This is a genomic window from Streptomyces sp. NPDC002564, assembly GCF_042889645.1.
GTDB lineage: Bacteria > Actinomycetota > Actinomycetes > Streptomycetales > Streptomycetaceae > Streptomyces.
The window spans coordinates 1,185,957-1,301,299 of sequence record NZ_JBIARE010000001.1; the positions used below are offsets into that span (position 1 = coordinate 1,185,957).

General features: G+C 72.6%; 92 protein-coding genes and 1 riboswitch (2 of these 93 cut by a window edge). Of the genes, 59 read left to right on the plus strand and 33 right to left on the minus strand.

The window, feature by feature from the left end; genetic code table 11:
- Window positions 1-2,176, plus strand: the 3' portion of a protein-coding gene (glgP, locus tag ACFYXE_RS05495) for an alpha-glucan family phosphorylase (protein ID WP_389309046.1). 452 nt of this gene lie to the left of the window's left edge; 2,176 of the gene's 2,628 nt are visible here — the last part of the coding sequence; its start codon lies beyond the left edge, outside the window; its stop codon occupies window positions 2,174-2,176.
- 85 nt (window positions 2,177-2,261) lie between these two features.
- Here the strand turns inward: glgP and ACFYXE_RS05500 are convergent, their stop codons facing one another.
- The 7 genes from ACFYXE_RS05500 to glgX all read right to left on the minus strand — a co-directional run bounded on the left by ACFYXE_RS05500 (window position 2,262) and on the right by glgX (window position 15,666).
- Entirely contained in the window at window positions 2,262-3,884 is a 1,623-nt protein-coding gene (locus ACFYXE_RS05500; RefSeq protein WP_389309048.1) for a M4 family metallopeptidase, read from the minus strand.
- Between the two features lie 343 nt (window positions 3,885-4,227).
- Window positions 4,228-6,291 (minus strand): M4 family metallopeptidase, encoded by a 2,064-nt coding sequence (locus ACFYXE_RS05505; RefSeq protein ID WP_389309050.1) that lies wholly within the window; start codon window positions 6,289-6,291, stop codon window positions 4,228-4,230.
- Between the two features lie 715 nt (window positions 6,292-7,006).
- Window positions 7,007-8,887 (minus strand): ABC transporter ATP-binding protein, encoded by a 1,881-nt coding sequence (locus ACFYXE_RS05510; protein WP_389309052.1) that lies wholly within the window; start codon window positions 8,885-8,887, stop codon window positions 7,007-7,009.
- On the minus strand, window positions 8,884-10,779 hold the full coding sequence (locus ACFYXE_RS05515) for an ABC transporter ATP-binding protein (RefSeq protein ID WP_389309054.1): 1,896 nt from the start codon (window positions 10,777-10,779) through the stop codon (window positions 8,884-8,886). Before ACFYXE_RS05515 ends, ACFYXE_RS05510 begins: the two co-directional genes overlap by 4 nt.
- Before the next feature lie 85 nt (window positions 10,780-10,864).
- A complete protein-coding gene (locus ACFYXE_RS05520) occupies window positions 10,865-12,238 on the minus strand; it encodes a carbohydrate-binding protein (RefSeq protein WP_389309056.1) in 1,374 nt (457 codons plus the stop codon).
- Window positions 12,239-12,325: 87 nt separating this feature from the next.
- Entirely contained in the window at window positions 12,326-13,291 is a 966-nt protein-coding gene (locus ACFYXE_RS05525) for a LysR substrate-binding domain-containing protein (RefSeq protein ID WP_389309058.1), read from the minus strand.
- Window positions 13,292-13,350: 59 nt separating this feature from the next.
- A complete protein-coding gene (gene glgX, locus ACFYXE_RS05530) occupies window positions 13,351-15,666 on the minus strand; it encodes a glycogen debranching protein GlgX (protein ID WP_389309060.1) in 2,316 nt (771 codons plus the stop codon).
- Window positions 15,667-15,819: 153 nt separating this feature from the next.
- On the opposite strand from glgX, the gene ACFYXE_RS05535 reads away from it, so the two are divergent.
- The 7 genes from ACFYXE_RS05535 to ACFYXE_RS05565 all read left to right on the plus strand — a co-directional run bounded on the left by ACFYXE_RS05535 (window position 15,820) and on the right by ACFYXE_RS05565 (window position 23,233).
- Window positions 15,820-17,031, plus strand: a complete 1,212-nt coding sequence (locus ACFYXE_RS05535) for an Ig-like domain-containing protein (RefSeq protein WP_361178850.1) — start codon at window positions 15,820-15,822, stop codon at window positions 17,029-17,031.
- Between the two features lie 218 nt (window positions 17,032-17,249).
- Window positions 17,250-18,488: an Ig-like domain-containing protein gene (locus ACFYXE_RS05540; protein WP_389309062.1), complete on the plus strand. Its 1,239-nt coding sequence runs from the start codon at window positions 17,250-17,252 to the stop codon at window positions 18,486-18,488.
- 85 nt (window positions 18,489-18,573) lie between these two features.
- Window positions 18,574-19,341, plus strand: a complete 768-nt coding sequence (locus ACFYXE_RS05545) for an enoyl-CoA hydratase/isomerase family protein (protein ID WP_389309064.1) — start codon at window positions 18,574-18,576, stop codon at window positions 19,339-19,341.
- A gap of 196 nt (window positions 19,342-19,537) precedes the next feature.
- Window positions 19,538-20,161 carry an ATP-binding protein gene (locus ACFYXE_RS05550; protein WP_389309564.1) on the plus strand — a complete coding sequence of 208 codons (624 nt, stop codon included), beginning with the start codon at window positions 19,538-19,540 and terminating at the stop codon, window positions 20,159-20,161.
- A gap of 376 nt (window positions 20,162-20,537) precedes the next feature.
- Window positions 20,538-21,323 carry a polysaccharide deacetylase family protein gene (locus tag ACFYXE_RS05555; protein WP_389309066.1) on the plus strand — a complete coding sequence of 262 codons (786 nt, stop codon included), beginning with the start codon at window positions 20,538-20,540 and terminating at the stop codon, window positions 21,321-21,323.
- Window positions 21,323-22,579, plus strand: coding sequence for a YncE family protein (locus ACFYXE_RS05560; protein WP_389309068.1), 1,257 nt, complete (start codon window positions 21,323-21,325; stop codon window positions 22,577-22,579). The genes ACFYXE_RS05555 and ACFYXE_RS05560 overlap by 1 nt, the downstream gene beginning before the upstream one ends.
- 102 nt (window positions 22,580-22,681) lie before the next feature.
- A complete protein-coding gene (locus ACFYXE_RS05565) occupies window positions 22,682-23,233 on the plus strand; it encodes a glycoside hydrolase family 25 protein (protein ID WP_389309070.1) in 552 nt (183 codons plus the stop codon).
- A 28-nt stretch (window positions 23,234-23,261) separates the two neighbouring features.
- On the opposite strand, the gene ACFYXE_RS05570 is transcribed toward ACFYXE_RS05565, so the two are convergent.
- Window positions 23,262-23,921 carry an NADPH-dependent F420 reductase gene (locus ACFYXE_RS05570; protein ID WP_389309568.1) on the minus strand — a complete coding sequence of 220 codons (660 nt, stop codon included), beginning with the start codon at window positions 23,919-23,921 and terminating at the stop codon, window positions 23,262-23,264.
- A 309-nt stretch (window positions 23,922-24,230) separates the two neighbouring features.
- Between ACFYXE_RS05570 and bla (ACFYXE_RS05575) the strand changes: the two genes are divergently transcribed.
- Window positions 24,231-25,220, plus strand: coding sequence for a class A beta-lactamase (gene bla / locus ACFYXE_RS05575; RefSeq protein WP_389309072.1), 990 nt, complete (start codon window positions 24,231-24,233; stop codon window positions 25,218-25,220).
- A gap of 451 nt (window positions 25,221-25,671) precedes the next feature.
- The gene (locus tag ACFYXE_RS05580; RefSeq protein WP_389309571.1) at window positions 25,672-26,442 is read left to right on the plus strand and encodes an ABC transporter ATP-binding protein; all 771 of its coding nucleotides are present in this window, start codon (window positions 25,672-25,674) and stop codon (window positions 26,440-26,442) included.
- Between the two features lie 104 nt (window positions 26,443-26,546).
- Here the strand turns inward: ACFYXE_RS05580 and ACFYXE_RS05585 are convergent, their stop codons facing one another.
- On the minus strand, window positions 26,547-26,759 hold the full coding sequence (locus ACFYXE_RS05585) for an EF-hand domain-containing protein (RefSeq protein WP_361181717.1): 213 nt from the start codon (window positions 26,757-26,759) through the stop codon (window positions 26,547-26,549).
- Window positions 26,760-27,027: 268 nt separating this feature from the next.
- Here ACFYXE_RS05585 and ACFYXE_RS05590 point away from each other — a divergent pair, with 268 nt between their 5' ends.
- Window positions 27,028-30,606: an AAA family ATPase gene (locus tag ACFYXE_RS05590; protein ID WP_389309574.1), complete on the plus strand. Its 3,579-nt coding sequence runs from the start codon at window positions 27,028-27,030 to the stop codon at window positions 30,604-30,606.
- Here ACFYXE_RS05590 and ACFYXE_RS05595 read toward each other — a convergent pair.
- From ACFYXE_RS05595 to gcvT, 6 genes are all read right to left on the minus strand, one after another.
- The gene (locus ACFYXE_RS05595; RefSeq protein ID WP_389309075.1) at window positions 30,597-32,849 is read right to left on the minus strand and encodes a tetratricopeptide repeat protein; all 2,253 of its coding nucleotides are present in this window, start codon (window positions 32,847-32,849) and stop codon (window positions 30,597-30,599) included. The two genes, ACFYXE_RS05590 and ACFYXE_RS05595, sit on opposite strands and share 10 nt — an antisense overlap.
- Before the next feature lie 675 nt (window positions 32,850-33,524).
- Entirely contained in the window at window positions 33,525-34,076 is a 552-nt protein-coding gene (locus tag ACFYXE_RS05600) for a Uma2 family endonuclease (RefSeq protein ID WP_389309077.1), read from the minus strand.
- A 222-nt stretch (window positions 34,077-34,298) separates the two neighbouring features.
- Window positions 34,299-35,684 carry an L-serine ammonia-lyase gene (locus ACFYXE_RS05605; RefSeq protein ID WP_361179465.1) on the minus strand — a complete coding sequence of 462 codons (1,386 nt, stop codon included), beginning with the start codon at window positions 35,682-35,684 and terminating at the stop codon, window positions 34,299-34,301.
- A 192-nt stretch (window positions 35,685-35,876) separates the two neighbouring features.
- Window positions 35,877-37,139 (minus strand): serine hydroxymethyltransferase, encoded by a 1,263-nt coding sequence (glyA, locus tag ACFYXE_RS05610; protein ID WP_389309079.1) that lies wholly within the window; start codon window positions 37,137-37,139, stop codon window positions 35,877-35,879.
- Window positions 37,140-37,162: 23 nt separating this feature from the next.
- The gene (gcvH, locus tag ACFYXE_RS05615; RefSeq protein ID WP_389309081.1) at window positions 37,163-37,540 is read right to left on the minus strand and encodes a glycine cleavage system protein GcvH; all 378 of its coding nucleotides are present in this window, start codon (window positions 37,538-37,540) and stop codon (window positions 37,163-37,165) included.
- 111 nt (window positions 37,541-37,651) lie between these two features.
- On the minus strand, window positions 37,652-38,785 hold the full coding sequence (gene gcvT, locus ACFYXE_RS05620; protein WP_361179473.1) for a glycine cleavage system aminomethyltransferase GcvT: 1,134 nt from the start codon (window positions 38,783-38,785) through the stop codon (window positions 37,652-37,654).
- Window positions 38,786-38,934: 149 nt separating this feature from the next.
- Window positions 38,935-39,042, minus strand: a riboswitch (glycine riboswitch).
- 149 nt (window positions 39,043-39,191) lie between these two features.
- Here gcvT and ACFYXE_RS05625 point away from each other — a divergent pair.
- The 11 genes from ACFYXE_RS05625 (at window position 39,192) to ACFYXE_RS05675 (ending at window position 51,572) form a co-directional block, all read left to right on the plus strand.
- On the plus strand, window positions 39,192-39,896 hold the full coding sequence (locus ACFYXE_RS05625) for an AAA family ATPase (RefSeq protein WP_389309577.1): 705 nt from the start codon (window positions 39,192-39,194) through the stop codon (window positions 39,894-39,896).
- Window positions 39,897-39,945: 49 nt separating this feature from the next.
- On the plus strand, window positions 39,946-40,725 hold the full coding sequence (locus tag ACFYXE_RS05630) for an enhanced serine sensitivity protein SseB (RefSeq protein WP_389309083.1): 780 nt from the start codon (window positions 39,946-39,948) through the stop codon (window positions 40,723-40,725).
- 162 nt (window positions 40,726-40,887) lie between these two features.
- Complete coding sequence (locus tag ACFYXE_RS05635; protein WP_389309085.1) at window positions 40,888-41,700, plus strand: enhanced serine sensitivity protein SseB C-terminal domain-containing protein; 813 nt, start codon at window positions 40,888-40,890, stop codon at window positions 41,698-41,700.
- Between the two features lie 362 nt (window positions 41,701-42,062).
- Window positions 42,063-43,067: an ABC transporter permease gene (locus ACFYXE_RS05640; RefSeq protein WP_361179481.1), complete on the plus strand. Its 1,005-nt coding sequence runs from the start codon at window positions 42,063-42,065 to the stop codon at window positions 43,065-43,067.
- A gap of 99 nt (window positions 43,068-43,166) precedes the next feature.
- Window positions 43,167-44,921 carry an ABC transporter substrate-binding protein gene (locus tag ACFYXE_RS05645; RefSeq protein WP_389309088.1) on the plus strand — a complete coding sequence of 585 codons (1,755 nt, stop codon included), beginning with the start codon at window positions 43,167-43,169 and terminating at the stop codon, window positions 44,919-44,921.
- A gap of 152 nt (window positions 44,922-45,073) precedes the next feature.
- Window positions 45,074-46,075, plus strand: a complete 1,002-nt coding sequence (locus ACFYXE_RS05650; RefSeq protein ID WP_361179485.1) for an ABC transporter permease — start codon at window positions 45,074-45,076, stop codon at window positions 46,073-46,075.
- On the plus strand, window positions 46,072-47,169 hold the full coding sequence (locus ACFYXE_RS05655; RefSeq protein WP_389309090.1) for an ABC transporter ATP-binding protein: 1,098 nt from the start codon (window positions 46,072-46,074) through the stop codon (window positions 47,167-47,169). Before ACFYXE_RS05650 ends, ACFYXE_RS05655 begins: the two co-directional genes overlap by 4 nt.
- 53 nt (window positions 47,170-47,222) lie before the next feature.
- Window positions 47,223-48,497 (plus strand): ABC transporter ATP-binding protein, encoded by a 1,275-nt coding sequence (locus ACFYXE_RS05660; RefSeq protein WP_389309580.1) that lies wholly within the window; start codon window positions 47,223-47,225, stop codon window positions 48,495-48,497.
- Window positions 48,498-48,773: 276 nt separating this feature from the next.
- Complete coding sequence (locus ACFYXE_RS05665) at window positions 48,774-49,448, plus strand: trimeric intracellular cation channel family protein (protein WP_361179603.1); 675 nt, start codon at window positions 48,774-48,776, stop codon at window positions 49,446-49,448.
- Window positions 49,449-49,519: 71 nt separating this feature from the next.
- The gene (locus tag ACFYXE_RS05670) at window positions 49,520-50,407 is read left to right on the plus strand and encodes a thioesterase family protein (protein ID WP_361179605.1); all 888 of its coding nucleotides are present in this window, start codon (window positions 49,520-49,522) and stop codon (window positions 50,405-50,407) included.
- A 79-nt stretch (window positions 50,408-50,486) separates the two neighbouring features.
- Window positions 50,487-51,572 carry a helix-turn-helix transcriptional regulator gene (locus ACFYXE_RS05675; protein WP_389309093.1) on the plus strand — a complete coding sequence of 362 codons (1,086 nt, stop codon included), beginning with the start codon at window positions 50,487-50,489 and terminating at the stop codon, window positions 51,570-51,572.
- Here ACFYXE_RS05675 and ACFYXE_RS05680 read toward each other — a convergent pair.
- Both ACFYXE_RS05680 and ACFYXE_RS05685 read right to left on the minus strand, forming a co-directional pair.
- Window positions 51,526-52,395, minus strand: coding sequence for an alpha/beta fold hydrolase (locus ACFYXE_RS05680; RefSeq protein WP_389309095.1), 870 nt, complete (start codon window positions 52,393-52,395; stop codon window positions 51,526-51,528). The two genes, ACFYXE_RS05675 and ACFYXE_RS05680, sit on opposite strands and share 47 nt — an antisense overlap.
- A gap of 96 nt (window positions 52,396-52,491) precedes the next feature.
- A complete protein-coding gene (locus tag ACFYXE_RS05685) occupies window positions 52,492-53,124 on the minus strand; it encodes a TetR family transcriptional regulator (RefSeq protein WP_389309097.1) in 633 nt (210 codons plus the stop codon).
- A gap of 110 nt (window positions 53,125-53,234) precedes the next feature.
- On the opposite strand from ACFYXE_RS05685, the gene ACFYXE_RS05690 reads away from it, so the two are divergent.
- The 3 genes from ACFYXE_RS05690 to ACFYXE_RS05700 all read left to right on the plus strand — a co-directional run bounded on the left by ACFYXE_RS05690 (window position 53,235) and on the right by ACFYXE_RS05700 (window position 55,056).
- Window positions 53,235-53,387: a hypothetical protein gene (locus ACFYXE_RS05690; protein ID WP_361179615.1), complete on the plus strand. Its 153-nt coding sequence runs from the start codon at window positions 53,235-53,237 to the stop codon at window positions 53,385-53,387.
- Window positions 53,388-53,610: 223 nt separating this feature from the next.
- Complete coding sequence (locus tag ACFYXE_RS05695) at window positions 53,611-53,829, plus strand: DUF4190 domain-containing protein (protein ID WP_389309583.1); 219 nt, start codon at window positions 53,611-53,613, stop codon at window positions 53,827-53,829.
- Between the two features lie 48 nt (window positions 53,830-53,877).
- Entirely contained in the window at window positions 53,878-55,056 is a 1,179-nt protein-coding gene (locus ACFYXE_RS05700; protein ID WP_389309099.1) for a cysteine desulfurase family protein, read from the plus strand.
- On the opposite strand, the gene ACFYXE_RS05705 is transcribed toward ACFYXE_RS05700, so the two are convergent.
- Complete coding sequence (locus ACFYXE_RS05705; RefSeq protein WP_389309101.1) at window positions 55,049-55,771, minus strand: N-acetylmuramoyl-L-alanine amidase; 723 nt, start codon at window positions 55,769-55,771, stop codon at window positions 55,049-55,051. The two genes, ACFYXE_RS05700 and ACFYXE_RS05705, sit on opposite strands and share 8 nt — an antisense overlap.
- Window positions 55,772-55,838: 67 nt before the next feature.
- Between ACFYXE_RS05705 and mnmA the strand changes: the two genes are divergently transcribed.
- Complete coding sequence (gene mnmA / locus ACFYXE_RS05710) at window positions 55,839-56,969, plus strand: tRNA 2-thiouridine(34) synthase MnmA (protein WP_389309586.1); 1,131 nt, start codon at window positions 55,839-55,841, stop codon at window positions 56,967-56,969.
- Between the two features lie 31 nt (window positions 56,970-57,000).
- Here mnmA and ACFYXE_RS05715 read toward each other — a convergent pair whose 3' ends face one another.
- Window positions 57,001-57,942, minus strand: coding sequence for an NADP-dependent oxidoreductase (locus tag ACFYXE_RS05715; protein ID WP_361179637.1), 942 nt, complete (start codon window positions 57,940-57,942; stop codon window positions 57,001-57,003).
- A gap of 148 nt (window positions 57,943-58,090) precedes the next feature.
- Here ACFYXE_RS05715 and ACFYXE_RS05720 point away from each other — a divergent pair, with 148 nt between their 5' ends.
- Window positions 58,091-59,086, plus strand: coding sequence for a helix-turn-helix domain-containing protein (locus ACFYXE_RS05720; protein WP_361179623.1), 996 nt, complete (start codon window positions 58,091-58,093; stop codon window positions 59,084-59,086).
- On the opposite strand, the gene ACFYXE_RS05725 is transcribed toward ACFYXE_RS05720, so the two are convergent.
- On the minus strand, window positions 59,070-59,402 hold the full coding sequence (locus ACFYXE_RS05725) for a DUF427 domain-containing protein (protein WP_361179625.1): 333 nt from the start codon (window positions 59,400-59,402) through the stop codon (window positions 59,070-59,072). The two genes, ACFYXE_RS05720 and ACFYXE_RS05725, sit on opposite strands and share 17 nt — an antisense overlap.
- 196 nt (window positions 59,403-59,598) lie before the next feature.
- Between ACFYXE_RS05725 and ACFYXE_RS05730 the strand changes: the two genes are divergently transcribed.
- From ACFYXE_RS05730 to ACFYXE_RS05805, 16 genes are all read left to right on the plus strand, one after another.
- On the plus strand, window positions 59,599-60,144 hold the full coding sequence (locus ACFYXE_RS05730) for a TIGR00730 family Rossman fold protein (RefSeq protein WP_361179627.1): 546 nt from the start codon (window positions 59,599-59,601) through the stop codon (window positions 60,142-60,144).
- A gap of 36 nt (window positions 60,145-60,180) precedes the next feature.
- Window positions 60,181-60,870, plus strand: a complete 690-nt coding sequence (locus tag ACFYXE_RS05735; protein WP_361179629.1) for an SDR family oxidoreductase — start codon at window positions 60,181-60,183, stop codon at window positions 60,868-60,870.
- Entirely contained in the window at window positions 60,867-61,880 is a 1,014-nt protein-coding gene (locus ACFYXE_RS05740) for a methionine synthase (RefSeq protein ID WP_389309104.1), read from the plus strand. The genes ACFYXE_RS05735 and ACFYXE_RS05740 overlap by 4 nt, the downstream gene beginning before the upstream one ends.
- A 30-nt stretch (window positions 61,881-61,910) precedes the next feature.
- A complete protein-coding gene (ligA, locus tag ACFYXE_RS05745; RefSeq protein ID WP_389309106.1) occupies window positions 61,911-64,094 on the plus strand; it encodes an NAD-dependent DNA ligase LigA in 2,184 nt (727 codons plus the stop codon).
- 314 nt (window positions 64,095-64,408) lie between these two features.
- On the plus strand, window positions 64,409-66,727 hold the full coding sequence (locus ACFYXE_RS05750; protein WP_389309108.1) for a putative bifunctional diguanylate cyclase/phosphodiesterase: 2,319 nt from the start codon (window positions 64,409-64,411) through the stop codon (window positions 66,725-66,727).
- A gap of 123 nt (window positions 66,728-66,850) precedes the next feature.
- Window positions 66,851-67,147, plus strand: coding sequence for an Asp-tRNA(Asn)/Glu-tRNA(Gln) amidotransferase subunit GatC (gene gatC / locus ACFYXE_RS05755; protein ID WP_010984178.1), 297 nt, complete (start codon window positions 66,851-66,853; stop codon window positions 67,145-67,147).
- A 5-nt stretch (window positions 67,148-67,152) separates the two neighbouring features.
- On the plus strand, window positions 67,153-68,646 hold the full coding sequence (gene gatA, locus ACFYXE_RS05760; protein WP_389309111.1) for an Asp-tRNA(Asn)/Glu-tRNA(Gln) amidotransferase subunit GatA: 1,494 nt from the start codon (window positions 67,153-67,155) through the stop codon (window positions 68,644-68,646).
- Window positions 68,643-68,882, plus strand: coding sequence for a hypothetical protein (locus ACFYXE_RS05765; protein WP_361179732.1), 240 nt, complete (start codon window positions 68,643-68,645; stop codon window positions 68,880-68,882). Before gatA ends, ACFYXE_RS05765 begins: the two co-directional genes overlap by 4 nt.
- Before the next feature lie 16 nt (window positions 68,883-68,898).
- Window positions 68,899-70,413: an Asp-tRNA(Asn)/Glu-tRNA(Gln) amidotransferase subunit GatB gene (gene gatB, locus ACFYXE_RS05770; protein ID WP_389309114.1), complete on the plus strand. Its 1,515-nt coding sequence runs from the start codon at window positions 68,899-68,901 to the stop codon at window positions 70,411-70,413.
- 289 nt (window positions 70,414-70,702) lie between these two features.
- The gene (locus ACFYXE_RS05775; RefSeq protein WP_389309116.1) at window positions 70,703-72,811 is read left to right on the plus strand and encodes a phosphocholine-specific phospholipase C; all 2,109 of its coding nucleotides are present in this window, start codon (window positions 70,703-70,705) and stop codon (window positions 72,809-72,811) included.
- A 234-nt stretch (window positions 72,812-73,045) separates the two neighbouring features.
- Window positions 73,046-75,322 carry an MMPL family transporter gene (locus tag ACFYXE_RS05780; RefSeq protein ID WP_389309118.1) on the plus strand — a complete coding sequence of 759 codons (2,277 nt, stop codon included), beginning with the start codon at window positions 73,046-73,048 and terminating at the stop codon, window positions 75,320-75,322.
- Window positions 75,291-75,866, plus strand: a complete 576-nt coding sequence (locus ACFYXE_RS05785; protein ID WP_389309120.1) for a GNAT family N-acetyltransferase — start codon at window positions 75,291-75,293, stop codon at window positions 75,864-75,866. Before ACFYXE_RS05780 ends, ACFYXE_RS05785 begins: the two co-directional genes overlap by 32 nt.
- A 35-nt stretch (window positions 75,867-75,901) precedes the next feature.
- Window positions 75,902-76,579, plus strand: a complete 678-nt coding sequence (locus tag ACFYXE_RS05790) for a hypothetical protein (RefSeq protein ID WP_389309122.1) — start codon at window positions 75,902-75,904, stop codon at window positions 76,577-76,579.
- 193 nt (window positions 76,580-76,772) lie between these two features.
- A complete protein-coding gene (locus ACFYXE_RS05795; protein WP_361179714.1) occupies window positions 76,773-76,952 on the plus strand; it encodes a hypothetical protein in 180 nt (59 codons plus the stop codon).
- A gap of 67 nt (window positions 76,953-77,019) precedes the next feature.
- Window positions 77,020-80,109: an AAA family ATPase gene (locus ACFYXE_RS05800; protein ID WP_389309124.1), complete on the plus strand. Its 3,090-nt coding sequence runs from the start codon at window positions 77,020-77,022 to the stop codon at window positions 80,107-80,109.
- A gap of 80 nt (window positions 80,110-80,189) precedes the next feature.
- Complete coding sequence (locus ACFYXE_RS05805; protein WP_389309126.1) at window positions 80,190-80,474, plus strand: DUF6191 domain-containing protein; 285 nt, start codon at window positions 80,190-80,192, stop codon at window positions 80,472-80,474.
- 60 nt (window positions 80,475-80,534) lie between these two features.
- Here the strand turns inward: ACFYXE_RS05805 and ACFYXE_RS05810 are convergent, their stop codons facing one another.
- Window positions 80,535-81,695: a PQQ-dependent sugar dehydrogenase gene (locus ACFYXE_RS05810; protein WP_389309128.1), complete on the minus strand. Its 1,161-nt coding sequence runs from the start codon at window positions 81,693-81,695 to the stop codon at window positions 80,535-80,537.
- Window positions 81,696-81,934: 239 nt separating this feature from the next.
- Entirely contained in the window at window positions 81,935-82,981 is a 1,047-nt protein-coding gene (locus ACFYXE_RS05815) for an aldo/keto reductase (protein WP_389309589.1), read from the minus strand.
- 118 nt (window positions 82,982-83,099) lie between these two features.
- On the opposite strand from ACFYXE_RS05815, the gene ACFYXE_RS05820 reads away from it, so the two are divergent.
- From ACFYXE_RS05820 to serA, 6 genes are all read left to right on the plus strand, one after another.
- Window positions 83,100-84,053 (plus strand): 2-hydroxyacid dehydrogenase, encoded by a 954-nt coding sequence (locus ACFYXE_RS05820; RefSeq protein ID WP_389309130.1) that lies wholly within the window; start codon window positions 83,100-83,102, stop codon window positions 84,051-84,053.
- A gap of 398 nt (window positions 84,054-84,451) precedes the next feature.
- Complete coding sequence (locus ACFYXE_RS05825) at window positions 84,452-87,463, plus strand: putative bifunctional diguanylate cyclase/phosphodiesterase (RefSeq protein ID WP_389309592.1); 3,012 nt, start codon at window positions 84,452-84,454, stop codon at window positions 87,461-87,463.
- Between the two features lie 234 nt (window positions 87,464-87,697).
- Complete coding sequence (locus ACFYXE_RS05830; protein WP_389309132.1) at window positions 87,698-89,545, plus strand: acetolactate synthase large subunit; 1,848 nt, start codon at window positions 87,698-87,700, stop codon at window positions 89,543-89,545.
- 29 nt (window positions 89,546-89,574) lie between these two features.
- Window positions 89,575-90,102, plus strand: a complete 528-nt coding sequence (ilvN, locus tag ACFYXE_RS05835; protein WP_055568881.1) for an acetolactate synthase small subunit — start codon at window positions 89,575-89,577, stop codon at window positions 90,100-90,102.
- Window positions 90,103-90,217: 115 nt separating this feature from the next.
- Window positions 90,218-91,219 carry a ketol-acid reductoisomerase gene (gene ilvC, locus ACFYXE_RS05840; protein ID WP_389309134.1) on the plus strand — a complete coding sequence of 334 codons (1,002 nt, stop codon included), beginning with the start codon at window positions 90,218-90,220 and terminating at the stop codon, window positions 91,217-91,219.
- Window positions 91,220-91,446: 227 nt separating this feature from the next.
- Window positions 91,447-93,051: a phosphoglycerate dehydrogenase gene (gene serA / locus ACFYXE_RS05845; protein WP_361177410.1), complete on the plus strand. Its 1,605-nt coding sequence runs from the start codon at window positions 91,447-91,449 to the stop codon at window positions 93,049-93,051.
- A gap of 100 nt (window positions 93,052-93,151) precedes the next feature.
- On the opposite strand, the gene ACFYXE_RS05850 is transcribed toward serA, so the two are convergent.
- Together ACFYXE_RS05850 and ACFYXE_RS05855 are read right to left on the minus strand one after the other, a co-directional pair.
- Window positions 93,152-93,505, minus strand: a complete 354-nt coding sequence (locus tag ACFYXE_RS05850) for a hypothetical protein (RefSeq protein ID WP_389309137.1) — start codon at window positions 93,503-93,505, stop codon at window positions 93,152-93,154.
- A 99-nt stretch (window positions 93,506-93,604) separates the two neighbouring features.
- A complete protein-coding gene (locus ACFYXE_RS05855) occupies window positions 93,605-94,771 on the minus strand; it encodes a PucR family transcriptional regulator (protein ID WP_389309139.1) in 1,167 nt (388 codons plus the stop codon).
- A gap of 201 nt (window positions 94,772-94,972) precedes the next feature.
- On the opposite strand from ACFYXE_RS05855, the gene ACFYXE_RS05860 reads away from it, so the two are divergent.
- Together ACFYXE_RS05860 and pruA are read left to right on the plus strand one after the other, a co-directional pair.
- Complete coding sequence (locus ACFYXE_RS05860; RefSeq protein WP_361177415.1) at window positions 94,973-95,899, plus strand: proline dehydrogenase family protein; 927 nt, start codon at window positions 94,973-94,975, stop codon at window positions 95,897-95,899.
- Window positions 95,900-95,951: 52 nt separating this feature from the next.
- Complete coding sequence (gene pruA, locus ACFYXE_RS05865) at window positions 95,952-97,592, plus strand: L-glutamate gamma-semialdehyde dehydrogenase (protein ID WP_389309142.1); 1,641 nt, start codon at window positions 95,952-95,954, stop codon at window positions 97,590-97,592.
- A 100-nt stretch (window positions 97,593-97,692) separates the two neighbouring features.
- Here the strand turns inward: pruA and bla (ACFYXE_RS05870) are convergent, their stop codons facing one another.
- Both bla (ACFYXE_RS05870) and ACFYXE_RS05875 read right to left on the minus strand, forming a co-directional pair.
- Window positions 97,693-98,607: a class A beta-lactamase gene (gene bla, locus ACFYXE_RS05870; protein ID WP_389309144.1), complete on the minus strand. Its 915-nt coding sequence runs from the start codon at window positions 98,605-98,607 to the stop codon at window positions 97,693-97,695.
- A gap of 40 nt (window positions 98,608-98,647) precedes the next feature.
- Window positions 98,648-99,013 carry a MerR family transcriptional regulator gene (locus ACFYXE_RS05875; protein ID WP_389309146.1) on the minus strand — a complete coding sequence of 122 codons (366 nt, stop codon included), beginning with the start codon at window positions 99,011-99,013 and terminating at the stop codon, window positions 98,648-98,650.
- A 103-nt stretch (window positions 99,014-99,116) separates the two neighbouring features.
- Between ACFYXE_RS05875 and ACFYXE_RS05880 the strand changes: the two genes are divergently transcribed.
- On the plus strand, window positions 99,117-100,235 hold the full coding sequence (locus ACFYXE_RS05880) for an alkene reductase (protein ID WP_389309148.1): 1,119 nt from the start codon (window positions 99,117-99,119) through the stop codon (window positions 100,233-100,235).
- Here the strand turns inward: ACFYXE_RS05880 and ACFYXE_RS05885 are convergent.
- The 4 genes from ACFYXE_RS05885 to ACFYXE_RS05900 all read right to left on the minus strand — a co-directional run bounded on the left by ACFYXE_RS05885 (window position 100,214) and on the right by ACFYXE_RS05900 (window position 103,872).
- Window positions 100,214-100,921: a nitroreductase family protein gene (locus tag ACFYXE_RS05885; protein WP_389309150.1), complete on the minus strand. Its 708-nt coding sequence runs from the start codon at window positions 100,919-100,921 to the stop codon at window positions 100,214-100,216. The genes ACFYXE_RS05880 and ACFYXE_RS05885 overlap by 22 nt on opposite strands.
- Window positions 100,922-100,988: 67 nt before the next feature.
- Window positions 100,989-102,146, minus strand: coding sequence for a lysophospholipid acyltransferase family protein (locus ACFYXE_RS05890; protein WP_389309595.1), 1,158 nt, complete (start codon window positions 102,144-102,146; stop codon window positions 100,989-100,991).
- Between the two features lie 287 nt (window positions 102,147-102,433).
- Window positions 102,434-103,294 (minus strand): phosphatidate cytidylyltransferase, encoded by an 861-nt coding sequence (locus tag ACFYXE_RS05895; RefSeq protein WP_389309152.1) that lies wholly within the window; start codon window positions 103,292-103,294, stop codon window positions 102,434-102,436.
- Window positions 103,291-103,872, minus strand: coding sequence for a CDP-alcohol phosphatidyltransferase family protein (locus ACFYXE_RS05900; RefSeq protein WP_389309154.1), 582 nt, complete (start codon window positions 103,870-103,872; stop codon window positions 103,291-103,293). Before ACFYXE_RS05900 ends, ACFYXE_RS05895 begins: the two co-directional genes overlap by 4 nt.
- Here ACFYXE_RS05900 and ACFYXE_RS05905 point away from each other — a divergent pair.
- Entirely contained in the window at window positions 103,871-104,479 is a 609-nt protein-coding gene (locus ACFYXE_RS05905; protein WP_389309156.1) for a GNAT family N-acetyltransferase, read from the plus strand. The genes ACFYXE_RS05900 and ACFYXE_RS05905 overlap by 2 nt on opposite strands.
- A gap of 109 nt (window positions 104,480-104,588) precedes the next feature.
- Here ACFYXE_RS05905 and ACFYXE_RS05910 read toward each other — a convergent pair whose 3' ends face one another.
- Window positions 104,589-105,593 carry an NADP-dependent oxidoreductase gene (locus ACFYXE_RS05910; protein ID WP_389309158.1) on the minus strand — a complete coding sequence of 335 codons (1,005 nt, stop codon included), beginning with the start codon at window positions 105,591-105,593 and terminating at the stop codon, window positions 104,589-104,591.
- Between the two features lie 251 nt (window positions 105,594-105,844).
- Between ACFYXE_RS05910 and ACFYXE_RS05915 the strand changes: the two genes are divergently transcribed.
- Both ACFYXE_RS05915 and ACFYXE_RS05920 read left to right on the plus strand, forming a co-directional pair.
- A complete protein-coding gene (locus tag ACFYXE_RS05915; protein WP_389309597.1) occupies window positions 105,845-106,684 on the plus strand; it encodes a LysR family transcriptional regulator in 840 nt (279 codons plus the stop codon).
- Between the two features lie 272 nt (window positions 106,685-106,956).
- Window positions 106,957-107,085 (plus strand): hypothetical protein, encoded by a 129-nt coding sequence (locus ACFYXE_RS05920; protein ID WP_361181394.1) that lies wholly within the window; start codon window positions 106,957-106,959, stop codon window positions 107,083-107,085.
- A 40-nt stretch (window positions 107,086-107,125) separates the two neighbouring features.
- Here ACFYXE_RS05920 and ACFYXE_RS05925 read toward each other — a convergent pair whose 3' ends face one another.
- A complete protein-coding gene (locus ACFYXE_RS05925) occupies window positions 107,126-108,715 on the minus strand; it encodes a purple acid phosphatase family protein (RefSeq protein WP_389309161.1) in 1,590 nt (529 codons plus the stop codon).
- Between the two features lie 129 nt (window positions 108,716-108,844).
- On the opposite strand from ACFYXE_RS05925, the gene ACFYXE_RS05930 reads away from it, so the two are divergent.
- Together ACFYXE_RS05930 and ACFYXE_RS05935 are read left to right on the plus strand one after the other, a co-directional pair.
- Window positions 108,845-109,885 (plus strand): 3-isopropylmalate dehydrogenase, encoded by a 1,041-nt coding sequence (locus tag ACFYXE_RS05930; RefSeq protein ID WP_389309162.1) that lies wholly within the window; start codon window positions 108,845-108,847, stop codon window positions 109,883-109,885.
- Between the two features lie 246 nt (window positions 109,886-110,131).
- Window positions 110,132-111,223, plus strand: coding sequence for a branched-chain amino acid aminotransferase (locus ACFYXE_RS05935; RefSeq protein ID WP_361181163.1), 1,092 nt, complete (start codon window positions 110,132-110,134; stop codon window positions 111,221-111,223).
- Window positions 111,224-111,341: 118 nt separating this feature from the next.
- Here the strand turns inward: ACFYXE_RS05935 and ACFYXE_RS05940 are convergent, their stop codons facing one another.
- Entirely contained in the window at window positions 111,342-112,793 is a 1,452-nt protein-coding gene (locus tag ACFYXE_RS05940; protein ID WP_389309164.1) for a cytosine permease, read from the minus strand.
- Window positions 112,794-112,947: 154 nt separating this feature from the next.
- Here ACFYXE_RS05940 and ureA point away from each other — a divergent pair, with 154 nt between their 5' ends.
- Entirely contained in the window at window positions 112,948-113,736 is a 789-nt protein-coding gene (gene ureA, locus ACFYXE_RS05945; protein ID WP_389309166.1) for an urease subunit gamma, read from the plus strand.
- Window positions 113,733-115,343, plus strand: the 5' portion of a protein-coding gene (locus ACFYXE_RS05950; RefSeq protein ID WP_389309168.1) for an urease subunit alpha. The gene runs 111 nt beyond the window's last position; the window shows 1,611 of its 1,722 coding nt (coding positions 1-1,611); its start codon is at window positions 113,733-113,735; its stop codon lies off the right edge, out of view. The genes ureA and ACFYXE_RS05950 overlap by 4 nt, the downstream gene beginning before the upstream one ends.

Sequence of the window (115,343 nt, forward strand, 5' to 3'; positions counted from 1 at the left end):
CGGACTGCTCTACCGGCACGGCTACTTCCGCCAGTCGCTGTCCCACGACGCCTGGCAGCAGGAGCACTACCCCGTCCTCGATCCGAACGAGCTGCCCGTCGCCCTGCTGCGCGAGGCCGACGGCAACCCCGCCATCGTGGCCCTCGCCCTGCCCGGCGGGCGCGCGCTGCGGGCACACGTCTGGCTGGCGCAGGTCGGCCGCGTGCCGCTGCTCCTGCTCGACTCCGACGTGGAGGAGAACGACCCCGGCGAGCGGGACGTCACCGACCGGCTCTACGGCGGCGGCAGCGAGCACCGGCTGCTCCAGGAGATGCTCCTCGGCATCGGCGGCGTCCGTGCCGTGCGCGCGTACTGCCGCCTGACCGGCCATCCGGAGCCCGAGGTCTTCCACACCAACGAGGGCCACGCGGGCTTCCTCGGCCTCGAACGCATCCACGAACTCGCCCTGGACGGCGTCGACTTCGACACGGCCCTGGAATCGGTCCGGGCCGGCACGGTCTTCACCACCCACACGCCCGTCCCCGCGGGCATCGACCGGTTCGACCGCGAGATGGTCGCCCGGCACTTCGGACCCGCCGCCGAGCTGCCCCGCATCGACGCCGGGGACGTGCTGCGCCTGGGCATGGAGACCTATCCGGGCGGCGAGCCCAACCTCTTCAACATGGCGGTGATGGGCCTGCGCCTGGGCAGCCACGCCAACGGCGTGAGCACCCTGCACGGCGCGGTCAGCCGGGAGATGTTCGCCGGACTGTGGCCGGGCTTCGACGCCGCCGAGGTGCCGATCACCTCCGTCACCAACGGGGTGCACGCCCCGACCTGGGTGGCTCCCGAGGTCTTCCGGCTCGGCGCCCGGCAGATCGGCGGGCGGCGCACCGAGGACGCGCTGTCCGTCGGCGGCTCGGACCGGTGGGACGCGGTGGCCGACATCCAGGACGCCGACATCTGGGAGCTGCGCCGCACCCTGCGCGAGCAGCTGGTCCACGAGGTCAGGCGCCGACTGCACGACTCGTGGCGGCAACGCGGCGCGGCCACGGCCGAGTTGGGCTGGATCGAGGGGGTGCTCGACCCGGACGTCCTCACCGTCGGCTTCGCCCGCCGCGTCCCCTCGTACAAGCGGCTCACGCTGATGCTGCGCGACCGCGACCGGCTGATGGAGCTGCTGCGCCACCCCGAACGGCCCGTGCAGATCGTCGTCGCGGGCAAGGCGCACCCGGCGGACGACGGCGGCAAGCGGCTCATCCAGGAGCTGGTCCGCTTCACCGACGACCCGCGGGTGCGCCGGCACATCGTGTTCCTGCCGGACTACGGCATGGCGATGGCGCAGAAGCTCTACCCGGGCTGCGACGTGTGGCTGAACAATCCGCTGCGGCCGCTGGAGGCGTGCGGGACCTCCGGCATGAAGGCCGCGCTGAACGGCTGCCTCAACCTGTCGGTCCTGGACGGCTGGTGGGACGAGTGGTTCGAGCCGGACTTCGGCTGGGCCATCCCCACGGCGGACGGCGCGGCCACCGACGACGACCGGCGGGACGACCTGGAGGCCGCCGCGCTCTACGACCTCCTGGAGCGGCGGATCGCGCCGCGCTTCTACGAGCGGGGGCCCGGCGGGCTGCCCGACCGCTGGATCGAGATGGTCCGCAGGACCCTGACGCGGCTGGGCCCGAAGGTCCTCGCGGGGCGCATGGTCCGCGAGTACGTGGAGAAGCTGTACGTTCCCGCCGCCCGCGCGCACCGGGCGCTGGACGTCACGGCCGCGGGGGAGCTCGCCGCGTGGAAGGCGCGGGTGCGGGGGGCCTGGCCGCGGGTGGCCGTCGACCACGTCGAGGCGTCGGCGACCGGCGCGACGGCCGAGCTGGGGGCGACGCTGGCGCTGCGGGTGCGGGTGCACCTGGGGGAGCTGACGCCGGACGACGTCGAGGTCCAGGTGCTCGCGGGGCGGGTGGATCCCGAGGACCACCTGGGCGAGGCGTCCGTTGTGCCGCTGAAGCCCGCGGCCGGGCCGGACCAGGAGGGACGGCTCGTGTACGAGGGGCCGCTCGCGCTGGACCGGACGGGGCCCTTCGGCTACACGGTGCGGATTCTTCCGGCGCACCGGCTGCTGCGGAGCGGGGTGGAGCTGGGGCTCGTCGCGCTTCCCCCGGAGGGCACGGGGGAGGAGGCGGGGGTGCTGATGCGGTGACGTCCCGCGCGGCGCGGCGGTGGCCGGACGCGCGGTTCCCCGCGCCCCCTTTGCGGGGGCGCGGGGAACCGGTGGTGCGGTGGGGTTACTTGACGTTGACGCCGGTCCAGGCCGCGGCCACGCCCTTGGCCTCGGCCGAGTCCGCGCCGTACAGGTCCGTCGCGGCCTTCAGGGTGCCCTCGCGGGCCGCCTTGTAGTCCGTGGTGGACGTGAAGTACGTCGTCAGGGCCTTGAACCAGATCTTCTCGGCCTTGTCGCGGCCGATGCCCTCGACCTTGGAGCCGTCGGCGGTCGGGGAGTCGTACTTGACGCCGTTGATCTCCTTCGCGCCGCTGCCCTCGGACAGCAGGTAGAAGAAGTGGTTGGCGATGCCCGAGGAGTAGTGGACGTCGACGTTGCCCGCGTCCTCGCTCCAGCTGTCCAGGGACTGGCCGTCCTTGGAGGGCTTGTCCATGTAGCGCAGCGGGGAGCCGTCGCCGTTGATGTCGATCTTCTCGCCGACGAGGTAGTCGCCGACGTCCTCGGCGTTCTTGGCGTTGAACTCGACGCCCGCCGCGAAGATGTCCGAGGTGGCCTCGTTCAGGCCGCCGGACTCGCCGCTGTACTCCATGTTGCCGGTCGCCGAGGTGACGCCGTGCGACATCTCGTGGGCCGCGACGTCGATCGAGGTGAGCGGCTTCTTGTCGCCCTCGCCGTCGCCGTACGTCATGCAGAAGCAGCTGTCGTCCCAGAACGCGTTGACGTAGCCGTTGCCGTAGTGGACCCGCGAGGTCGCGCCCTTGCCGTCGCCGTTGATGCCGCTGCGGCCGTGCACGGACTTGTAGTAGTCCCAGGTGAGCTGGGCGCCGTAGGCGGCGTCGACGGCGGCGGTCTGCGCGTCGTCCGGCTTGCCGGTGCCCCACGCGTCGTCGTCGTCCGTGACGAGCTTGCCGTCACCGCTCTGGCTGTGGTTCAGGTCGTACGTGCTGTGGCCGCCGCGCGAGTCGTCGGTCAGCTCGAAGCCGCTGGAGCCCTTCTTGGTGCCCAGCTCGACCTTGCCGCTGTACTGGCTGGTGCCCGTGCCGTTCTCGATGGCCTGGTACTGGTACAGCTTCTTGCCGGTCGCGGCGTCCGTGATCACGTGCAGTCTGCTCGGCGTGCCGTCCTTCTGCACACCGGTCACGACGGTCTCGAAGGCGAGGACGGGCTTGCCGGACGCGGCCCAGATGACCTTGCGCGGCGCCTGCGCGTCGGCCTTGGCGGTCTTCACCTTGGCCGCCGCGGACTCGGCGGACTTGGCGACCGAGTCCTTGCCGAGCCGGGCGTCGGTGGTGGCGACCTTCACGGTGGCCTCGGCGGCCTTGGTGACGCCCTTCAGCTTTCCGCTCCTGGCCGTGTGCACGACGAGGTCGCCGCCGAGGACGGGCAGGCCGTCGTAGGTGCGCTCGTAGCGGGTGTGCGTGGTGCCGTCGCGGTCCTTGACGACGTCGCGGACGACGAGCTTCTCCTTGGCGCCCAGGCCGATCTTGTCGGCGGTGGCGGCCTTGTCGGCGTTCGCGTCCTGCAGGAGGTCCGCGCGGGCCGTCGCCGAGAGGGCGGTGGGGGCGCCGGACGGCGTGACGGGCTGTGCGGAGGCGCCGGTGGTCAGTCCGGCGGTGAGCAGCGCTCCGGCGGCGACAGCGGTGGCGATGGCCAGCGTCGAACGCTTACGGGATATGTGGGGGGTCACGCAGGCTCCTTCTGTGGGGGGCCCAGGTGGCATGGGGGACTACCCGGGCATGAAAGATGCGGTGCGGGTGTGGTTCTTGTGTGGTGCGAGGGAAGAGTGTCATTCGAGCCAGGTACATGTCAGCCCCTGGCTTGATGTTGGCCAAAAATCGTCCGTTGAGCGATGGTCAACATACGTAATGCGAACAGGACATGAAAGGCCGCGGGCACGAACGAACGCGCCGCCCCGGGGAGTTGATTCACCCGGGGCGGCGCCGTGCAGGCCGGCCCGTGCAGGGGCCGGAGTCAGGCCCTCACGGGCCGGGCACCCGGCCCCTGGGCGGGGCCGGATGCGGTGCTGCGGTTTACGGGAAGGTCAGCTTCCAGCTGTTGATGTAGCCGGTGTCCTGCGCCGCCACGTCCTGGACGCGCAGCTTCCAGGCGCCGTTGGCCACCTCGGAGGACGCGTTGACCGTGTAGGTCTCCTTGACGTTGTCCGCGGAGTCCGAGGCGCTGGACGCCTTCAGCGGGTAGACCGTCCCGTCGGGGGCCAGCAGGTCGACCTTCAGGTCACCGCGCCAGGTGTGCACGATGTCCACGCCGACCTTGAGCGCGCTCGGCGCGTTGCCGGTGCGACCGGTGACGTTCACCGTCGAGGTCACCGCGGCGCCCCGGTCGGGAATGGCGACGTCCGTGGTGTTCTCGTAGTCGGTGCCGGGCTGCTCGCCGCCCGGACGGCTGCCGACGTTCACCGCGGCCCAGGCGTTCGCCACGGCCGTGTACTCGGCACTGGTGGTGCCGTACAGCTCACCGGCCGCCGCGAGCGTCCCGGTGCGGGCCGCCGCGTAGTTGGTGGTGGTGGTGAACTTCGTGGTGAGCGCCTTGAACCAGATCAGCGACGCCTTGTCCCGGCCGATGCCGGTCACCGGCAGACCGTCGGAGGTCGGCGAGTCGTACTGGACGCCGTTGATCTCCTTCTTGCCGCTGCCCTCGCTCAGCAGGTAGTAGAAGTGGTTGGCGACACCCGACGAGTAGTGCACGTCGACGTTGCCGATCCCCGAGTACCAGGAGTCCTTGGACGCGCCGTCCTTGCTCGGCTTGTCCATGTAGCGCAGCGGGGTGCCGTTGCCGTTGATGTCGATCTTCTCGCCGACGAGGTAGTCGCCCTTGTCCTGGGCGTTGTTGGCGTTGAACTCCACGGCCGCCGCGAAGATGTCCGAGGTGGCCTCGTTCAGGCCGCCGGACTCGCCGCTGTAGGTCATGTTGCCGGTCGCCGCGGTGACGCCGTGCGTCATCTCGTGCGCCGCCACGTCGATGGAGGTCAGCGGCTTGGCGTTGCCCGTGCCGTCGCCGTACGTCATGCAGAAGCAGGAGTCCTGCCAGAACGCGTTGACGTAGTTGTTGCCGTAGTGGACGCGGGAGTACGCGCCGACGCCGTCACCGCGGATGCCGGTGCGGCCGTGCACGTTCTTGTAGTAGTCCCAGGTGAGCTGGGCCCCGTAGGCGGCGTCGGCGCCGGCGGTCTCCGCGTTGGCGGCCTGGCCGTTGCCCCAGATGTCGTCCGGACCCGAGAAGAGGGTGCCGGTGCCCGAGGTGCCGCGGTTCAGGTTGTACGTCTTGTGGTTGCCGCGGCCCGAGTCGGTCAGGTTGTACGTGGAGCCCGACTGGACCGAGCCGACCGTCACCTGGCCGCTGTACTGCGTGTTGCCCGTGCCGTTCTCGACGCCCTGCCACTGGAAGAGCTTCTTGCCGGTGGCGGCGTCCGTGACGACGTGCAGCTCGTTCGGGGTGCCGTCGTGCTGCAGGCCGCCGACCACGGTCTCGTACGCGAGGACCGGCTTGCCCTCGGCCAGCCACACGACCTTGCGCGGCGCCCGGTTCGCGTCGGTCTTCTTGGAGCCCTCGGCCTTCGCGGCGCCGAGCGCCTGCTTCTCGGCGGCCGACGCCTTGATGTCGGCGCTCGTGTCGACGCCCTTGAGCTGCGCCTTGGCGGCCTTGGTGACGCCCTCGGTCTTGCCGGACTCGGCGGTGTCGACCACCAGGTCGCCGCCGAGGACGGGCAGGCCGTCGTAGGTGCGCTCGTAGCGGGTGTGGACCGTGCCGTCGCGGTCCTTGGTGACGTCACGGACGACGAGCTTCTCCTTGGCGCCCAGGCCGATCTTGTCGGCCGTGTCCGCCTTGGTGGCGTTGGCGTCGCGCAGGAGCTCCGCACGCTGGGCGGGGGAGAGCTTGGCGGCCAGGGCGCCGGTGTCGACCTTCCCGAGCTTCTGGGCCTGGGGGGCCGGCGCGGGGCTCGGGTCGGCCGAGGCGGGTCCCGCCTGGACGGCTACGGCCAGGAGAGCGGCGACGGCGGAGAGGGCACCGGCGGCGGTCGCACGCGTGCGGACCGAACGACGGGAGGTGTGTCTGTGGGAGGTGCTTCTCAACACGGACTCCTTCTGCGCGGCCGCGGGGGTGCGCGGCCAGAGCTACCGGACGGCTGGATCGCCGTCCGGGCAGAGCAAGGCGGAACGCAGAACTGGGCGGTGCACACAAGGCTTTGCACAGGCATTGCACAGGCATTACGTGAGAGAAACCGCTGCGTTGTTGAAAGCCGTGCGGCGGTCGAGGGGAAGAGTGGCACCGGAGGACCGCTGTTGTCAGGTGCGCATCAGTAGTTGGCCGGATTCAGTCCGTTGGCCGGTGGCGCGCGTTCGGTATGCGGAGTCGGGCCCGGGGGCCGGGCGTGCGGACGCCGGAGAACGGGCGGTTGGCCTGCGCGGGCTTGTGGCACGGGTGCCCGGGAGGCGCCCGGCGCGGCCCGCCGCGGGCTCGCGGCGGGGCCGTGCGGGGCCCTGTTCGAAAGTCGCACGCGTCACCGTGATCGGCGGGGCGTGGCTGTTTTTCGCCGGTGGTCCAGTCCTGTGACGGATGGGACGTAAGTGACGTGTGGGGCGGGAGTGTTGGGAGGGGGACGTGAGGCTGATGGGGCGGGCGCCGGATCGCGCGGGGATCGTCCGGCGCGGGAGCGGGGATCGGGGGAGACAGAGGAAGACGCCCCTCTGCTCCAGCAATTCTCCAGGGGCGGTCCGGCACGGGGTCGCCTCACCGGCCCCGCACCGGACCGCCCGAGGCGCCCGCGCCAGGGATCCGTACGGAGTCCCGTCAGCTCACCACGCTCTCCCGCCAGGCCCGGTGCAGATCGGCGAACGAGCCGGTGCTCGCGATCAGTTCGGCCGGGCTGCCGTCCTCCACGATCCGGCCGTGCTCCATGACGAGCACCCGGTCGGCGATCTCCACGGTGGACAGCCGGTGGGCGATGACCACGGCCGTACGGCCCCGCAGCACCGTGTCCATGGCGCGCTGCACCGCCCGCTCGCCCGGGATGTCCAGCGAGCTGGTCGCCTCGTCGAGGATGAGCACCGCGGGGTCGGCGAGCAGCGCCCGCGCGAAGGCCACCAGCTGCCGCTGGCCCGCGGAGATCCGGCCGCCGCGCTTGCGCACGTCGGTGTCGTAGCCGTCGGGCAGCGAGGCGATGAAGTCGTGGGCGCCGATGGCCTGCGCCGCCCGCTCGATGTCCTCGCGGGTGGCGTCGGGCCTGCCGATCGCGATGTTCTCCGCGACGGTGCCGGAGAACAGGAACGCCTCCTGGGTCACCATCACGACCCCGCGCCGCAGTTCGGCCCCCGTCAGCTCCCGCAGGTCCACGCCGTCGAGGAGGACGCCGCCCTCCGTCGGGTCGTAGAAGCGGGCGAGCAGCTTGGCCAGCGTCGACTTGCCCGCGCCGGTGGAGCCGACCACCGCGACGGTCTGCCCGGCGGGCAGCGTCAGGTCGAAGCGGGGCAGCACCTCGCCGCCGGTGCGGTAGGCGAACCGCACCCCGTCGAAGCGCACCTCGCGGCCCGGGTGCGCCGACTCCAGGGCGGGCAGCGGGCGGGTGTCGGACGCGGCGGGCTCGGGCACGGTCGGGGTCTGGGCGAGCAGTCCGGCGATCTTCTCCAGGGACGCGGCCGCCGACTGGTAGGAGTTGAGGAACATGCCGAGCCGGTCGATCGGGTCGTACAGCCGCCGCAGGTAGAGCACGGCGGCGGCCAGCACGCCGAGCGCGAGCCCGCCGTCCGCGACCCGGTGGGCGCCCCACAGCACGATGCCGGCGACGGCGGTGTTGGCGACGAGCCGGGAGCCGACCACATAGCGGGCCATCTCCAGCATCGCGTCGCCGTTGGTCCGCTCGTGCCGGCGGTTGAGCGCGGCGAACTCCGCGTCGTTGGGCCGCTCCCTGCGGAACGCCCGCACCGGGCGGATGCCGTTCATGGTCTCGGCGAACTTCACGATGACGGCGGCGATGGCGGTCGACCGCTCGCGGAACATCCGGCCCGCGCGCCGCTGGTACAGCCGGATGAGCAGGTAGAGCGGCACGAACGAGACCACCGCCACCGCGCCGAGGCCCAGGTCGAGCCAGAGCAGCATCACCGAGATGTAGACGAACGACAGCAGGACGGTGATCAGTTCCTGCAGCCCCTCGCTGAGCAGTTCGCGCAGCGACTCGACGTCGGTGGTGGAGCGGGAGATGAGCCGCCCGGAGGTGTACCGCTCGTGGAAGTCGACGCTGAGCGCCTGCGCGTGCCGGAAGATGCGGCCGCGCAGGTCGAGCAGCACGTCCTGGTTGACACGGGCGGAGGCGACGATGAACGCGTACTGCAGGGCGCCCGAGGCCGCCGCGCAGCCCAGGTAGGCGATGCCGACGGCGATCAGCGGGCCGTAGTCGTCGGCGCGCACGGCGGGCACGCCCCGGTCGATGGCGTACGCGACGAGCAGCGGCCCCGCCTGCACGACGGCCTGCTGGACGAGGAGCAGCACGGTGGCGAGCGTGACGCGGCCGCGCAGCGGGGAGAGCAGCGAGCGCAGCAGGGCGCGGGTGGCGCCCGGGGGAGCGGGCAGTTCGTCCTTGTCGAAGGGGTCGCCCGGGGCGCCGGACGGATCCTCGGGCAGGTCGGGCTCTTCGGGGCCGGCGGACTTCTCGCGCACGGAGGTCGACGAACTCATCGGGCAGCCTCCTCGGCGGGACGGGGGTGGGTCTTCCGGGTGCTGGATTGGGTGGTGCCGGTGTCCGTGCCGGGGCCCTCGTCCGGGGCGGGGCCCTCGGCGCCCGACATCAGCCAGGCGTACTCCGCGTCGTCCCGCAGGAGTTCCTGGTGCGTGCCGACGGCGGTGATCCGCCCGCCGGACAGCAGGGCGACCCGGTCGGCGAGCAGCACGGTGGAGGGGCGGTGGGCGACGATCAGCGCGGTCGTGTCCGCGAGGACCCGCCGCAGGGCGGCCTCCACCAGCGCTTCCGTGTGGACGTCGAGCGCGGACAGCGGGTCGTCCAGGACCAGGAAGCGGGGGCGGCCCACCACCGCGCGGGCCAGCGCGAGCCGCTGGCGCTGGCCGCCGGACAGGCTCAGGCCCTGCTCGCCGACCTGGGTGCCGGTGCCCTGCGGCAGCGCGTGCGCGAAGTCGGCCTGCGCCACGTCGAGCGCGCGCCGCAGCTCGGCGTCGCCCGCGCCCTGCTCCGCGCCCATCAGGACGTTCTCCCCGACGGTCGCCGAGAACAGCGTCGGCTCCTCGAAGGCGACGGCCACCAGCGTGCGCAGGTGCTCGCGGTCCATCGCCGTGATGTCCGCGCCGTCCAGCGTGATGCGGCCGCCGGTCGGCTCGTGCAGACGCGGCACGAGCGCGGTGAGCGTCGTCTTGCCGCTGCCGGTCGCGCCGACGATCGCCATCGTCTCGCCGTGCCGCACGTGCAGGTCGATGCGGGCGAGGACCGGGGCGGCGTCCGGCGGCGCGTCGGGGTAGGCGAACTCGACGCCGTCGAACCGCAGTCCGTCGGCGCCCGCGCCGCGCCCGCCCGGCGCGGGGGAGGGGACGGCGGCGGCCGGGGCGGGGGCGGTGACCGACGGGTCCTCCGGCTCCGCGTCCATCACCTCGAAGTACCGCTCCGTGGCCGTCGCCGACTCCTGGCTCATCGCGATCAGGAATCCGATCGACTCCACCGGCCAGCGCAGCGCCAGGGCCGTCGACAGGAAGGCGACGAGCGTGCCCGTGGACAGGCCGCCGTCCGCGACCCGCACCGTGCCGAGCACCAGCGCCGCCCCGATCGCCGCCTCCGGCAGCGCCATGATCACGGCGTAGATCGCGGCGAGGATCCGGGCCTTGGCCAGCTCCGTGCCGCGCAGCGTGCCCGACAGCTCGCGGAACGCCCGCGCCTGGCTGCGGTGGCGTCCGAAGCCCTTGATGATGCGGATGCCGAGCACGCTCTCCTCGACGACCGTCGTCAGGTCGCCGACCTGGTCCTGGGCGCGCCGCGCCACCGCGGTGTACCGCCCCTCGTAGTACGCGAGCACGATCACCATCGGCGCCACGGGCGCCAGCAGCACAAGCCCCAGCGTGAAGTCCTGACCGAGCAGGATGATCACGCCGACCAGGATCGTCGCCCCGTTGACCAGCAGGAACGTCAGCGGAAAGGCGAGGAACATGCGGAGCAGCATCAGATCCGTGGTGCCGCGCGACAGCAACTGCCCCGAGGCCCACCGGTCGTGGAAGGCCACCGGCAGCCGCTGCAGATGGCGGAAGAGGTCCGCCCGCATGGCCGCCTCGACACCCGCGAGGGGCCGCGCCACCAGCCACCGCCGCAGCCCGAACAGCAGCGCCTCCGTGACGCCGAGCAGGAGCAGCAGCAGCGCCCCCAGCCACACTCCTGTCGGGTCCCGGTCGGCCACCGGGCCGTCCACCATCCACTTCAGGACGAGGGGGAACACGAGCCCCGTACAGGAGGCGACGATCGCGACAAAGGCCGCGGTGATCAGGCGAGTTCGGACCGGGCGCACGTACGGCCAGAGGCGCAGCAGGGTCCGAACGGTGGACCGGTCCTTGGCAGGGGCAGCTGATTTCGGCATCAGGAGCGAGCCTACGGATCGCCACTGACACCGCCCACCGAGTTTCGGTCCGACCCGCTTCGTCCGCCGGTCCCGGACCGACCGGCTACGCCTGCTGCCAGAGCGCCGGGACGTTCGGCGGCTCCCAGCCCGGCTGGGCCTGGTGGCCCTGCAGGCACCGGTAGGCCGACCCGCCGTACGTGACGGTGTCGCCCGCCGCGTAGACCTTGCCCGCGGCCCACGTGCCGCCCGGCTCCGGGTCGCCCGGACCGGGGTCACCGCCGCCGCCCGTGGTCCGCAGCGTCAGGCCGAACTGCTGGAGCAGCGGATTGATCGGCTGGTGGAAGGTCGTACCGCCGCTGGAGCAGTTGCCCGAGCCGCCCGAGGTGACGCCCTGCGCCTGGCTGCCGGAGATGAAGGAGCCGCCGGAGTCGCCCGGCTCGGCGCACACCGTCGTCCTGGTCACCCCGCTGATGGTGCCCTCGGGGTAGGTGACACTGGTGTTGTGCTGCGAGATCGTGCCGCAGTGCCACCCCGTCGTGGAGCCGGAGCGGCAGATCGACGCACCCACCGGGGACTGTGTGGAGCCCCCGACGCCGACCCGCTGCCCGCCCTGGCCCTTCACGTACGGGGTGGCGGTCCACTGGGCGTTGGTGGCGACCCAGGCCATGTCCCGGCCGGGGAAGACGGACGCCTGGAACGTGCCCTGGGCCACCTGGTTGTAGCCGCTGGTCGCGGTGCCGGCCCGCCCGCAGTGGCCCGCCGTGGCGAAGCCCTGCTGGCTGCCCTTGGTGACCGGGAAGCCGATGGAGCAGCGGCCGCCCATGTAGTACGCCTCGCCGCCCACCAGGTCGTACAGCGGCCGCGGCCGCTCGGTGGTCCGCTCGACGCGTACGAGGGAGGGGTCCACGCCCGCCGCGGCGACCAGGGACGTGGCCGCCGCGGTGCGCACGGCCCGGACCACGACCGCGTTGGTCCGCACGTCGACGTACCAGACGGGCGCGTCCCGTGTCGCCGCCGCGCCGGCGGCCCTGTCCAACCGGGCCTTGGCCGCGTCCAGCCGGGACAGCGCGTGGTCGACGACGTCGGCCCGCGCGCCCCGCGCCTCGATCGCGGGGACGTCGGCCGGGTCGGTGGTGGCCACGGTCAGCCGCGCGGAGGTGGCGCCGTGCACCCAGGCGCCCGCGAAGTCGGCGCCGAGCGCGTTGCGCAGGGCTCCCGCGACGGCGCCGGCCTCGGCCTCGTTGACCAGACGGGCCTCGGCCTGCGCCGCCGTGAGGCCGAGGTCGCGCCGCATGGCCGTCAAGACTCCGGGAGAGGTCTCGGCGACGGCGGCGCTCTCGGCGGGGGAGAGGGACGGGGAAGCCGCGGGATCGGTCTGCGCGGACGCGGCACCGGGCAGCCCGGCGAGGACCAGGGCACCGGCCGCGGCCACCGCGGCACACGCCGCGGCGGCACGTCTGTGAGGGGTGGGGAGCATGCGAGGTCTCCTCGGGCTGCCGGGGACGAGCGGGGACGAGCGGGGATCGCCCACACCGTAGAAGCCTCAACTGCCGGTCAGTAGCTGTCAGCCGACCCCCGGCCCCGGCGTTATGGAAGGCGCCGAGAGCCACGCCGTGTAGCTCTCGCTGCGCGCCGCCGCCTCCGCGTGCGCGGCGCGGGCCTGCGCGAACACCGCGGCCGCCGTGTCGTGGGCCGGCGCCGCCGGATGCCAGCCCAGCAGATGCCGCCAGTACAGCGGCGCCCCCGCGAGCGGCCGGGTCACCAGGCCCGGCGTCGGCGGGAACGTCGCCCGGCACAACCCCACCGCCCGCCCCACCTGCACCAGATGGACGCACGAGGCGACATCCGTCTCGTACACCCGCGACGGCGTGAACCCCGCCCGCGCGCACGCCGCCGAGAAGCAGTCCGCGAAGCAGCCGTCGCCCGGCACGTCCGTCCACGCCTCGTCCGCCAGCCGCGCGAGGTCGATCTCCTGCACGCCCGCCAGCGGATGACCGGTCGCCAGCATCACGAACACCGGGTCACGGGCCACCTCGCGCCACACCAGCAGCTCGCTCTCCGGCGGCGCGCTCGGCCCGCACGTGCCCACCAGCGCGAAGTCGAGCCGCCCCGCGGCGGTACGCGAGGCGATGTCCCGCTCCGACCAGGAGGTGTGCGTCGTCACCGGCACCCCCGGATACGCGGCGGCGAGCCGGTCCACCAGCGCGCCGAGCAGCGGCCCGTGGATGCCGCCGAGCCGGAAGCCCGCCCCGCCCTCCCAGGCCTGCGCGAACCGCTGCGCCTCCTCCCGCAGCCCGCTCACCGCGGGCAGCACCACCCTGGCCCGCGCCAGCACGAACTCCCCGAGCGCGGTGGCCCGCACCCCGTGCCGCCCCCGCTCGAACAGCGCACCCCCCAGCGCGCGCTCGATGCGCTTCAACTGCGCGCTGAGCGCGGGCTGGGCGAGACCGAGCGCGGTCGCGGCCTTGGTCAGGCTGCCCGCGTCGGCGATCGCCCGGATCGTCTTGAGGTGCCGCAACTCCAGGTCCATAAGCCGAGCTTGAGCTCACCCCGGGACCGGGGCAAGACTCAGGTACGGACCAGAACTGATCATTCGGCGCCCGTACCGGTCACCCGCAGCAGCACCACCGAGCGGGCCGCCACGGTCACCGCCTCGCCCGCACGGTGCACGGTGGCGGGCGGGGCGCCCTGGTCCTCCAGGGAGGTGTCCACCACCAGCTCGTAGGACCCGGCCCACGGCGGGCCCGGCAGCACGAAGCGCGCCGGGCGGTCCGCCGCGTGCAGCACCGCGAGGAAACTGTCGTCGACGACCGGCGCGCCCCGCTCGTCACGGCCGGGGATGTCCCGCCCCGACAGATACATGCCGAGCGTCGCCGCGGGCGCGTACCAGTCGTCCTCCGTCATCTCGGTGCCGCCCGGCGTGAACCAGGCCAGGTCCCGCAGCCCGTCCGCGGAGTGCGCCCGGCCCGAGAAGAACGCCCGCCTGCGCAGCACCGGGTGACGGTGTCTCAGCTCGATCAGGCGGGCGGTGAGCGCGAACAGCTCCCGCCACCCCGGCTCCTCCCGCAGCCCCCAGTCGACCCAGCTGATCTCGTTGTCCTGGCAGTAGGCGTTGTTGGAGCCCGCCTGGGTGCGGCCCATCTCGTCGCCCGCCACCAGCATCGGCACGCCCGTGGACAGCAGCAGCGTCGTCATGAGGTTGCGCAGCTGTCTGCGGCGCAGCGCCGTGATGCCGCCGTCGTCCGTCTCGCCCTCGGCGCCGCAGTTCCAGGAGCGGTTGTCGTCCGAGCCGTCCCGGTTGCCCTCGCCGTTGTCCTCGTTGTGCTTGCGCTCGTAGCTCACCAGGTCCCGCAGCGTGAACCCGTCGTGCGCCGTCACGAAGTTCACCGACGCGTACGGTCTGCGCCCGCCCCACGCGTACAGGTCGCTCGACCCCGAGAGGCGGTACCCCAGGTCCCGTACGTCCGGCAGCGCGCCCCGCCAGAAGTCCCGCACCGCACCCCGGTAGCGGTCGTTCCACTCCGTCCACAGCGGCGGGAACGCCCCCACCTGGTAGCCCCCCGACCCCACGTCCCACGGCTCGGCGATCAGCTTCACCCGCCGGAGCACCGGGTCCTGCGCGATCACCGCGAGGAACGGCGAGAGCATGTCCACGTCGTGGAAGGAGCGCGCCAGCGCCGCCGCCAGGTCGAAGCGGAAGCCGTCCACGCCCATCTCCGACACCCAGTACCGCAGCGAGTCCGTGATGAGCCGCAGCACGTGCGGCTGCACCACCTGCAAGGTGTTCCCGCAGCCCGTGTAGTCCGCGTACCGCCGCGCGTCGTTCTGCTGCAGCCGGTAGTAGCCGCGGTTGTCGATGCCCTTGAGGGAGAGCGTCGGGCCGAGCTCGCCGGCCTCCGCCGTGTGGTTGTAGACCACGTCCAGGATGACCTCGATGCCCGCCTCGTGCAGCGCCCGCACCATCCGCCGGAACTCGCCGACCTGCTCGCCCCTGGTCCCGGACGCCGCGTACGCCGCGTGCGGGGCGAAGTAGCCGATCGAGTTGTAGCCCCAGTAGTTGCGCAGCCCCCGGCGCAGCAGATGGTCCTCGTGCGCGAACTGGTGCACCGGCAGCAGTTCGACGGCCGTCACCCCGAGGCGTACGAGGTGGTCGACCGCCGCCGGATGCCCGAGGCCCGCGTACGTGCCGCGCAGCCGCTCCGGTATCCCCGGGTGCAGCTTGGTGAAGCCGCGCACGTGCAGTTCGTAGATGACCGAGTCCGCCCACGGCGTCTTCGGCCGCCGGTCGTCGGTCCACTCGTCGTCGGGCGCGTCGTCGTGCACCACCACGCCCTTGGGCACGTGCGGGGCCGAGTCCCGCTCGTCGCGCACCGTGTCCGCCACGTGCTGCTGGGGCCAGTCGCGCACGTGTGCGTACACCTCGCCGGGCAGCCGGCCGTAGTCGTTGCCCGCACCGGCGTCCACCGCGCGCGCGTACGGATCGAGGAGCAGCTTCGCCGGATTCCAGCGGGCGCCCGTCCAGGGGTCCCAGCGGCCGTGCACCCGGTACCCGTACCGCTGTCCGGGGCGCACGCCGGGTACGAAGCCGTGCCAGATCTCGTGCGTCAGCTCGGTCAGCGGACAGCGCGTCTCCACGACCCGGGTGCCCGCCGTGTCGAAGAGGCACAGCTCCACCGCCTCCGCCCCGCCCGCCCAGAGCGCGAAGTTGGTGCCCGCCACCCCGTCGGGGCCCACCCGGAAGCGGGCGCCGAGCGGCGTGGGCGTGCCCGGCCACACGGGTCGCGCCGGGGCGGCGCGGGGCGCGGGGCGCCGGTTCCCGTTCACCGCGGGGGCCGCCCGCCCGGTCGTGCCGCGGCCCGCCGTCCGCGCCTCCTGCACTGCCTCTTGTTCGGGTGCGCTCGACACCTGTCAGCCTCCCGCGGCTCCGTCGGCCGACGCGCGAAGAAGGGCGTGCGGCATCCCGGCCGCGGCTCCCCCACGTCGTCCTCCCCACTGTTCTGCCCACCGGGTGCGTCGCACTCACGTTTCCCCGGCAGGGTGACGGTCGTTGGGTCCCACGTGAGACTGGATGCGAGGCGCGCACGGCGCGCGGGAACCGCGCTGGCCGCGGTACTGACATGGGCGGGCCTGCTGGCCGGGGCCACGGGCTGCTCCTCCGACGGGTTCGACGGACTCCTGGGGAAACCGCGCTCGCCCGCGGACGCCATCCGGGTGTCGCCCGAGGACGACAGCAAGGGGATCAAGGGGGACGAACGCATCGAGGTCACGGTCCCCGACGGCCGTCTGGAGTCGGTCAAGGTCGTCCGGACGCAGGACGCGCAGGAGTTCGACGTGCCGGGGCGCATCGACGACGACGGCATGACCTGGCGGCCGGCGGACCGGGGACCGCTGGCGCTCGCCGCCACGTACAAGGTCGACGCCGTCGCCCTGGACGGCCACGGCCGCCGCTCGGCCCGGCACACCACGTTCCGCACCTACGTCCCCGACGAGCGCTTCATCGGATACGTGACGCCGGAGAACCGCGCCACGGTCGGCACCGGCATGATCGTCTCGCTGGAGTTCAACCGGGAGATCGAGAACCGCGCGGCCGTCCAGCGCGCCATCCACGTCACCGCGTCCCCGGCCGTCGACATCCGCCCGCACTGGTTCGGCAGGACCCGCGTCGACTTCCGGCCGGAGAAGTACTGGAAGCCCGGCACCAAGGTCACCGTCGGCCTGCGGCTGCGGGACGTCCAGGCCGACCGCGGTGTCTACGGACTGCAGGACAAGAGCTTCTCGTTCACCGTCGGCCGCAGCCAGGAGTCCCTGGTCGACGCCGCCGAGCACACCATGGAGGTGCGCAGGGACGGCGAGGTGGTCTCCACCGTGCCGATCACCGCGGGTGCCCCCAAGACCACCACGTACAACGGGAAGATGGTGGTCACCGAGATGCTGGAGGTGACCCGCATGAACAGCCGCACGGTCGGCTTCGGCGGCGAGTACGACATCCCCGACGTCCCGCACGCGATGCGCCTGACGACGTCCGGCACCTTCCTGCACGGCAACTACTGGTCGCCGGACGCCCCCGGCAACACCAATGTCAGCCACGGTTGCGTCGGTCTGCGCGACGTGAAGGGCGGCAGCTCACAGACGCCCGCGGGCTGGTTCTTCGACCGGAGCCTGATCGGCGACGTCGTCGAGGTCATCAACAGCAATGACAAGAAAGTCGCTCCTGACAACGGCCTCGGGGGCTGGAACATGGAGTGGAAGGACTGGCTCAAGAACGGCTGATCCCCCAGGTGATCGCCGGATGATCTCCGGGTGACCGGCCCGCCACCATCAGGTGATCAAGGTCTGCCCGCACCCCTGGGCAGTTGGAACGGAACGGTGACATTGCCGGGCGGCCAACGCCGGGAACCGTGTGGTTATCTATCGCTGGCGCGTGTCCGAAACGCGCAGGTGCACTGGGGTGCGGGCCTGGACCAGGCCGTGCGAGGGGAGACGACATCGTGAACGGGCGACCGATATCGGGGACGTCGAGCGGCGTGCGTGCGCGCGCCCGGCGGCGGGGCGCCAGGACTCTGACGGCGGCGGTGTCGGGGGCGACACTGCTGCTCGTCGCGGCATGCGGGGGCGGCTCGGACTCGGGCGGCGGCGACGGCAATGACAAGGCCGACAAGAACGCCCCCTCGGCGGCCGTCGTGACGATCGCCCCCAAGGACGGCGCGGACGCCGTCGCCACCAGCGGCGCCCTCAAGATAGGCGCCGACAAGGGCAAGCTCTCCGAGGTCAGGGTCGCGGACAGCAAGGGCAACGAGATCCCCGGCCGGATAACCGGCGGCGGCAGCACCTGGACCCCCGACCGGCACCTCGCGGCCGCCACCAAGTACAAGGTGCACGCGGTCGCCAAGGACTCCGACGGCCGGGCCTCCGCCAAGGACACCGCCTTCACGACCCTGACCCCGAAGAACACCTTCGTCGGCCAGTTCACCCCCGAGGACGGCTCGAAGGTCGGCGTCGGGATGCCGTTCTCGGTCAACTTCACCCGCGGCATCACCGACCCGGAGGCCGTCGAGAAGGCCATCGAGATCAAGACCGAGCCGTCCGTGCCCGTCGAGGGCCACTGGTTCGGCAACGACCGCCTCGACTTCCGCCCGGAGAAGTACTGGAAGGCCGGCACGAAGGTCACCGTCAAGCTCAACCTCGACGGCGTCGAGGGCCGCCCCGGTGTCTACGGCGAGCAGGCCAAGACCCTGAGCTTCACCATCGGCCGCAGCCAGGTCTCCACCGTCGACGCCAAGACGCACCAGATGAAGGTCGTCCGCGACGGCAAGCAGATCAAGAAGATCCCGATCACCGCGGGCGCCCCGGGCACCACCACGTACAACGGCGAGATGGTCATCAGCGAGAAGCTGAAGGTGACCCGGATGAACGGCGAGACCGTCGGCTTCGGCGGCGAGTACGACATCAAGGACGTCCCGCACGCCATGCGCCTGTCCACCTCCGGCACGTTCATCCACGGCAACTACTGGTCGGGCGGCGCCTTCGGCAACACCAACGCCAGCCACGGCTGCATAGGCCTGAGCGACGTCCGCGGCGGCTACAGCAAGAAGACGCCCGCCGGCTGGTTCTTCGAGAACTCGATGATCGGCGACCTGGTCGTCGTGAAGAACTCCGCCGACAAGACGATCCAGCCCGAGAACGGCTACAACGGCTGGAACATGTCCTGGGAGAAGTGGAAGGCCTAGCCCCGCCCCTTCGCCACGCCAGGCCCGGTGCACTGTGACCAAGTGCACCGGGCCTTCCGCGTTAACCCCCGCTAACGTGCCTGTCATGACTGCACACCTCGAAGTCGCCGAAGGCGTCGGCACGATCCGCCTCGACCGCCCCCCGATGAACGCCCTGGACGTCGCGACCCAGGACCGCCTCAAGGAGCTCGCCGAGGAGGCGGCCGGGCGGGACGACGTACGCGCCGTGGTGATCCACGGCGGCGAGAAGGTGTTCGCGGCGGGCGCGGACATCAAGGAGATGCAGGCCATGGACCACGCGGCCATGGTCAAGCGCTCCGGGGCGCTGCAGGAGTCCTTCACCGCGGTGGCCCGCATCCCCAAGCCGGTCGTCGCCGCCGTCAACGGCTACGCGCTGGGCGGCGGTTGCGAGCTGGCGCTCTGCGCCGACTTCCGCATCGCCGCGGACAACGCCAAGCTCGGCCAGCCGGAGATCCTGCTCGGCGTCATCCCCGGCGCGGGCGGCACCCAGCGCCTGGCCCGCCTGGTCGGCCCGTCCAGGGCCAAGGACCTCATCTTCACCGGCCGGCACGTGAAGGCCGAGGAGGCGCTCGCCATCGGGCTGGTGGACCGCGTCGTGCCCGCCGCCGAGGTGTACGAGCAGGCGCACGCCTGGGCCGCCCGCCTGGCGCAGGGCCCGGCCATCGCGCTGCGCGCGGCCAAGGAGTCCATCGACGCGGGTCTGGAGACCGACATCGACACGGGTCTGGCGATCGAACGCACGTGGTTCGCGGGCCTGTTCGCCACCGAGGACCGTGAGCGGGGCATGAGCAGCTTCGTGGCCGAGGGCCCGGGCAAGGCGAAGTTCATCTGATCGGACCGGTTCCCTCCCGCTGCGGTCGGCCCTTTCCGCATCAACTGGCAGCCTCAGGTGACGAGTTGAACGTACGTCAGGGGAGTTGCCAGCCCGCTGGGTGGATTATGGCCGACTTAAGAGAACCTTAAGCGTGCCTGTTCCTGTGCGATGGGTGATCATGCGTGAGCGTGAAGTCACCGCAGGTCAGGGCTTGATGCGCGGTTCATTTCTGCCCATGGCATATGTCAGGGGAGTCCCCCGGAATGGATGGTTCCGGGGGGCTTATTCCGCCGGAACGGCCCCGGAGAGCGCTCTGGGCGGCCATGATGGGGGCATGGCGGGGCTGGAGGGTTACGAACGGCCGCGGCGGCACGGCAGTGCGACCGCGGCGCGCTGGTCGCCGGCGGTCGAGGACGAACACGCGCTCAAGGCGCTGGAGTTGTTCGGAAATCCGACGGACGCGGAGGTGCCGCTGCCGTCGCGCCCGGAGTCCGCCGCCATCGCGCGCCGCCTCGCGCAGGTCGTGGTCCTGCGCCACTGGGGGCTCTCCCCGAAGCTCACCGAGGACGTCGTCCTGCTCGTCTCCGAGCTCGTCGGGAACGCCGTGCGGCACACCGGCGCCCGGGTCTTCGGGCTGCGCATGCAGCGGCGGCGCGGCTGGATCCGCGTCGAGGTCCGCGATCCCTCGCGCGGGCTGCCCTGCCTGATGCCGGTCCACGAGATGGACCTGAGCGGCCGCGGCCTGTTCCTCGTCGACAAGCTCTCCGACCGGTGGGGCGTGGACCTGCTGCCGCGCGGCAAGACGACGTGGTTCGAGATGCGGGTCGCCGACCGCTGATACGCGAAAGCCCCCGGCGGCCGTCGTGCGGCGCGGTGGGGGCCTTCGTGAAGCGCCGCGGATGTGTGGGGTGTGGTCCGCGGCGGCTGCTGACGACCTGAGCCCGGGTCAATGGGGGTCGTGTCCCCGACTATGGCAGACGGACCCCAGCGATCCAAAAGTCCTTATCGGTGCATTGATGGGCAAACCGTGACAGTTTAGAGGTGAATCCTTGGTGAGATGGGACACCTGCCTGGTAAACGCTGGTTAAGCACAGCCTGTGACAGGCGATACGCAAGGCCCGGGGGAGCGGTCGCGGGCCCGGTACCCCCGACCCGTGACGGTCCCGAAGCGGGCAATCAGCATCTTTTCCATTCTTTTCCCATTAAATGGTCGCGTGATCGAGACCGACCGCCGCAGCGCCCTGCGCGCGGGCGCGGGCCTGGTCGCCGCGGGCGCCCTCACCGCCGGGTGCGCCCCGGCCGGCCACGCCCCGGCGCCCGCCCGCCCACCCGCGTCCACGGCCCCCCGCCCCGCCCGCCCCGCGGCGGCCGCCGCCCCCGCGCCCCACCGCTTCCCCGGCCGTCCCGCCCAGATCAGCCACGGCCCCCGCACCCGCCCCCGGGTCGCCCTCACCTTCCACGGCCAGGGCGACCCTGCCATCGCGAGGACCCTGCTCGCCCAGGCGGAGAAGGCCGGCGCCAAGGTCACCGTGCTCGCCGTCGGCAGCTGGCTCGACGACCACCCCGACCTGGCCCGCCGCATCCTCGACGGCGGCCACGACCTGGGCAACCACACCCACCACCACCGCGACATCAACGGCATGTCCGAGGCCGACGCCTACGCGGAGATCACCGGCTGCGCCGACCGCCTGCGCCGCCTCACCGGCTCCATCGGCACCTGGTTCCGCCCCTCGCGCACGCGGACGGCGACCCCCCTGGTCGAACGCCTCGCCCGCCGCGCGGGCTACCCGCACGTCCTCTCGTACGACGTCGACTCCCTCGACTTCACGTCGCCGGGCGCCCCGGCGATCACCCGCACCGTCGCCGCGGAGGTCCGCGAGGGATCCGTCGTGAGCCTGCACTTCGGGTACGCGGACACGGTCGCCGCACTGCCCGCCGTCCTGGAAGAACTGGAACGCCGCGGCCTGCGCGCGGTCACGACCACGGAGCTGCTGACCTGATGTCCCAGAACCCGACCCCGAACCCGCCCGCGCAGCCGACGCCGGACACCCCCCGTAACCCCGCCGCCCGGCGCGCGGCCCGGCCCCACCTCGCCAAGCGCACCGCGGCCCTGCTCGCCGCCGGTGCCGCGCTGGCCGTCCTCGCCGGGTGCAGCGGCGACCGGCACGCCGACGAGGCCCTCGGCACCGAGGGCATCCGCAAGCCCGCCAGGCCGAAGGCAGCCCCGGGGCTGCCCGGCATGCCGCCGGTCCTCGACCCGAAGGACGCCTACGCCGCGGACCGGCCGAACGCCCTGCAGCCGGTGTCCAAGACGTTCCTGCCGCGGATCTACGTGCCGAACACCGAGTCCGACACGGTCTCCGTCATCGACCCCAAGACGTTCAAGGTCGTCGAGACCATCCGGGTGGGCGACCAGCCCCAGCACGTCGTCCCGTCCTGGGACATGAAGACGCTCTGGGTCAACAACGACCTCGGCGACAGCCTCACCGCGATCGACCCCGTCACCGGCAAGACCGGCCGCACGGTCGACGTCTCCGACCCGTACAACCTCTATTTCACGCCGAACGGCAAGCACGCCATCGTCATGGCCTCCATGGACCGCGAACTCGTCTTCCGGGACCCCAGGACCATGAACCGCGTCAAGACCGTCCCCGTCACCTGCGCGGGCGTCAACCACGCCGACTTCTCCATGGACGGCCGCTACTTCATCGTGTCCTGCGAGTTCTCCGGGGAGCTCCTCAAGGTCGACACGGAGAAGATGGAGGTCGTCGGCCAGCAGAAGATCCCCTTCCAGGGCGCCATGCCGCAGGACGTGAAGATGTCCCCGGACGGCAAGACCTTCTACATCGCCGACATGATGGCGCACGGCATATGGGTCCTGGACGGCGACAAGTTCACCACGCCGAAGCTGCTGCCCACCGGCAAGGGCTGCCACGGCCTGTACGTCAGCCGCGACTCCAAGGAGATGTACATCTCCAACCGCGGCGAGGGCACGATCTCCGTCTTCGACTTCCCGAAGAGCAGGCTGACCAAGAAGTGGAAGCTCCCGCAGGGCGGCAGCCCCGACATGGGCGGCGTCTCGGCGGACGGCAACACGCTGTGGCTCTCGGGCCGCTACGACTCCGAGGTCTACGCCATCGACACGCGCACCGGGGTCCAGCTGGCCCGCATCCCGGTCGGCTCCGGCCCGCACGGACTCGCGGTCTATCCGCAGCCGGGCCGCTACTCCCTCGGCCACACGGGAATCTTCCGTTGAACGATGGATGGTTGACGGTTGACCCTTGCTGACACCGGGCACAAAACGGGCAGCTCAGGAACCAGTCCGGGAACCTGACTCCCCCCACTCCCGGAGGCGCCCGTGATCCGTGGCATCGATGTCAGCTCACACCAGTCGTCGTTCGACACGGACGGCCTCTCGTTCGTCTTCATCAAGGCGACGGAAGGCCGTTCGTACACCAACCCCAAACTCGCCGCCCAGACCAAACTCTCCCGCGACGGCGGCTGCGTGACCGGCTTCTACCACTTCCTGTGGCCGGGCAACATCGCCGCACAGGCGGCGTACTTCGTCAGCAAGGCCCCCGAGAAGGCGGGCGACCTGCTGGCGGTCGACTGGGAGACGACGGGCGACGGAACACACGCGTCCAACGCGGACAAGGACCGCTTCATCCGCGAGGTGAAGCGCCTGCGCCCCCACCACCGCGTTCTGCTCTACTGCAACCGCGATTTCTGGTTGAACCGCGACGTGACGTCCTACGCGGGCGACGGACTGTGGATCGCCGACTACGTGACGGCGGGCAAGCCGCGCATCCAGGCGCAGTGGACGATCCATCAGTACACGTCGACGCCGCTCGACAAGAACGTGGCCGACTTCGAGAGCAAGGCGACCCTCGAGGAGTGGGCCACGCCCTGAGGTCCGGCGGGGCGGCGCCGGCGCGCCGTCAGGCCCGCCACTCCGGGGTGCGTTCCGGGGAAGCCGCGGCCAGGGCCTTGGTGATCTCCTCCACGTCTCCCGCGTTGCCGTACACCGGGGTGCCGGGCTGCTGGCGCCAGGAGTCGTCCTGGCCGCCGTTGTCGACGGTGTCGAAGCCGAGTTCGTCGATCAGGTCGCGTACGACCTTCTTGGCGGCCTCGTCGTCGCCCGACACCGGCAGGGCGACGCGGCCGGGGGCGCCCTTGGGCAGGGGCTTGTCGAGGATGTCCTGGGCGTAGGTGCCGTTGAAGGCCTTGATGACGGGGTGGCCGATCTGCCGCTCCGTCCAGCGGCTCTCCGTCAGGCCCTCCTCGATCTCGGCGATCCTCCCGTCGCGCTGTTGCGGGTAGTAGTTGCCGGTGTCGATGACGGCGGCGTTCGCGGCCGCGCCGTCGAGGAAGCCCGCGGGCAGGCCCGGCACGGCCTTGAGCGGGATCGTCACGACGACGACCTGCGCGCCGCGCGCGGCCTCCTCGACCGGGACGGGCGTCGCGCCCGTCTCCTCGGCGAGGGCGGTCAGGGTGTGCGGGCCGCGCGAGTTGGCGACGGAGACGTCGTGGCCGAGGGCGGTGAGGCGGCGGGTGAGGTTGCCGCCGATGTTGCCCGCGCCGATGATGCCGATCTTCATGACTGCCATGCCCTTCCGGTGGTCCGGTGTCGTAACGGAGGTAACCTCCGGATCGGGTGGGGTATTCCGGGGGGGGGCTTGTGGGGTCGGCCTGGAAGATCTGCTTGCGCGATCTGCTTGCGGGATCGGCTTGTGGGGGCGGCGTTAGCCTGGGGCCGTGCGGGGTCGGCCGCGGTCGGTCCCGGTGGCGGCGGTACGAGCGGAAGCGGGGTTGCGACGGGTGCGGCGGGTTGCGGCAGGCGGGATGTCGGGCGGGGCGGCAGGCGGCCGGGCCGGCGGGGGCGGTCGGGTGGAAGCCGGTGGCGGCGCATGACGGGCGAGCGGTCGCGGCCGGCGCCTTCGCGCCGGGCCGTGCTCGCCGTGGCGGGGCTGCTGCCCCTGTCCCTGTCCGCGTGCGGGACCGGCGACGGGCCGGATCCGGACCGGACTGCGGACCGGGGTGCGCACTCGCCCTCGGCGCGGCCCTCGGGCGACGGCTCGGAGCGGCCCGCCCCGTCCCCGGACCCCGCCCGTCTCGCCTCCCGCTTCGCCGCGCTGGAGCGCACGTACGGAGCCCGGCTCGGCCTCCACGCCGTCGACACGGGCAGCGGCGCCACGCTCAGCCACCGCGCGGACGAGCGCTTCGCGTTCTGCTCCACGTTCAAGACGCTCGCCGCGGCGGCCGTCCTGCACCACAACCCGCCGAGCCACCTCGACCAGCGGATCACCTACACCGCGGCCGACGTCGACTCGATCTCGCCGGTCACCGAGAAGCACGTCGCGACCGGCATGACCGTCCGTCAACTGTGCGACGCAGCCGTCCGGTACAGCGACGGCACCGCCGGGAACCTCCTGATGCGCGACATCGGCGGACCCGCCCGGCTGACCGCCTACCTGCGCGGGCTCGGCGACGACGTCAGCCGCATGGACGACTACGAGCCCGAGCTGAACGACGTACGCCCCAAGGATCCGCGCGACACCACCACGCCCCGGGCGATCGCCGCCGACTACCGCGCACTCGTCCTCGGCGACGCCCTGCCCGCCGCCGAACGCGCCCTCGTCAAGGACTGGCTGCTGCGCAACGCCGCCGCCGTCGGGGCCGAGCGCATCCGCGCGGGGCTCCCCAAGGGGTGGACGGCGGCGGACAAGACCGGCACCGGCAACTGGGGGCGGGCCAACGACATCGCCGTCCTGTGGCCGCCGGACGGCGACCCGCTGGTCCTGGCCGTCCTGACCGACCGGCCACGCCGCGACGACCCGCCGAGCAACGCCCTCATCGCGGCGGCGACGCGATCGGCCGTCGCGGAGTTGGCGCGGTAGCGCCGGGAGGCGGAACGGTGCGGTCGGCCTGTGCGGCGGGCCTGTGCGGCGGGCCCGTGCGGCGGGCCCGCGGGGTGGGCCCGCGGGGTGGGCCTGTGCGGTGGGCCCGTGCGGTGGGGCGGATCTGGGCGGCCGGGCCGTGCCGTGGGTCTGGTCGGAGGGTCGTCCGGTTGGTGGTTCCGCTTGGTGGCTCCGGTCGGTGGGTCCGGCCGGGGCGTGCCTGGTCCGCGCCCGCCCCGGCCACCAGGTGAAACGCCCCGCCCCGGTCGTCCCGCTTCCGGATACCCTCCGGACCGCCTTGCGGCCGATACCGGCCGGAGGACCGGCCCGTGACCGCAGAGAGGACCGCCCCGTGACCGACCCGTCCCCGTCCCCGCCCCTGTTCCCCCCGTCGGCCGGAGACGACCCGACCGCCAAGACCCCCGCCACGGCCCCCGCCACGACCCCCGTCCTGTCCGCCGACCGCGTCACCGTCGTCCGTGACGGGCGCGCCATCCTGGAGGACGTCACCCTCGCCGTCCGGCCCGGCGAGCACTGGGCGCTGCTCGGCGCGAACGGCGCGGGCAAGTCGACGCTGCTCAGCCTCTGCGGGGCCGTCACCCACCCCACGCACGGCACGGTCGAAGTGCTCGGGCGGCGGCTCGGCAGCGTCGATCTGCGCGAGCTGCGGGCGTACGTGGGACACGTCAACCCGCGCCATCCGCTGCGCTCGCCGCTGGCGGTCCGCGACGTCGTCCTCACCGGGCTCACCAACAGCGTCGAGCCGGTGCCGCGCCGCCGTCCCACGCCCGGGCAGGAGGAGCAGGCCGACCGTCTGATCGCCCTCCTCGGCCTCGCGCACCGCGCCGACGCGCGCTGGCCCACGCTCTCCCAGGGCGAGCGCGGCCGCACGCTGATCGCCCGGTCGCTGATGCCCCGCCCGCGCCTGCTCCTGCTCGACGAGCCGGCCACCGGCCTCGACCTCGCCGGGCGCGAGCGCCTCCTCGACAGCCTCGACACCCTGCGCGAGGCCCGTCCGGAGCTCGCCACCGTCCTGGTCACCCACCACCTGGAGGAGCTGCCCGCGGGCACCACCCACGCGCTGCTCCTGCGCGACGGCCGCGCGCTCGCCTCCGGCGCGGTCGACGACGTGCTGACCGGTGACCGGATCAGCAAGTGCTTCGACCACCCCGTGCGCCTGGAGCGCAGGGACGGCAGGTGGAGCGTGCGCACGCACCGCTGACCCGCGGCGGATCCCCGGGCCGGGCGGGGACGCGGCAGGGCCCGGTGCGCACACCGCGCACCGGGCCCTGCCCGGCCGTACCGGCCACCGCCGGCCGGACCCCGCTACTTGTTCAGGCTCGCCCAGAACTCGTCGAAGGAGAGACGCTTGTCCGCGTTGCTGTCCTTCGCGGCGATCACGGCCTCGGCCACCGCCTCGGTCTGGTAGAAGTCGCCCATCTTGGCCATGGCGCTCTTCCACTCGGCCGCCGTGATGAAGCCGTCGCCGTCCGCGTCGAACTGGTCGAACGTCCTGCGCGCTTCCTCGATGTCCGCCACCGGATCCACCCCTTCTTGTGCACTACTGACGGGGCTCAGGGTAACGGCCGCCCGATGGCCGGATGACAAGGAGTAGGTCCATGGCCAGCACCTCCGCGACGCCTGCGGGACCCCGGCCGAGCCGCGGCGCGCCGCGTCGTGTCCGAACCGAGACCTTCGTCCACTTCTTGTTCACGAACTGAGATCCGGGCCCGCTTTCCGCGCGCGACGGGTGCGGTACAACGTGACCGAGGGGGCCGTGCGCCGCCGTGAGGGGAACGTGGTGGAGATGGTCGTAGGCGCGCCGGGGACCGCGCGGCGGGCGCCGTTCGTGGGCAGGTCCGGTGAACTCGGCGGCCTCGAAGCGCTGCTGACGGGAATGGGGCGGGGCACGGGAGCCGGTGTCGTCGACGTGGTCGGGGAGCCGGGGATCGGCAAGAGCAGACTGCTGACCGAGTTCGCGGCGCGGGCCCGCGCCCGGGGCGTGACCGTGCTGCGGGGGCGGGCCTCGGAGCGGGTGGGCGGGCGGGCGCTGGGGCCGTTCACCGACGCCTTCGCCGAGCTGGACCCGCGCGCGAGGCGGGCGTTCCCCTCCCTGGAGCGGCTGCCCGCGGCCGTCCGCGGGGACGCGGGCCTCGACGCGCGCGAGCGGCTCGACGGGGCCGGGTGCCCGGTCGGCACCGACCCGGCGGCCGGCGACGGCGCGGCCGAGGACCGCGCGGGCGCCGGGACCGGGGACCGCACCGGGGAGGGCGGCGACCGGGGCCGGGGCGTGGGCGGGACCGGAGGGCACGGAGACCTGTTCGGGCTGTGCCGGGACACCGCCCTGGCCCTCGGCGGCCTGACCGGGGCGGGGCTGCTCCTCGTCCTCGACGACCTGCACTGGGCCGACGACGCGTCCCTCGACCTCGTCGACCACCTCGTACGTCATCCCGTCCACGCACCCTTCCTGCTGGCCGTCGCCCGGCGGGAGCGGCAGTCCCCGGCCGCCCTCGACGCCGCCCTCACCCGCGGCCTCGACACCGGAACGGTCCTGCGTCTGCCCCTCGGACCGCTCGGCCGGGGCGAGTTGACCGACGGCCTCGCCGCCGGTCTGCCGCGCGAACGGGCCGCCGAGATGTACGCGGCCAGCGAGGGCAACCCGCTCTACTTCCTCTCCCTCCTGCACGGGCGCCCCGCGGCCCCGCCCCTCGACGAACTGGCCGCCCTGGCCCCGCGGGAGCGCGCCGCCACCGAAGCCGCCGCCGTGCTCGGCGACCACGCGACCACCGACCTCATCGCCGCCGTCACCGGCATCGACCGCGGCGAACTCATCGTGGTGCTCAGGGAATTGGTGCGGCGGGACCTGCTGAGGGCGGAGTGCGCGGGACGCCGGCTCGCGCCCCGGCACCCGCTCCTCGGCGCCCAGTTGCGCGAGGCCGTCGACCCGTGGCGCCGCCAGGAGCTGCACCGCGCGGCCGCCGCCGAGCTCACCCGGACCGGCGCGCCGCTCGCCGACCGCGCCCACCACGTCGAGCGCTCCCTCACCCGCTGGGACCCCAAGGCCGCCGCGATCCTCACCGAAGCCGCCGAACAGGCCGTCGCCACCGCCCCCGCGGAGTGCGCCCGGCTCCTCGCCACCGTGCTGCACGTGCTGCCCGACAGCCCCGAACACCTGCACACCCGGCGCGAGTTGATGCTGCGGCGCGCGAGCGCCCTCGGCATGACCGGCGCGGTGAAGGAGAGCAGGGACCTCCTGCACCGGCTGATAGGGATGCGCGACCCCGGCCCGGCGGCCGACGACGCGCTGCGCACCGCCGCCGTCGTGCAGTGCGCCTTCATGGAACGCCACCTGGGGCGGTACGCGGCGGCCGGCGCCCTGCTCCGCAGGGAACTCGACCGCCGCCCCTGCCCGCCGCCCGCCCGGCACGCCGGACTCGTCGTCGAGTGGGCCAACCTCGCGCTGTTCGCCACCCGCTTCGCCGACGTGCGCGACGCGCTCACCCGGACCGTGGCCGACGCCCGGGCCCGCGGCGACGAGCTGGGTGCCGCGGAGGCGCTCACGCTGTCCGCCATGGGGGAGGCGTACGAGGGGAACACCGCCGCCGCGCGCGAGCACGTCGCCGAGGCCGCCGCGCTCGCCGACGTCACCACCGACGCCGACCTCGCCGGGCAGTGCGAGTCCCTGGTGCGGCTCGCCTGGACCGAGGCGTTCCTCGACGACTGCGCGGCCGCGCTGCGCCACGTGGAACGCGGCGTCGACCTCGCCCGGCGCACCGGCCGCCCCTTCGCCCTGTCGCAGTTGCTGCTCTGCGGCGCGTACGCCCTCCTCACCACGGGCCGTGTGCGTGACGCCCTGGAGCGGGCCGACGAGTCCGTGGCCGTCGCCCGGTCCCTCGGCGGCGTCGAGCTGCTCGGTTTCGCCCGCGCCGTCCGCGCCCTGGTCCTGCTGCAGGCCCGCCCGGCGGGCGATCCGGAGGTGCTGGCCGCCGCGGAGGAGGCGGCCGCCACGGTGGGTGCGGTGGACGGCTGGTGGGCGACGCTGTCCCGCTGCCTGCTGGGGTACGCGGCGCTGGGCTCCGGCGATCCCTACCGTGCGCGGGACGTCCTGCTGGACGCCGGCGGCGGCCGTGACCTGCCCCGCGTGCAGCCCTCGGTGCGCCCCAACTTCCTGGAACTGCTCGTCACGTCGGCGCTGGCCACGGGCGATCTCGCGGACGCGGAGCACTGGGCGGCCCGTGCCCTGGCCGAGGCGGACCGGCTCGACCTGCCCGTCCAGCGGGGCGCGGGGCTGCGCGCGGCCGGGCTGCTCGCGGCGCGGCGCGGTGAACCGGCCGTCGCGGCGCGGGCGTTCACCGAGGCGGCCCGGGAGAGCGCCCGCTCCGGTGCGGCCCTGCGGGAGGCCCAGAGCCTGCTGCTCGGCGCCCCGTTCGTGGCCACGACGGGCGACGGCGCGCGGGCCGCCGCGATGGCCCGCCGGGGCCGCCGTCTCGCCGAGGAGGGCGGGGCGCGGCTGCTGCTCGACATGACCGCGCGGACGGCCGGGTGGTACGCGGGCGATCCCGCGCCGCGCCCCGGCGTCCCGGGCGCGCCCTGGCCCACGGCTCGCGCCACGGCGTCCCCGGCGACGACCGCCACCCCCGCGACCACCCCGGCGCCCGCGACCGCCTCGTCCACCGACACCACCCGGTCCGGCCCCGCGTCGCCGTACGGGCCGCCCCCTCAGGCCGGCCCCGTCACCCCGTACGACCCGGCCACCCCCTACGATCCCGCCTCGCAGTACGGTCCGACGGCGCAGGCCGGCCCCGTCACCCCGTACGACCCCGCCACCCCCTACGACCCCGTCGCGCAGTACGGCCCCACCGCCGCGACCGATCCCACCACCCCGTACGGCGGCCCCGTCCCCCCGTACGGCGGCCCCGTCGCCCCGCACGGTCAGGCCGCCCCCTACGGGCAGAACCCGCCGGCCGCCGCCCCGCCCCCTTGGCCCGCGCAGCCGAGGGCAAGCCGCTGTGCGCCGGTCGCCCCGCAGCCGCATGGCCAGCCGTGGCCGGGCGAGCCGGATGCACCGGGCGGGCCGGGTGCGCAGGGCGGGCCGGGTGCGCAGGGCGCCGCGGAGGTCCGCGCCCCGCGGTCCGGGCCGGACGCCGCGACCCCGCAGCCCGCCGACCCGCTCGCCACCCTCACCCCCCGCGAACGCGAGATCTCCGTGCTGGTCGCCGAGGGCCTGACCAACCAGGCGGTCGCCGCCAGGCTCTGCCTGAGCACCCGCACGGTCGAGAGCCACGTCGCCCGCATCTACCGCAAGACGGGCGTCACCTCACGCGCCGCGCTGGCCTCGCTGGTGACACGTGGCTCGGGCGGTCACGCCCAGCGGTCTCAGGCGTAAGGGGGCCGCGCCCCGGTCAGCAGATCGCACTCCTCCGCCAGAGTGGCCAGGGAGCCGTCGGGGTCGGGACGCTCGCGCACCGCGGCCGCCACCCGCCGGGCGCGCGCCGCCGCCTCGGTGTGGCGGCCGAGTATGAACTCCAGCCGGGCCGCGAGGAGTTCGGTAGGGTGCAGGTCGGCCAGGCCGGGGCCGCCGCAGCCGCGCAGGGCCTCGATGGCCCGCTCCGCATGGCCCAGCGCCGCCTCGAAGGCGCGTACGTTGGCGGCGTACCGGTCGGGCGGGTCCAGCTCGGCGAGCGGCGGGCCCGCCGCGTGCTCCAGGGCGAGACGGCCCAACTGCGCGTAGGTGCGGCCCAGTTCGACCCGGAGCTCGGTGCGCTCCGGGTCCTGGACCGCCTCGTCGGCGCAGCGGCGGTTCGTGTCGAGGGCCTGCGCCATGACCGCCTCGGCCGCCGCCGGACCCTGCGCGGCCAGGGTCTCCCAGGCGCGCGCCCGCAGCGCGCGGACCAGGGCGCCGTGTTCGCCGAGCGCCCGCCACAGCTCCTCGGCGCGCCCGTAGGCCCGCCCGGCCTCCGCCCGCCGCCCGGCCAGGCCCAGCGCCTGGGCGGCCTGCTGGGTGAGGGCCGCCTCGTGGTGACCGTCGGAGCACGCGCGGGCGATGTCCGCCGCGAGTTCGAACTGCTCGGCGGCCGGCCGGGGTTCGCCGGTGCGCAGGTAGCTGCGGGCGAGCCAGGTGCGGGCCTGCATGCGGTCGTTCGGCTCGTGCTCGTCGTCGAGGTCGGGCAGCGCGGTCTCCAGGACGGACGCCGCCTCCTCGTGCCGGCCGGTCTCGCAGTAGAGCCCGCCGAGCCGGAGCCGGGCCAGCGCGCCCAGGTGCCCGCTCTCCCCGGCCAGGTCGGCGAAGTGCGCCGCGTCGATCAGCAGACGTTCCGCCTGGGCCCCGGTGCCGTCGTCGGGGTGCGTCAGGGACTGCGCGAGGGTCAGGCAGAGCAGGGCCCGCTCGCGCGGCGCGAGCCGTTCGCCCCGGGCGGGGCCCTCGGGGGCGGCCGGCGTGAGGTGCGGGGACCGGCGGCCCGGCACGTCGGCCGCGCGCAGCCCCAGCGGCAGGACGTCGAGCAGCGGCCGGGCCGCCATGCGGGCCAGGCTGCGCTCGGAGACGGCGGTGGTGCCGTTGCGCCGGTCGAAGCGGTCCGCGAGGTCCAGGGCGGTGGCCCGCGCGTGGTCGAGGAGCGCCGCCGCCGTCCACGCCCCGTCGAGCGGGCCGGGCACGGGCCGCTCGCCGTGGCCCAGGTCCACCAGGCGCCGCATCAGGAGGGCGGCGCTGACCAGCCACTCCTGGTGGGCGAGCGGGTCGCCGGTCTGCGCCCAGCGCGGGCTCTGCTCGGCGAGGATCTGCAGCCCGCGCGGTTCGTTGCCGGTGAGCGCGCAGAACTCGACGTGCAGGCCCACGACGGGGCCGAACGTCTCGTCGGAGCGCACCATCCGGTAGCCGCGCAGGTGGTGCGCGCGGGCCTGGTCGACCCGTCCCGCGCGCACCAGGGGCAGCAGCGAGCGGGCGAGGGTCTCGTGCGGTTCCCGGTGGCAGCTGTGCGTGCCGCTCAGGACCGGTTCCCAGTCCTCCAGGGCCGCCCGGTCGTCACCGAGGTCCAGCTGGCGCAGGCCCTGCGTGGCGTACTCGCAGGCCAGGCAGTCGGCCATGTCGTCGCGCGGCGCGGCCGTCCAGGCGGCGTACGCGCGGGCGGCGCGCGCCCGGTCGCCCAGGTGCCGGGCGAGCATGAACTCGCCGCCGTGCACGGCGCGGGGGGAGTACCCGGCGGCCCGGTAGCGGCGCCGGGTCTCGGTCAGCCACTCCTCGATCGAGGCGAGCGGCACGTCGGGCTGCTGGCGCCCGTCGGTCACCACCCACTTGAACATCCAGTGCAGTTGGCGGACGTCGTCCTCGGTGAAGTCCGCCGGGTGCTCGTCGTACATGCCCAGCAGCCGCTCGAAGGGCACGGACGTCTTGGTGCGGTCAGGGCTGAAGCTGTAGGAGTGGACCAGGAGGGTCAGCGCGGCGACGAGCAGCGGCCGGTCGCCGGTGGCGGCGGCCTCCTCGGTGAGCGCCTCGGCGCGGACGTTGCGCGCGCGGCCGTACGGCTCGGCGTCGAGCCAGCGGATGTCGGCGAGGATCTCCTGACGGGCGCGGGCGGGCGGGGCGGGCTGCGGTGTCGTCCGGCGGGGGCCGGACCGGAAGTCGTGCGGCATGGGTCCGGCGCCTACCGGCCCGACCGGTTCCAGGCACTGTCGTACGACGTCGGCGTGTGCTCCCGTGCCGGTGACGCGTGGTCCCGCGACGCTGGCGCCGCCTGCCGCGTGCGGGCCGGTGCCCCTGGCGCGACGGTGTCGTACGAGAAGGCGGAGACGTTCCTGATCGCGCCCAGCAGGCCCATGTGCGGTTCCTAGTTCGGGTGAGGTGCGGATGCGCCATGGATGCGCATACATCACCGGTCAGCCTGTCAAAGTTCCCCGCTCCGCGGCATCCGTAGAACTACGCAATCAACTACGCAAACCAGGTCACGCGCCCCGAACCCGCACCTCGGGCCCGCGCTCGTGCCGTGCGCCCCCGTGCCGCCTGCCTCCGCGCCGCGCGCCCGCGGCCCCCGGCACGACGACGGGCGGGACCGCGACCGGTCCCGCCCGTCATGCGATCCGCCGCCCGGCGGATCGTGTCAGCACTCGATGATGTTCACCGCGAGCCGTCTCCTTGTACTTGACGTATATGTGGATACGCCTGCGGGATTGGGCAGTTGATGATCGGGCGGCATGCGATGGCGTCGGCGAGCCCACTCGGTAGCGGAGATCCGGCGAAGGACGACGCATTTCTGCGCGCGCCGACCGGCTGCCGGGCCTCTTCCCGCTTCGGGGCGTGTTCTCCCGGAATCAGTGCGTGTCGGGCTCCGGGGCCGGCAGGGGGAGTTCGTCGAGGTCGAGGGTGAAGGTGCGGCCGTCGGCCAGGGGGATGGGGAGCTTGCCTGTGCCGTATGCGCGGGTGTGGGCGGTGCTGTAGCCGTTGGAGGTGGGCTCGGTGTGCAGGACGACTTCCCGGGCGTAGGGGTCCACGACGAGGTAGACGGGGATGCCGTACCGGCCGTACTTCGCGGTGCAGTCGTCGTAGTCCTTGCGTGCCGAGGACGTGGAGACGACCTCCGAGATCAACAGGACGTCCTCGAAGCTGTAGCGCTTGCCCTCCTTACGCGCGTCCTCGCGCAGGATGGCCAGATCGGGGGCGGAGTTCTCGTCGGCGGGGAAGTCGAGGTAGACGTCCGAGGTGACCTTCGCATGACGGCCGAGGGCGAGAGAGTCGATCTGCATCGACCTGATCGTGCTGGAGTGCTCTTCGCTCTGCGGGGTCATGATGATCTTTTCGTCGGCGCCGAAGAACACCACGTATCCCGCAGGGAACTCGGTGTGCGTGATCGCGTCGACACTCATGGACGGTGCTCCTTCCCGTGTGCCGTCATGATACGGCGGACAGAGCCGTCACACGGGTGGACATCCGTGACGTGCGCGCGCTGCAGGGGGAACCGGTCCGCACGACGGCCCCGCCAGACAGCGAGGGGAGAGCAGGGCCTGTCGCGTCTGCGCCGTCGTGAATGCGAGGGAGGGCCCTGACAGCGCTGAAATACACAAACGCGCTGGTCAGGGCCCATCTGCCTAGCACTCGATGATGTTCACCGCGAGCCCGCCGCGGGCCGTCTCCTTGTACTTGACGCTCATGTCGGCGCCGGTGTCCTTCATGGTCTTGATGACCTTGTCGAGGGACACCTTGTGGGAGCCGTCGCCGCGCATCGCCATCTTCGCGGCGGTGACGGCCTTGACGGCCGCCATGCCGTTGCGCTCGATGCACGGGATCTGGACGAGTCCGCCGACCGGGTCACAGGTCAGGCCGAGGTTGTGCTCCATGCCGATCTCGGCGGCGTTCTCGACCTGCTCCGGGGAGCAGCCGAGGACCTCGGCGAGGGCGCCCGCCGCCATCGAGCAGGCGGAGCCGACCTCGCCCTGGCAGCCGACCTCGGCGCCGGAGATCGAGGCGTTCTCCTTGAAGAGCATGCCGATCGCGCCCGCGGCGAGCAGGAAGCGGACCACACCCTCCTCGTCGGCGCCGGGCACGAAGTTCATGTAGTAGTGCAGGACGGCCGGGATGATGCCCGCCGCGCCGTTCGTCGGGGCGGTGACCACACGGCCGCCCGCGGCGTTCTCCTCGTTGACCGCCATCGCGTAGAGCGTGATCCACTCCATGGCGCGGGCCTGCGGGTCGCCCTCGGCGCGCAGCTGGCGGGCCGAGTTGGCGGCGCGGCGGCGGACCTTCAGGCCGCCCGGCAGGATGCCCTCGCGGGACATGCCGCGCGACACGCAGGACTGCATGACGCCCCAGATGTCCAGGAGGCCCGCGCGGATCTCGTCCTCGGTGCGCCAGGCCTTCTCGTTCTCCAGCATCAGCGCGGAGATGGACAGGCCGGTCTCGCGGGTCAGGCGCAGCAGCTCGTCGCCGGTGCGGAAGGGGTGCTTGAGGACGGTGTCGTCCGGCACGATCGGGTTCTCGCCCGCCGCGCCCTCCTGGTTCAGCACGGTCTCGTCGACGACGAAGCCGCCGCCGACCGAGTAGTACGTCTTCTCCAGGACGAGGGCGCCCTCACGGTCGTACGCGAAGATCGTCATGCCGTTGGCGTGGTACGGCAGGGCCTTGCGGCGGTGCAGGACGAGGTCCTCGTCGAAGTCGAAGGGGATCTCGTGCACGCCGAGCAGGTTGATGCGCCCGCCGGAGCGGATCTCGTCGACGCGGGCGTCGGCCGTCTCCACGTTCACCGTGCGGGGCGACTCGCCCTCCAGGCCGAGCAGGACCGCCTTCGGGGTGCCGTGCCCGTGCCCGGTGGCGCCGAGCGAGCCGTACAGCTCGGCCCGTATCGCCGCGGTGTGGGCCATCAGGCCCTCGTTCTTGAGGCGGCCGGCGAACATCCGGGCGGCGCGCATCGGACCGACCGTGTGGGAGCTGGACGGGCCGATGCCGATCGAGAACAGGTCGAAGACCGAGATGGCCACGGAAAACTCCAATGGTGGTTGGTAGACGCCGTTGTCTGCCGGGGTGATGCAGAAGTACAAGGCGAAGCAGGACCCACGCGCCCCGAGCGGGAGGGACACGTGGTGCGGGGCACCTCGCCCACTGTCCAGTGTGCAAGGTGCCCCGACGTTTCGTGCGTACGAACAATGGCGTACGTACAAAAGGGTACGAAATTACTTCAGGCCGGGGTACAGGGGGTGCTTGTCGGCCAGAGCGGTGACGCGGGCCTTGAGGGCGTCCGCGTCGAAGCCGGGCTTGAGGGCCTCGGCGATGATGTCGGCGACCTCGCGGAAGTCCTCCTCCCGGAAGCCGCGGGTGGCCAGCGCGGGCGTGCCGATCCGCAGGCCCGAGGTGACCATCGGGGGGCGCGGGTCGTTCGGGACCGCGTTGCGGTTGACCGTGATGCCGACCTCGTGGAGGCGGTCCTCGGCCTGCTGGCCGTCCAGCTCGCTGTCGCGCAGGTCCACCAGGACCAGGTGCACGTCGGTGCCGCCGGAGGCCACGCCGACGCCGGCCGCCTTCGCGTCGTCCTGCACCAGGCGCTCGGCCAGGATGCGGGCGCCGTCCAGGGTGCGCTGCTGGCGCTCCTTGAAGTCGTCCGAGGCGGCGACCTTGAAGGAGACGGCCTTGGCCGCGATGACGTGCTCCAGCGGGCCGCCCTGGAAGCCGGGGAAGACCGCGGAGTTCAGCTTCTTGGCGAAGTCCTTGTTGCGCGCCAGGATGATGCCGCCGCGCGGGCCGCCGAGCGTCTTGTGCGTGGTGGAGGTGACCACGTCCGCGTACGGCACCGGGTTGGGGTGCAGACCGGCGGCGACGAGCCCGGCGAAGTGCGCCATGTCGACCCACAGCTTCGCGCCGACCTCGTCGGCGATCCGGCGGAACTCGGCGAAGTCCAGCTGACGCGGGTAGGCGGACCAGCCCGCGATGATCACCTTCGGGCTGTTCTCCTTGGCCAGGCGCTCGACCTCGGCCATGTCGACCAGACCGGCCTCGTCCACGTGGTAGGCGACCACGTTGAACTGCTTGCCGGAGAAGTTCAGGCGCATGCCGTGCGTGAGGTGGCCGCCGTGCGCCAGGTCCAGGCCGAGGATCGTGTCGCCGGGCTGGGCGATCGCGAAGAGGGCGGCCTGGTTGGCGGAGGCGCCGGAGTGCGGCTGGACGTTCGCGTACTCGGCGCCGAACAGGTCCTTGACCCGGTCGATCGCGATCTGCTCGGTCACGTCCACGTGCTCGCAGCCGCCGTAGTAGCGGCGGCCGGGGTAGCCCTCGGCGTACTTGTTGGTGAGGACGGTGCCCTGGGCCTCCATGACGGCGACCGGAGCGAAGTTCTCCGAGGCGATCATCTCGAGGGTGGACTGCTGGCGGTGGAGCTCGGCGTCGACGGCGGCGGCGACGTCCGGGTCCAGCTCGTGGAGGGGGGTGTTCAGAAGCGACATCACACGATCCCTATCGGTATGGGTCAGCCGGCGGCGAAGGCGGTGTACTCATCGGCGGAGAGCAGGTCGCCCGGCTCCTCGGCGATGCGCACCTTGAACAGCCAACCACCCTCGAACGGGGCGGAGTTGACCAGCGAGGGGTCGTCCACGACGTCCTGGTTGGCCTCGACGACCTCGCCGGTCACCGGCGAGTACAGGTCGCTGACCGACTTGGTCGACTCCAGCTCGCCGCAGGTCTCGCCCGCGGTGACCGTGTCGCCGACCTCCGGAAGCTGCACGAAGACGACGTCACCGAGCGCGTTGGCCGCGTGCTCCGTGATGCCGATGGCCGACACGCCTTCCTCGGCGGCCGACAGCCACTCGTGCTCCTTGCTGTAACGCAGCTGCTGGGGGTTGCTCATGACCTGAATTCTCCTGTACGCGGGTGGGTGCTGCGGAACGAGAAAGATGTGCGTGGGGTCACTTCTGCGGCGCGTCGGGCCGCGCCCACGCGGGGACGGTCGCCTACAGCGTCACTTCTGGCGCTTGTAGAACGGCAGGGCCACGACCTCGTACGGCTCGTGGGTGCCGCGGATGTCCACGCCGACGCCCTCGGTGCCCGGGGCCGCGTGCTCGACGTCGACGTACGCCATCGCGAGCGGCTTGCCCAGCGTCGGGGACGGGGCGCCGGAGGTGACCTCACCGATCACCTTGCCGCCGGCGACCACCGGGAAACCGGCGCGCGGCACGCGGCGGCCCTCGGCGATCAGGCCGACGAGCTTGCGCGGCGGCGCCGACTCGGCGCGCTCGGCGGCGGCCGCGAGCGCCGCGCGGCCCACGAAGGTCTCCGACTGCGACGTCTTCTCGAACTTCACCACCCGGCCCAGCCCGGCGTCGAACGGCGTCAGCTCGGCGGTCAGCTCGTGCCCGTACAGCGGCATGCCGGCCTCCAGGCGCAGCGTGTCGCGGCAGGAGAGACCGGCCGGGACCAGACCGACCGGCGTGCCCGCCTCCAGGAGCGCGCCCCACAGCTTCTCCGCGTCACCGGGGGAGACGAACAGCTCGAAGCCGTCCTCGCCGGTGTAGCCGGTGCGGGCGATCAGCGCGGGCACGCCCGCGACGGTGCCGGGCAGGCCCGCGTAGTACTTCAGGCCGTCCAGGTCCGCGTCCGTGAGTGACTTCAGGATGCCGGGGGACTCGGGACCCTGGATCGCGAGCAGGGCGTACGCGTCGCGGTCGTCACGGACCTCGGCGTCGAAGCCCTCGGCGCGGGCGGTCAGCGCGTCGAGCACGACCTGCGCGTTCGAGGCGTTGGCGACCACCATGTACTCGGGGGCCCCGGCCGCGCCGAGGCGGTAGACGATCAGGTCGTCCAGGATCCCGCCGTCCTCCGCGACGATCATCGTGTAGCGGGCGCGGCCGACACCGACGGAGCCGATGTTGCCGACCAGCGCGAAGTTCAGGAAGTCCGCGGCCGCGGGGCCGGTGACCGTGATCTCGCCCATGTGCGACAGGTCGAAGAGGCCGGCCTTGGTGCGCACGGCGTTGTGCTCGTCGCGCTCGCTGGCGTACCGCAGCGGCATGTCCCAGCCCGCGAAGTCGGTCATGGTCGCGCCGAGCGAACGATGCACGGCATCGAGGGCGGTCAGACGGGGGGCAGTGCTCATGAAGGGAACTCCCAGGGCATGACGGGCGAGGTCGATCCTCCCCATCTGTCATCGGAACCTGAGAGGTTCGCCGAGAGCGTCCCGATGTCCGAGACGCCCGGCTTGCACCTTGGGTGGGGCCACCGGGGCGGCCCGCTTTTCAGATGTGCCTCGCCCGCGCGGTACGGGGCCTGAGAGATTCAAGGGAGGGACTTGCTCCTTCGGCGCCCCGGAGGCACAGTGCGTGCCCGGTCCGGGAACTCTCCCGCGCGGATTCAAACGGCCGGTATGGAGTTGGCGCGCACATCATTGCACGCGCCCCCCTCCAGGGGGACCCGTGACCGGGTACTCGTCCGGTGCCCCCGGAACGCCCTTGTGCCGCATTACCTTCTCTTTACACTTGCTGGGGAAGCAGTACGTGACCGCTATGGGGAGGCCGATCACGGTGCGCAGCAGGACCAGTGTCTACGCCACGACCTCGGGGGTGGCGCTGCCCGGACAGGCCGCCGTCCCCGCCACCGAGCGCTGCGGCCCGCTGCCCGTGGCCGTCGTCCGCGACCTGCGCGGCCGCCGCGGTCACAGCCCGCGCCGCCTCACCTTCGACGAGGGCGACCTCGTCGTCGTCTCCGGGCTGCCCGGCGGCGGAAAGTCGACCCTCATGCGGCAGGCCGTCACGGGCCCCCGCATCGACTCCCAGGACACCCGCGACCGCTGGGCCCGCCGGATGCCCCGCCTGCTGCCCTACGCGGTCTACCGCCCCCTGGTCCGCCTCGCGCACTACGCGGGCCTGCGCCGCGCCCTGCGCTCCGGCGCCGGCGTCGTGGTGCACGACTGCGGCACCCAGGCCTGGGTGCGCCGCTGGCTCGCCCGCGAGGCGGCCCGGCGCGGCACCGCCCTGCACCTGCTGCTGCTCGACGTGCCCGCCGACACCGCGCTGCAGGGCCAGCTCGCCCGCGGCCGCGGCGTCTCGCGGTACGCCTTCGCCCGCCACCGCAGAACGGTCGGGCGGCTCGTCGGCGCCACCGAGCGCGGCGACCTGCCCCGCGGCTGCGGCTCCGCGGTGCTGCTCGACCGGGCGGCGGCCCAGGCGCTGCGCGGGATCGCCTTCGATCGCCGGGCCGTGCGGCGTTAGGGTTCGAGCCGCAGCAAGAGCGGTCGCGAGCAGGGGTTGGACGTTGGACATGGACTTTCCGGCGCAGGCACACGCCCATCCGTACGGCGGATGGCCGGGCAACGAACTAGAGGAGGTCCTCGCGGCCTCCCTCGGCGGCCCCGCCACGGCGGGCGCCCGGATCGTCGAGGTGCTCGGCCGCAGCCACATATGGATCCCGCTGCCGAACGGCGGCGGGCCCGAGAGCGGCACCCTGGACCTGCCGACCCTGGAGATCGAGGGCCAGGCGTACGTCCCCGTCTTCACCTCCGAGCAGCAGTTCCACCAGGCCCTGGGCGAGGCCGCCGACCGCATGGGCCGCACCGTGGCGCCCGCCGTCGAGTTCGCCCGCGGCCTGCCCCCGCAGCTCGGCATCGCGCTGAACCCGGACGGCACCGTCGGCGTCCCGCTGCCGCCCTCCGCCGTCGCCGAGCTCGCCCGGTCGGGCCGCACCGAGCTGGACGGCCCCACCAGCGGCGGCCGGGTACGTCTGTTCGAGCCGGACTGGCAGGAGGACCCCGTCGACTTCCTGACCGCCGCCGCCCGCGAGTTCGAGGCGACGGGCGTGGTGCTCACCGCCCGCCGCTGCCTGGCGACCGTGGAGACGGACGACCCGGCGCTCTTCGTCGGCGTCGAGCTGTCCACCTGGGAGGGCGGCGCCCGCGAGCTGCCCATGGAGGCCCTGGGGCGCGCCCTCGGCGCGGTCCCCGCGCCCTGGCCGGTCAACCTCGTGCTGCTCGACGTGGCGCAGGATCCGGTGGGCGACTGGCTGCGCGCCCGGGTGCGGCCCTTCTACCACCGCGGGGCCTGAGGCGGGCGGGGCGCTCCGGCGCGACGCGGCCCGCCGGGCCCGAGGTGTCGTACGTCAAGTCCGTGCCAGGATCGCCGCTTAAGCTGGTTCCATGACCCGGTCGGGGCACACACCGTGCCGGGCGACGGGGTACGCGGGTTCGAAGCGAAGGGGCGGTTACGGGTGAGTGCGTCGGGCACGGCCGCGGGCGATGGGGTCTCCCCAGGACGAGCTGGTCCGAGCCCCTGGGGACAGGTCGAGCAGATGCTGCGCCAGGTGACGCCGGGGCGCTACGACGCCTACGAGGCACTGCTGCGCGCGCTCGCCGCCGACCGGGTGTGGATGCTGCTCTGGCACGGCCAGGCCGGATCCCCCGACGCCCAGTACGGCAACATGGAGGTCGAGGGCCTCGGCTACGCCCCCTGTGTGACCTCCGCCCAGGAGCTCTCCGCCAGCGGCTGGAACCGCAGCTACGAGGTGGTGCGCGGGGTCGACGCCGCCCGCACCCTCTACCCCGACCACTACGGCCTCTGGCTCAACCCGCACGCGCCCGGCGGCGGCGTGGGCATCCCCTGGCTGGATCTGCGCCGTATCGCCACGGGCCTGGACCTGCTGCCCGCGGGCCCGCTCCGGCTCACCGAGCCGAGCATCGAAATCCCGCAGTTCTATGCCTTGTTGACGCAGAACGCGCACCGCACCCCCGCGGTGCGCTCGCTGCGCCGCGCCTGGGTGCAGCCCGCGCTCGGCGCGCCCTATCTGGCCATCGGCCTGGACGTGTACGACACCTCGCCGCCGTCGGTCGACGCGGTGCGGGCGATGATGCAGCAGTCCATCCCCGCCGTCCCCGAGGGCCTGCCGGTCTCGACCGTCGCGATGTCCGACGACTACGACCCGGTCGCGATGTGGCTGCGCGCCAACGCCCGCCCCTTCTACGACCGCGAGGCCCAGGCGGCCCCCGCCCAGGCCGGCGGATACGGCTACCCCGCGCAGTACTGACCGTCGCGAATCGGCCACGCGGGCCCCGTCCGCGGGCCCGGACGGGCCGCGCACGACCGCGCGAACAGCGACAACGCACGTGATGTCCCGTTCTGATGCGGGTGGGGCCCTATGGGCTCCCGTGCCGCCTTGCACCCCAACTGCCCCGTGTTCGCCCCTCGTTCACACGCGTCCGGATAACGGAACACCTCGATCAGCATCACGTTTGCGCATCCTTTCCCCGACAAGGCTGGTAACAGATCGCGACGTGGATGAAGACTCCCGCTCCAGGGGCCTTCGCCCCTGTGTACGACGGACTGATCACGTCGCTACAGCGGCAAGTGCGGGCCGGTCACCACCGGTTGAGAGGGGTCCCTGCCACGATGACGGCACCATTGCATGACACACCTGCGGACGCGGACCCGACCGAGGACGTCGCCCCCGCAGCTGATGCAGGGGTGAAGAAGGTCGAGGGCCGGTCCCTCAAGCAGATCGCCTGGCACCGGCTGAAGCAGGACAAGGTGGCCCTCTCCGGCGCCATCGTCGTGATCGTCCTGATCCTGGTCGCCGTCTTCGCGCCTCTGATCGTCAGCCTGTTGGGCCACCCGCCCAACGACTTCCACCAGGAGGAGCTGGACGAGCTCACCAACCTCCCCAAGGGCGCGCTCGGCGGTGTCAGCGGCGACTTCCTGTTCGGCGTCGAGCCGAACAAGGGCCGCGACATCTTCAGCCGGATCGTCTACGGGGCGCGCATCTCGCTGCTCGTGGCCTTCCTGGCCGCGGTGGTCGCCGTCGCGCTCGGCACGCTCTTCGGCATCGTCGCCGGCTACTTCGGCGGCTGGGTCGACGCGCTGATCAGCCGCGTGATGGACGTGCTGCTCTCCTTCCCGCAGCTGCTCTTCATCATCTCCCTGGTCTCGGTCCTGCCGGACGACCTGCTGGGCCTGACCGGCAGCGGGGTCCGCGTCGGCATCCTCGTCCTGGTCATCGGCTTCTTCGGCTGGCCCTACGTCGGCCGCATCGTCCGCGGCCAGACCCTCTCGCTGCGCGAGCGCGAGTACGTGGAAGCGGCCCGCAGCCTGGGCGGCGGCCGCCGGCACATCCTCTTCCGCGAGCTGCTGCCCAACCTGGTCGCGCCGATCACCGTCTACGCGACGCTGATGATCCCGACCAACATCCTCACGGAGGCGGCCCTGAGCTTCCTCGGCGCCGGTGTGAAGCCGCCGACGGCCTCCTGGGGCGGCATGCTGCGCGACGCCCTGGAGACCTACGAACACGACCCGATGTTCATGGTCTTCCCCGGCGTGACGATCTTCATCACCGTCCTGGCCTTCAACCTCTTCGGCGACGGGCTGCGGGACGCGCTCGACCCGAAGGGGACGCGCTAGCAGTACCGACCGGCTTGCCCCTGCCGCATGTCAGGTGGCTCTATCCATGGTTCTCCGGCAGCTCAAGGCCAGGGACCGCGAATCTCGGAGGACGAGAAAATGCCCACAGTTTCCTCGAAACGACGGCTCACCAGTGGTGCGGCCCTCGTCGTCGCGGCGCTGGTGACCACCACGGCGTGCGGCGGCGGTGACGGTGACGACGGTGACTCGAAGGGTGCCGGCTACAACGCGTCGCTCAACAAGGTCGCCAACCCTTCCAAGAAGAAGGGGGGTGTGCTGAAGATGGTCGGCAAGCAGGACCTCGACTCCGCCGACCCCCAGCGCGCCTACTACGGCATGTCGTGGGACTTCATGCGCTTCTACACCCGGCAGCTGGTGTCCTACGACACCAAGCCGGGCAAGGCGGGCACGAAGCTGGTCCCGGACCTCGCCACCTCCACCGCGAAGATCTCGGACGACGGCAAGACCTACACGTACAAGCTGCGTGACGGTCTCACCTGGGAGGACGGCTCCAAGCTGACCTCCAAGGACGTCAAGTACGGCATCGAGCGCTCCTGGGCGACGGACACCATCACCGGTGGCCCCGGCTACATCCGCGCGGCGCTCGACCCCGACACGAAGTACAAGGGTCCCTACAAGGACAAGGACGGTCTGAAGGCGATCGAGACGCCCGACGACCAGACCATCGTCTTCAAGCTGCCCAAGCGCAACGGTGACTTCGAGCAGTTCCTGGCCATGCCGACCGGCTCGCCGGTCAAGGAGGCCAAGGACACCAAGGCGAAGTACACCGCCCGTCCGTTCTCCTCGGGCCCGTACAAGTTCCAGTCGTACAAGTCCGGCAAGAAGATCGTGCTGGTCCGCAACGACAAGTGGAAGAAGTCCTCGGACCCGATCCGCGCCGCGCTGCCGGACAAGATCGACGTGACGATCTCCGCCAACCTGGAGGAGAACGACAAGAAGCTGATGGAGGGCGACTACGACCTCGACCTCAACGGCACGGGCATGACCCAGTCCGGCCGGGTCAGCGCCGTCTCGGACCACCGCGCCAACGTCGACAACATGCACACGTCCTTCGTGCGCTACGTCGCGCTGATCCACACCGCGAAGCCGTTCGACAACGTGCACTGCCGCAAGGCGGTCTTCTACGGCACCGACTTCGCGAGCCTGCAGCAGACCCGCGGCGGCAAGGTCGCGGCCGGCGACATCGCCAACTCCACCTTCCCGGTGGCGATCCCGGGCCACAGCGACTACGACCCGTACGGGGTCCTGGCGCGCAAGGGCAAGCCGGACGCCGCCAAGGCCAAGGACGAGCTCAAGCAGTGCGGCAAGCCGAACGGCTTCAGCGCCAAGCTGACCGCCCGCAACAACAACCCGGGTGAGGTCGACGCCGCCGAGGCGCTGCAGGCCCAGCTGAAGAAGGTCGGCATCGACATCAGCGTCGAGTCCCTCGACGGCGCCGACTCGGCCAGCATCACCGGTTCGCCCTCGGTCGTGAAGAAGCGCGGCTACAGCATGCAGATGAGTGGCTGGGGCCCGGACTTCCCGTCCGGCCAGGGCTACGCGCAGCCGCTGTTCGACAGCCGTTACCTGATCGAGAACGGCAACTACAACGAGTCCCAGATCAAGGACAAGAAGATCGACGGGCTCTTCGACAAGGCGATCGCCGAGACCGACGCCACGAAGGCCGGCGAGATCTACAAGGAGCTCGACAAGCGGATCCTCGACAACGCCGACTGGATGCCCTTCCTCTACGAGAAGAACATCACCTGGCGCGGATCGCGGCTCACCAACGCCTACATGTCCGACGCCTACAACGGTCGGTACGACTACGCCTCGCTCGGCGTCGTCAAGTAACACCCCGTCGCAGTACCCGTAGTTGATCCACCGTCACACCGCCGACGAATCCCGCCAGTCCGAAGGGCAGGTGATGGCCCCGGGCGGGGGGGGGGGGGCCCCCCCCCCCGGGGCCCCCCCCCCCCCCCCCCCCCCCCCCCGGGCCGCGCACAGTGCTTGCTTATCTCATCCGGCGCCTGATCGCCGTCATCATCATGGTGCTGGTCGTACTGCTCGCGACCTTCACCATCTTCTTCATGCTGCCCAAGTGGGCGGGACAGGACATCGCCGTCCTCTTCGCCGGCAAGGCATCGGGTGCCGAGCAGCTCGAGGGCATCCGCGTCAAACTGGGCCTCGACGACCCTCTGCTCGTCCAGTTCTGGGACTTCATCAAGGGCATCCCGATGGGGCGCGACTACGTCAACGGCAGTGACGTCACGCACTGCCCGGCGCCGTGCTTCGGCTACTCCTTCCGTACCGAGGCGCCCGTCTGGGAGACCCTCAAGGACGCCCTGCCCGTCACCGGCGCGCTCGCCGCCGGAGCCTGTGTGCTGTGGCTGGCCGGTGGCGTCATCACCGGCGTGATCTCCGCGCTGCGCCGCGGCACCATCTGGGACCGCGCCGCGATGACCACCGCGCTCGCCGGTGTCTCGCTGCCCGTCTTCTTCACCGGCATGATCGCCATGGGCGTCTTCGTGCACAGCCTCGGCTGGGTGAAGATCGCGGACAGCCTCAGTACCGACGACTCGATCGACGTCTGGTTCCAGACGCTGATCCTGCCGTGGATCGTGCTCGCGTTCCTCAACGCGGCCATGTACGCCCGCCTGACCCGCGCCACGATGCTGGAGGTCCTCGGCGAGGACTACATCCGCACCGCGCGCGCCAAGGGCCTCGGCGAGGGCGTCGTCATCCGCAGGCACGCGCTGCGCTCCGCGATGACGCCGATCCTCACCGTCTTCGGACTCGACCTCGGCGTCCTGATGGGCGGCGCGGTGCTCACCGAGTCCACGTTCAACCTTCCGGGGCTCGGCCTCGAGGCGGTCAAGGCCATCAGCAGCAAGGACCTGCCCGTCATTCTCGGCGTCACCCTGTGTGCGGCGCTCGCGATCGCCGTCGCCAACCTCGTCGTCGACCTTCTGTACGCCGTCATCGACCCGCGAGTGAGGCTGGGATGACCGAACTGTCCAAGAGCGGAGCAGCGGTGGGCGAACCCGTCGCCGGCTCTCCCGCTCCCTCCGCCTTCCTCGAGGTGCGCGACCTCAAGGTGCACTTCCCGACCGACGACGGCCTGGTCAAGTCCGTCGACGGGCTCAACTTCTCGCTGGAGAAGGGCAAGACCCTCGGCATCGTGGGCGAGTCCGGATCCGGCAAGTCGGTCACCTCGCTGGGCATCCTCGGCCTGCACACCGCCGGCCAGTACGGCCGTCGCCGGGCCCGGATCTCCGGCGAGATCTGGCTGAACGGCCAGGAGCTGCTCTCCGCCGATCCCGACACGGTGCGCAAGCTCCGCGGCCGCGAGATGGCGATGATCTTCCAGGACCCGCTGTCCGCGCTGCACCCGTACTACTCCATCGGCAAGCAGATCACCGAGGCGTACCGGGTCCACAACGACGTCGACAAGAAGGCCGCCCGCAAGCGGGCGATCGAGATGCTCGACCGGGTCGGCATCCCGCAGCCCGACAAGCGCGTCGACTCCTACCCGCACGAGTTCTCCGGCGGCATGCGCCAGCGCGCGATGATCGCGATGGCGCTGGTCAACAACCCCGAGCTGCTCATCGCGGACGAGCCGACCACCGCCCTGGACGTGACCGTCCAGGCGCAGATCCTGGACCTCATCCGGGACCTGCAGAAGGAGTTCGGCTCCGCCGTCATCATGATCACGCACGACCTGGGCGTGGTCGCCGAGATGGCGGACGAGCTCCTGGTCATGTACGGCGGCCGGTGCGTCGAGCGCGGCACCGCCGAGAAGGTCTTCTACGAACCCCAGCACCCCTACACCTGGGGCCTGCTGGGCTCGATGCCCCGCATCGACCGCGAGGAGACCGAGCGGCTGATCCCGGTCAAGGGCTCCCCGCCCAGCCTGATCAACCTGCCGAGCGGCTGTGCCTTCAACCCGCGCTGCCCCTACGCGGACATCCCCAAGGACCAGATCACCCGCAGCGAGCGCCCCGAACTGCGCCTGGTGGCCGAGGGCCACTACTCGGCCTGTCACATGTCGCAGGACGAGCGCACCCGGATCTGGACCGAAGAGATTGCGCCGAAGCTGTGAACGAAGCCGCGAAGGACCAGAAGAACCCCAAAGGCACGGCGAAGGGCCAGGAGATGACGATCCCGGCGCAGACGAAGGGCTCGCCCGAGCCGCTGCTCAAGGTCGACGGCCTGGTGAAGCACTTCCCCATCAAGAAGGGGCTGCTCCAGCGCCAGGTGGCGGCGGTGCAGGCGGTCGACGGGCTCTCCTTCGACGTACGCCCCGGCGAGACGCTCGGCGTGGTCGGCGAGTCCGGCTGCGGCAAGTCGACGATGGGCCGGCTGATCACGCGGCTGCTCGAACCGACCGGCGGCCGGGTCGAGTTCGAGGGCGTGGACATCACGCACCTGAACACCAGCGGCATGCGCCCGCTGCGCCGTGACGTGCAGATGATCTTCCAGGACCCGTACTCGTCGCTGAACCCGCGGCACACCATCGGCACGATCGTCGGCGCGCCCTTCAAGCTCCAGGGCGTCAAGCCCGAGGGCGGCGTGAAGAAGACCGTGCAGGAGATGCTGGCGCGCGTCGGGCTCAGCCCCGAGCACTACAACCGGTACCCGCACGAGTTCTCCGGCGGCCAGCGCCAGCGCATCGGCATCGCGCGGGCCCTGGCGCTGCGGCCCAAGCTCGTCGTCGCCGACGAGCCGGTCTCGGCCCTGGACGTGTCCATCCAGGCCCAGGTGGTCAACCTCCTGGACGACCTGCAGGACGAGCTCGGCCTCACGTACGTGATCATCGCGCACGACCTGTCGGTCATCCGGCACGTCTCGGACCGCATCGCGGTGATGTACCTGGGCAAGATCGTGGAGCTGGCGGACCGCAAGGACCTCTACAACTCGCCGATGCACCCGTACACCAAGGCGCTGCTGTCCGCGGTGCCGGTGCCGGACCCCAAGCGGCGCGGTGCCAAGAGCGACCGCATCCTGCTCCGCGGCGACGTGCCCTCGCCGATCGACCCGCCCAGCGGCTGCCGCTTCCACACGCGGTGCTGGAAGGCGACGGAGATCTGCACGACGAAGGAGCCGCCGCTGATCGCGCTCGCGAGCGGTCACCAGGTGGCCTGCCACCACCCGGAGAACGCCGCGGACCAGGCGCCCGAGGACACCAAGCTGCTCGCGGTCGCCAAGGAGGCGATCGACGTGGTGTCGGTGGTCACCAAGGCGGACGAGACGGCGGCCGAGGAGGCCGCGGCGGAGGCCGCCGCCGAGCCGACGGCGACGTCGGCACCCGCCGCCACGCCGACGGCGACCCCGGAATCCGCCGCCACGCCCGAGGCCGCGGCCTCGCCCGAGGTCACCAAGGCCGAGGTCAAGGGTGAGGGCAAGACCGAGGGCGAGAAGCAGGGCTGAGCCCGCGCGTGCCCCCAGGGGTACGGCCGGGACGACGGGAGGGTGCGGGGTCCGACGGACTCCGCACCCTCCCGTTCCGCAGGGGCCGTGCCGCCGGCCGGGGACCGGGGGCCGTGGACCGCACCCTGGCGCGGCCTCCTTCGACTTTCTCATTGAAGTGCTGGGGGGGGACTACGGAGCAGTGGAACCGCCGGGGCAGGGAGCGGCGGAGCCCCAACCCTCAAATGCGGGTGCGGGCAGCGGCGGGGCCGGGCCGCGCGCGGGTAAGAATGACGCGTGCTCCAGGATCTGTTCACGCCCTCCGTCCAGCACGCGCTCGACATCGTGGGGATCTTCGTCTTCGCGATCTCCGGCGCGCTGCTCGCCGTGCGCAAGAACTTCGACGTCTTCGGCATCGCCGTCCTCGCCGAGGTCACCGCGCTGGGCGGGGGACTCTTCCGCGACCTGGTGATCGGCGCCGTCCCGCCCGCCGCCTTCACCGATCTCGGCTACTTCATCACCCCGCTGTTCGCCGCCGCGCTGGTCTTCTTCCTGCACCCCGAGGTGGAGCGCACCCAGCTCGCGGTCAACGTCTTCGACGCGGCGGGCCTCGGCCTGTTCTGCGTCTCGGGCACGACCAAGGCGTACGACTACGGCCTCGGCCTCACCGCGTCGGCCGCCCTCGGCCTGATGACCGCGGTGGGCGGCGGTGTGCTCCGCGACATCGTCGCCAACGAGGTGCCCTCGCTGGTCCGCTGGGACCGCGACCTGTACGCGGTCCCGGCCATCGTGGGCGCGACGATGGTCGCCCTGTGCATCCGCTTCGAGGAGCTGACGGCCTTCACCAGCGGCATCGCCGTGGTGACGACGTTCGTGCTGCGCCTGCTGGCGCTGCGCTACCACTGGCGGGCACCGCGCGCCTGGAACCGCCGGTCCACCGCGGTGGAGGCCGAGGTGGAGGAGACCCCGTAGGGCCCTCGCGCTTCACGCACCCGCAACAGAAAAAGCTACCGCTCAGTAGTTACCTGTTGTACGTTGCTGGCATGGCAACGGCAGCATCGGCGGCCTCGGCAGCCCCCCTCCCGGTATCGGTGCCCGCGAGCATCGGCGACAGCGAGTTCGACCGCGACACCGCGGTCGTCCGGCGCGAGTCCGGCGTCTACGACACCGAGCTCTCCGCCGGGTGGACGATCATCAGCGCCGTCAACGGCGGCTATCTGCTCGCCGTCATCGGCCGCGCCCTCGCGGACGCCCTGCCGCACCCGGACCCGTTCACCGTCTCCGCGCACTACCTCACCGCGTCGAGCCCCGGCCCGGCCGTGATCCGCACCGACGTGGTGCGCGCCGGACGCTCCCTGTCGACCGGGCAGGCCTCGCTCTTCCAGTACGACGAGGAGGGCCGCGAGGTCGAGCGGATCCGTGTCCTCGCCTCGTACGGCGACCTCGACGCGCTCCCCGACGATGTCCGCACGACGGCCGTGCCGCCCGCCATCCCGCCGCTCGACCAGTGCTTCGGCGCGCAGGACGCGCCCGACCACCGCCCGGTGCCCGGCAGTTCGGCCATCGCCGACCGGCTCTTCCTCAAGCTGGACCCCGCCACCCTCGGCTGGGCGCTCGGACAGCCCTCCGGCAAGGGGGAGATGCGCGCCTGGTTCGGCCTCGCCGACGGCCGCGACGCGGACCCGCTGTCGCTGCTGCTCGCCGTCGACGCGCTGCCGCCGACCGCCTTCGAGATGGGCCTCACCGGCTGGGTCCCCACCGTCGAACTGACGGTCCACGTCCGCCACCGACCCGCCCCGGGCCCGCTGCGCGTCGCGATCACCACGCGGAACCTCGCGGGCGGTTTCCTGGAGGAGGACGCGGAGGTCTGGGACAGCGAGGACCGCCTGGTGGCCCAGTCCCGCCAACTGGCCCGCGCGCGGCTGGCCTAGGGCCCGCCACGGGGCCCGTCGCGGGGCCCGTCGCGCCCCGGCACCGCTCGGAGTGGCCCCGCTGCGGGATCCTGAGCGGGTGAAATCCGACCGGCTGCTCTCGATCCTGCTGCTGCTCCAGACCCGGGGACGGGTCCGCGCCCACGAACTCGCGGAGCGCCTGGAGGTCTCCGTACGCACGATCTACCGGGACGTCGAGGCCCTGTCCGCCTCCGGTGTCCCGGTCTACGCCGAGCGCGGCCGGCGCGGCGGCATCGAACTGCTCGCCGGGTTCCGCACCGACGTGACGGGGCTGACCGCGGACGAGTCGCGGGCGCTGTTCATCCTCGCCGCGCAGGGCGCGCACGCGGCGCTCGGCCTCGACGCGGCGCTCGGGTCCGCGCTGCGCAAGGTGATGGCCGCGCTGCCCGCGCCGCACCGGCCCGCCGCCGAGCTGACGAGCCGCCGCATCCTCGTCGACGCCTCGCGCTGGATGCGCGACCCGGACCCCGCCGTGGACCTCGCGGTGCTGCAGGACGCCGCCTTCGCCGACCGGCGGCTGCGCCTGACCTACCGGCACGGTGGCGCCGCCCGGCCGGTGACGTACACCGTCGATCCGTACGGCCTCGTGTCGAAGGCCGGCGTCTGGTACCTCGTGGCCGACCGGCAGGGCGCCCCGCGCCTCTTCCGCGTCGACCGGGTGAGCGGCGCGGTCCTGACCGACGCCGCCGTGCGCCGCCGCCCCGGCGTCGAACTCGCCGACGTGTGGGCCGTGCTGAAGCGGCAGGTTGAGGAGCGGCCGGGAGGCGTCGACGTGACGGCCCGGGTGCGCCGCTCCCGCCTGGACCAGTTCCTGCGCCTGAACGGCTCCTCGGTCACCCGGACACCGGTGGACGACGGCACCGGCGAGTGGGTCACCGTCCGTCTCGGCTACCGGGCGGCCGGCGAGGCGAAGATGCTGCTGCCCTTCGGCGACCACGTGGAGGTGCTCGGGCCGCCCGAGGTGCGCGCGGTGCTCGCCGGGACGGCGGCGGAGGTCGCCGAGCTGTACGGCGCCGCGGAAAGCGCCGCGGCAGACGGTCCGGCGGGCGGTCCGGCAGATGGTGCAGCAGGCGGTCCGGCGGACACCGGGCCCGTCGTCACGCCTCCGGCCCGCGGCTCAGGAAACGGGCCAGCTCGGCCGTGAGTTCGGCGGGCGCGTCCTCCTGGACGAGATGCCCGGCCCCCTCGATGAGCCGCAGCTCGGCGCCGGGGATCCGCCGGGCCAGCTCCTCGCCCCTGGCCACCGGGATCCAGGGGTCCCGGGTGCCCCAGCAGACCAGCACCGGCAGCGCCAGCTCCCCGTACCGGCCCTCGATCTCGTCGGTGAACCGCTGGTCGTTCTGCTCGATCTGCCGGTAGAAGGCGGCCTGTCCCTCCTGCGTGCACCACGGCTCGACGAGGTGGTCGAGCACTTCGGGGTGCAGTCCGCGCGGGCTGGTCGAGGCCACGTAGGTGCGCACCAGCGCGCGGTGCAGGTCGGGCGGCAGCTGGGCGAACACGCCGGAGTTCGCGCCGAGCAGCCGGTACGTGGGGGAGCCCCAGGGCGCCAGCGCCACCGGGTCGACCAGGGCGAGGCGTTCGTAGCGTGCGCCGTGCAGCAGGTGCGCCCGCAGGGCGACGCAGCCGCCGAAGTCGTGCGCCACCACGGCCGGTCGCGCCAGGTTCCAGTGGTCGAGGAGCGCGGCGAACACGCGGCCCTGCGCGGCGAGCGACACGTCCTGCCCGGCCTCCATGTGCGAGCTCCCGTACCCCGGCAGGTCCCACACGTACACGCGGTGCCCGCCCGCCAGGGCGCGCGCGACGGCACGCCAGACGTACGACGAGAACGGCGTGCCGTGGACGAGGACGACGGGCGGCGCGTCGGCGGGGCCGAGGGCCGCCCAGCGGACGGTGCCGGTCGGCCCCTCGAAGGTCCGGTCGAGGTGCCAGGCGTCGGAGGCGGTCCGGGTGACTCGGTCGGCTGTCATGACCGTAAGGCTAGTAGCTCCTTACGGGGGAGTCGAGGGGAATCTGCCCGTGGCCGCCGTCCGGGCGGGGCGGTGGCCGCGGGTGGCGGCCCGGCGTCAGTCCGTGTCGCCCCAGTGGCGCCGGCCGAGACCCACCAGGCGCAGTTGCCTGCGGGCGACGTCCGCCACCCGCGCCTCCTCCGCGGTGCCGGGGCCCGCGTCCAGGAACGCCGACGCGGTCATCACCATGTGGTCGACGTACATGCCGGCCAGCATCAGCAGGTCGTCCTCGGTCCAGCCGGACGTCGGCGCCTCCCGGGCGAACTGCCGCGCCACCTCCCGTGCGAACAGGGCGAGCTGGGCGCCGATCGCGTCGCGCACCGCCCGCACGCCGCCGTGCCGCTCGCGGGCGACGAAGCGGACGTGGGCGGGGTGGGCGTGGACGTAGCGCGCTATCAACTCGACGGTCTCCGCGATGCGTTGTTCGCTGTCGCCGGTCTCCGCGGCGAGCATCGCGGTGAGTGCCGTGTGCAGGCTGCCGAGCGACTCCTCGACCAGGGCCACGCCCAGGTCGGCGGTGTCGCGGAAGTGCCGGTAGAAGGCGGTGGGCGCGACGCCCACGGCGCGGGTCACCTCGCGCAGGCCCAGGCTGCTGAGGCTCTGCTCCTCCAGGAGCTGGAGGGCCGCGTCGAGGAGGGCCTGCCGGGTCTTCTGCTTCTGGGCCTGCCGGACGCCGAGGGTGTGACTCATGCCATGCAGTTAACAACTGTTCTCCGAGTTTTGAAAGCCGCGGAGGGAGTAGACTCCTAAGTCAGTGAACAACTGTTACCACAAGCGTTCACCGAACTGAGAGGGATCACATGCTCTTCCTTGTCGCCGCCCTTCTGCTGCTGGGTGTCGCCATGGGTTCCGTGGCCCACGCCCCGCTTCCGGTCAGCCTCGTCGCCGCCGCGGTCATCGGCGTGTGGCTCCTGGTCTTCGCCCTGCGCGAGCGCCACGCACGCCACCGCTGACCGCCGGCCGACCGCCGGTCCCGCCCGTACGACACCTCCACCTGCCAGGAGTCGCACCATGGAACTCACCGCCGAACGCACGGAACGCACGGAACGCGCCACGGACGACGCGGGGCGCACGGATCACATGGATCACACGGATCACGGGGGGCGCGCAGATCGCGTAGAGCGCGCCACGGAAGCAGCCCCGGCCCGTCCCACCGGGCGCCGGGACACCGACGGCATGGCCGTCGCCTCCTTCGTCCTCGGCCTGGTCGGACTGCTCGTCCTGAACCTCTTCCTCGGGCCCGTCGCGATCGTCCTCGCGGGCATCTCCCTGTGGCGCGGCACCACCCGCAAGGGGCGCGCGCTGCTCGGACTCGGGCTCGGCGTGGCCGACCTCGTCGTCCTCGCGACGCTCGTCTCGATGGACGACACCGTGTCCTGGGGTCTCGCAGGCTGATACCACCGGGGCGAAGGGGTCCGCGCGGCTCGTAGAATCGTGCGCACCATGGCCTACCTCGACCACGCAGCGACCACTCCGATGCTCCCGGAGGCGATCGCGGCGATGACCGCGCAGATCGCCGTCACCGGCAACGCCTCCTCGCTGCACGCGGCGGGACGGCGGGCGCGACGCACCGTCGAGGAGGCCCGCGAGGCACTCGCCGCGTCACTCGGCGCCCGCCCCAGCGAGACCGTCTTCACCTCCGGCGGCACCGAGGCGGACAACCTCGCCGTCAAGGGCCTGTACTGGGCCCGGCGGTACGCGGGGGAGGGAGCGCCGGCCCGCACCCGGCTGCTCGCCAGCCCCGTCGAACACCACGCCGTCCTCGACGCCGTGCACTGGCTCGGCGAGCACGAGGGCGCCACCGTCGAGTACCTGCCGGTCGACGCGTACGGGCGGGTGCACCCCGACGCGCTGCGCGAGGCCATCGAGCGCAACCCCGACGACGTGGCCCTCGCCACCGTCATGTGGGCCAACAACGAGATCGGGACCATCCAGCCGATCCGCGAACTGGCCGACATCGCGCACGAGTTCGGCATCCCGCTGCACGCCGACGCCGTGCAGGCGTACGGCCAGCTCCCCGTCGACTTCGGCGCCTCCGGGCTCGCCGCGATGACCGTTTCCGGCCACAAGATCGGCGGCCCCTACGGCATCGGCGCGCTGCTGCTCGGCCGCGAGTACACCCCCGTGCCCGTGCTGCACGGCGGCGGCCAGGAGCGGCACGTGCGCTCCGGGACGCTGGACGTGCCCGCCATCGCCGCGTTCGCCGTCGCGGGAGAGCACGCCGCGGCGCACCGCGAGCGGTTCGCCGCCGAGATCGGCGCGCTCCGCGACGACCTGGTGGCCGCCGTGCGCGCGGAGGTCCCCGAGGCGATCCTCGGCGGCGACCCCGCGCCGGACGGACGGCTGCCCGCCAACGCGCACTTCACCTTCCCGGGCTGCGAGGGCGACTCCCTGCTGCTGCTCCTGGACGCGCAGGGCATCGAGTGCTCCACCGGCTCGGCGTGCACGGCGGGCATCGCCCAGCCCAGCCACGTCCTGCTCGCCACCGGCACCGACCCCGACCTGGCCCGCGGCACGCTGCGGTTCTCGCTGGGCCACACCTCGACGAAGGCGGACGTGGACGCGGTGGCGGCGGCGATCGGCCCCGCGGTGGAACGGGCGCGGTCGGCGGGGCTCAGCTAGGTCCGGTCCCGGCGGCCCGCTCCGACGCCGTCGGCTTCGGTGTCCGCTCCGGCCTGGCCCGCTCGGCACGCACCAGCCGCAGATAGCGGTCCCAGTCCCAGTGCGGGCCCGGATCCGTGTGGTCGGTGCCCGGCACCTCCACATGGCCCACGATGTGCTCGCGGTCCACGGGGATGTCGTACCGCCGGCAGATCCCGGCGGTCAGCCGCGCCGACGCCGCGTACATCGGGCCGGTGAACGACGACTTCTGGTCGACGAAGCCCTCGTGCTCGATGCCGATGCTGCGTTCGTTGTAGCTCTTGTTGCCCGCGTGGAAGGCCACGTCGAGCTCGCGGATCATCTGCGCGATGTGCCCGTCCTTGCGCACCACGTAGTGCGCCGCGGCGCCGTGCCCCGGGTCCTTGAAGACGCGCAGCGCGGTCTGGTACCCGCCCTGGACGACGTGGATGACGACGCGGTCGATGGCGTAGTCGTCGGGGCGGTCGGCGCGCCGCCAGTTGTAGTCCGACGCGGCTATCCACTGTGCGCCGGGGGCGTCGACCTCGCCCTCCTTGCGCCGCTTGACCACGCCCGGCAGCCGCCACCACAGCCGCCCGAGCTCGTCCCCGGCCAGCAGGGCCGTGCCGACGGCCGCCGCGGCGCCGCCGATCAGCAGCGTGCGGCGGCTGACACCGCGGCCCGTGCCGTCCGTGGGCTCCCGCCGAGAATCCCCCATGCGATCTTCAACGCTTACTCGGGGGCGTCCGGTTCCCGTCGCCCCGTACTCTGTTAGAGCTATGACTTTGACCGAGACCCCGCAGCGTCCCCAGCGTCCCCTCCGTGTCCTCGCCGCCATGTCCGGCGGCGTGGACTCCGCCGTCGCCGCCGCCCGCGCCGCCGAGGCCGGGCACGACGTGACCGGAGTGCACCTCGCCCTCTCGGCGAACCCGCAGTCGTTCCGCACGGGTGCCCGGGGCTGTTGCACCATCGAGGACTCGCGCGACGCCCGCCGCGCGGCGGACGTCATCGGCATCCCGTTCTACGTGTGGGACCTCGCCGAGCGGTTCCGCGAGGACGTGGTCGAGGACTTCGTCGCCGAGTACGAGGCGGGCCGCACGCCCAATCCGTGCCTGCGCTGCAACGAGAAGATCAAGTTCGCCGCGCTGCTCGACAAGGCCCTCGCCCTCGGCTTCGACGCGGTCGTCACCGGCCACTACGCACAGGTGATCGTCCGCGAGGACGGCTCCCGCGAGCTGCACCGCGCCTCCGACATGGCCAAGGACCAGAGCTACGTCCTCGGGGTGCTCGACGACAAGCAGCTCGCCCACGCGATGTTCCCCCTGGGCGACACGGTCACCACCAAGGACGAGATCCGCGCGGAGGCCGAGCGCCGCGGGCTCGCCGTCGCCAAGAAGCCCGACAGCCACGACATCTGCTTCATCGCCGACGGCGACACCCAGGGCTTCCTCGCCGCCCGCCTGGGCAGGGCGGAGGGCGACATCGTGGACGCCGAGGGCAACAAGCTCGGCACCCACGAAGGGGCGTACGGCTACACCATCGGCCAGCGCAAGGGCCTGCGGATCGGCACCCCGGCCCCCGACGGCAAGCCCCGCTACGTCCTGGACATCTCCCCGGTCGACAACACCGTGACGGTCGGCCCGGCCGCCGCCCTGGACGTGACCGCCCTGACCGCCGTCAAGCCCCGCTGGTGCGGCCTCGCCCCCACCGGGCCCGGCACGTACACCGCGCAGCTGCGCGCGCACGGCGGCGAGACGGAGGTGACCGCCGAGCTCGTCGACGGCACGCTCACCGTCTCCTTCGCCGAGCCCGTGCGCGGCGTCGCCCCCGGCCAGGCGGTCGTGCTCTACGACGGCACGCGCGTGGTCGGCTCGGCGACGATCGCGACGACGGAACGGGCGACGGCGGCGGCGTGACCCCGCCGGGCCCGCCGGCCCGGTCACGGCCTCAGCGGCCCGCCACCTGCAGCACGATCTTGCCCTGGGTGCGGCCCTGTTCGCCGTACGCGTGGGCCTTGGCGGCGTCCTCCAGGGGCAGCACCGTGTCGATCTCGGCGCGCAGCTTCCCCTCGTCGACCAGGCGGGCGATCTCCAGGAGCCCCGCGCGGTCCGGCTCGACGACGGTCCACCCCGCGTGCACGCCGAGCCCGGCGGCCCGCTCGGGGTCCGGAAGGCCGCCCGGGTCGGGCAGCGTGACCAGGTGTCCGCCGCGGCGCAGCACGGGCAGCGAGCGGGTGCCGTACGGGCCGCCCACGCCGTCGAGGACCACGTCCACGTCGCGCACCTCCTCGGCGAAGTCCACGCGCGTGTAGTCGATGACCTCGTCCGCGCCCAGGCCGCGCAGGAAGGCGTGCTTCTCGGCGCGCGCGGTGCCGATGACGTACGCGCCGTGCGCCTTGGCGATCTGCACGGCGAGGTGGCCCACGCCCCCCGCCGCCGCGTGGATCAGCACCCGCTGCCCGGCGCGCAGTCCGGCCGTCTCGATCAGGCCCTGCCACGCGGTGAGCGCCGCGAGCGGCAGCGCGGCGGCCTGCACGTGATCGATGCCCTCGGGCTTGGGCGCGAAGCGCCGGGCGGGCGCCGCGACGAACTCGGCGTAGCCACCGGTCTGTTCGGGGAAGCGGGGCATGCCGAACACCGCGTCGCCGGGCCGGTACAGGGTCACCCCGGGGCCCACCTCCTCGACGACGCCGGACACGTCGTACCCGAGGATCGGTGTGTCGCCCCAGCTGCCGAAGGCGCCGTCCGCGCGGATCTTCCAGTCGACGGGGTTCACGCCTGCCGCGTGCACCCGGACCAGGATCTCGGTCAGCCCCGGTTCGGGGCGGTCCACCTCGACCGGGACCAGGTTCTCGGGGGCGCCCCAGGCGCGGGGGGTGACGGCACGCATCTTCATGGTCTTCCTCTTTCGGGAACGTCGGGAACGGCCGGGTTCCGGGGGCCGGGCTGGTCTCCGGGAGCGGCTCGTGGGACCAGAGTGCGGCGGGTGACCCACCCGCGGTGCTGGCAGTTTGGCCATGATGTGACAGGATTCGGCCATGGTCTGCAGTGGAGTGGAAGGCGTGCGCGGCGCGCACCGCGTGGCCGTGCTCGCCCTGGACGGCGTGTACGCGTTCGAGCTGGGCATCCCGTCCCGGGTGTTCGGCAGCGCGCTGGACGATCGGCGGCACCCGCTCTACGACGTCGTGGTCTGCACGGTGGACGGCCGGCCGGTGCGCACCGACTCCGGGTTCACGGTGTCCGCCGAGCACGGCCCGCAGGCCCTGGCGGAGGCGGACACCGTGGTGATCCCGCCGACCCTGCACTTCGACGAGGGCATGGCGGGCGACGAGCTGCCCGAGCCGGTGACGGCCGCCCTGCGCCGGATCAGGCCCGGCACCCGGATCGTCTCCTTCTGCAATGCCTCGTACGTCCTGGCCGCCACCGGGCTCCTCGACGGCCGCCCCGCGACGACGCACTGGAACGTCGCCCGCGACTTCCAGCGCTCCTTCCCCCGGATCAAGGTCGACGCGGACGTGCTCTTCGTGGACGACGGCGACGTGCTGACCGCGGCGGGCGTCGCCGCGGGCATCGACCTCTGCCTGCACCTGGTGCGCCGCGACCACGGCGCGTCCGTCGCCAACCACGTCGCCCGCGTGTGCGTCGTGCCGCCCTGGCGCGACGGCGGACAGGCGCAGTACATCGAGCGGCCCGTGCCCGAGCCGACGCTCGCCACGACGGCCGCCACGCGCGCGTGGGCCCTCCAGCGGCTCCAGGAGCCGCTGCCCCTGGGCGAACTGGCCGCCCACGCGCGCATGAGCCTGCGCACCTTCACCCGCCGCTTCCAGGAGGAGGTGGGCATGCCCCCGGGGCGCTGGCTCACCGCGCAGCGCATCGAACTGGCCCGCCAGCTCCTGGAGTCGAGCGACCTGCCGGTGGACGTGGTGGCCCACCGGTCCGGCTTCGGGACCGGCAACTCCCTGCGCCAGCACATGCGTTCCGTGCTGGGCGTCTCGCCGCTCGCCTACCGGCGCACGTTCACGGCTGCTTCGTGACCTCGGCCTCGTAGAAGCAGAAGTGGTCCTTGACGGCGGCCACGGCCGCGTGCGGCTCCGGGTAGGCCCACACCGTGTCCGGCGCGTCCGGCAGCGACCAGTAGGAGGCCGTTCCCTTGAACGGGCAGTACGTGTGGGTCTCCGAGGGCGTCAGCAGGTCGACGCGGACGTCCTCCGGCGGAAGGTAGTGGCGGACGGGGTAGCCCGTCTCGTGCAGCAGGAGCGGGCGGCGGCTGTCCGCCACGACCTGCCCGTCCCGCACCACGCGCACGTGGTCGGTGCCCTGCTCGACGGTGATCCGGTGTCCTTCGGTCACGGTGATGCCTCCTGAGCGAGTGGATCGGGTGGAGCGAGTGATCGGTGGAGCGATGGGTCCGGTGGGGCGAGTGGCCCCACCCCTGTCAGCGCTCCTGATGACGGCCTTCTTCCCGCCCGGGGCACTTCCGGCCGCCGGGGTCGGGTGGCCGCCACCCGTCGGCGCCGGGCCGCGTGGCGGACCGTACCGTGGGCGCATGAACATCTGCGTCTTCCTCTCCGCCGCCGACCTCGACGACCGCTACACCCGCCCGGCCCGGGAATTCGCCGAGCTGCTCGGCAGGGGCGGCCACACGCTGGTGTGGGGCGGCTCGGAGAGCGGCCTGATGAAGGTCGTGGCGGACGGCGTCGAGGCGGCGGGCGGCGGCCTCGTCGGCGTCTCCGTGGACTTCCTCGCCGACCGGGCCCGGCAGGTCGCCGCGCCCCACGAGATGGTCGTCGCGCGGGACCTCGCCGAGCGCAAGGCGCTGCTCCTCGCGAAGTCCGACGCGGTCGTGATCATGGTGGGCGGCACCGGCACGCTCGACGAGGCCACCGAGATCCTGGAGCTGAAGAAGCACGGCAAGCACACCAAGCCCGTGGTCCTGCTGAACTCCGAGGGCTTCTACGACGGCCTCAAGGAGCAGTTCCGCCGCATGGAGGACGAGGGCTTCCTGCCCCTTCCCCTCACCGACCTGGTCTTCTTCGCCGAGGAGCCCGTCGGCGCCCTCGCCTACCTGGAGGAGCAGGCCGGCACCCTCTGAGCGGGCCCGCCGGGGGCGGGGTGGGACGATGGGCGCATGGCAACACATGTGATCACCGGCGCCGGCTCCGGCATCGGCGCGGCCGTCGCCCGCCGCCTCCACGCCCGCGGCGACGACCTCGTCCTGCACGCGCGCGACGCGGGCCGCGCCAAGGAGCTCGCCGCCGAGTTCCCCGGCGCGGGCACCCTCGTCGGCGACCTCTCCGACCCCGACAAGCTCTCCTGGGCCTTCGGCCACCAGGCCCTGCCCGCACGCGTGGACTCGCTCCTGCACATCGCGGGCGTCGTCGACCTCGGTCCGGTCGGCGAGCTCACCCCCAAGTCCTGGCGCCACCAGCTCAACGTCAACCTCATCGCCCCCGCCGAGCTGACCCGCCACTTCCTGCCCCAACTGCGGCTCGCCCAGGGGCACGTGCTCTTCGTCAACTCCGGCGCCGGGCTCAGCGCGGGCCCGGAATGGTCCGCGTACGCCGCCTCCAAGCACGGCCTGAAGGCGCTCGCCGACTCGCTGCGGCACGAGGAGCACGCGAACGGCGTCCGGGTCACGTCCGTCTACCCGGGCCGCACCGCGAGCGCCATGCAGGTCAAGGTCCACCAGCAGGAGGGCAAGGAGTACGACGCCGCCCGCTGGATCGACCCCGAGTCGGTCGCCACGACGATCGTCATGGCCCTGGACCTGCCGCGCGACGCGGAGGTCAACGACCTGACGGTGCGGCCCGGGCGATGACGGCGTTCAGTGGGGGCCCGGCGACCGGCGTCGGGTCGATGCCCGGCGGCGACGCCCGCGAGGCCGCGAAGACCGTCACCGGCAGCTTCGAGGGACCCGAACAGGGCATGCCCTACCTCGCCGAGCTGCCCGCGCGCGGACCCGGCGCCGACATGATCGGCCGTACCGCGGGACTCCTCGTCGACCTGTACGCGCGCGTGGAGCCCAGCGGCTGGCGCGTCGGCGACCGCCCCGGCCGCGACACCCGGCGGGCGCGGGCCTGGCTCGGCGAGGACCTCGACGCCCTGGAGGAGTTCACCCAGGGGTACGAGGGACCGCTCAAGGTCCAGGCCGTCGGCCCCTGGACGCTCGCCGCCGCCCTGGAGCTGAAGAACGGCGAGGCCGCGCTCTCCGACCCCGGCGCCTGCCGTGACCTGGCCGGATCGCTCGCCGAAGGCCTGCGCGCGCACCTCGCGGACGTGCGCCGCAGGGTCCCCGGCGCGCAGGTGGTCCTGCAGCTCGACGAGCCCTCGCTCATCGCCGTCCTGCGCGGACGGATCAAGACGGCGAGCGAGTACCGCACGCACCGCGCCGTGGACCGCCAGGTCGTCGAGAGCACGCTGCGGGACGTGCTGGCCGTCCAGGGGGAGCACGGGCCCACGGTGGTGCACTCCTGCGCGCCGGACGTGCCGTTCGCACTGCTGCGCCGCGCCGGCGCCGACGGCATCTCGTTCGACTTCTCGCTCCTCACCGAGCGTGACGACGAGGCGATCGGTGAGGCGGTCGAGGGAGGCACCCGGCTCTTCGCCGGTGTCGTGCCGGGCGTGGACGGCCGATTGTCAGACCCTGCCGGTAGCGTCATGGGTGTCAGGACGCTGTGGCGCAGGCTGGGGCTGAATCCGGGATCACTCGCGGAGTCGGTCGTGATCACTCCGTCGTGCGGGCTCGCGGGCGCATCACCCGCGTACGCGCGCGCGGCGCACGCCCACTGCGTCAGGGCGGCGAGATCGCTCGCAGACAACCCTGAGTAATTGGGTATGACGTAACGGGAGGACGTAACGGTGGCTGTCGAACAGCAAGGCTCTGTGCCCGCCGAGGCACGGGATCAGCATGCCCAGCTGGCCGAACAGATCGAGGAGCACCGCTTCCGGTACTACGTGAAGGATCAACCGGTCGTCAGCGACGCCGAGTTCGACACACTTCTGCGTTCTCTCGAAGCCCTGGAGCAGGAGCACCCGGAGCTGCGCACCCCGGACTCGCCGACCCAGAAGGTCTCCGGTTCGTACGAAACGGAGTTCACCGCGGTCGAGCACCGCGAGCGCATGCTCTCCCTGGACAACGCCTTCGACGACGAGGAGCTCGCCGCCTGGGCCGAGCGCGTCGCCAAGGAGGTCGGCTCGCCGGGATACCACTTCCTGTGCGAGCTGAAGGTGGACGGCCTCGCGGTCAACCTGACGTACGAGGACGGCAGGCTGACCCGGGCCGCCACCCGCGGCGACGGCCGCACCGGCGAGGACATCACGCCGAACGTGCGGACGATCGCGGACATCCCCCAGCGCCTCAAGGGCGACCGCGTCCCCGCCCTCGTGGAGATCCGCGGCGAGGTCTTCTTCCCGATGGAGAAGTTCGAGGAGCTCAACGCCCGCCTGGTCGAGGCCGGCGACAAGCCCTTCGCCAACCCGCGCAACGCCGCGGCGGGTTCGCTGCGCCAGAAGGACCCGCGCGTCACGGCGACCCGCCCGCTGCACATGGTCGTGCACGGCATCGGCGCGCGCGAGGGCTTCGACATCGACTGCCTCAGCCATGCCTACGAGCTGTTGCACGAGTGGGGCCTGCCCACCGCCCAGCACAACAAGCGGGTCGACGACCTCCAGGGCGTGCGGGACTTCATCGCGTACTTCGGGGAGAACCGCCACTCCGTGGAGCACGAGATCGACGGCGTCGTCGTCAAGCTCGACGAGATCCCGCTCCAGGGCCGCCTCGGCTCCACCTCGCGCGCCCCGCGCTGGGCCATCGCCTGGAAGTACGCGCCCGAGGAGGTCAACACCAAGCTGATCAACATCCGCGTCGGTGTCGGCCGCACCGGCCGCGTCACGCCGTACGCCCAGGTGGAGCCGGTCACCGTCGCCGGTTCCGAGGTGGAGTTCGCCACCCTGCACAACCAGGACGTGGTGAAGAAGAAGGGCGTCTTCATCGGCGACACCGTCGTGATCCGCAAGGCGGGCGACGTCATCCCGGAGATCCTCGGCCCCGTCGTGGACCTGCGGGACGGCACCGAGCGGGAGTTCGTGATGCCCGCCGAGTGCCCCGAGTGCGGGACGGCGCTGCGGCCCATGAAGGAGGGCGACATCGACCTCCGCTGCCCCAACGCCCGTTCCTGCCCGGCCCAGTTGCGCGAGCGCCTCTTCTACCTGGCGGGCCGCAAGTCCCTGGACATCGAGAACTTCGGCTATGTCGCCGCGGCCGCGCTGACCAGACCGCTGGAGCCCGCCGAGCCGCCGATCCGCGACGAGGGCGACATCTTCGACCTGAAGGTCGAGGAGCTCCTCCCCATCAAGTCGTACGTGCTGGACCAGGACTCCGGCCTGCCCAAGCGCGACCCCAAGACCGGTGAGGAGAAGGTCGTCACCTTCTTCGCCAACCAGCAGGGCGAGGCGAAGAAGAACACCCTCGCCATGCTGGAGAACATCGCGGCGGCCAAGGAGCGGCCGCTCGCCCGCGTCATCACGGGTCTCTCGATCCGGCACGTCGGCCCGGTGGCGGCCGAGGCGCTGGCCCGCGAGTTCCGTTCCATCGACCGCGTCGAACAGGCCACCGAGGAGGAACTGGCCGCCGTGGAGGGCGTAGGCCCCACCATCGCGGCCTCGCTCAAACAGTGGTTCGCCGAGGAGTGGCACCGGGAGATCCTGCGCAAGTGGCGGGCTGCCGGGGTGCGCATGGAAGAGGAGTCGAGCGGCGAGGACGAGGGTCCCCGTCCGCTGGAAGGCCTCACGGTGGTCGTCACCGGAACGCTGGAGCACCACACCCGGGATGGCGCGAAAGAGGCGCTGCAGACCCGGGGAGCCAAGGTGACCGGTTCCGTTTCGAAGAAGACCGCTTTTGTGGTCGTGGGTGACAACCCGGGATCGAAATACGACAAGGCCATGCAGTTGAAGGTTCCGGTTCTCAACGAGGAAGGCTTCGCTGTCCTGCTCGAACAGGGACCGGACGCGGCAACGGAAGTTGCGCTTCCGACCGAGGAGTAGCGGTTGAAGGCCACCCGTTCAGCGCATACCAGATGCATACGGGTGGCCGGGTCGCATTCGGGCAACCGTAGTCGACCGCTGCCCGTGGAAGCCTTCTGCGGCCTACTGTTGAGGTGTGCGCCTGCCGTGCCCCGCTGCGAACGGGGTATCTCCTGCTCATTCAGAGCGTGGAAGGGGGCATCCCCTGCTCGGCACGAGTTCGGGAGCAGTGCATCTCCTTGCTCGACGCGAGCACGGGGAAGGAAATTCGGACGCGGCCGACCACGGGCCGGGTCCGTGTGGCGTGGGCACCGCCGGCTGTGAGAGGGACGGGAATGGAACCGACCGAGAGCGCCGCCCCGGACTCACGGCTGCGCGCGCGCCTGTGGCGCGCGCCGGGAGCCTGGCTGCGCGGCCGCCGGACCGCGACGACGACCGACCCGGGCACCCCGGGCACCCCGCCCGGCACCCTGAGCACCGCGGTGGAACCCCGTGAGCGCGCCTGGACGTCCGCGGCCGCGTGCGGCGCGGACAGCGGCGCCCTCGCCGGCACCGGCGCCGCCGCCGCGCACGACGCCCGCGAGGCCTGGCCGCTGCTGCCCGTCACGGTCGTCGGCGCGGCCGCCGTGCTGCTCGGCACCGGCTTCTTCCAGGCCGTCACCGGCAGACACGCCCTGTTCCCCACCGGCGCGGCCGGCTGGTCCCTCGCCGTCCTCACCGGCCTCATCGTCGGCCACCTGGTCGCCCTCGGCCGGGACCGCTGGTGGGGCGGCACCGGCTCCGGCGGCGCCCTGACCGTCGCCGTCCTGCTGCTCTACGGCTGGGTGCCGGCCGGCATGGTCAGCCTCACCGTCGTCGTCCTGGTCGGCGTCGCCCGCCGGCACCGCTGGCGCCAGGGCGTGCTGCACGGCGCCGTCGACATCCTCGGCATCGGCGCGGGCGCGCTCGCCTTAGCCGCCTTCGGCACCGCGCCGAGCGCCGAATCGCCCTGGCTGCCCGAGACCTGGGACCTCTACACCGCCCCCCAGGTCGCCCTGGTCGCCGTCGCCTACCTCGCGGTCACCCGCGTCCTGCTCTGGTACGTGCACGCGCCCCGCACCGGCGCCCTGCCCACCGTCACCCGAACGGCCCTGGTCCGCCAAGGTCTGCTCGGCGTCGCGCTGCTCGGCATCGCCCCGCTGATCTGCGTCGTGGCGATCTCCCTGCCGATCCTGCTGCCCCTCTTCGCGATCCCGCTGGTCGCCCTCGACTCCACCCTGTGGATCGCCCGCGCCCGGGCCGAGGAGCAGCTGCGGGACCCGCTCACCGGACTGCCCAACCGCCAGTGGCTCCTGGAGCGCACCTGGACGGCCCTGGACGACGCGGAGCGCCTCGGCGCGCGGTCCGCCCTGATGCTGATCGACATGGACCGCTTCCGCTCGGTCAACGACACCCTCGGCCACCTCGCAGGGGACCGGCTGCTGCTGCAGATAGCGGACCGGCTCCGCGTCGCCCTGCCCCGCGGGGCGGAGGCCGCGCGCCTGGGCGGCGACGAGTTCGCGGTGCTCCTGCCGGTCGCCGACTCCACCACGTCGGCCACCCGGGTGGCGCGCCAGCTGGTCGCGGCCCTCGGCTCCCCGCTCGACCTGGACGGCCTCACCCTCGTCCTGGAGGCCAGCGCCGGCCTCGCCGTCTTCCCCGACCACGCGCTCGACGCGGAGGGCCTGCTGCGGCGCGCGGACGTCGCGATGTACCAGGCCAAGCGCGACCGCACGGGCGTCGAGGTCTACGAGTCCAAGCGGGACTCCAACACCCCCGACCGCCTCGGTCTCCTGGGCGACCTGCGGCGCGCCCTGGACGCGGGCGACGTCGAGCTCCACTACCAGCCCAAGGTCCGCTTCGACGGCAAGGTCGCGGGCCTGGAGGCGCTGGTGCGCTGGGTGCACCCCGAGCGCGGCAAGGTGCCGCCCGACGAGTTCATCGCCATCGCCGAGTCCTCCGGCCTCATGCCGCACCTGACGGAGTACGTCCTGGAGACGGCCCTCGCCCAGGTGGCGAAGTGGCAGGCGCAGGGCCTGAAGGTCCCCGTCGCGGTCAACGTCTCGCCGCGCGACGTGCACACCCCCGGCTTCGCCGGCGCGGTCGCGGCGCGCCTGGCCCGGCACGGCGTCCCCGCGGGCGCCCTGCAGCTGGAGATAACGGAACACGTCCTGCTGGAGGACCCGCAGCGCGCGGCGGACACGCTGGCCGGGCTCACCGGCCACGGCGTCAAGATGTCGCTCGACGACTTCGGCACGGGCTACTCCTCCCTGGTGCACCTGCGCCGCCTCCCGGTCAGCGAGCTGAAGATCGACCGCTCGTTCGTGGCCCGCCTCGCCATCGACAACGAGGACGCGGAGATCGTCCGCTGCACCGTCGACCTCGCCCACTCGCTCGGCCTGCTGGTCGTCGCCGAGGGCGTCGAGGACGACGAGACCTGGGAGCGGCTGCGCGACCTCGGCTGCGACGCGGTGCAGGGCTGGCTGGTCGCCGCGGCGATGCCCGCCGAGGAGACGACGGCGTGGCTGCGGGCGCGCGGCTCGCGCGGCTGGCGCCGCCCCGCGGACGTCGCCGCCGAGGCGGCGGCCTCCGCGGAGGGCTCCGACGTGGGGCAGTCCTCGGGGCACGTGGTCTGACCGGGTCCCGGCCCTTCGGGGGAGGGCCGCGGGGCGGCGGTGGGCAAACCGTTTCACGGGCACACCACACCGCCCCATAGGATTGGGGCCACAACCCGCACACTCACCCCTGAGGACCGCCGCATGCCTGGCATCACGCGCGAGGAGGTCGCCCACCTCGCCCGCCTTGCACGTCTGGAGCTGAAGGCCGAGGAGCTCGACCACTTCGCCGGACAGCTCGACGACATCATCGGCGCGGTCGCCCGCGTCTCCGAGGTCGCCGACCAAGACGTACCGCCGACCTCGCACCCGCTGCCGCTGACGAACGTCATGCGCGCGGACGAGGTCCGTCCGTCGCTCACCCCCGAGCAGGCGCTCTCGGGCGCCCCGGCCCAGGAGCAGCAGCGTTTCAAGGTGCCGCAGATCCTGGGGGAGGACTAAAGAACATGACGGACATCATCAAGCTCACCGCCGCCGAGATCGCGGCGCGGATCGCCTCCGGCGAGCTCACCGCCGTCGAGGTCACCGAGGCCCACCTGGCCCGCATCGAGGCCGTCGACGAGAAGGTGCACGCCTTCCTGCACGTCGACCGCGAGGGCGCCCTCGCGCAGGCCCGCGCCGTCGACGAGAAGCGCGCCAAGGGCGAGAAGCTCGGCCCGCTGGCCGGCGTCCCGCTCGCGCTCAAGGACATCTTCACCACCGAGGGCGTGCCGACCACCGTCGGCTCGAAGATCCTCGAGGGCTGGATCCCGCCGTACGACGCGACCGTCACCAAGCGCCTGAAGGCCGCCGACGTCGTCATCCTCGGCAAGACCAACATGGACGAGTTCGCCATGGGGTCCTCCACCGAGAACAGCGCCTACGGCCCCACCGGCAACCCCTGGGACCTCACCCGCATCCCCGGCGGCTCCGGCGGCGGCTCCAGCGCGGCCCTCGCCGCGTACGAGAGCCCGCTGGCCATCGGCACCGACACCGGCGGCTCCATCCGCCAGCCCGCGGCCGTCACCGGCACGGTCGGCGTCAAGCCGACCTACGGCGGCGTCTCCCGCTACGGCATGGTCGCGTTCTCGTCCTCCCTGGACCAGGGTGGCCCCTGCGCCCGCACGGTGCTCGACGCCGCGCTGCTGCACGAGGTCATCGCCGGGCACGACGAGCTCGACTCGACGTCCATCGACGCCCCGGTCCCCGCGGTCGTCGAGGCCGCGCGCAACGGCAGCGTGGCGGGCATGCGCGTCGGCGTCGTCAAGCAGTTCCGCGGCGAGGGCTACCAGGCCGGTGTCGTGCAGCGCTTCGACGAGTCCGTCGAGCTGCTCAAGTCGCTGGGCGCCGAGATCGTCGAGCTGGACTGCCCGACGTTCGACCTGGCGCTCTCCGCGTACTACCTGATCGCCCCGTCCGAGTGCTCCTCGAACCTCGCCCGCTTCGACGCCATGCGCTACGGCCTGCGCGTCGGGGACGACGGCACCCGGTCCGCCGAGGACGTCACCGCGCTGACCCGCGAGGCCGGCTTCGGCGACGAGGTCAAGCGCCGCGTCATCCTCGGCACGTACGCGCTCAGCTCCGGCTACTACGACGCGTACTACGGCAGCGCCCAGAAGGTCCGCACGCTCATCACCCGCGAGTTCGAGGCGGCCTTCGAGCAGGTCGACGTGATCGTCTCCCCGACGACGCCGACCACCGCCTTCCCGATCGGCGAGCGCGCCGACGACCCGATGGCGATGTACCTGGCCGACCTGTGCACCATCCCGACCAACCTGGCGGGCAACGCCGCCATGTCGCTGCCCTGCGGCCTCGCGCCGGAGGACGGCCTGCCCGTCGGACTGCAGATCATCGCTCCCGCCATGAAGGACGACCGCCTGTACAAGGTGGGCGCCGCCGTCGAGGCCGCCTTCGTGGAAAAGTGGGGGCACCCGCTCCTCGAGGAGGCACCGTCGCTGTGAGTGCACTGAACAAGGCCAAGGGCTTCAAGAAGTCCAAGACCGGTACGTACCTGTCGATCGGCACCACCGCTTTCGGTGCCGTCAGCGTGCTCAAGCAGGCCAAGAAGGCCCGCTATGACCACGACACGCTCCGGCTCGTGGACGCCGTCGTCTCCGCTGCCGCCATCGCCACCGGCGTCGCGCTGCTCTTCCGCGAGCTCAAGCGCCTCGGCGACGACGACGTCCTGCTGGGCTGAGAGGGAAAGTTTCACCGTGACTGTCACTACTGACCTGGTGTCGTACGAGGATGCCCTCGCGACGTACGACCCCGTCATGGGCCTCGAGGTCCATGTCGAGCTCGGCACCAAGACCAAGATGTTCTGCGGCTGCTCCACGGCGCTCAAGCAGGACGCGAACAGCCAGACCTGCCCGACCTGTCTCGGCCTGCCCGGCGCCCTGCCGGTCGTCAACGAGATCGGCGTCGAGTCCGCGATCAAGATCGGCCTCGCGCTGAACTGCGAGATCGCCGAGTGGTGCCGCTTCGCCCGGAAGAACTACTTCTATCCGGACATGCCGAAGAACTTCCAGACCTCGCAGTACGACGAGCCGATCGCCTTCAACGGCTACCTGGACGTCCAGCTGGAGGACGGCGAGATCTTCCGCGTGGAGATCGAGCGCGCCCACATGGAGGAGGACACCGGCAAGTCCACGCACGTCGGTGGCGCGACGGGCCGTATCCACGGCGCCTCGCACTCCCTCCTGGACTACAACCGCGCCGGCATCCCGCTCATCGAGATCGTCACCAAGCCGATCGAGGGCGCGGGCGAGCGGGCCCCCGAGGTCGCCAAGGCGTACGTCGCCGAGCTGCGCGAGCTCATCAAGGCGCTGGACGTCTCCGAGGCCCGGATGGACAAGGGCCAGATGCGCTGCGACGTGAACCTCTCGCTGCGCCCCAAGGGGCAGCAGGAGTTCGGCACCCGCAGCGAGACGAAGAACGTCAACTCGCTGCGTTCGGTGGAGCGCGCCGCGCGCTACGAGATCCAGCGGCACGCCGCGGTCCTCGGCTCCGGCGGCACCATCGTGCAGGAGACCCGGCACTTCCACGAGGAGGACGGCTCCACCACCTCCGGCCGCATCAAGGACAACGCCGAGGACTACCGGTACTTCCCGGAGCCCGACCTCGTCCCCGTCGCCCCGGCCCGCGAGTGGGTCGAGAAGCTGCGGGCCGGCCTGCCCGAGATGCCGCGCGTGCGCCGCAACCGCCTCCGCGAGGAGTGGGGGATCAGCGAGCACGACATGCAGTCGATCCTCAACGCGGGCGCGGTCGACCCGATCGTCGCCACCACCGAGGCGGGCGCCGACGCGGCGTCGGCCCGCAAGTGGTGGATGGGCGAACTGGCGCGCAACGCCAACGAGTCGGGCAAGACCCTGGAGGAGCTCCCCATCACGCCGGCGCACGTCGCCCGGGTGACCGAGCTCGTCGCCGCCGGTGACCTGAACGACAAGCTGGCCCGCCAGGTCATCGAGGGTGTCCTGAAGGGCGAGGGCTCGCCGGACGAGGTCGTCGAGAAGCGCGGCCTGAAGGTCGTCTCGGACGAGGGCGCGCTGACGGCCGCCGTCGACGAGGCCATCGCGGGGAACCCGGGCGTCGCGGACAAGATCCGCGGCGGCAAGGTCGCGGCCGCGGGCGCCCTGGTCGGCGCCGTCATGAAGGCCACCCGTGGCCAGGCCGACGCCGCCCGCGTCAAGGAGCTCATCCTGGAGAAGCTGGGCGTCAGCGAGGGCTGAGGCCCGCTCCGGCAGGCAACTGCGGTACGGGGAAGGGGCGGTGCACCCGAGGGGTGCGCCGCCCCTTTCGCGTGCCCGGCACGCCCTCGGGGCGTTTCCCGTACCCGGCACGCCCTCGGGGCGGTGGGTGCGGCGCGCCCCGTCAACGCCCGCGCGACCGACACCTTTTGGACGTTCACCCCGACTTCGTCCCACGGCCTTCACAGGGAAACCGGACGTCACTAGCGTCCCCGCCGAACAGGTCAATGGATCGTCAGAGAACCATTGGATGTGGACTGGGAGGTCGCACGTGACTCCGGAGATTTCGCGCAGACGTCTGATGGCGATCGGCGGGGGCGCGCTCGGCGCCGCCGCCGTCGGCTCGTTCCTGCCGCCCTCGCTGCAGGAGGCGCTCGCGCACGAGCCGCCGCGGCACGGCGGTCTCGACACGATCGAGCACGTGGTGATCCTCATGCAGGAGAACCGGTCCTTCGACCACTACTTCGGTTCCCTGCGCGGCGTCCGCGGCTTCGGCGACCGCAACGCCGTCCGACTCCCGGGCGGGACCTCGGTGTTCGAGCAGCCCGCGGGCCTGCGCACCGTCCTGCCCTTCCCGGTCCGGCAGGCCGCGCAGACGCAGAAGAAGGACCTCCAGTACATCGGTGCCCTGGACCACTCCTGGGGCGGCGGCGCCAAGGCCTGGCACGACGGCTGGATGGACGGCTGGATCACCGCCAAGACGGCGGCGACCATGGCGTACTACACGCGCGAGGACATCCCGCTGCACTACGAGCTCGCCGACACCTTCACCGTCTGCGACGCCTACCACTCGTCCATCCACACCTCCACCAGCCCCAACCGCAACCACCTGTGGAGCGGGAAGACCGGCTACGAGGCGAACGGCAAGCGGGCCGTCGGCAACGACGCCTACGACGAGGGCACGCACCCCGGCTACGGCTGGGGGACGTACGCCGAACGCCTGGAGAAGGCGGGCGTGAGCTGGCGGACGTACACCGAGTGGGAGAACTTCACCGACAACCAGATCGAGTTCTTCACCACCTTCAAGGCCATCGCCCGCAAGGTCCTGGCCGCGACCGGCCTCACCTACATGGAGGCCTTCTACGCCAAGGTGCGCGACGCGAAGGACGAGGCGGAGCGCGCCCGGCTGCTGGCCGCCCTGGAGGAGGGCGTCGGCACGCTGGACAAGCGTGAGCGGTCCCTCTTCGAGCGCGGTCTGCGCCGCGTGCCGACCGGCACCCTCGCCCAGGAGTTCGCCCGGGACGTCGCCAAGGGCCGGCTCGCGAAGGTCACCTACCTGGTGCCGTCGGCGGTCGACTCCGAACACCCCAGCGTCTCCTCGCCCATCCACAGCGCGACCATCGTCTACAAGGTGCTCGACGCCCTCGCCTCGCACCCCGACGTGTGGCGCCGCACGGCCGTCTTCATCAACTACGACGAGAACGACGGCTTCTTCGACCACGTCCCGCCGCCCGTGCCCGGCGGCGACTCCGCCGAGGAGCGGGAGGAGCGCTGGGAGGGCAGGCCCACCGGGCTCGGCGCGCGGGTGCCGATGCTCGTCGTCTCGCCGTGGACCGTCGGCGGGTACGTCTGCTCCGAGGTCTTCGACCACACCTCCGTCGTCCGGTTCCTGGAGAAGTGGACGGGCGTGCGCGAGCCCAACATCAGCGCCTGGCGCCGCAAGGTCACCGGCGACCTCACCGGCGCCTTCGACTTCCACCGCGGGCACCGCAGGCCCGAGGTGGAGCAGCCCGGCGCCATCCCCCCGTTCAGCGGCCGCTGGTCCCCGCAGCCGCCCCTGAAGCAGGCGATGCCGGTCCAGGAGCCGGGCACCCGCCGCGCGCGCCCGCTGCCCTACCAGCCCGACGCGGACGCCAGGCCCGGCGAGGACGGCACGGTGGAGGTGCGGCTGCGCAACGGCGGCCGCTCCAGCGCGCACTTCGCGCTCTACCCGTACGCCGGCGAGTTCACGATTCCGCAGCACCAGGACGTCGTGCGCAAGGGCGGCTGGACCGTGCCGGTGCCGGGCGACGCGTACGCCTTCACCGTCACCGGACCCAACGGCTTCCGGCGCGAGTTCGCGGGCGGCAAGGGGGACCGGGACGGCGGGGCGCGGCTCGCCTCCGCGATCACCCGCCGCGAGATCCACCTCACCCTGGCCAACCGCGGCCGTCACGACCTCGTCTTCACGGTCAAGCCGCTCGGCTACGTGGAGGAATCGGACATCAGGTCGCGGACGCGTACCGTCCGCGTCAAGGCGCGCAGCAGCCGCACGGTCGCCTGGCACACCGCCGACGAGCACGGCTGGTACGACGTCGAGGTGACCGCGGGCGACGACTCCGCCTTCCGTCGCCGGCTCATGGGCCACATCGAGAACGGGCGCGCGAGCGTCTCGGGCTGAGGCCCGGCGCGCGCCGACGCGCGGGGGCTCCGGGCGGGCCCCCGCGCGCTCCTCGTGCGGCGTGCGCGCACTCCTTGTGCCCTTGTGAGTAAGACCACGAAAGGGACCAAGGATCTTCAAGGGCTGCGAAGGTGACTGCGGCGCTCATGTCGCCACTCATGCGTTCTTTGCGGGCTGTCCAGTTGACCGACTGTCGCTCCGGTGAAGATCCACGAACATCCAGGGAGCCGGTCCGTGGCAGCACTCGCCCGGTGGTGCGTCAGACACCGCCTCGTCGTCGTCCTGCTGTGGCTCCTCGCCCTCGGCGGCACCGCCTCGGCCGCCGCCGTCGCCGGATCCGCGTACTCCAACGACTACGAGGTGCCCGGCACCGAGTCCGGCCGCGCCGGCCGGCTCCTGGCGGACAACTTCCCCGGCCTCGGCGGCGACAGCGACACCGTCGTCTGGCACACCGGACCGGGCACGTCGGCGCGCGCCGCCGACATCGAGCAGACCATGTCCGGCACCCTCGACAAGATCGCCGCCCTGCCCGCGGTGGCCTCCGTGACCGGCCCGTACGACGCCGGGGGCGCCGGACGGATCAGCGCCGACGGCCGCACCGCGTACGCGACCGTCACCTTCCGCGAGCAGGCCGACGACCTCGCGAAGGCCGACGCGCAGGCCGTCGTCGACACCGCAAGGGCCGCCGACTCCGACCACCTCCAGGTCGAGCTCGGCGGCAGCGCCGTCGGGCTCACCGAGTCCAAGAGCGCCCGGACCGCCGAGATCGTCGGGGTGGCCGTCGCCGCGGTCGTCCTCTTCCTCGCCTTCGGCTCGCTCGCCGCGTCCCTGCTGCCCATCGCCACCGCCCTGGTGTCGGTCGGCACCGCCTACGCGGGCATCGTGCTGCTCGGCCACCTGATGACCGTCGCGGACTTCGCCCCGATGCTCGGGACCCTGATCGGGCTGGGCGTCGGCATCGACTACGCCCTGTTCATCGTGACCCGGCACCGCAAGGGCCTCAAGAGGGGCCTGCCGGTGGCCGTCGCCGCCGAACGCGCGGTCGCCACCACCGGCCGCGCCGTGGTCTTCGCGGGCGCCACCGTCTGCATCGCCCTGCTCGGCATGCTCATCCTGCGGCTCGGCTTCCTCAACGGCGTCGCGATCGCCGCCTCGCTGACCGTCGTCCTCACCGTCGCCGCGTCCGTGACGCTGCTGCCCGCCCTCCTCGCCCGGATCGGCCCGCGCGCCCTCAGCCGCCGCGAGCGCCGCCGCCGCGCCGCGCACGGACCCGAACCCGAACTGCCGACCGGGTTCGCCGCCCGCTGGGCGGCCTTCGTGGAGCGCCACCCGCGGCTGCTCGGCGTGCTCGCCGTCCTCGTCATGGCGGTGCTCGCGCTGCCCACCTTCGCCCTCCACCTGGGCACGTCCGACCAGGGCAACAACCCGGCCAAGGCCACCACGCGCCAGGCCTACGACCTGCTCGCCGACGGCTTCGGGCCCGGCGTGAACGGACCCCTGACCGTGGTCAGCGAGGTCTACGGGGCCGGTGACCGGACGGCCCTCGACGACCTCGTCACGACGCTCGGGTCGACCCAAGGGGTCGCCTCCGTCGGCCCGGTGACGTACGCCGACAGCGGGCGCGCCGCCTTCCTCACCGTCGTGCCCGACTCGGCGCCGCAGTCCGAGGCGACCAGCGAGCTCGTCGACCGGCTGCGCGACGACGTGCTGCCCGCGGCCGCCGCGGACAGCTCCCTCGACCCGCAGGTCGGCGGCGTCACCGCGAGCTACGACGACTTCGCGGAGATCATCGTCGGCAAGCTGCCGCTCTTCGTGGGCGTGGTCATCGGCCTGGGCTGCGTGCTGCTCCTGCTCGCCTTCCGGTCGGTCGGCATCCCGCTGAAGGCCGCCGCGATGAACGTCGCCGCGGTCGCCTCCGCGTTCGGCGTCGTCGTCGCGATCTTCCAGTGGGGCTGGGGGAGCGAGCTGCTCGGACTCGGCAGGGCGGGCCCGATCGAGCCCTTCCTCCCCGTGATCATGGTGTCCGTCCTCTTCGGACTGTCCATGGACTACCAGGTCTTCCTGGTCAGCCGGATGTACGAGGAGTGGCTGGAGACCGGCGACAACCGGCGGGCCGTGCGCGTCGGCCTCGCCGAGACCAGCCGTGTGATCAACTCCGCGGCCGTCATCATGATCTCGGTGTTCCTCGCCTTCGTCCTCAGCGGCGACCGGGTCGTCGCGATGTTCGGCATCGCGCTCGCGGCGGCCGTCGCGCTCGACGCGTTCGTGCTGCGCACCCTGCTCGTACCGGCGCTGATGCACCTGCTCGGCGGCGCCAACTGGTGGCTGCCGCGCCGCCTGGACCGCCTCCTGCCGCGCATCAGCATCGAGCCGCCCGAATGTCGTTCGAATCCGGACGGCACGCGTGCGAGGATCCCGGGACGGACGATCCCCGGACAGCGGGACGCAGACGACCACGGGAGTGGGCGGGAGGAGCAGGATGTTCGCGATATCGCTGGCCGAGGGCGCTGAGCTGCGGCCCCTGGAGCCGTATCACGCGCAGGAGTTCCTGGAGCACACGGAGCGGGCGCGGGAGTACGCGGGCCCCTGGGTGCCCTTCACCGCGACGGTGAAGGACCTGGAGTCGGCGCGCAGGCACCTGCAGATCTACGCCGACAAGCAGGCCGCCGACACCGGACGCTTCTACGGCATCTGGCTGGACGGCACCCTCGTCGGCGGAGTCCTCTTCCGGATCTTCGACACCGGCGTCGACGGCTGCGAGATCGGTGTCTGGCTGGAGCCGTCCGCCGCCGGGCGCGGCCTGGTCAACAAGGCGTCCAGGATCCTCATCGACTGGGCCGTGGACGAGCGCGGCATGCACCGCGTGGAGTGGCTCGTCTCCTCGCGCAACGAGCGCAGCAAGGCGGCCGCCAAGCGGCTCGGCTTCGTCAAGGACGGTGTCCTGCGCGAAAGCTTCCCGTGGCAGGGCATCCGGCACGACATGGAGGTCTGGTCCGTCCTCGCGCCCGAGTGGCGGGCGGCCAGGGACGAGCGGGACGCGGCGGACGCGCGTTAAGGAAGCTCTCAGACTCCGTCCGTACGGTGCGGTGCATGGGTACTAAGACAGATGACGCGGCCGCCGCCAAGGGTGCGGCCGGGACCGGGGCCGAGGCCGACGAAGTGACCGGGGCCGGGAAGCCGGAGACGGTCGACGTCACGACGTCCGAAGCGGCCGACGCCGCCGGGCCCGAGGACACGGCGGACGCCAAGACTGCCACGAAGGCCAAGACCGCCCCGCACGCCGACGACACCGCGGTCGATGAGGACGACGACGCGGCCGACCATGACGACGCCGACGACGACCTGGCCGCCGAGCCCGTCGTCGCCCGGTCCACCGGGGTCGGCCAGGGCGCCGCCGCCGTCGTCTCCGCCGCACTCGGCGTGATCGGCCTCTCCGGCGGCTGGCTCGGCACGATCGCGGGCGCTCGCTCGAACATCATGGGCCAGCTGGAGACCAAGCAGTCCGCGAGCGTCTCCGACCAGCTCCAGGCCATGTACGGCGACTCCTGGCAGGCCACCGCACTGATCGCCGGCATCTTCGCGGCCGCCGCGCTCGTCGTCGGCTTCCTGGTGCTCGTGCGCCCGGCCTTCGGCGCCCCCGGCAAGGAGCAGGCGCCGTGGATCAAGTCCGTCGCGTGGGCGGGTGTCGCGCTCGGCGTGATCGGGCTCGTCCTGGCCGTCGCCAAGTACTCCGACCTGCTGCTCGGGCTGCCCTCGGCACCGTCCTGAGCCGTCGGGCCCGCACCTAAGGCACGGGCGGGGCAGGGGCTAAGGCCCCCGCCCCGCCCTTCGTCGTACCTAAGGCCCCCCGCCCCGCACAGATGCGGAACCCGCCCGATGTGGCCGACCCACCTGGGACACGAAAGTGGAGACATCGCCGAGAACGACGGCGGCGACACCACCACCACCCAAGGGGAACGACATGTTCGAGTACGAGATGCACCAGATGCGCGCCGCCGAGCTGGGCCGTGACGCCGCCCACCACCGGCTGCTCGGCGAGGCCCGCAGGATCCGCGCCGCCGCCCGCCGCTCGGCCCGCGACGAAGCCGAGGGGCGGGTGAGCACCCAGCCGTGGAAGAGCCGCTTCACGCGGGCCGCCTGAGGTGACCGGACCGGTACCGGTGACCGCTCCGCGGACAGCGGGTGCCGCACCGCGCACACACTGTGCGATGCTCGCGGCTGTGGAGACCAGGTCCGTCAGCCCGGTGTTCGTCGGCCGAGCCGACGAACTGGGCGTACTCAACGAAGCGCTCGCCCGCGCCACGGGCACCCCACTCGACGGAGTCGGGGGCCGTGGCCCGGGCGAGCCGCAGGCGTTGCTGCTCGGTGGCGAGGCAGGGGTGGGCAAGACCCGCCTCGTCGAGGAGTTCACCGCCGCGGCCGAACGCGGGGGCGCCGTCGTCGCGCTCGGCGGCTGCGTCGAGATCGGCGCCGACGGCCTGCCGTTCGCCCCCTTCGCCACCGCGCTGCGCGCCCTGCGCCGCCGGCTCCCCGACGAGCTGGCCGCCGCGGCCGAGGGGCAGGAGGAAGAGCTCGCGAGGCTGCTGCCCGAGCTCGCCGCCCCCGCCCCGCACGGCCACGCCGCCGCGGGCCGGACCGACGAGCAGAGCATGGCCCGCCTCTTCGAGCTCACCGCGCGCCTGCTGGAGCGCCTCTCCCGCGGCCGCACCGTCGTCCTGGTCCTGGAGGACCTGCACTGGGCCGACGCCTCCACCCGCCACCTCCTCGCCTACCTCTTCCGCACCCTGCGCGGCGGCAGCCTCGTCCTCCTCGCCACCTACCGCGCCGACGACATCCACCGCCGCCACCCGCTGCGCCCCCTGCTCGCCGAGCTGGACCGGCTGCGCACCGTGCGGCGCATCGAGCTCGGCCGCTTCAGCAAGGACGAGGTCGCCCGCCAGATGGCCGGGATCCTCGCGGCCGAACCCGAACAGAACCTGGTCGACGACATCTTCGACCGCTCCGACGGCAACGCCTTCTTCGTCGAGGAGCTCGCCGTCGCCTCCCACGGCACCAGCTGCGCGAGCCTCACCGACTCGCTGCGCGACCTGCTCCTGGTCCGCGTCGAGGAACTGCCCGAGGACACCCAGCGGGTCGCCCGGATCGTCGCCGAGGGCGGCTCCACCGTCGAGTACGAACTGCTCGCCGAGGTCGCGGGGCTCGGCGAGGACGACCTGATCGAGGCGCTGCGGGCCGCCGTCGGCGCCAACATCCTGCTCGCCTCGCCGGACGGCGACGGCTACCGCTTCCGGCACTCCCTGGTCCGCGAGGCCGTCAGCGACGACCTGCTGCCCGGCGAACGCTCCCGGATCAACCGCCGCTTCGCCGAGGCCCTCGAGGCCGACCCCGCCCTGGTCCCCGCCGACCAGCGCGCCGCCCGCCTCGCCACCTACTGGTACTACGCGCACGACGCGGCCAAGGCCCTGCCCGCCGTGCTCAGCGCCTCCGTCGAGGCCGGACACCGGCACGCCTACGCCGAGCAACTGGGCCTGCTCGAACGCGCGATGGAACTCTGGGACGGCGCCCCCGCATCCGTCCGCGACGAACTGCGCCCCGCCGACTACGTCGAGGGCTACCCCGCCTGCGGCTGCGACCCCGGCACCCCGCTGCAGTACCTCGACCTGATGGCGGAGGCCACCGTCGCCGGCCGGCTGTGCGGCGAACGCGACCGCGCCCTGAAGATCACCAAGCGCGCCCTGCGCATCCTGGAGACGGAGCAGGACCCGCACCGCTCCGCCTGGTTCTGGATCGCCCGCTCCCGGCTCGTCTCCACCCTCGGCCGCGGCAACGGCTGGGACGAGATAGCCAAGGCCGAGGAACTGATGCGCGGCCTGCCGCCCTCCGAGGTGCACGCCGACGTCCTGGTCCACCGCGCCTCCTGGGGCATGCTGCACGACCCGGGGCCCGAGACCATGGCCGCCGCCGAACGCGCCGTCGAGTACGCCCGCATGGTCAAGGCCGACACCATCGAGCTCAACGCCCGCCTCACCCGCGGCGCCCTCCTCATCGAGGCCGGCGACCCGGAGCAGGGCCTCGCCGAGATGTACGAGATCCGGGACCGCGTCGTGCGGGAAGCCCTGGTCACCAACCTGAGCCGGGCCCACATCAACCTCCCCTCCTCCCTCGAGGGCGTCGGCCGCTCCGCCGAGGCCGTCCAGGTCGCGATGGAAGGCATCGAGTTCTGCCGGAAGTACGGCCTGATCGACACCGAGGGCTGGGTCTGGGCCAACGCCGCCGAGTCGCTCATCTCGCTCGGCCGCTGGGACGAGGCCGCCGAAGCCGTCGTGCACACCCAGCGCTGCGTCCAGAGTTCCAAGCCGCGCGCCTCCGCCGCCGAACGCACCGCCCGCATGGCCCTCTTCCGCGGCGACCTCACCGCGGCGGCCCAGCACGTCCAGGCCGCCCACCACCATCTCGGCACCCACGATCCCCAACCCCAGTACCTCCTCCTGCTCATCCGCATCGCCCTCGGCATCGCCGCCGCCGAAGGCCGCGTCCTGGACGCCCGCGCCGAGTTCGCCCGCGGCCTCGCCACCGGCCTCCCGCTGGGCACCTACAAGTACGGCTGGCCGCTGGTGCTCGCCGCCGCCGCGACGGAGGCCGACGCCCGCGGCCTGCCCGCCGCCGAACCCGGCCGCCCCGAGGCCGTCGAACAGATCCGCGCGGCCGCCAAGACCCTCGCCACCCCCATCCCGCTCTGGCGCGCCTACGACGAGTGGACCCGCGCCGAGCTGCTGCGCTCCGAGGGCCGCGACCGTCCCGACGACTGGTCCCTCGTGGTCACCGCCCTGGAACCCCTGGACCGCCCCTACGAGCTGGCCCAGGCCCGGCTGCGCCTGGCCGAGTCCCTCCTGGCCCCCGAATCCACCGACCGCGACCGCGCCGCCCACCTGCTGCGCCAGGCCGGTGAGGTCGCCGAGCGGCTCGGCACCCGGCCGCTCGCCGACTCCGTCACCGGCCTCGCCCAGCGGGCCCGGCTGACCCTGAACCCGGCCGAGACGCCCCGCGCCACCGCCGTCCCCGCCGACCCGGCCGAGGCGCTCGGCCTGACCAGCCGGGAGCGGGACGTGCTGCGGCTGGTCGCGGTGGGCCGCAGCAACCGCCAGATCGCCGAGGAGCTCTTCATCTCCCCGAAGACGGCGAGCGTGCACGTCTCCAACATCCTCGCCAAGCTGTCCCTCACCGGCCGCGGCGAGGCGGCCGCCCTCGCCCACCGGCTGCGGCTCTTCCCGGTGGAGGACCCGTCGGTCGTGGGCTGACCTGCGGGTTTCCCGCCCCGGTGGGTTCTGGGCCGACTCGCTTACGCTTGACGGCAGGAGCTCCACGTCAGGGAGGCGCAGTGTTCAACGCGATAGAGGCCCTGTTCGCGCCGGGGCGCAAGCACACCGACGACGAACAGAAGCGTCTGGAGCTGACGCGCGTCGACCTCGCGGACGGCGACCCCGGCCGCGGACCCATCGACCTGTCCTCGGGCACGGTCGTCGTACGGGCCCCCGTGCCGTCACCGCGCGGCGACGCGACGGCGGACACCGAGGCGGAGCCGGACGGCGCGGAGCCGGGGGACGGCGCCGAGTCACCGGGCGGTGACAGCCACCGGGACAGCGAGGTGGCACCGGGCAATTGACCCGGCCCCCTCCCGGCCCCCTCTCGACACCCGGCCCACTCACACCCGGCTCACCCGCACCTAGCTCACCCGTACCTCCAGGATCTTGTCGTCGCCCTTCTCCGGGGTGCCCCGCGAATCCGTCTCGTTGGTGACGACCCACAGCTTGTCGCCGCCCGCCGCGAGCACCGTGCGCAACCGGCCGTACTCGCCCTTCAGGAATGCCTGGGGCTCCGGCTCGCCGTCCACACCCCGCACCGGGATCCGCCACAGCCGCTCGCCGCGCAGGCCCGCCATCCACACCGACCCCTCCGCGTAGGCGACCCCGCTCGGTGAGGCCTCCGACGTCTTCCACTGGGCCACCGGATCGCGGAAGCCCTCCTCGCCCGCCTTGCCCTCGGCGTCCGGCCAGCCGTAGTTGCCGCCGGACGTGATCTCGTTCAGCTCGTCCCAGGTGTTCTGCCCGAACTCCGAGGCCCACAGCCGCTTCTGCTCGTCCCAGGCCAGGCCCTGCACATTGCGGTGCCCGTACGAATAGACGGGGGAGTCGCCGAAGGGATTGTCCGGGGCCGGCTCGCCGTCCGGGGTCAGGCGCAGGATCTTGCCGCCCAAAGACTTCTTGTCCTGGGCGAGGTCCGTGTCGCCCGTCTCGCCCGCGCCCGCGTACAGCATCTTGTCGGGGCCGAACGCGATCCGGCCGCCGTTGTGGATGGTGCCCTTGGGGATGCCCTTGAACACCGTGTCGGGAGCGCCCAGCTGCTCGCCCTCGGGCTTCTTCTCGTCGTACAGCATGCGGGCGATGCGGTTGTCGGACTCGGTCGTGAAGTACGCGTACACCAAGTGGTCCGATGCGTACGTGGGGGAGAGCGCGAGGCCCATCAGGCCGCCCTCACCGGCGGGGGAGACCCCGGGCACCGAGCCGAGCTCCGTCTTCTTGCCCGACGTGCCGTCGACCCGGGTGATCGTCCCCTCGTCGCGCGAGGACACCAGGAGGTCGCCGTCGGGCAGCGCCGCGAGGCCCCAGGGGGACTTCAGATCGGTGGTGAGCGTACGGGTGACCTTCGCGGAGCCCTTCTCCGGTGGGGCCTCGGCGCCGGGCTTACCGGTGGGGGAACGACCGGACTCGTCCGTGGCCGACGGACTCTCGCGGCGGTCGGGACCGTCGCCCTCGCCGGACGAGCATCCGGCCGCGAACACGAGGGAGGCAGCGGCCAGCACGGCCGTCACAGCAGGTCGTCGCACGATGAGGATCCCTTCGACGCAGCGGTTCTACTGTTCATACACCGCTCACGCCCCGCAGGTTCCCTTTCCCGGACCACGAGATCCCGAGTCCCCCCGCCCCGGCACACCGCAGCCTCCCGGCCCGTGCCGCGCAGGCCTTCCCCACTCCGGCACACCGCGGCCTCCCGGCCCGCTGCCGCACAGGCCCCTCAGCCTCCTCAGCCGCTCAGCCGCTCAGCCCCCTCAGCCCCCTCAGCCCCTCAGTCCCACGACCCCAGCGCCTCGGGCAGCGCCGCTATCTCCGCGAGGTCCGCCGCCGTCAGCCGCACCGCCGCCGCGCCCGCGTTCTCCACCGCCCAGCGCTCCCGCTTGGCCCCGGGGATCGGCACGACATGACGGCCCTGCGCGAGCACCCACGCCAGCGCGACCTGCGCCGGCGTCGCCCCGTGCCGCTCCGCGACCCGCCGCAGCCCCACCACCAGCGGCTGGTTGGCCGCCATCATCTCGGCGGTGAACCGCGGGTGGCGGGCCCGCAGGTCGTCCGGCTCGAAGCCCTGCCCCGGTGTCAGCGTCCCGGTGAGGAAACCGTTCCCCAGCGGCATCGCGGCGAGCAGCCCGATCCCGCGCGCCACGCACCACGGCAGCAGCGCCTCCAGGGCCTCCGGCGACCACACCGACAGCTCCGCCTGCACCGCGCTCACCGGGAAGACCTGCTGCACCCGCTCCAGTTGCCGGATCGTCGCGTCGTGCAGGCCGGGTCCCGGCCGCCCCGGCGCCGGACGCCGGTGCGCCCGTACCCCCATCGCGCACAGCCCGAGCGCCCGCACCTTCCCCGCCGCCACGAGCTCGGCCATCGCGCCCCAGGTCTCCTCGACGGGCACCTCGGGGTCGGCGCGGTGCAGTTGGTACAGGTCGATGGTGTCCGTCTGCAGCCGCCGCAGTGACGCGTCGCAGGCCCGTTTCACATAGCCGGGGCGGCCGTTGGCGACGATGTGCTGCTCGCCCACGAGCAGCCCGCACTTCGTCGACACGAACGCCTCGCCGCGCCGCTCCTTGAGCACCCGGCCGATCAACAGCTCGTTGGTGAAGGGCCCGTACATGTCCGCGGTGTCCAGCAGCGTCACCCCCGAGCCGTCCGCACCGGCCGCCGCGGCGGCCGCGGCGGCTGCGTCCAAGGCCGCGTGCACCGTGCGCAGCGAAGCGTCACCGCGCTGCCGCGAGCCGGTGTACGCCCAGCTCATCGGCATGCAGCCGAGTCCGACGGCACCCACTTCGAGCGCCCCCGCGCCGATCGTCCTGCGCTCCACCTGGCCGTGCCCTCCCGCCCCTCGTTCGGTGATCATCCAAACTATCCGCTGCCGCCGCGGCCCCGAGCGCGGCCTCCCCACGGGCGCCGCGCGGCCGGTGCGCATTAGCCTCCTGGCCATGAGCACAGACGTATGGCTTCCGTTTGAAGCACACGAGATCGACGGCCTGCCCGACGCCGGGGAGGCGGCCCTCACCTACCGTTTCTGGGACGGCGGACCTGAGTTCCCCGCGGACCCGGCCGACTGCGCCTTCTATGTGGTGCCCTACATGAAGGACTCGGAGACCGCCGTACGTCCGCTGTCCGCGATGACGTCCGTACGCGTCGTACAGACCCTGACCGCGGGCATCGACCACGTACAGCCGGGCATCGCCTCGCTCGCGCCGGGCGTGCGGCTGTGCAACGCCCGCGGTGTGCACGACGCCAGCACCGCCGAGCTCGCGCTCACCCTGACCCTCGCCTCCCTGCGCGGCATCCCGCGGTTCGTCGAGGGACAGCGGCAGGAGGAGTGGCACTCCGGCTTCTACCCGGCGCTCGCCGACAAGTCCGTGCTCATCGTGGGCTACGGGGCGATCGGTTCCGCCGTCGAGGACAGGCTCGCTCCCTTCGAATGCGCGCGGGTGGCGCGCGTCGCGCGCTCCGCCCGTGCCACGGAGCGCGGCCCCGTGCACCCGCTCGCCGACCTGCCCGGTCTGCTGCCCGACGCGGACGTCGTGATCCTCTCGACACCGCTGACCGACACCACGCGCGGGCTGGTGGGAGCGGACTTCCTGACCCGCATGAAGGACGGCGCGCTGCTCGTGAACGTCTCGCGCGGACCCGTGGTCGACACCAAGGCGCTGCTGGCCGAACTGGAGTCGGGCCGGATCACCGCCGCCCTCGACGTGACCGACCCCGAACCGCTGCCCGCGGGCCACCCGTTGTGGCACGCTCCGGGAGTGCTCGTCAGCCCGCACGTGGGCGGTTCCTCGTCCGCGTACCTGCCGCGCGCCAAGCGTCTGCTGGCCGCGCAGCTGACCCGGTTCGCCGCCGGGCAGCCTCTCGACAACATCGTGCTGACGACGGGCAGTTGATCACCCGAGTGATCGCCCCGGAGCGCTTCGTGCACGCTCCGCACCTGTCCGCGTGCGCCCCGTGTCCACTTCAATGTCGACAGTCACTGAGCGTAGAGGTGCTATGTCCCTGAGTGACGAGTCTGGTGTATCGTCCCGACAGGGGATGCGCCGTGGACCCTTCGGCGCCGGGGACGAGACAGCACACTGCGAGGGGGGCGACGGGCGATGCACGGCCTATGGGCGAACGATCCGACGCGGCGGAACCGCAGCCGCCGACTCTGGCGCACACCGACCCGCAGGCGCAGGCGGGTCGGGAGCCGCACGAGCGGCCGTCGCCGCACGCACCAGCGCCCGTGCCGGCCAGGCCGGCGCACGGGCCGGACGGACACGGGAGCGACGCGGACCTGGGCGGTCCGGTGAGCGCCCGCCCGGTCGTGACCGCCGTACTCGACGCGGGAGTGGCGGCTCTGCCGTCCAGGATCCCGATGGCCCGGCGTCCGCTGCCGGGCGGCCGCGGCCTCGTCTCCCAGCTGGTGCTCCTGCTGCTCTGCGGCGGATACGCCACCGGATCGGCGCTCGGCTGGGGATCCAGCCGACTGGCCCTGATCATGGGCGACTTCGGGCTGAGCGTCGCCGCCGCGGCCGCCGCCGTCTCCTGCTTCCGCTACTCCCGCACCCGCCGCAGCCGCTTTCGACCCGCATGGCTGCTCTTCGCGTTCTCCTCCGCGATGGCGGCCCTGGGCAACGGCGTCTGGGGCTGGTACGAGGTCGTCCTCCAGCGCGACGTACCCAGTCAGAGCGTCGCCGACCTCTTCTTCCTCTGCTTCGCGCCGCCCGCCATCATCGGCCTGCTCGTGCTCGCCAAGCGCCCGGTGACCAAGGCGGGTTGGGGGTGCCTGGCCCTCGACTCCTGGCTGATCGGGGGCTCGCTCCTCACCCTCTCCTGGAGCCTGGCGCTCGCGCACACCGCGCGCTTCGAGGGCCGCAGCGTCGCGCACGCCGCGCTCTCGCTCGCCTATCCGCTCCTGGACATCGCGCTGGTCAGCATGGTCCTGGCGCTGCACTTCAGACGCTCGTCGGCGAACCGCTCCGCGGTGAACACCGCGATCGGCGCGCTCGCCGTGACCGTCATGTGCGACGCGCTGTTCACCTCACCGCTGCTGCACACCAGTTACAGCTCGGGCCAGATGCTGGACGCGGGATGGTTCGCCGGCTCGGTGCTCCTCGCGTACGCCCCGTGGGCCGCGCCGTGGCACGTGCGCGGCGGTCCCACGCGCGTGCAGTACGACAGCGAGCCCGAGGAGCCGAGGGCCCCCGCCACCCGGCCGATCGCCGGATCGCTGGCCGCCCTCACCCCGTATCTGGCCGCCGCCGTCTGCACGTTGGGGATCCTCTACAACGTGCTGAGCGGGCGCAGCGTCGACCGCGTCGTGCTCTTCACCGCCGGCACCGTCGTGCTCGCCCTGGTGGTCCGCCAGGGCATCATGCTCCTGGACAACATCACGCTGACCCAGGAGCTGGCCCAGAAGGAGAACCACTTCCGGTCACTCGTCCAGGGCTCCAGCGACGTCATCATGATCGCCGCGCCGAACGGCATCCTGCGGTACGTGAGCCCGGCCGCCGCCGGGGTCTACGGCCGCGAGGCCGACGACCTCGTCGGCTCCGAGCTGGCCACGCTGATGCACCCCGAAGACCTCGGCCGGGTCGTGCACGAGGTGCGCAGGTTCCTCGCCGCCAACCCCGTCGAGGAACCCACCACCCGCATCGAGTGCCGCTTCCGCTCGGGCCACGGCGACTGGCTCAACGTGGAGTCCACCGTCAACCGCCACCAGGGCGGCCTCATCTTCAACAGCAGGGACGTCACCGAACGGGTCCGCCTCCAGGCGCAGTTGCAGCACAACGCCGAGCACGACCCGCTGACCGACCTGCCCAACCGCGCCCTGTTCACCCGGCGGGTGAGCCAAGCGCTGACCGGCCGCAGAGTGACCGACCGCGGCACGGCCGTGCTCTTCATCGACCTCGACGGCTTCAAGGCCGTCAACGACACCATCGGACACCAGGCCGGGGACGAGCTCCTCATCCAGGCCGCACGCAGACTCCAGGAGGCGGTGCGTTCGGGCGACACCGCCTCCCGGCTCGGCGGCGATGAGTTCGCGGCCCTCATCGTCGGCGACGGGACACGGGACCAGGCCGCCAGGGAACACCACATCTACGAGCTCGCGGACCGGCTGAGAATCACCCTCTCCCAGCCCTACGCCATCGACGGCAACGACGTGCGGGTGGCGGCCTCCATCGGCGTCTCCTTCGCCGAACCGGGCATCGGAGCGGGGGAGTTGCTGCGCAACGCCGACCTCGCGATGTACCGCGCCAAGGCCGCGGGCAAGGGGCGTGTCGAGCTGTACGCGCCGCAGATGCAGGCCGACGTCGTGCGCAAGGCGGAGCTCGCCACCCGGCTGCGCGCGGCCCTGCACGACGGCGAGTTCGCGCTGCTCCACCAGCCCGTGGTCTGCCTGGACGACGGCCGGATCACGGCCGTCGCCGCCCAGGCCCGCTGGCGCTCGGCCCAGGGCATCCTCTTCACGCCCGCCGAGTTCCTGCGGGTGTCCGAGCGCGGCGAGAGCCAGGACGCCGGGCGCGCGGCCGAGCTCGGCCGCTGGATGTTCGAGGAGGCCGTCGGGCAGGCCGCCGAGCGCGGCAGGACCGGCCACGCCGTGCCCGTCTCCGTACGGGTCAGCGCGCGCAGGCTCCTCGACCGCTCCATGCCGATGGGCTCCATCGAGGCGCTGCTGACCCGGCACGGCCTGCCCTCGGGGGCGCTCGTCATCGAGCTCTCCGACACCGACCCCCGGGTCCCGCTCGACGAGCTGGAGCGCCGCCTCTCGGCCCTGCGCAGGCTCGGCGTGCGCATCGCGCTCGACGGCTTCGGCAGCGGCTACGCGGCGATCACCGCCCTGCGCCGGCTCCCCATCGACATACTGAAGCTGGACCGCGGCCTGACCGAGGGCGTCGTGGAGTCCGCGCGGCTGCACAAGATCACCTCCGGTCTGCTGCGCATCGCGGGCGACCTGGGGCTCGTCTCCGTGGCCGACGGCGTCGACCTGCCCGAGCAGGTGGTCGCGCTGCGCGCGATGGGCTGCACGCACGGCCAGGGCATGGCCTTCTCCGGGCCCCTCGACGAGTACCGGCTGCGCCGGGCGCTCTCGCTCGGGGAGTACCCGGTGCCGCTGGGCCCCGCCGAGCCGGTGCTCGCGGGCGGCCCCCCGGGGGCGTACGTGGGCGGGGCGTCGACGGCCTTCGGCGGCACGCCCGCGGGGGCGTACGCGGGCGGGTCCGCCGGGCCCTACCCGGGCGGTTCCGGGGGGCGGCTCACCACGGGCCCCGCGTCCTACGCCCGTTCACATAATGAGACCCCCGTCCCACCTACTTGACACGCACAGCGTGCCGGGGGGAGGGTCAATGCCATGCGCACCCGAATTCTCGTACTTGGAAAGCGCGTCGGCTGAAGCTGGGACTGACCGGTCCGAACACCGTCACCCCAGCGACCGCACCCGGCGCGCTCCCCTCGCTTGCCTCACGGCACGAGGGGTTTTTTGTTGCACTGGCACCCGCCAAACCCCCGCAAACACCCCGCAAAAACCCTCAGCTTCGAGAAGAGAATGCCGATGACCGAGCAGGCCACCGGGGCCCACCATCCGCAGCCGCGGCCCCGATCCTCAGGACAGCAGTCCGCCCCCGTCGAGCACGTCACGGGTGCGCAGTCCCTCATTCGTTCTCTCGAGGAAGTCGGGGCCGACACGGTGTTCGGCATCCCCGGCGGAGCCATCCTTCCCGCGTACGACCCGATGATGGACTCCACCCGGGTGCGCCACGTCCTGGTCCGCCACGAGCAGGGCGCGGGCCACGCGGCCACGGGGTACGCGCAGGCCACCGGCAAGGTCGGCGTCTGCATGGCGACGAGCGGGCCGGGCGCCACCAACCTGGTCACCCCGATCGCCGACGCCCACATGGACTCCGTCCCGATGGTCGCGATCACCGGCCAGGTCGCCTCCAAGGCCATCGGCACGGACGCCTTCCAGGAGGCGGACATCGTCGGCATCACGATGCCGATCACCAAGCACAACTTCCTGGTCACCAAGGCCGAGGACATCCCGCGGACCATCGCGGAGGCCTTCCACATCGCCTCCACCGGCCGTCCGGGCCCCGTCCTGGTGGACATCGCGAAGGACGCGCTGCAGGCCCGCACCACGTTCTCCTGGCCGCCGCAGCAGGACCTGCCCGGCTACCGCCCGGTGACCAAGCCGCACGCCAAGCAGATCCGCGAGGCCGCCAAGCTCATCACCGCGGCCAGGCGCCCGGTCCTCTACGTCGGCGGCGGCGTCCTCAAGGCGCAGGCCACCGCCGAGCTGAAGGTCCTGGCAGAGCTCACCGGAGCGCCCGTCACCACCACCCTGATGGCGCTCGGCGCATTCCCCGACAGCCACCCGCTGCACGTGGGAATGCCGGGCATGCACGGTGCGGTCACCGCCGTCACCGCGCTGCAGAAGGCCGACCTGATCGTCGCCCTCGGAGCCCGCTTCGACGACCGTGTCACCGGCAAGCTGGACAGCTTCGCGCCCTTCGCGAAGATCGTCCACGCCGACATCGACCCGGCCGAGATCGGCAAGAACCGCGCCGCCGACGTGCCGATCGTCGGGGACGCCCGCGAGGTCATCGCCGACCTCGTCCAGGCCGTGCAGGCCGAGCACACCGAGGGGCACACCGGCGACTACACCGCCTGGTGGACCGACCTCAACCGCTGGCGCGACACCTACCCGCTGGGCTACACCCAGCCCGAGGACGGCTCGCTCTCCCCGCAGCACGTCATCGAGCGGGTCGGGCAGCTCGCCCCGGCGGGCACGATCTTCGCGGCGGGCGTCGGTCAGCACCAGATGTGGGCCGCGCACTTCATCGAGTACGAGCAGCCCGCCACCTGGCTCAACTCCGGCGGCGCCGGGACGATGGGCTATGCGGTCCCGGCCGCGATGGGCGCCAAGGCCGGACAGCCCGACCGCACGGTCTGGGCGATCGACGGCGACGGCTGCTTCCAGATGACCAACCAGGAGCTCACCACCTGCGCCCTGAACAACATCCCGATCAAGGTCGCCATCATCAACAACGGCGCCCTGGGGATGGTCCGCCAGTGGCAGACCCTGTTCTACAACCAGCGCTACTCCAACACCGTGCTGCACAGCGGTCCCGAGGACATCGGCCCCAACAAGGGCACCCGCGTCCCGGACTTCGTCAAGCTGTCGGAGGCGATGGGCTGCGTGGCGCTGCGCTGCGAGCGCCCCGAGGATCTCGACAAGGTCATCGCCGAGGCCAACGCCATCAACGACCGCCCCGTCGTGGTCGACTTCATCGTCCACGAGGACGCCCAGGTCTGGCCGATGGTCGCCGCGGGCACCTCGAACGACGAGGTCATGGCGGCCCGGGGCGTGCGCCCCGACTTCGGCGACAACGAAGACGACTGAGACCGAGAGCGAAAGAGAGACCCAGAGTCATGTCCACCAAGCACACGCTCTCCGTCCTGGTCGAGAACACCCCCGGCATCCTCGCCCGGATCGCCGCCCTGTTCTCGCGCCGCGGCTTCAACATCGACTCGCTCGCCGTGGGCGTCACCGAGCACCCCGACATCTCCCGCATCACCATCGTGGTGAACGTCGAGGACCTGCCGCTCGAACAGGTCACCAAGCAGCTCAACAAGCTCGTCAACGTCCTGAAGATCGTCGAGCTGGAGCCGGGCGCCGCCGTCGCCCGCGAGCTGGTCCTCGCCAAGGTCCGCGCCGACAACGAGACCCGCTCCCAGATCGTCGAGATCGTCCAGCTGTTCCGCGCCAAGACCGTGGACGTCTCCCCGGAGGCCGTCACCATCGAGGCGACCGGCAGCAGCGACAAGCTGGAGGCCATGCTCAAGATGCTGGAGCCCTTCGGCATCAAGGAGCTCGTCCAGTCCGGGACGATCGCGATCGGCCGCGGCTCCCGCTCCATCACCGACCGCAGCCTGCGGGCCCTGGACCGCTCCGCCTGACACCGGACGGCCACAGCCCGCACCCGGGCCCGCCCGCATGGCGAGACCCGCGACCTTCCTTCACCGAACCCGCCGTACGGTGGGACGCAACACCAGCACACATAGGAGATTCCCAGTGGCCGAGCTGTTCTACGACGACGATGCCGACCTGTCCATCATCCAGGGCCGCAAGGTCGCGGTCATCGGATACGGCAGCCAGGGCCACGCCCACGCGCTGTCGCTCCGTGACTCGGGCGTCGACGTCCGCGTCGGTCTGCACGAGGGCTCCAAGTCCAAGGCCAAGGCCGAGGAGCAGGGCCTGCGCGTCGTCACGCCCGCCGAGGCGGCGACCGAGGCCGACGTCATCATGATCCTGGTGCCGGACCCGATCCAGGCCCAGGTCTACGAGGAGTCCATCAAGGACAACCTCAAGGACGGCGACGCGCTGTTCTTCGGCCACGGCCTGAACATCCGCTACGGCTTCATCAAGGCCCCCGAGGGCGTCGACGTCTGCATGGTCGCCCCGAAGGGCCCGGGCCACCTGGTCCGCCGCCAGTACGAGGAGGGCCGCGGCGTTCCGTGTATCGCGGCGGTCGAGCAGGACGCCACGGGCAAGGGCTTCGAGCTGGCGCTCTCGTACGCCAAGGGCATCGGCGGCACGCGTGCGGGCGTCATCAAGACGACCTTCACCGAGGAGACCGAGACCGACCTGTTCGGCGAGCAGGCCGTGCTCTGCGGCGGCACCGCCGCGCTGGTCAAGGCGGGCTTCGAGACCCTGACCGAGGCCGGCTACCAGCCGGAGATCGCGTACTTCGAGTGCCTCCACGAGCTGAAGCTGATCGTGGACCTCATGTACGAGGGCGGCCTGGAGAAGATGCGCTGGTCGGTCTCCGAGACCGCCGAGTGGGGCGACTACATCACCGGCCCGCGGATCATCACGGACGCCACCAAGGCCGAGATGAAGAAGGTCCTCGCGGAGATCCAGGACGGCACGTTCGCCAAGAACTGGATGGACGAGTACCACGGCGGTCTGAAGAAGTACAACGAGTACAAGACCCAGGACGAGAACCACCTCCTGGAGACCACGGGCAAGGAGCTGCGCAAGCTCATGTCCTGGGTCGACGACGACGAGGCGTAGGCCGTGACGGCAAGGGCCGGGGCGGCTGCCCCGGCCCTTGTCCATCGTGTCCAGCCACGGACGAGTGATCCTTCCACCGAGGAGCACGACGACGTCCGTCCCGCCACTACACTGCTGTTCAACATTCGCGTCGGGCCCACAGCGTCGTGCGTCTTCCACGCGGCTAGCACCCTCCACCGCCTGCGGCCGTCGGGACGGCCGTCCGCATTGGACCTGTGAGGACTCACGTGAGCACTGCTGCCAACGGCAAACCCGTCGTACTCATCGCTGAAGAGCTGTCGCCCGCCACCGTCGACGCGCTGGGGCCGGACTTCGAGATCCGCCAGTGCAACGGCGCGGACCGCGCCGAACTGCTGCCCGCCATCGCCGACGTCGACGCGATCCTGGTCCGCTCCGCGACCAAGGTCGACGCCGAGGCGATCGCCGCGGCCAAGAAGCTGAAGGTCGTCGCCCGCGCGGGCGTCGGTCTGGACAACGTGGACGTGTCCGCCGCCACCAAGGCCGGCGTGATGGTCGTGAACGCCCCGACCTCGAACATCGTCACCGCCGCCGAGCTCGCCTGCGGCCTGCTCCTGGCCACCGCGCGCAACATCCCGCAGGCCAACACCGCCCTGAAGAACGGCGAGTGGAAGCGCTCCAAGTACACCGGCGTCGAGCTCGCCGAGAAGACCCTCGGCGTCGTCGGCCTCGGCCGCATCGGCGCCCTGGTCGCCCAGCGCATGAGCGCCTTCGGCATGAAGGTCGTCGCCTACGACCCGTACGTGCAGCCCGCGCGCGCCGCCCAGATGGGCGTCAAGGTGCTCTCCCTCGACGAGCTCCTCGAGGTCGCCGACTTCATCACCGTGCACCTGCCCAAGACGCCCGAGACCCTCGGTCTCATCGGCGACGAGGCGCTGCACAAGGTCAAGCCGACCGTCCGCATCGTCAACGCCGCGCGCGGCGGGATCGTCGACGAGGAGGCGCTGCACTCCGCCCTCAAGGAGGGCCGCGTCGCCGGCGCCGGCCTGGACGTGTACGCGAAGGAGCCCTGCACGGACTCCCCGCTCTTCCAGTTCGACCAGGTCGTCTGCACCCCGCACCTCGGCGCCTCCACGGACGAGGCGCAGGAGAAGGCGGGCATCGCCGTCGCCAAGTCGGTGCGCCTGGCCCTGGCCGGCGAGCTCGTGCCGGACGCGGTGAACGTCCAGGGCGGCGTCATCGCCGAGGACGTGCGCCCCGGCCTGCCGCTCGCCGAGAAGCTCGGCCGCATCTTCACCGCGCTGGCCCAGGAGGTCGCCGCCCGCCTCGACGTCGAGGTGTACGGCGAGATCACCCAGCACGACGTCAAGGTGCTCGAACTCTCCGCGCTCAAGGGCGTGTTCGAGGACGTGGTCGACGAGACCGTGTCGTACGTGAACGCGCCGCTGTTCGCCCAGGAGCGCGGCGTCGAGGTCCGCCTCACCACGAGCTCCGAGTCGCCCGACCACCGCAATGTGGTCACGGTGCGCGGCACGCTCTCCGGCGGCGAGGAGATCGCCGTCTCCGGCACGCTGGCGGGCCCCAAGCACCTGCAGAAGATCGTCTCCATCGGCGAGTACGACGTGGACCTGGCGCTCGCCGACCACATGGTCGTCCTGCGCTACGCCGACCGCCCGGGCGTCGTCGGCACCGTCGGCCGCGTCCTGGGCGAGGCGGGCATCAACATCGCGGGCATGCAGGTCGCCCGCGCCACCGTCGGCGGCGAGGCCCTCGCGGTGCTCACCGTCGACGACACGGTGCCCCAGCCGGTCCTCAACGAGCTGGCCGAGGAGATCGGCGCGGAGTCCGCCCGCGCGGTGAACCTGACGGACTAGCGCTCCGGAGCCCCGTACGGGCGCCTCGTACGGGCCGGAAAGCAGCCGCGCCGGGCGGACTGGGATCCCCAGTCCGCCCGGCGCCGTCACGTGGTGGTGACTACGACCACTTGATGCAGGCGGCGGGGATCCAGCCGCGCTTGCTGGCGCCGAACTGGCTGCCGTACAGCCACTTGGTGCTGGTCTTGCCGCACAGCTTGTACTTCTGGCCCGTGTAGAAGTGGCCGTCGTTGCAGAGACTGCCCTTCTTGCCCTTGTTCCACTGGCCGAGGGCGGTGGCGTTCACCTTGGTGTGGGTGCGCACCTTGACCGTCTCCTTGGCGGGGACGTTGGTGATCTGCCGCGAGCAGTCGGGCTTGGACGCGGCGACGGCGGTGCCGCCGGTGGCGACCGTGCCGCCGACGAGCGCGACGGCGGAGAAGGCGACCGCAGGGGCCAACAGCCTGAACTTCATGAGGTGTTCGTTCTCCCGGTGCGTGGGGGGAATGGATCTTCGGACGCGGAGAACCGTATCGCCTCCCGAACACGGGAACGAGCCCCCGTAGCGCGGTCCTTACAGTCGTGACGACTTCAGGACCATGTGCAGCAGCAGGCGGTCCTCGCCCTCGTCCAGATCGAGGCCGGTGAGCTGCTCCACGCGCGAGAGCCGGTAGTACAGCGTCTGCCGGTGGATGCCCAACTCCGCCGCCGCGCGGCCCGCCTGGCCCGCGCAGTCGAGATACACCTCCGCGGTGCGGGCCAGCTCCCGGTGGGTGGGGCCGAGCAGCTGGTGCCCCACCGGGTCGTGCGCCGCCTCCGGGGGCAGTGCGGTCAGCAGCCGGTAGGGGCCCACGTCCGACCACTGCGCCACCGGACCGAAGCGCCGCTCGGCCAGGGCCGCGCGGGCCGCGCCCGACGCCTCCCACCAGGCCGCGCCCAGATCCTCCAGGCCGTGCCGGGCCCCCGCGATGCCGGCCGCGGCCCCCGGCGCCGCGTCGAGCAGCCGCGAGGCCGCCGTGTGCGCGGGCGAGAGGGCGTCGGCCGAGCGCAGCCGCACCAGCGCCGCCAGGGACTGCGCGGTCGTGCCCCACGGCACCGTGCACACCGCCGCCGCGCCCGGCACCGTACGCGCCGCCGGGGCGTCGTCCGGATCCGCCGAGCGCCACGGCGCCACGCACACCACCGCGTGCAGGCCCTCGGCGCGGGAGCCGAGGGCCGTGCGCAGCGCGGACACCGCCATGTCGCGCTGCCAGCCCCGCTCGGCCGTCAGGACGGCCCGGAACTCCCGGGTCAGGTCGGCGCCCGCCTGCGCCTCGTCGGCGAGCAGCGCGCCGATGCGGGTCGCCACCTCCATGGCGGCGGTCAGCTGCTGCTCGCCGGGGCCCGGCTCGTCGTCGAGCAGCCACACGTACCCCAGGGCGAAACCCCGATGGCGTACGGGCAGGCAGATGCGGCCCCGGTAGACGCCCGCCTCCGGGGTGGGCGGGATGCGGACCGGGGCGGTGGCGCGGGTGATGCCGAAGCTCTCGAACCAGGAGCGGACCTCGGCGGTGGAGCGGCGGGTCAGGATCGAGCGGGTCCTGACCGGGTCGAGGACGGTCGCGTCGAAGCCGCTGTCGCCGTCGGCCCCGCCGTCGTGCGCGCCGAAGGCGATCAGCTCGAAATCCCGGTTCTCCAGCGTCGCGGGGGCGCCGAGCAGCGCCGAGATCTCGTCGACCAGTTCCTGGTAATCGCCCTTCATGAGGCCATTCTCGCGCGGACCCGCCCGCTTTTCAGACATCTGTCTGAGATCCAGGGCACGGATGCGTGACAGCTGTCGATGGTTCACGATCGGAGGGATCCTTAAATTTCACGGTGGTTCTCCGTGCCGTACCGCCGCATTCCCTCCACGCAGGGCTGTGCCGGTACGGCACCCGATTTCGTACACCCGTGGAGGTGCCCCGTGCTGGGTCCCGTGATCCTCGCCGCGTCGCGCAGCGACAAGATGCGCCGTTTCGTCTCGGCGGCCCCCGGCACCAAGCAGGTCGTCGCCCGGTTCATCGCGGGTGAGGGGGTCGACCAGGTCGTCCCCGTCATCGTCGACGCCGCCGACAAGGGCCTCGAGGTCACCCTCGACGTGGTGGGCGAGGACATCACCACCGTCGAGCAGTCCCACGCCGCCCGCGACGCCTACCTGGAGCTCATCGGGCGCCTGAAGGACCTGGGCCTCGGTACCCGGGCCGAGATGTCCGTGAAGCTGTCCATGTTCGGCCAGGCGCTGGAGGGCGGCCACGAGCTGGCCCTCGCCAACGTCCGCCCGGTCGTCGAGGCCGCGGCCGCCATCGGCACCACGGTCACCCTGGACGCCGAGGACCACACCACCCTCGACTCGATGTTCGCCATCCACGACGAGCTGCGCAAGGACTTCCCGCAGACCGGCTGCGTCATCCAGGCCTACCTCTTCCGCACCGAGGACGACGCCCGGCGTCTGGCCGGGAACGGCAGCCGCGTGCGCATCGTGAAGGGCGCCTACAAGGAGCCCGCCGAGGTCGCCTTCCAGGACAAGGCCGAGATCGACAAGGCGTACGTGCGCATCCTGCGCATCCTCATGGAGGGCGAGGGGTACCCGATGATCGGGTCCCACGACCCGCGCCTGATCTCCATCGCGCAGGAGCTCGCGCGGCGCGCGGGGCGCAAGCTGGACGAGTACGAGTTCCAGATGCTGTACGGCATCCGCAGCGAGGAGCACCTGCGGCTCGCCGCCGAGGGGCACCGCATGCGGGTGTACACCGCCTACGGCACCGACTGGTACGGATACTTCATGCGCCGCCTCGCGGAGAAGCCGGCGAACCTGCTCTTCTTCGCCCGCTCCATCCTCACCAAGGGCTGAGCCGCCCGACCGACCCGCACCAAGCCCCCGCACATAAGGAGCCAAGGAACTCATGGACGCTGTGACCCAGGTCCCCGCCCCGGTCAACGAGCCGGTCCACGGCTACGCCCCCGGCTCCCCGGAGCGCGCCCGTCTCGAGACCAAGCTCAAGGAGCTCTCCGAGAACCCCATCGAGCTGCCGATGACCATCGGCGGCGTCAAGCGCCTCGGTGGCGGCGAGCCGTTCCAGGTCGTCCAGCCGCACAACCACAAGGCCGTCATCGGCACGGGCCGCGGCGCCACCCGGCAGGACGCCCAGGACGCGGTCGACGCCGCCCTGGCCGCCGCCCCGGCCTGGCGCGCCCTGTCCTTCGACGACCGCGCCGCGATCATCCTGCGCGCCGCCGAGCTGCTCTCCACGACGTGGCGCGAGACCATGGCCGCCTCCACGATGCTCGGCCAGTCCAAGACCGCCCAGCAGGCCGAGATCGACACCCCGTGCGAGCTCGTCGACTTCTGGCGCTTCAACGTGAAGTACGCCCGTGACATGCTCGCCGAGCAGCCCCCGGCGAACTCCACCGGCGTGTGGAACCGCCTGGACCACCGCCCGCTCGAGGGCTTCGTCTACGCGATCACGCCGTTCAACTTCACGGCCATCGCGGGCAACCTCCCCACCGCCCCCGCCCTGATGGGCAACGTGGTCGTGTGGAAGCCGTCCCCGACGCAGACGCACGCCGCCGTGCTGCTCATGCAGCTCCTGGAGGAGGCGGGCCTGCCCAAGGGCGTCATCAACCTCGTCACCGGTGACGGCATCGCCGTCTCCGAGGTCGCCCTGAACCACCGCGACCTGGCCGGCATCCACTTCACCGGCTCCACCCCGACCTTCCAGCACCTGTGGAAGACGGTCGGCGAGAACATCGCCACGTACCGCACCTACCCGCGTCTCGTCGGCGAGACGGGCGGCAAGGACTTCGTCGTCGCGCACCCCTCCGCGGACCGCGCCGTGCTGAAGACCGCGCTGACCCGCGGCTCCTTCGAGTACCAGGGCCAGAAGTGCTCGGCGACCTCCCGCGCCTACGTCCCGGCCTCGATCTGGAACGACGGCTTCAAGGAGGAGTTCGCGGCCGAGGTCGACGGCATCAAGATGGGTGACGTCACCGACCTGACGAACTTCATCGGCGCCGTCATCGACGAGCGCTCGTTCGCCAAGAACAAGGCGGCCATCGACCGCGCCAAGGCCGACGACTCCTGCACGATCGTCGCGGGCGGCACCTACGACGACTCGGTCGGCTACTTCGTGCGCCCGACCGTCGTCGAGTGCACCGACCCGGAGAACGAGGTCTTCAAGACCGAGTACTTCGGCCCCTTCCTCGCCGTGCACGTGTACGACGACAGCAAGGCCGACGCGTACGAGGAGATGCTGACCCAGATGGAGTCGGCCTCGGACTACGCGCTCACCGGCTCGGTCATCGCCAACGACCGCGCCGCCGCCGCGTACACGATGGAGAAGCTCCGCTACGCCGCGGGCAACTTCTACATCAACGACAAGTCGACCGGCGCCGTCGTCGGCCAGCAGCCCTTCGGCGGCGGTCGCGCCTCCGGCACCAACGACAAGGCCGGTGCCCCGCAGAACCTGCAGCGGTGGACGCTGACCCGCGCCATCAAGGAGACGCTGGTCGCGCCGACCGAGTACGGCTACCCGCACATGGGCTGACGCCCCCGCCGGGCCCTCGGGCCCGCCCCCGAACCCCGCCTCCGACCTGGGCCCCACCCCGGTCGGAGGCGGTGTCATGTCCCGGGGCCGGCGGCCGGGGTCAGCCGAGCGCGTCGACGACGACGCGCGTGATGTCCTCGGCGATCCGGTCCTCGCCGGGCGTGTCCGGGTCGAGGCGGGTCGTGTAGACGGAGACGATCAGCGGGGCCCGCCGGGGCGGCCAGGCCACGGCGACGTCGTTGACCCCTCCGTAGGCGGGCGTCCCGGTCTTGTCGCCGACCCGCCAGCCCTCCGGGAGCCCGGCGCGGATCCGCTGGTCCCCGGTGGTGTTCTCCAGGAGCCAGCGGATCAGCTGGTCGCGGTCGCGGGGGTGCAGCGCGTCGCCGAGGACGAGCCTGTCCAGGTCCGCCGTCATGGCCGCCGGGGTCGTGGTGTCCCGCCGGTCGCCGGGGAGGTTGGAGTTGAGGTCGGGCTCCCACCGGTCGAGGCGGGTGCGGGAGTCGCCGAGCGAGCGCGCGAACTCCGTGACGGCCGAGGGCCCGCCGAGCCGCCGCATCAGCAGATTGGCCGCGGTGTTGTCGCTGTACGTCAGGGTCGCGTCGCACAACTCCCGTACGGTCATGCCCGTTTCGAGGTGGAGCTCGGTGCGGGGGGAGGCGGAGACCAGGTCGTCGCGGCCGTACCGGATCAGCACGTCGAGCAGGCCGTGCTCCCGCTCGCGGGCCCGGCGCAGGATCGCCGCGGCGGCCAGGACCTTGAACGTCGAGGCGATCGCGAAGCGTTCGTGCGCGCGGTAGGCGACGACGGCGCCGCTGCCGGTGTCCAGGGCGTGCACGCCGATACGGCCCGGATAGCCCGCTTCGAGGTCGCGCAGCCGGCGGCCGACGTCGGGGCCGGTGGCCGCGGCGGCGGGCGCCGCGTGCGCGGTGCCGCTCCCCGTGCCGGGCAGCGAGAGGAGCGCGGGCGCCACGGCCGCGGCGCCCAGGAGCGTCCTGCGTGCGGGAGGTAAGTTCATGATCCCGACCGTACCGGTGCGCCGCCGGACCGGTCGAGGCTCAGCGACCGCCCGCCGACGCCGCCGAGATCACCTCGTCCAGCACCCCGCGCGCCCGCAACAGCTCCGCCACCTGCCGGTCGATCCGCTCCCGCTCCCTGACCAGCTCGTCCGCCAGCCACGGCGTCGCCGTCTCGGACGGACCGCCGTCCTTGTCCCGCATGCAGGGGAGGAGTTGGTAGATCTTCGTGCTGCACAGGCCCGCCGCGAACAGCTCCTGGATGTGTACCACCCGGTCGACCGCGGCCTCCGGGTAGTCGCGGTGGCCGCCCGGGGTGCGCTCCGCGTGCAGCAGGCCCTGCTTCTCGTAGTAGCGCAGCGACCGCTCACTCACGGCGGTACGCTTCGCCAGCTCGCCGATCCTCATGCCCAGGGCCCCCTCGTCCGTGCTCCGTCATCCCCGCCCGCGCGCGCCCGCAGCCGGATTCGCACTTGAATCTGACACCTGTGTCAGCTTCTACGGTTCCGGCATGACGAACACCGAGCTTCTCGCCCCGTATTCCGCAGGTCCCCTCGGCCTCCTGCCCAACCGCGTCGTGATGGCCCCCATGACCCGCGCCCGCGCCGCGGAGGACGGCACCCCGCTGCCCGTCGTCGCCGACCACTACGCCCAGCGCGCGAGTGCCGGCCTCATCGTGACCGAGGGCATCTGGCCCAGCAGCCGCGGCCAGAGCGGCTGGCGCTACCCGGGCCTGCAGACCCCCGGACACGTCGCGGGCTGGCGGCGGGTCACCGACGCCGTGCACGCCGCGGGCGGCCGGATCTACGCCCAGCTGATGCACGGCGGCCGCAACGGCCACCCGCTGGCCCGCATCGACGGCGACCTGCCGCTCGCGCCCTCGGCCGTGACCCCGCCCGGCCACGCGCACGGCCCGGACGGCACCAAGCCCGACTACCTCACCCCGCGCGAGATGACCCTCGACGACATCCGCACGGCGGTCCAGGACTTCGCCGACGCCGCCCGCAACGCCGTGGCGGCGGGCTTCGACGGGGTCGAACTGCACGGCGCCAACAGCTACTTGATCCACCAGTTCCTCGCCGACAACACCAATCTGCGCACCGACGCGTACGGCAGGGGCTCGATCGCCGACCGCATCCGCTTCGCCGTCGAGGTCGTCCGGGCCGTGGCCGACGCCATCGGTGCCGAGCGGCTCGGCCTGCGCCTGTCGCCGGGCAACCCGCAGTTCGGCATGGCGGAGGCCGACCCCGGCCCCGTCTACCGCGCGCTGCTCGACGAGATCGACGGGCTCGGCCTCGCCTACCTCCACCTCACCGACAACGACCGCTATCCGGCCCTGGCCGACCTGCGCCCGCACTGGCACGGCCTGCTCATCGGCAACGTCGGCGAGAACGGCGACCCGACGACCCGGGAGGCGGGCGAGGCCGTCCTCGCGTCCGGCCGCGCCGACCTCGTGTCGTACGGCCGGGCGTTCATCTCCAACCCGGACCTGCCCGCACGCCTCGCGGCGGGCGCGCCGCTCCAGGAGATCGACCCCGCCCACCTCTACACGAACGGCGCGCGGGGCTACACCGACTACCCCTTCCTGGAGCGGGAGCCGGTGCCCGCTCAGACCTCCACGAGCACCTGATCCAGCGACTTGCGCACCAGGTCGGGCACCCGGCAGTCCGGCGCCGGATAGCCCACCGGGATCACCGCGAACGCCTTCTCGTTCTCGGGGCGGCCGAGCACCTGGGACAGGAACCGCATCGGGCTCGGCGTGTGGATCAGCGCGGCCAGGCCGGACAGGTGCAGCGCGGAGAGCAGCATGCCCACCGCGATGCCGACCGACTCGTCGACGTAGTAGTGCTTGTGCTTGGCGCCGTCCTCGCCCAGCCAGTACCGCTGCTGGAAGACGACGATCAGGGCGGGCGCGTCCGTCAGGTGCGGCTTGACCTCGTCCGTGCCCAGCGGGCGCAGGGCCGCGAGCCACTCCTCGCCCAGCCGTCCGTCGTAGGAGATCTGCTCCTCGTGCTCGGCGGCCTCGCGGATACGGCGGCGTATCTCCGGGTCCTGCACCAGGACGAAGGTCCACGGCTGCTGGTGCGCGCCGGACGGCGCCGTCGCCGCGCACGCGATGGCGTCCCGGACGACCTGCGGGGGCACCGGGTCCGGCGCGAACTGGCGTACGGTGCGCCGCTCCTGCATCCGCTGCCGCAACTCGGCGGCGTGCGCGAGGGATTCGGGCGCGGGCATCCGCGCGGGGCGGTACGGCACGGAGCGGTAGGGCGCGCCGTGGATGGGGGTCCACTCTTGCTGCTCTGCGTTATCGGGCATGCCCAGATTCTGCGGCGGCGGACGCCACGCGCGCCATGGTGCAGCCCCCTTCAGGACGGCTTCCCGGTCAGCTCCAGCCGGTCACGATCAGCGTGAGGGCGACGGTGAATCCGCCGCCGAGCAGCGCCAGATACCCGCCGTAGCACCGCCGCTTCCGGTGCGCGAGGAACCCGAAGGCGCCGCACGCCAGGCCCACGGTGAGGGTGCGGGAGCCGCGGGAGAGCGCGGAGTGGGCCAGCCAGGCGGACGGCGCGACGTCGGCGCGGCCCGCCTCACGGGCGTACACCTTGAACGGGATGCCGTTCCAGGGCTGGTGCCGGACGGCCGCCGCCGACTCGGCGGACAGCTCCTGGCGGACCTCGGCCCGCATCCGGTCCGTGGTCAGCGGCTGCGGCAACTGGACGCCGGACGCGGCCAGATGGAGGGCGAGGAGTCCGCCCGCGAGGCTGCCCGCGAGCGCCGCCAGTGACAGCTTCAGCGCCCGGCGCGGCACCGCCACGCACGCGACCGCGAGGAACAGCTCCGGCATCAGCGGCCAGCTCAGCGCCTCCGCGCACGCCCACGCGAAGCCGAGCGCCGGCCCGATGCGGGCACCGGCGACCGCGGCGACCCGCTTGCGCACCCGGGAGTCGGCGAGCGGCTCGGACGTCGTACGCCGGTGCAGTGCCGCCACCGCGTCACGGGCCTGCTCCGGCGTCGCGGAGGCGGGCAGCGGCGTGCCGACGGCGACCCGCACCAGCGCGGGGCGCAGCCTGCCGTGCTTGGGCAGCAGCCGGTCCGTGCCCGCGATGGCGGCCGGCACGACCGGGACGCCCGCCTCCTGCGCGAGGACCAGTGCCCCGCGGTGGAAGGCGCCCAACTCGCCGTCCCTGGCCCGGGTGCCCTCGGGGAAGAGGACCACCGCGCGGCCCGCCCGCAGGTCGGCCGACCTGGCGAGCAGGTCGGCGGTGCCGCCGCCGGTGCGCCGGACCGGGAAGCCCGCGGCCAGCCGGCTGCAGATGCGGCGCCGCCACGGGGAGGCGAACCAGTAGTCGGCGGCGGCGCCGATGGCCGGGGCGTGCCGGGCGTCCAGCGCGGCGAGCAGGGCGGCGGTGTCCGCGTGGGAGGAGTGGTTGGCCACGACGACGCAGCCGCCGCGGGGGAGGCGGCCCCGGCGCTCGACACCTCCGGTGAGGGTGAGCAGGGTCCACCACAGGGCGCGGCGCAGGAGGGCGGCCAGGGGGATCTTGCGGGCCGGGCCGGGACGCGGCCGTTCACCGGCTCCGCCGCGCCCGCCCGCAAGCGCCGGTCGGGCCGGGTGGGCCGGGTGGGCCGGACGGACTGGACGGGCCGGACGGGCTGGACGGGCCGGACTGGGGCGGCCGCTCCTGTTGTCGGGGCTCGGGTTCGTACGGGGTGGTGGTGCGTCGGAGCGGCCGGGATGCGTGTCGGTGTGGGGGGCCGGTGGTGTGTTCGTGGCGGCTGGTCGCAGCTTCGTGTGGGCTGATTCGTCGCGCTGTGCGGGGCTGTGCATCAGGTCACCGCCATCGTCAGGAGCAGGGCCACCAGGAGGGAGTCGACGCGGTCGAGGAGGCCGCCGAAGCCCGGCAGCCAGGTGCCCGCGTCCTTCACGCCCGCCTCGCGCTTGACCATCGACTCCAGGAGGTCGCCGAGGACACCGCCGACCAGGACCGCCGCCCACAGGGCGGGGGAGAACGCGCCGAGCGCGGCCAGCGCGGCGGCCGTCGACGCCGCGGCCCCCAGCACGCCCGCCCACGTCTTGTTCGGCGACAGCGGGGACAGCGCGCGCGAGAGCGGACCCCGGCGCCCCAGCGCCGTACCGCCGCACCACGCCCCGACGTCCCCGAACGCCACCGCGACGCCGACCGCCACCGCCGTGTCGCCGAGCAGGACGAGGCCGCTCAGCGCGACCGGGATCCACAGGAGGCCGAAGGCCGTGCGGCACGCGCGCGTGAAGCCGCCCGCCGCGTCCCCGGAGAACAGGGCCACCGCGGCGGCGGCGATCAGCAGGACGCCCGCCGCGCGCACGTCGAGCGCGCCGGGCGCCGCCCACGCGAGGCCGGGCACCGCCACCGCCGCCGTGCCCAGGACCACCCGCTCGCCCCGGGGCAGCGCGGCCATCCGCGCGTACTCGCCGACCGCCACCGCACCGAGCCCGGCGGCCAGCGCGAACGCCCCGGCCCGCCCCACCAGGAACGCCCCGAGGAAGAGCGGCGCCGCCAGCGCCCAGGTCCGCCACCGCTTGCGCAGCTCCGCCCGCATCCGTACCCGCGAGGGCAGCGCCGCGACGGCCACCCCGCCCGCGCCCAGCACCCCGGCGACCACCGGCAGGGCGCGGCCCGCGACCTCGCCCGCGACGAACGCCGCGCTCACCGGGCACCGCCGAGCACGCGCCACAGCCGCGCCAGGCGCAGCCCCGCCGTCACCGCGGAGCCCGCCGCGATCACCGCGAGGACCGGCACCACCCAGCCGGACGCCGCGGCGACCATGACCAGGGCACAGCGTTCCGTCTTGCCGACCGGGCCGCCGTTGAGGCGCTCCGCGCCCGCCGCGGCGCCCGCGAGCGACACCCAGGACGGCAGCGTCGCCGCGAGCCCCGCCGTCGCCACCAGCCACAGCGGGGCGAGCGCGGTGAAGCCCACGAGGACGGCCAGGTCGGCCGCGCGGTCGCCCAGTTCGTTGAGCAGCGCGCCCCTGCGCGTGGTGCGGCCGGTGTCCCTGGCCAGCGCGCCGTCGAGGTTCGCGAAGGCCAGACGGGCGGCGAGGAGCACCGCCACCAGGGGCGCCGAGGCGCCGAAGGGGAGCAGGGCGAGCGCGGCACCGGCGCCCGCCGCGCAGACCACGCCCGCCAGCGTGAGGGTGTCGGGCGACACCTCGCGCCGCACGAGCGCGGCCCGCACGCCGGACAGCTTGTCCGCGTACCAGGGCTTGAGAGCGTAGAGGCCGTTCATGGGAGTGACTCTGCCGCCGGGCGCGCGGCCGCGAATCGGGGTGCGTACTCAACCGCGGCCTGAGTACGGTGAGGACGTGACCACCCTGCGTACCGCCCACACCAGCGCTCTCACGCCGGCCGAACTGCGCGCCGCCCGCACCCTGATGGACGCCGCCTTCGACGGCGACTTCAGCGACGAGGACTGGGAGCACGGCCTCGGCGGCCTGCACGCCCTGGTCACCGACGCGGCGGGCGCGCTGCTCGCGCACGGCTCGGTGGTGCAGCGGCGGATCCTGCACAACGGCCGTTCGCTGCGCGTCGGTTACGTCGAGGCGGTCGCCGTCCGCCCCGACCGGCAGCGGCAGGGGCTCGGCGGGCAGGTGATGGGCGCCCTGGAGCAGGTCGTCGACGGGGCGTACGCGCTGGGGGCGCTGTCGGCGTCCGCGGACGGCAAGGGGCTCTACCTGGCGCGCGGCTGGCGGACCTGGCAGGGCGCGGTCGGCACGCTCGGCCCGCACGGCGTGCTCCCCATGCCGGAGGAGGACCCGCCGCTGCTGTGGGGCGGCCCGGACCTCGACCCGGCGCACGAACTGCTCATCGACTGGCGCGACGGGGACGTGTTCTGACGGCTTCCGACGTGTGCCGGGACGTATCTGGCAGGGGCCGGGACGTCCCGGCAGGTGCCGACGGACGCGTGGGACGCGTACCGACGCACGCCGCCGGTCGGCGCCGGCGTCAGCTCCCCGCGCCCGTCGCCCGCACGATGATCTTCCCCAGGTTCTCGCCGCGCAGCATGCCGAGGAACGCGTCCACGATCCGGTCGAACCCGTCCACCACCGTCTCGTCGGGACGTATGCGCCCGCTCTGCAGGTGCGGCACCACGAAGTCGTACAACTCCTCCTGCAGGTGCGGATAGTCGCGCACCAGGAAGCCCTCCATGCGCAGGCTCTTCTCCACGATGTCGGGGAGGTTGCGCAGGGCGTAGGGCGTGCCCGTCGCGTTGTACTGCGCGATCGTGCCGACGCGGACGATCCGGCCGCGCTCGCGCAGCGCGGAGATCGCGGCGTCCAGGTGCTCGCCGCCCACGTTGTCGACGTAGAGGTCGATGCCGTCGGGGGCCGCCTTCGCCAGGAGGCCGGCGGTGGGGCCCGCGTGGTAGTCGAAGACCTCGTCGTAGCCGACGTGTTCGGTCAGGTACGCCGCCTTCGCCGCCGTGCCCGCACTGCCGACGAGCCGTCCCGCGCCCATCAGCCGGGCGAGGCGCCCGGTCGCCGTGCCGACGCCGCCCGCGGCCGCCGAGACGAACAGGTCCTGCCCCGCGCGGAGTTCGGCGACGCGGGTCAGGCCGACGTAGGCGGTCAGGCCGGTGCCGCCGAGGATGCTCAGGTGGGCGGAGAGGGGCACGCCGTCGAAGCGGGGCAGCCTGCGGACCTCGTCGGGGGTCACCACGGTGTGCGTGCGCCAGCCCCGGCGGTGCAGGAGGATCTCGCCCTCGGGGAGCGCGGGGTCGCGGGAGGCGACGACGCGGCCGAGGGTGCGGCCCTCCAGCGGGGCGTGCAGCGGGAAGTCGCCGTCCATCATCTCGCGGTGGTACGGGTCGACGGACCAGTAGAGGTTCTCGACCAGGGCGGTGCCGGGCGCGGGCCGGGGCAGCGGGGACTCCACGACGGTGAAGTGGTCGGCGGTGGGGAAGCCGTGCGGGCGGGCGGTCTGGTGCACGGTGAGCGCGGTGTCGGTCATGTCCGTGACGGTAGGAAGGAATGCGGGCGCCGGGCAGGGGGTTGCGCTCATGCAACGGCCCGAACCATGAGGGTCCCTCATAGAAGCAGGTGAGCCCCCTGACGACGCCCGCCGTCCCCGGCCCGGCGCGCCCCGGCCGCCCCACCACGGAACCCCGCCCGACCACGGAACCCCGCCCCGCCACGGCACCCCGCTCCACCACAGCACCCCGCTCCACCGCCGCGCTCCCCGCCGACCTCGCCCCGCACGAGCTGCGGATCCTCGTCGCCGTCGAGCGCGAACGCGGCTTCTCGGCGGCCGCGCAGGTGCTCGGGCTGACGCAGTCCGCCGTCTCGCACTCCGTCCGCGGCACCGAACGCAAGGTCGGCGCCGTGCTGTTCGAGCGCGGCCGCAAGGGGGCCACGCCGACCCCCGCCGGAGCCGCCGCTGCCGCGCACGCCCGGCGGGTGCTGCGGCTGCTCGACACCCTCGTCGCGGAGGCGCGCGGTGCCGCGCGGGGCGCCGCCGAGGGGCCGCTGCGCATCGCCGCCTTCCGCAGCGCGGCCCTGCATCTGCTGCCCGCCGTCCTGGAGCGCCTGGCCGCCCGCCACCCCGGCATCGAGCCGGAGGTGCGGATCGTGCGCGAGCTGGGGGAGGGGACGGCGGGGGAGGTCGCCGCGGGGCGGGCCGACATCGGCATCGGCACGGTCGGCGGGACGACGCCGGTCCCCGCCGGGCTCATCGGGGACGCCCTCCTCGAGGAGCCGTACGCGCTGGTGCATCCGGCGGGCCACCCGGACCCGCGCTCGCTGCCCCTGGTGGACTGGCACGAGAACTGCGGCTCGTACACGCGGGACTGGTGGCGGCGGCAGGACTGGATCCCGCGGGCGACCGTCCTGACCGAGGACGACGGAGCAGTGCTCTCGATGGTGAGCAGTGGTCACGGCATGGCGATCATGCCCGCCCTCTCCCTGACCGGAGCACCGGACACTGTCGAGATCACTGATCTCGGAGCGGAGCGCCCGACCCGTTCCGTGGGCTACGTCACCACGCCCGAGCTGGCCTCCTCGACCGCGGTCCGCGCCCTGATTCGCGAGCTCAGAGCGCTGTAGCGGTCTCCGGCGCGGGCGCGCGGGGCGACGGTCCCGACGACGGCCGTCTCAGATAGTAGGAAGTCCGAGTAATTGTGGAGACAGACGCTCCGGGCTCCCTTAGCTTTGTAGGAGCCGAACGTCTCGCTCGACCAAGCGAATGGCGGTCGTGAGCCGGAGCCGCACGCAGGCAACCCCTGCCGCTCCCTGCTCCCCGCCCGTTGCGGGTCCCCCCACGCCGCAGGCAGTGGGGATGTCTCGAAAACACCCTTCCCTCAAGGAGTGGATCTCCCATGGCCGAGACGACCGCACGCCGAGTCCGCCACACCTCCCGTACGAGCGACTCCGAGCGCAAGAACGCAGCAGCGGCCCTCCAGCGGGCCCTGGACCGCAGGGACAACGGCGGCGAGACGGGCCACTGAGCCCGCCCGCGGGTCCCCCCGCCCGGCGTCCCCGCACGGGTTAGCTCCCCCGCGCGATCTCGAAGTGGTCGACGCGCTCGCCGGTCGCGGCGAGCGCGGAGACCGCGAGACGCGGGCGGGCGCCGGCCGTCGCCTCCACCGCGAGGAACGAGAAGCCGGTGTAGCGCACCCGCGACCACTCCACGGTCTCGGGGGCGTGCCGCCGCCCCTTCGCCCAGTGGAACGACACGATCGACTCCCGGTCCCGGACCCTGCCCTCGTGGCTGTCCTCGACCCCGGGGCCGAAGCCGTACAGGTCCTTGCCCGCGCCGCCCGCGGTGACGTACACGATGCCGTCGCGCGTCGGATCGGTCGACGCGCCGACCGGCACGGGCCTGCCGACCTTCCCGTCCTTGATCGCGTCCGTGCGCTCGTAGACGTGGTTGTGGCCGTTGACGACCAGGTCCACCTGGTACCGGGTGAACAGGCCGAGCCACGCGTCGCGCACCCCGCCGTCGGAGGCGTGCGTCGACGTCGAGTACATGCAGTGGTGGAAGAAGACCACCACGAAGTCGACCTCCTCGTCCGCGCGCAGGTCCCGCAGCCGCCGCTCCAGCCAGGCGGTCTGCCGCCCGTCCGTGTGGCCCCGGTTGGCGGGTATCTCGTACGAGACGTCGTTGGCGTCCAGCGCGACGACGCCGACGTTGCCGTACCGGAAGGAGTAGACGCCCGGCGCCTCCTTCGGGTCGAACCCGTTCTCGGGCAGGGACCAGCGGGCCCGCTGGCCGCCGTAGCCGTTCGGCGAGTACCAGGCCTCCATGTCGTGGTTGCCGGTCGTCACCATCCAGGGGACGGACTTCGCCACGCTCTCCGTCTGCGCGAGGAAGGAGTCCCACACGCGCGCGTCGTACGTGTCCGACTCCTTGCCGTGCCCCGTGGTGTCCGCGTAGCAGAGGTCGCCCGCGTGCAGGTGGAAGGCCGGGTTCTGGCCCAGGAGCAGCTGGTCGTTGGCGAGGGCGTGGTAGCCGACGCCCTGGTCGCCGAACGCGGTGAAGACGAACGTCTCCGGCCGCGCGGGTGCCGTCCTGAACGTGCCGAGGCTCGCCATCCGCTCCGGCGACGCCGGGTCGAAACCGTCGTGCCCGACCCCGTAGTAGTACGTCGTGCCGGGCCGCAGCCCGTCGAGCGCCGCGTGCAGGTAGTACTGCTCGACGGCGGGCAGCTTCTTCGACAGGGCGGGCGTGTGCAGGTCGCGGACCTCCGCCTCGATCTTCTGGCTCAGCTCCCAGGGCTTGGGCCCCACCCGTACGTACGGGGAGGTGACGGCCAGCGGCACCTGCCAGGAGATGCGCATCTGCGTCCTGGGGTCGGCGCCGAAGGCGAGATGGCGGCCGAAGGGGGCCACCAGCCGCCCGTCGACCCGTACCGGTCCGGCCGGTGCGCCGAGCGGCCGGGCCGCCGGGCCGCCCGTGCCGCGGGCCCCGGCCGAACTGCCCGCGAGCAGGCTCGCGCCGCCCACCGCCCCGGCCGTCGCGAACGAACGGGCGAGCACCGTGCGGCGGGAGAACTTCGCGCGCAGGTGGGCGTGCTGTTCCGGCATGCTCATCCCGGCCGCGAGCCGCTCCGGAATGCCGACGTTGGGGGTGTCCATGTCGGGAGAACTTCCCAGCGCGGGCCAACCGCGGCCGGACGCCCGGGTGAACAGCGGCTGACCGCGAAGCGTCTGTCCGCATGGCGGACATCGAGTGTCATCCCGTGGGACGAAGAGTAGGGTGCGGACATGTCTCGCAGCATCAATCTCGCAGTCATCCCCGGAGACGGCATCGGCCAAGAGGTCGTGGCCCAGGGGCTCAAGGTCCTCAACGCCGCCCTTCCCCAGGATGTGAAGCTGGAGACGAAGGAGTTCGACTTCGGCGCCAAGCGCTACCACGCCACGGGTGAGACCCTCACCGACGCGGACGTCGAGGCGCTCAAGCAGCACGACGCGATCCTGCTCGGCGCGATCGGTGACCCCTCGGTCCCGTCCGGCGTCCTGGAGCGCGGCTTCCTGCTGAAGCTCCGCTTCCTCTTCGACCACCACGTCAACCTGCGGCCCTCGAAGCTGCTCCCCGGCGTGGCGACCCCGCTCAAGGGGCAGCCCGAGATCGACTTCATCGTCGTGCGCGAGGGCACCGAGGGCCCCTACACGGGCAACGGCGGCTCGATCCGCACCGGCACCCCGCACGAGGTGGCCACCGAGGTCTCCGTCAACACCGCCTTCGGTGTGGAGCGCGTGGTCCGGGACGCGTTCGCCCGCGCGCAGGCCCGCCCGCGCAAGAAGCTGACGCTGGTCCACAAGAACAACGTCCTCGCCTACGCCGGTCACCTCTGGACGAACGTCTTCCACCAGGTGGCCAAGGAGTTCCCCGAGGTCACCACCGACTACATCCACGTCGACGCCGCGACGATCTACCTCGTCACCGACCCCGGCCGCTTCGACGTGATCGTCACCGACAACCTCTTCGGCGACATCATCACCGACCTCGCCGCGGCCGTCTCCGGCGGCATCGGCGTCGCGGCCTCCGGGAACATCAACCCGAGCAGCGAGTTCCCGTCCATGTTCGAGCCGGTGCACGGCTCGGCGCCGGACATCGCGGGCCAGGGCAAGGCCGACCCGTCGGCCACCGTCCTGTCCGTCGCGCTCCTGCTGCGCCACCTCGGCCACGAGGCCGAGGCCACCCGGATCGAGGAGGCCGTCTCGGCCGACCTCTCGGAGCGCGGCGACACCGTGCGCACCACCGAGCAGATCGGCGACGCGCTCGCCGTACGGGTGGCGCGCTGACCCGGTAGCTCGAAGATCGTCCAGAAGCCGCCGGGCCCCGCACCTCGCCCGGCGGCTTCTCGTATGCGGCCCCCGGGTGTCACCATCGACCCCCGGGCCGCAAACATGCCGTTTCTTCCTCGGGACCCCACGAGCGATAATCGAACGAGGGGCCGTGAAAGCAGCAGGGAAACTCGGACGTCCTAGTACTGGACGTACGGATGTGAGCGCGGTCCGTCACCATCACACGTGAAGGACGTAGTACTCATGACGACGACGCCGACCATCGAGCTGAAGCCCTCATCGACGCCGCTGGCCACCGCCGAGCGCGAGGCGATCCTGGCGAACCCCGGGTTCGGCCGCCACTTCACCGACCACATGGTGACCATCAAGTGGACGGAGGGCCGCGGCTGGCACGACGGGCAGCTCGTGCCGTACGGCCCGCTGGCGCTCGACCCGGCGACGAACGTCCTGCACTACGCCCAGGAGATCTTCGAGGGCCTGAAGGCCTACCGCCGGCCCGACGGCTCGGTCGCCACCTTCCGGCCGGACGCCAACGCCCGCCGTTTCCAGGCCTCCGCACGCCGTCTTGCCATGCCGGAGCTGCCCGTCGAGACCTTCATCGAGGCCTGTGACCTGCTGGTCGGCCAGGACAAGGCGTGGGTTCCCGCGCACGGCGGCGAGGAGTCGCTCTACCTGCGCCCCTTCATGATCGCCACGGAGGTCGGCCTGGGCGTGAAGCCCGCCAACGAGTACCTCTTCGTGGTCATCGCCTCGCCGGCCGGCGCCTACTTCCCCGGGGGCGTGAAGCCCGTCTCCATCTGGCTGTCCGAGGACCGCGTGCGCGCCGTGCCCGGCGGCATGGGCGACGCGAAGACCGGCGGCAACTACGCCGCGTCGCTGCTCGCGCAGGCCGAGGCCGCGGAGAAGGGCTGCGACCAGGTCGCCTACCTCGACGCGGTCGAGCACAAGTGGGTCGAGGAGCTCGGCGGCATGAACCTGTACTTCGTGTACGGGAACAAGATCGTCACCCCCACCCTGACCGGCTCCCTGCTCGCCGGCGTCACCCGCGACTCGCTGCTCACGGTCGCCCGTGACCTCGGCTACGAGTCCGAGGAGCGGCGCGTCTCCATCGACCAGTGGAAGACGGACTCCGAGAACGGCACGCTGACCGAGGTCTTCGCCTGCGGCACCGCCGCGGTGATCACGCCGGTCGGCACGGTCAAGTGCAATGCGGGGGAGTGGCAGCAGAGCGCGGGTGAGCCGGGCGAGGTCACGATGCGGCTGCGTGAGGCGCTGCTGGACATTCAGCGGGGGACGGTGGGGGACGTGCACGGCTGGATGCACGAGCTGGCCTGAGGCCTCGGACGGGCGCCCCGCCCGGGGGTGGGGTCCGCCTTCTCCGCCTGCGGGTGGGTGGGGGCCTGGCGCGCGGTTCCCCGCGCCCCTGAAGCGGCTTCGCCGCTCGGGGGGTGGGCTACCTGGGGGCGTGGGGAACTGCGCGGTCGGCCCCCTCCGGGGTGCCGGGGAGAACGGGCGCGGGGGACGGGGCGTCGCGGAGGGTCAGGGTCAGGTAGGCCGCGCCGCCCACCACCCCCGACAGCAGGAAGCTGCAGTCGACCCCGCCGGTCAGGTCCAGGAGCGGACCCTCGTACGACGGCAGGGAGACCGCGAGCAGGCCGACCGCCGCGCCCAGCGCCCAGGCCGCCGTGGCGCGCGGGTTCCAGCCCGCGCGGAACCAGTAGACGCCGCCCCGGGAGCGGCGGTTGAAGACCTGCAGCGCGTCCGCGTCGTACTGACCGCGACAGCGCGCGAAGCCGATCAGGGTGATCACCGCCCACGGCGTGCCGATGGCGGTGAGCAGCAGCACGAACGACGTCATCGCGTCCTGCGCCTCCCACGCGTAGTGGCCGACGAAGACGCAGGCGGTGGCGACGGCGGCGACGGTGTACGTGGCGCGGGCACGCGAGGCGCGGGGCAGGATCGCGTCCAGGTCCAGGCCCATGGAGTACAGCATCAGCCCTGCGTTGCCGACCGAACCCGCGGAGGCGGCGAGCAGCAGCGGCACCAGGTACCAGCCGGGCGAGGCGTCGACGAGCCCGCCCGCGTAGTCGAGGGCCGCGCGGGCCGCGAACGCCGTGAACGTGCCGAAGAGCTGGGGGATCAGGAGCCCCGCGATCAGGCCGAGCCAGGCGGCCCCGAGCACCGAGCGGGAGCTGTGCCGCAGCGGTGAGACGTAGCGGGTGTAGTCGCCGAGCAGCGTGATGAAGGCGATCGGCCCGGACAGCCCCGCAGCGACCAGCGCGAGCAGCCACGTCGGCCAGAACGAGCCGAGCGCGTACCCGCCCGCGCCCGGCAGCGCCGCGACCGTGAAGTCGGGGGCGTACGCGACGACGCCGAGAACGAGCAACGCCGTCATGCCGACCGCGAGGATCCGCGAGAGCCGCAGCAGCACCCGGTAGCCGTAGACCGCCCCCGTCACGGTGGCCGCCGCGAGAAGCGCGTAGACCAGGGCGTACGAGAGGGAGCCGGCCGGCAGGCCGAGCAGCCGGTGCAGGGTGCCGACCATCACGTCGCCGCCGATCCAGATGGTCAGCGCGGTGTAGCCGAGGGAGAGCAGCAGGCCCACGACCGAGCCGACCAGGCGGCCGCGCACCCCGAACTGGGCGCCGGACGACGTGGAGAGGTTGGTCCCGGTGCGCAGCGAGACCAGGGCGAGCGGCGCGGTCAGGGCCGTGCCGACGACCGTGCCCGCCACCACCGCGCTCACCGACTGCCACCAGTCGAGGCCGAAGGACACCGGCAGCCAGCCGAAGACGATCACCCCCAGGCAGAGGTTGGAGCCGATGAGGATCGACACGAGATCGCGGGGGCCGCTGGTGCGCTCCCCGTCCGGGATGGTGTCGACTCCGCGCTGTTCTATCGGCATGAGGGTGCCCCTGACGCTCGCTTGGTCCCGATGGTTGCCCCACTTTTGAGCAGCGCTCAATGTCACCTCTGCAAGGCCTTCGCGTCAATGCTTCCCGCATGCGGATTTCGTAGTTAGAGTGTTGCTCTAAACGTGTGACAGGGAGGTACGGCGCGTGCGACTCACGCCCACCGAACGCGATCGGCTGCTGCTCTTCGGGGCCGCCGAGCTCGCCAGGTCGCGCAGGGCGCGCGGCCTCAGGCTCAATGTCCCGGAGGCGACCGCGCTGATCGCGGACACGGTCTGCGAGGCGGCCCGGGACGGCGCCCGGCTCGCCGAGGCCGTCGAGCGGGCCCGCGCGGTCCTCGGGCCGGACGACGTGCTGCCCGGCGTCGCGGACGTGGTCACCGAGGTGCACGTGGAGGCCGTCTTCGACGACGGATCACGCCTCGCGGTGGTGTCCGACCCGATCGGCCAGGGCCTCGGCGACGCGGCGCCCGGCGCGCTGCTGCCCGGGCCGCTGCACGAGGACCCCGCGCCCACCGTGACGCTGACCGTGCGCAACACCGCGACCGTGCCCGTCTCCGTCACCTCGCACTTCCACTTCTTCGAGGCCAACCCCCGGCTCGACTTCGACCGCGCGGCGGCCTACGGGCTGCGCCTCGCCGTGCCCGCCGGGTCCTCCGTCCGCTTCGGGCCCGGCGAGAGCGCCGAGGTCGGGCTGCTGCCCATCGGCGGACAGCGCGTCGCCATCGGCTTCGCCGGTCTCGTCGACGGCCCGCTGGACGCGCCGGGCGCCCGCGAGGAAGCGCTGCGCCGCGCCGCCGCCTGCGGCTACCTCGGCGTACCGGACACCACGGGGCAGCAGCCGGACCCCACCGGCCAGGACCCCACTGGCCAAAACCCCATCGACCAGGACCTCACCGAGCAGCAGAACCCCACCGACCAGGAGGCCGAACGATGAGCCGCCCCGGAGGCCACGCCGCGGAACCCCGCCGCCTCACCCCCCACGAGTACGCCGCCACGCACGGCCCCCGCGCCGGCGACCACGTCCGGCTCGGTGATTCGGGTCTGACGATTCGGGTGGAGTCGGATGCGCAGCGGTTCGGGGACGAGTTCTTGGCCGGGTTCGGGAAGACGGCGCGGGACGGGCTGCATCTGAAGGCGGCGGCGGTGCGTGAGACGTGTGATGTCGTGATCAGCAATGTGGTGGTGATCGATGCGGTGCAGGGGATCCGCAAGGTGTCGATCGGTATGCGTGAGGGGCGTATTCACGCGATCGGGCGGGCGGGTAATCCCGACACCCTGGACGGTGTGGATGTCGTCGTCGGCACCGGGACGACGATTGTGTCGGGGGAAGGGCTGATCGCCACCGCGGGTGCCGTCGATACGCATGTTCATCTGTTGTCGCCGCGGATCATGGAGGCGTCGCTGGCGTCGGGGGTGACCACGGTCATCGGTCAGGAGTTCGGGCCGGTGTGGGGGGTGGGGGTCAATTCGCCGTGGGCGTTGCGGCATGCGTTCAACGCTTTTGATGCGTGGCCGGTCAACATCGGTTTTTTGGGCCGGGGTTCGTCCTCTGATGGTGCTCCGTTGGTGGAGGCGTTGGCGGAGGGGGGTGCGTGCGGGTTCAAGGTGCATGAGGACATGGGTGCGCATACGCGTGCGCTGGATACGGCGTTGCGGGTGGCCGAGGAGCACGATGTGCAGGTCGCGCTGCACAGTGACGGGCTGAATGAGTGTCTGTCGGTGGAGGACACCTTGAGGGTGTTGGAGGGGCGGACGATTCATGCCTTCCACATCGAGGGGTGTGGTGGTGGTCATGTGCCGAACGTGCTGAAGATGGCGGGGGTGCCGAATGTGATCGGTTCCTCGACGAATCCGACGTTGCCGTTCGGGCGGGATGCGGTGGCCGAGCATTACGGGATGATCGTGTCGGTGCACGATCTGAAGACGGATCTGCCGGGGGATGCGGCGATGGCGCGGGACCGGATCCGGGCCTCGACGATGGGTGCGGAGGATGTGCTGCACGATCTGGGGGCGATCGGGATCACGTCCTCGGATGCGCAGGGGATGGGGCGTGCGGGGGAGACGGTGCGCCGGACGTTTGCGATGGCCGGGAAGATGAAGGCCGAGCTGGGTCCGATGGAGGGGGACGGGCCGCGGGACGACAATGCGCGGGTGCTGCGGTACATGGCGAAGCTGACGATCAACCCGGCTCTCGCGCACGGTCTGGCCCATGAGGTCGGTTCTCTGGAGGTCGGCAAGCTCGCCGACATCGTCCTGTGGCGCCCCCAGTACTTCGGCGCCAAACCGCAGATGGTCCTCAAGGCGGGCTTTCCCGCGTACGGCGTCACCGGCGACCCCAACGCGGCCACCGACACCTGCGAACCGCTGGTCCTCGGCCCGTTGTTCGGCGGCCATGGTGCCGTGCCGGCCGACATCTCGGTGGCGTTCGTCGCGCAGGCCGCCCTCGACCAGGGCAACGACACGATGCCGACCCGGCGCCGCCGGGTCGCCGTCCGCGGCACCCGCGGCATCGGCCCCGCCGACCTGCGCCTGAACTCCCGT

What these genes read in the sequence shown, in the direction of transcription:
- ACFYXE_RS05935 (WP_361181163.1), top strand. Translation starts at nt 110,132, where the DNA reads ATGACGACGACGCCGACCATCGAGCTGAAGCCCTCATCGACGCCGCTG.
- ACFYXE_RS05685 (WP_389309097.1), bottom strand. Translation starts at nt 53,124, where the DNA reads ATGAGTCACACCCTCGGCGTCCGGCAGGCCCAGAAGCAGAAGACCCGG.
- ACFYXE_RS05525 (WP_389309058.1), bottom strand. Translation starts at nt 13,291, where the DNA reads ATGGACCTGGAGTTGCGGCACCTCAAGACGATCCGGGCGATCGCCGAC.
- gcvT (WP_361179473.1), bottom strand. Translation starts at nt 38,785, where the DNA reads ATGAGCACTGCCCCCCGTCTGACCGCCCTCGATGCCGTGCATCGTTCG.
- glyA (WP_389309079.1), bottom strand. Translation starts at nt 37,139, where the DNA reads ATGTCGCTTCTGAACACCCCCCTCCACGAGCTGGACCCGGACGTCGCC.
- ACFYXE_RS05690 (WP_361179615.1), top strand. Translation starts at nt 53,235, where the DNA reads ATGCTCTTCCTTGTCGCCGCCCTTCTGCTGCTGGGTGTCGCCATGGGT.
- ACFYXE_RS05885 (WP_389309150.1), bottom strand. Translation starts at nt 100,921, where the DNA reads ATGCCCGATAACGCAGAGCAGCAAGAGTGGACCCCCATCCACGGCGCG.
- gcvH (WP_389309081.1), bottom strand. Translation starts at nt 37,540, where the DNA reads ATGAGCAACCCCCAGCAGCTGCGTTACAGCAAGGAGCACGAGTGGCTG.
- ACFYXE_RS05720 (WP_361179623.1), top strand. Translation starts at nt 58,091, where the DNA reads ATGGTCTGCAGTGGAGTGGAAGGCGTGCGCGGCGCGCACCGCGTGGCC.
- ACFYXE_RS05625 (WP_389309577.1), top strand. Translation starts at nt 39,192, where the DNA reads ATGGGGAGGCCGATCACGGTGCGCAGCAGGACCAGTGTCTACGCCACG.
- ilvN (WP_055568881.1), top strand. Translation starts at nt 89,575, where the DNA reads ATGTCCACCAAGCACACGCTCTCCGTCCTGGTCGAGAACACCCCCGGC.
- ACFYXE_RS05900 (WP_389309154.1), bottom strand. Translation starts at nt 103,872, where the DNA reads ATGAACGGCCTCTACGCTCTCAAGCCCTGGTACGCGGACAAGCTGTCC.
- ACFYXE_RS05595 (WP_389309075.1), bottom strand. Translation starts at nt 32,849, where the DNA reads ATGCCGCACGACTTCCGGTCCGGCCCCCGCCGGACGACACCGCAGCCC.
- ACFYXE_RS05680 (WP_389309095.1), bottom strand. Translation starts at nt 52,395, where the DNA reads ATGACAGCCGACCGAGTCACCCGGACCGCCTCCGACGCCTGGCACCTC.
- ACFYXE_RS05590 (WP_389309574.1), top strand. Translation starts at nt 27,028, where the DNA reads ATGGTCGTAGGCGCGCCGGGGACCGCGCGGCGGGCGCCGTTCGTGGGC.
- ACFYXE_RS05820 (WP_389309130.1), top strand. Translation starts at nt 83,100, where the DNA reads ATGAGCACAGACGTATGGCTTCCGTTTGAAGCACACGAGATCGACGGC.
- ACFYXE_RS05510 (WP_389309052.1), bottom strand. Translation starts at nt 8,887, where the DNA reads ATGAGTTCGTCGACCTCCGTGCGCGAGAAGTCCGCCGGCCCCGAAGAG.
- ACFYXE_RS05640 (WP_361179481.1), top strand. Translation starts at nt 42,063, where the DNA reads ATGACGGCACCATTGCATGACACACCTGCGGACGCGGACCCGACCGAG.
- ACFYXE_RS05740 (WP_389309104.1), top strand. Translation starts at nt 60,867, where the DNA reads ATGACGGCGTTCAGTGGGGGCCCGGCGACCGGCGTCGGGTCGATGCCC.
- ACFYXE_RS05560 (WP_389309068.1), top strand. Translation starts at nt 21,323, where the DNA reads ATGTCCCAGAACCCGACCCCGAACCCGCCCGCGCAGCCGACGCCGGAC.
- ACFYXE_RS05930 (WP_389309162.1), top strand. Translation starts at nt 108,845, where the DNA reads ATGTCTCGCAGCATCAATCTCGCAGTCATCCCCGGAGACGGCATCGGC.
- ACFYXE_RS05550 (WP_389309564.1), top strand. Translation starts at nt 19,538, where the DNA reads ATGCGCGGTTCATTTCTGCCCATGGCATATGTCAGGGGAGTCCCCCGG.
- pruA (WP_389309142.1), top strand. Translation starts at nt 95,952, where the DNA reads ATGGACGCTGTGACCCAGGTCCCCGCCCCGGTCAACGAGCCGGTCCAC.
- ACFYXE_RS05940 (WP_389309164.1), bottom strand. Translation starts at nt 112,793, where the DNA reads ATGCCGATAGAACAGCGCGGAGTCGACACCATCCCGGACGGGGAGCGC.
- ACFYXE_RS05670 (WP_361179605.1), top strand. Translation starts at nt 49,520, where the DNA reads ATGGCAACGGCAGCATCGGCGGCCTCGGCAGCCCCCCTCCCGGTATCG.
- ACFYXE_RS05660 (WP_389309580.1), top strand. Translation starts at nt 47,223, where the DNA reads ATGACGATCCCGGCGCAGACGAAGGGCTCGCCCGAGCCGCTGCTCAAG.
- ACFYXE_RS05855 (WP_389309139.1), bottom strand. Translation starts at nt 94,771, where the DNA reads ATGAAGGGCGATTACCAGGAACTGGTCGACGAGATCTCGGCGCTGCTC.
- ACFYXE_RS05735 (WP_361179629.1), top strand. Translation starts at nt 60,181, where the DNA reads ATGGCAACACATGTGATCACCGGCGCCGGCTCCGGCATCGGCGCGGCC.
- ACFYXE_RS05695 (WP_389309583.1), top strand. Translation starts at nt 53,611, where the DNA reads ATGGCCGTCGCCTCCTTCGTCCTCGGCCTGGTCGGACTGCTCGTCCTG.
- ACFYXE_RS05750 (WP_389309108.1), top strand. Translation starts at nt 64,409, where the DNA reads ATGGAACCGACCGAGAGCGCCGCCCCGGACTCACGGCTGCGCGCGCGC.
- ACFYXE_RS05830 (WP_389309132.1), top strand. Translation starts at nt 87,698, where the DNA reads ATGACCGAGCAGGCCACCGGGGCCCACCATCCGCAGCCGCGGCCCCGA.
- ACFYXE_RS05905 (WP_389309156.1), top strand. Translation starts at nt 103,871, where the DNA reads ATGGGAGTGACTCTGCCGCCGGGCGCGCGGCCGCGAATCGGGGTGCGT.
- ACFYXE_RS05730 (WP_361179627.1), top strand. Translation starts at nt 59,599, where the DNA reads ATGAACATCTGCGTCTTCCTCTCCGCCGCCGACCTCGACGACCGCTAC.
- ACFYXE_RS05570 (WP_389309568.1), bottom strand. Translation starts at nt 23,921, where the DNA reads ATGAAGATCGGCATCATCGGCGCGGGCAACATCGGCGGCAACCTCACC.
- ACFYXE_RS05515 (WP_389309054.1), bottom strand. Translation starts at nt 10,779, where the DNA reads ATGCCGAAATCAGCTGCCCCTGCCAAGGACCGGTCCACCGTTCGGACC.
- ACFYXE_RS05910 (WP_389309158.1), bottom strand. Translation starts at nt 105,593, where the DNA reads ATGACCGACACCGCGCTCACCGTGCACCAGACCGCCCGCCCGCACGGC.
- ACFYXE_RS05925 (WP_389309161.1), bottom strand. Translation starts at nt 108,715, where the DNA reads ATGGACACCCCCAACGTCGGCATTCCGGAGCGGCTCGCGGCCGGGATG.
- ACFYXE_RS05655 (WP_389309090.1), top strand. Translation starts at nt 46,072, where the DNA reads ATGACCGAACTGTCCAAGAGCGGAGCAGCGGTGGGCGAACCCGTCGCC.
- gatC (WP_010984178.1), top strand. Translation starts at nt 66,851, where the DNA reads ATGCCTGGCATCACGCGCGAGGAGGTCGCCCACCTCGCCCGCCTTGCA.
- bla (WP_389309144.1), bottom strand. Translation starts at nt 98,607, where the DNA reads ATGAACTTACCTCCCGCACGCAGGACGCTCCTGGGCGCCGCGGCCGTG.
- ACFYXE_RS05800 (WP_389309124.1), top strand. Translation starts at nt 77,020, where the DNA reads ATGCTCGCGGCTGTGGAGACCAGGTCCGTCAGCCCGGTGTTCGTCGGC.
- ACFYXE_RS05705 (WP_389309101.1), bottom strand. Translation starts at nt 55,771, where the DNA reads ATGGGGGATTCTCGGCGGGAGCCCACGGACGGCACGGGCCGCGGTGTC.
- ACFYXE_RS05600 (WP_389309077.1), bottom strand. Translation starts at nt 34,076, where the DNA reads ATGAGTGTCGACGCGATCACGCACACCGAGTTCCCTGCGGGATACGTG.
- ACFYXE_RS05790 (WP_389309122.1), top strand. Translation starts at nt 75,902, where the DNA reads ATGGGTACTAAGACAGATGACGCGGCCGCCGCCAAGGGTGCGGCCGGG.
- ACFYXE_RS05795 (WP_361179714.1), top strand. Translation starts at nt 76,773, where the DNA reads ATGTTCGAGTACGAGATGCACCAGATGCGCGCCGCCGAGCTGGGCCGT.
- ACFYXE_RS05920 (WP_361181394.1), top strand. Translation starts at nt 106,957, where the DNA reads ATGGCCGAGACGACCGCACGCCGAGTCCGCCACACCTCCCGTACGAGC.
- ACFYXE_RS05700 (WP_389309099.1), top strand. Translation starts at nt 53,878, where the DNA reads ATGGCCTACCTCGACCACGCAGCGACCACTCCGATGCTCCCGGAGGCG.
- ACFYXE_RS05645 (WP_389309088.1), top strand. Translation starts at nt 43,167, where the DNA reads ATGCCCACAGTTTCCTCGAAACGACGGCTCACCAGTGGTGCGGCCCTC.
- ACFYXE_RS05520 (WP_389309056.1), bottom strand. Translation starts at nt 12,238, where the DNA reads ATGCTCCCCACCCCTCACAGACGTGCCGCCGCGGCGTGTGCCGCGGTG.
- ACFYXE_RS05545 (WP_389309064.1), top strand. Translation starts at nt 18,574, where the DNA reads ATGACTGCACACCTCGAAGTCGCCGAAGGCGTCGGCACGATCCGCCTC.
- ACFYXE_RS05850 (WP_389309137.1), bottom strand. Translation starts at nt 93,505, where the DNA reads ATGAAGTTCAGGCTGTTGGCCCCTGCGGTCGCCTTCTCCGCCGTCGCG.
- bla (WP_389309072.1), top strand. Translation starts at nt 24,231, where the DNA reads ATGACGGGCGAGCGGTCGCGGCCGGCGCCTTCGCGCCGGGCCGTGCTC.
- ACFYXE_RS05715 (WP_361179637.1), bottom strand. Translation starts at nt 57,942, where the DNA reads ATGCGTGCCGTCACCCCCCGCGCCTGGGGCGCCCCCGAGAACCTGGTC.
- ACFYXE_RS05880 (WP_389309148.1), top strand. Translation starts at nt 99,117, where the DNA reads ATGACGAACACCGAGCTTCTCGCCCCGTATTCCGCAGGTCCCCTCGGC.
- ACFYXE_RS05630 (WP_389309083.1), top strand. Translation starts at nt 39,946, where the DNA reads ATGGACTTTCCGGCGCAGGCACACGCCCATCCGTACGGCGGATGGCCG.
- ACFYXE_RS05785 (WP_389309120.1), top strand. Translation starts at nt 75,291, where the DNA reads ATGTTCGCGATATCGCTGGCCGAGGGCGCTGAGCTGCGGCCCCTGGAG.
- gatA (WP_389309111.1), top strand. Translation starts at nt 67,153, where the DNA reads ATGACGGACATCATCAAGCTCACCGCCGCCGAGATCGCGGCGCGGATC.
- ACFYXE_RS05875 (WP_389309146.1), bottom strand. Translation starts at nt 99,013, where the DNA reads ATGAGGATCGGCGAGCTGGCGAAGCGTACCGCCGTGAGTGAGCGGTCG.